Here is a 108962-nt window from a genome sequence, read left to right as displayed (position 1 = left end):
TGAAGTTTCTAGTTTTCGCCATCGTCTTCACCTGATTCATTATGTGAGTGATCATACACTCAAAATCAGGTGGCCAGATTTACTATGCCACTACACCTGGGGTTTCTGACCCAGCTTGGGCCGAGAGCCTTGCTTTTGATCTCAGTATCATTCGAGGCAGAGTAATTCTACGAGAAGTCGCCTTGATCAACCTTTCTAAGCAGAGCTTGCAGTTCGAGTATCTTTATTGGATCGGAAAAGCAATCGACAGGCCTTTTCCCATTCAGAGCCGGAAGCGGTGCCAATAACCACAGGATCGCACTCTCTACATCCCCTTCGTAAACATCAATCACATCGCGAACAGTCGTTTGTGCCATTGTGCGCAACTGTGTTTCAGATTGATTCTCCATAACGTTTGCCTCTACGAGATTTGAGAAATTGCATTCAGCGCTTACTAGTAGGAGTTTGCTCTGTGGTATCGAGCCCCTGCCTCACCCATAATTTGAGCATACGAAGAGCTGCTGCGTATTCCGGCGAACGTGAATACCTATACCGGTTGAACGTGAACACGTCATTTCTTAACGCATCACTTACCGGAGTTTGTACTCCGGGTGTTCACGTTCAGTTAATTTCCTGAAGTCGTTTTCTCATCGATACCGAAGCAACGGACCGATCCAAATCGCAACAGTCACGCAGATGCCAAAGTAAAAGCTAACGGCCGCAAAGCGGACATTCGGGTTGGACAGTAACGCCCGGTTCACGCAGCGGTTTGGAGCCACTGACCTACCCCTGCATTTACTCCACCCAGAATATTCAAATCCGAATACAGTGCTCGTTGTTTTTCGGAGAAAGCTTGCGGTTCCTGGTGTTTCGTTCTGACTTAGTACACTTTAGTAATCGTTCCTACTAAATTAGTAAACTTCACTACTAAACAGAACTAAAGAGCTGACATGGCGGTCTCAGCCTTTTGATCGTTCATGTAAACGCCTCAATATAAAGGCCCATTACCATGTCAGTGACTTCAGCGCCCTAGTGGTCGGTTTAGTTTAGCCAAGATCCGTGAGTCGCATTGGTCGCAAAGCGGACATTCAGATTTAGGGATAACGCCGCTCAGCACGCGGTTACGGAATGGAGGCGAAGCCACAATGCAGTAGCCGTCGCCGTGGCTGGCATGGTTATATCTTTGCACCAGCCTTGATTATAGTAACTTGGGCAACAGCAACTATGAGCTCCCCGTCATCCCCAATCGCAACAACGTTGCACTGGCAGACAGCTTGGTTCTTTCTCGACGAAATGCCTGTCGCCTTGGCCACTAGTTTTTGCCAATAGCAGGACGCAGAGAATTAATCTTGTATTCGGAGGTAGGGTTCCGACAGCCGAGACTCACCGTAAACCATATTAGCCCGCGTTATGGACAAATTAGGTCTATTGTTGTTGGAATGAGCAAAGGTATTAAGGGCACATTAAAGGTCTCGCCGGACCTCTCATATCTTGCAGGGAAAGCGCTATGTTTCCGACTTCATTGAGAAATTCCACCGTAATTGTCATCGCTACGATCTGGCTGGCAAGTTCAGCTCTCGCTGACACAACCCCCTCCATCGACTGGAAGTCGTTACCGGTTGAAGAGATTACGCTGTTCTACCCTGGGCAATCGAGTTTTCAGTGGCTGCACAGCCCGGAACACCCCGGTGCGCGTAAGGTGGGACGTGGCACCGGCTGCACGCGGTGCCACAATGGCGACGAACAGAGCATGGGTAAAGACATCGTCTCAGGTGGCCAGCTGGAACCCAATCCCATCGAAGGCAAGAAAGGGTCACTGCGATTGGCTATCCAGGCGGCCCACGATGAGGAAAACCTGTACCTCCGATTCAACTGGCGGACGCAAGCCGATCGGCCCGGCATAATGCACAACTATATGCGTTACGATGGTCAGGCATGGGCGTTCTATGGCGGTCCGCGGTCTGCGAAGCGTGTGCGTCAGGGACAGGAACCGCCCCTGTACGAAGACCGTCTTGCGGTCATGATCGACGATGGTGATGTGCAACGTTTTGCCGAACAGGGGTGCTGGCTCAGCTGCCACAACGGCATGCGGGACATGCCGGGCGAACCTACAACCGAAACGGTCCGTTCTCACCCGTATCTGGGCGACGGTGGTCTGGGTCGAAAGGACGTGCGCAAATATATTCCGGTTTCGCGTACCGACGCATCCGCAAGCTGGGACAAGGTCAAGCCAGCGGAGGTTCTGGCGCAGATCAAGGAACGAGGAATGTTTCTGGAACTGATGCAGTGGCGAGCGGCCCGTAGCAACCCGGTTGACATGGCAGACGATGGCTATGTGCTCGGATACCGCCTTTTTGACGAAGGCCAAAACCCGTTCTCCTGGAACGTTGATCGCGACTCCATGATCCCCAAATACATGTTCGATCCCGAGAAAGTGGGCAGGAAATCTCTCACCATAGCGGACATCGAGAGTGTCCCGAAGCCAGCGGCCCTGATCCGCGAGGAAAACGCTACCCTGTATGACCCCGACGCCGACTGGCGGGAGGGCGACGTACTTCCTGGCCGGCTTCTGAGTCGCGTCGACGCTCGCGGGTCGGCGGCGGACAATACGCGGATTAGAGGCAAGTGGGAGGACGGCAACTGGGTTGTGACCTGGATCAGGCCGCTGGACACTGGCAATAGCGACGACATCGCCCTGGAGCGCGGCAACACCTACACCTTCGGCTTTGCCATACATGACGACAACGTCACAACGCGTTTCCACTTTGTGTCATTCCCGGTTTCCGTTGGGATTGGCCGAGGCGGAGATATTACAGCCGTCAGTCTGGAATAACCTTTGTGTGCGGACAGACACGGTGCTGTCCCCCGCTCTATTTTCAGTGTTCCTGGCAGTTACTCACGCCCATGGCGTTTTGGTCGTAGTTGGGTGAGAGGCATCAATGTTCGCTTTTGTTTAGGTATTGCTTGGGATGCGGGAGGTCGCAAAGCGGACATTCGGGTAGCCGATCAAGAACTTTGAACTGGTCTCCGTATGGACTTCCCCCGATATGTATGACACCCCCTCTAATGGATTGGACTTACCCAGTTAATAACGCAACTCAAGAAAGCTTTATGATCGCCCCCCAGATCCGTAGGCAGTATTGAAAAAAGGCAACCCTCGCTTGTTAATGCGGAAGGCCCTGGGCAAGGAGATTTGAACAGGGGAATTTACTTTTACTGTGCTCAAGAGTCTTCCTGAACAAGAGCAACGAGATCGTGTCTGATTTCTTCTTTGCTCAGGTCCGGCCGCATTAACAAGCGAGGGTTGCCTTCGCGATCAAATACATAAATCGCGCTACTGTGGGAAACCGCATAGTTGCCGTCTGGGCCAGGTTCGTCATAACCGAAGGTTGTCCGATAGCGTTTAGCCAGTTCCCGAAGTTGCTGCTCTTTTCCGGTGAGACCGACAATATTATCACCGAAAAAATCGACGTATTCTGCGAGGCGCTCAGGCTTGTCACGTTTGGGGTCGACACTCACGAATAAAGTGAGCACTTCGTCCTGAAGCTCTGGAGACAAGCCACTGGTTGCCTGATTAAGTTTTTGCAGGGCAGTCGGGCACACATCGGGGCATGAGGTAAACCCGAAAAACAGCATTCTTACGCGGCCACTGTAATTGCTGCCAGATACAGGGTCGCCCTGGCTGTTGATCAGGTCGAACTCAAGCTCAGGCATCAGGCCACTGATGTTTTTCCCATGCCAGTCTTCGTCGTTGCCGAGGCAACCCGTAAGCAACATGGCCAAAACCATCATTGAAATGGCCGGTACGATTTTGGTGGGCTGTCGCCAGAAACCGGTCCTCATGAGGTTGTTTCCTTCAGTTTTTTGGGATGATTGGTATATTTTCCGTCCTGATGCATGGCTCGCCGGAGCATCAGAAGAATGCCAAGGATGCTCATCATGGCTGGAGGGATATAGGTCAGCATGCCGCCCAGAAGCTGGTCGACTTCCGGGTCCAGCGGCCAGGCTCTGCCACAGACTTCGTAAACGTCGTAAACCATGTCACGTGAGAACACGATCCACGCCCCAAGAAACATCTGAAGCACACCTGCGGCAGCCAGAACCAACATGCGTCTGCCATACCCAAGTGATGAGGTGATCGCCGGCGGTCTTGGATCAAAGATCAACCACCAGAACAGCAGACCATCCAGCAACATGCTCCAGTTCATGACCCAGTACAGATCCCGGCTGAGCATGGCGTCGAAATGGATCGATGGCCACAGCCAGAAATAAATGAGCCCAACAAAAAGGAAAAGGGCGATGAAGGGCTGTTGCAGAACCTGATAAATCCAACCCAGAGGCCGGAGTTTGCGTTTCCAGCCCGGGCTTATTTTTTCAAACCAGAACCGCATGACCGGCAAGGGGTTGGACAGTGCGATCAGGATAGGTCCGATGTGATGAAGAATCAGGTGCTGGCCCCGATGAACGAAGAACATGTACTGCGCGTAGTAATCAAAGCGGGTCTGCATCACCGCATAACAGATTATTACCCCCAATGTGAAAGCAAAGATTCGCAGCGCGCCCGGCCGATCCTGATCCGGCATCCGAAGCAGTCCGATGCCATAGAACCCCATCACGAGCATGTAGCTCAGCACGGTTAGCGGCGAGAAATCGTAGGGTAGAAGGTAGTCTAGCAGTGACATAGCGTTGCCGGTTCTGGTGTTGTTATTTCGATGACTCTACCTTGGACGTCACAAGGTCGTACAGTTCCTGAGGCCCCAGCCGACTCAACTTTTCTCCGTTAACGTAGAATGTCGGCGTACCAGAAATTCCGACCCCTTTAACGTCCGCAGCATCTTGTTGAATAATGCCGTCAATTTCGGGAGAGTTCATACTGGCACGGGCGGCCTCAACATCGAGTCCCGCTGACTTTGCTGCATCCCATGCTGCCTTGATATCGGGGTCATCATGCCATTGGGGCTGTGCCTCCATGACAGCGTCAAGCACCGGCTTATAGACCTTCTGTTCGCGAGCCGTCTCCAGGATTCTGACGGCCTCCTCCGAGCCTTTGTGAAACAAAACGTAGCGCAGGACCAGGCGCACTTTTTCCGGGTACGCAGCCTGAATCTGTTTCACATAGGGATGCATAGCCCGACACCCTTCGCAGGAGGGATCGAAGAACTCAACAATGGTTACCGGTGCGTCTTCGGGGCCTATGATAGGAGAATAGTCCCTTACCAAGGGAGTTTTGTCGACAGTGGCAGTTTCGCTAGTAACCTGAGAGCGGTCATATACAACAAAAGCGGCAGTGAATACCGCTAGGCAGAAAAGGATGAGGCTCACGACCAAAGTTCGGGTTCGCACGTTAGATCTCCATATATTTTTTGATTAGTTTTATTGGTGTCAGACTTTTAAGTGTTTGGTAGCAGCCGCTTGGGCACCCACCTCAGATAGAACATCATTCCAAACAGTTCCACTAACGACTGGACGACAATTACCACAACGGCCGCCGCCCAGGCTTCTGGCATTGACAGTTCCAAAGGTAAAACCACAAAGGAGTTGCGCGTGCCAAGGCTGAAGACAATCGTTCGTCCGGTCTCGGGCGGCAACTGGAAGACCTGGCGCAGGACTTTCCCAACCAATGCCGCTGCTAGTAGATAAGTCGGAAAAAGAACCATCAAGATCCAGACAATGCCACTGGTACTGGCGATCTGGCTGACCTGTGCCATCGAGATTATGAAGAGTATGATTGTGAGTAGAGGAACTGGCATCAGTCCCGTTGCGCGAACGAACCGGGAAGTTCCTCTGGAGTTTTCGGCCCATGTTTGCGTCAGAAATGCCAGGATAAGCGGAACGACAATCAGCCCGATAAAGGCAGGTAGGAGGTGCCGCTCAAGCTCAAGATTCACCCCAACTGGTTGCCTAGGAAGAGCCACAAGTACAGTGGCAGAAGAACCAATTGAGCAATCAGCAGAACCGGCGTTGCCGCAATGGCTCGGGTGCTGTCCCCCTTCCCCAGATGAGTAAAGGTGACAAACCAGTCGGTACAGGGCATCAGCAATACCAGAAGCACGCCCAGCTTCAGCGCATCATTGTTTGGCAGTGCCAATACCAACAAGGCGGTTATCGCTGGCATCACCAAGAAATTGCCGGTCAGCAAGGCACCCATGAACCGACGATCCCGGAATACACCTGACAGATGAGTCAACGGAGTTTGGGTAAATGTGGCGTAGAGCAGAACCCCGAGTAGTGTCCAGATCAGGTAGTCCGGCACAACCTCGCCGGGAGAAGTCTTCCAACCTACGAAAAGGCCGAGGACAACAGCGATGAGGTAGGCCCAGACCTGATGGCGTTCAATTATGTCTCGCATGGGGTCCTTGCGCCTTGGTGATTCAACAATTAATTCGATGTTACATCTTGAAGAACTTTACGTAGCAGGATTCGCCAACGAAGCTGGCGATACCGGTACAAAATCTGGGCGTATAACCACACCATGACCGTGAGAACGCCCGCTTTGATCTCCACCTCGTCCAAGTAGGTGCAGGCCTGGTTCCCGTTAGGTGAAACTCGAATGACGTGGTCCCAGACGGGGACCAACCCTCCGCCTTCTTTAGTAGAAAGAGTTCGCTTGTTATCGTCGATCTTTTCGAACGTTATTGAATGTCTCCACGCAGGAACGCAGTTAAAAAACTGTAAGCGTGTAACCTGCGTCTCACCTTCTTTCCATTGCTGCGGAAAATGTTTGGCGTCACCAAAACCCAGGAGGCCCTTACAGACAAAAAGCAGTGTTTTGCTTTTCTTGACCAGCGCCCAAACGTCATCCGCGGGCGCGGGAAAGGTTGTTGAGATTTCTACACGCACACTTACATTCCTTGTCAATTGAACTGCGTCGCGCAGTGGGCGGTGTTTGGGCATTGATCATCCTCACGTTCCCATTGGATGGTCGTATGCTGGATGCCAAAGTGCTCTTTGAGCATGTCAGCGGCCTCACTGATAACCTGGTCATCACTTTCTGAATTGGGCTTCACCAAGTGCACGGTCAGGGCATTTTCGGTGGTACTCAGTGCCCAGATGTGAAGGTGATGGGCCGATTGAACGCCAGGTAGATTCTCCAGGCGTTCATGGACTGCCGAAGGATCAATGCCCTTGGGAACGGCATCGACGGCCAGTTTTACGGAATCTTTCAGTAGCTGCCAGGTGCCAACAAAGATCACAGCGGCGATAACAAGACTGACGATGGGATCAATCCAGGTCAGGTTGGTAAACATCAGTACCGTACCGGAGATCACCACGCCCACTGATACCGCTGTATCTGCGGCCATATGTAAAAAAGCGCCGCGGATATTGATGTCGCCTTTCTGCCCTTTGAGAAAGAGCATCATGGTGGCGCCGTTGATCAATACGCCAATACCAGCCACGATCACCACAGTCAGACCCGCAACATCGGCAGGCTCTGTCAGGCGTTGAATGGCTTCCCAGGTGATGCCGCCAACAGCAGCGATCAGAATAAGCGCGTTAAAAAGGGCCGCCAGGATGGTGGTCTTCTTGAGGCCATAGGTCTTGCTGTAGGTTGCCGCTTTGCTGGCAAGCCAGCTGGCTACCCAGGCCAGTATCAGCCCCATCACGTCGCTGAGGTTGTGGCCCGCATCGGCGAGCAATGCCAGCGAACCGGAAAGGACCCCGTACACCGCTTCAATCACCACAAACAGCGTGTTGAGAAACACTGCAATCGCAAATGAACGGTTATGAGTGTCGAAATGATGGCTGTGATCGTGACTGTGGTCGTGCATGTCGGCCTCTATCAAAGAAGGTGTGTATTCAGTCATGAGCCCTGTAGTAGCTATAGGGTCAAATGCATACCGTTGGTTTCGTCTCCTGCTTAGGCAGCTAACCTACCGTTCGCGTGTTTCCTCCAATGCGCGTGCCAAATCCTCTGGTAACGGCATGGGCGTAAAAGCGCTGACGTTTGCGCGCCCTGTGTTTCCAACCGGAACCCAGATGCGGGAGAAGAGCAGGGCCGCAATCGCCCGAGTAAGCTGCCCAAGGACTTCGCGAGCATCTCTCGTCCGCCAACCCAGTCTGAGCATCCGTATATGAGTTCCGGCGTGCGCTAGAGCGTATTTCTGGCTGAGGATATGGGCGCGTTCAAGATTGGTGAAGGCAGACTGGAAATCGCCCCGTTTTTCTGCCTCGTGGGCAGCCTGAAGTTCCGCACCAAAGAAGCGTTTCAATTCACTGTGCATTGATTCCTCCTCCTACTCTCTTCCTTAGTCGCCCGTTTTTAAGCGCGGGTCTTCCACTTGTTCATCGGGACTTTTTTGGGTTCTAAAGCTAGTGGCCAAAATCATGATCACGCCCAGGACTATAAAGACGTCGGCAAGATTGAACGCCGGCCAATGCCAGGATTGCCAATGAAAATCCAGGTAATCGACAACATAGCCTCGAAAAACCCGATCGATGACATTTCCGAATGCGCCGCCAAGTACCATCGCTAAGGCCAAGGATTCTGTTCGCTGATGGCTGTTCCGAATCAGTTTGACCAGAACAGCCGAGACGACAACGGCTATTGCGATAAAAAAGTAGCGTTGCCAGCCCCCGCCATCGGCAAAGAGACTGAAGGCTGCGCCTTTATTCCAAACGTGCACCCAATTAAAAAAAGAGGTGATCTCAACCGATTGCCCGTAAGCCATGGACTGCTGGACGAGCCATTTAACAAGCTGGTCGACCAGCGCTACCAGGGTGGAAAATCCGAGAAAGGTAGGCGTTGAAACACTTGGGCGGTCTTCAGACATCGAATTATCCTTTTAGTGCAAGGATGCGCTTGGCACCAATGAGTACAATGCCACCCACAACGCCGCCAATAATTAGGTCTGGGTAGTTGGAGCCGGTCCAGGCAACAAGAAGTCCCGCAAGGATAACTCCCAGATTGATAACCACATCATTGGCTGAAAAGATCCAACTGGCTTTCATATGGGCGCCGCCCTCGCGGTGTTTGGCAATCAGAAGCAGGCAGCTGATGTTGGCAATAAGGGCCACAGATGCGACGGCCATCATCATCAGCGACTGCGGATCACTGCCAAACAGAAAGCGCCTGCCAACTTCAACGAGTACCCCAGCGGCAAGGATAAGCTGGAGAATACCGGCAACATGCGCCGCTCTGACCTGCATTCGAATGCCATGCCCGACGGCGTAAAGAGCGAGACCATAAACGGCCGCATCAGCAAGCATGTCAAGCGAGTCTGCAATTAGGCCAGCAGACTGCGCGATCAGGCCCATCGTCATCTCGACCAGAAACATCAGGCCGTTGATTGCCAGCAGTATCCATAAAGTGCCGGATTCCTCAGTCTCGTTGGCATGAGACAATTCAGCCGCCCTGAGGGACTCAGGGCTGGCGTCTTCCGTCTTCTGCAAGGAAGCGCCCAGACCCAGGGTTTCCAGTTTGCTGGTAATAGGTCCGGTTTCGCCTTGATGGATAATTTCCAGCTTTCGATTCGATAGGTCGAATGAGAGTGACTGAATGTTGTCAAAACCCGTGAGCGCCATTCGAATCATTCGTTCTTCCGAGGGGCAATCCATCTTGGGCACTTTATAAATGCTGACTTGGGCGTCAGAAGCGGTGGTGGGTCCCTTAAAGCTATTGTCGACGACAGATACTTCACTGCCACACTGTCCATTACAGTCGCTACTCATTTCAGCGGTTCCGATTCTCCCAAAGGTTCCGTTACTTTAAACCTTGTAGCTACTACAGGGTCAATGCTAATCGTTAGTTTTTGGCGACACTGGTGAATCCGCCGCGATTCGACGGCTTGCGGCTTGACCCTGTAGCAACTAAAGGGTTGACGGTTAATAGGTCTGACAAAAAAAGGGGGCGTGCCATGGGACGAAAGATAGCGGTTACCATGCTTTTTATCGTCGCTTTTCTCATGATCTTTGCGGGTTTCAATCCCCGTAAAGTGGACGTCACTGAGAGTGTCGTTGTGAATGCGCCTCGTGCAGATATTTGGCAAGCAGTGACCGATTTCGAAGGCACCTTTCACCGATCGAACGATGCTCACATTTTGACTGAGGTAACGAGCCGACAAGGTACGGGTTTTGTTGATGGGCTTAGGTTTTTCCAGGTCGAAACGGTTGGTGGAATAAAAGGGGTTCTGGACGGGCGCGTGTACGACGTCTTTCCGCCAACACGTTACAGATGGTCAGCCGAAACCACCTATAGCCTTTGGGGGCTCGACATCGTTGACGTGTTCGAGGGAGGAGATTTACGAATTGAAAAGACGGGCTCCGAGAAAGGATGGCGTCTCTCTCATCGGGTATACGGAGTCTTTCCCGATTCTTTCAAAGGCAGAGCCTTGAGTTGGTTCATGTCCGCCTTTATGGATATCGAGTCAGACGCAGCGCGACATACCAGGGTTGAGCTGGAGTACGTCAAAAAGAAGCTTGAACAACGATGAGGCAGGGCAGCAAGAGCGTACTTATCCTTGGCGGCTACGGAGCTGCAGGAACGGCCATTGCAACTCTTTTGGGGCAACGGATCGAAGGCAAGATTGTCTTGGCAGGCCGGTCGCTGGAAAAAGGGCGCAAACGGGCGGAAAAGTTAGATCGCGAAGCCGGTGCCACAGGGCGTTTCAGCGCCAGGTCAGTTGATGTGGCCGACGCTGAACAAACGAGGCAATGCCCGCATGGGCAGAATGTCGTTATTGTCGCGTGTGGTCTTTCGGTGTCTGCAATTGAGAGCCTGGTTCAAGGCTGTATCGCGAATCGAGCTGACTACATCGATATCACGCCGAATCCGCGCAAGCTTGAAATATTTCAGAGCATGCGGACACGCATTGAGGCGAGCGACAGCCGATTCGTACTGGATGCAGGTGCTGATCCGGGGCTGCCTGGGTGGCTGGCTCGATGGCTTTGCCAGGCCTCTACGGGGACAGTGACGGACATTAAGATGTATGGGCGTTATCGATCCGCCGACATAGGCTGGGGCGGTGTTGCCGACATCCTGACTGCCGCTGAAAGCCAGGGTTGGAAATATAATGGTGGATGGATACACTCCCGTGTTTGGGACGTTCGATATAGAAGGTTTGAAGGCGGGTTGGGAAGCAGCATCTGTGTTCCGGTTTTTCTGGATGAACTTCAAGCCTTACCGCAGGAGCTCTCCCTTGAGCGCTTCAGCTTTTACCACGCTGGTCTCAACCCGGTAACCGATGCGCTGATGACGTTCGAGAGAACCGGCATACTCGGATGCTTCTCATTCGAATCGCGTCAACGCGCATTCTATTCAGCTCTTCAGCGCTTTACCAAAAAGCCCTTCGGCCTGGTATTGACCGCAGAGAGCCGAGCTGATGGCGCATCGCGCCGAATATCAATTGGCCATTCTGATCTGTATCGCGCAACCGCAATCCCTGCCGCGATCCTTTGCACGTCTCTTATGGAGGCTGCAGGCATGCGCCCGGGCTATGGATATCTGGGTGAGTGGGCCAGTCAAGACAAGAGGTTTCCCGATAAGCTTCAGGAAGAGGGGTTCTGGTATCGATTTGGTGAGTAGTACGGGAAGTGAACAGAAAAATCTGATGGATGAATCTGGAGTCAGACGGAAAGCGCTTCCGTGCCCACGACGCAATGTATGAAGACGGCCGCTTATATTCAAGTTCAATTCAGTGTCAAAGGATATAATAGCAAGTTTTTAACTTAGGTTATTGAAATAAATCGAAAAAATATTTAAATGTAACAGTTTTGCAATAGGTACAAGGCACCATCTACTCAGCATTTGAAAGACTTCAAGTGTCATTTTGAATCTATCTAATCTGAAGAGGTGTCCATGAATAAGTGTCTATCAATGTTGGTGTTTGGTGGGGTTGCAGTAACTTCAATGAATGCACTCGCGGCGGACGGTCCTATCCTGTACGGCAAAGCCAATGTTTCGTATGAAAACCAGGACGACGGTAATAGCGATACCTGGAAGCTCCAGAGTAATGCGTCCCGTCTGGGGGTAAAAGGGGCGCTCAATACCGACCTCGAAGGCTTGGAGGCGATCTACAAAGCAGAATTTGAAATATCGATTGATGATGGAGATAAAGATGGCCAAACCTTCTCTCAGCGTAATATTTACGGTGGCTTCAAGCAGGCGAACCTTGGTGCACTGATTGCGGGAAAATTTGACACACCTTTAAAGTCAGCGCAGGGCAAGGTTGACCAGTTCAACGACCTACAGGCGGATATAAAAAATATCATGGCTGGTGAAAATCGGACCAGCAACATTGTTCAATACAGTTCCCCACGTCTGTTTGATGCTGTGGGCGTTAGTGTTGCCGTCATCCCGGGTGAAGAGCAGTCAGCTGGGGCAGAGAACGACGGACCCGCGGATGCAGTTTCCAGCTCTTTTACGTTTGAGAACGAACATTTCTACGGCAGTATTGCCTACGATTCTGATATCGAAGATTCACTGGAAGCCGATTCCAGTGGCGATAGTCGTCTCAATATCCTGCGAACCGTAGGGAAGGTCCGATTGAGTAACTTTGAGGTCGGTGCAGTTTACCAGTTAGCAGAAGAAAGCGATGGCCCTGGAGAAGATACGTCTTATCTGGTTGGCGGTGCCGTTAACCTTGAGCGTTGGAAGATCAAGGCGCAGTACGGACTGACAGAAGCTGAGACAACAAACGAGGAGCTAACCCTGCTGGCCTTGGGGCTCGATTATAAACTGGCTAGCAAGAGTAAGGTTTATGCTTACGTGTCTCAGGTGGAGGCGGACTTGGCTGACTCTGAGGACTCCACATTTGGTGTGGGCTTCGAGCATAAGTTTTCCATGTAGGGTCGAGCGCGGTCGCTGAATACAGGGAGACCGACGTATCTGAAATCTTTTCCGGATTTCAAGTTCATTTAAGGTTCGTGTGAGATCCTACGTGCGAGTTAACTAAGGTTATTTAATGGCGGGAATGCTTCATTCCCGCCTTTTTTTTGACCTTTAGTCCGTTGTTCTAGCTGGTTTTAAGATTTACGCCACGATCCGTACGAATCGGATATCACAAACAATCAAGAAAGAAACTGGAGGGGATTACGTTGAAACGCAACATTCTGGCCACTGCAATTGCAGGGATGACAACACTGTCGGGAAGTTGGGCCGCGACGGCAGCGGAGATTGAATTCCACGGTGATATGGATAACCGCTTTCAGGCTTACACCAATCAAAGAGACTGGTTTTCTGGTGGTAACTCAGGTGGCGGTACGCTGAAAGATGACGAGCCGACCGAGAGCTTCGGCGAGGTCAAATATCGCTTCTGGGCGAAAGCAACTTCCGATGACAAAAAAGTTACCGGTGTTTTTGCGACGGAGATTGGTGGCATCCGCTACGGTGAGGGCTCGGGTGGCGACTATTCCGGTGATGGTGTCAACATCGAAACACGGTGGGCTTATGTGGATTTTTTGGTGCCCAACACGCTAGATCAGCGCGTATCGCTAGGCTTGCAGCCAGTGTCAGTAAACCGACATGTCTGGAATGAAACTGCCACAGCCGCTGTTTGGAAAGGCTCACTGGGCTCTGGATTTGACTATCAGTTGTTATGGGGGCGGGGTGACTCTTCCAATGAGAGCGGCGTCGACTCAGAACAGGACGAAGGCTGGGATGGCGCGGACAACTTCGCGATCAACCTGAACAAGCGTTACTCACCGAACCTGAGCGCAGGCCTTTTCTACCTCTATCAGATGAATGATCAAATTGCTGAGGGAGTAGGTACGGTAAATAGCAGGGAATATGAACTGAAGAGCATCGCTGATAACTCCAAATATTCCGTTTCAAGCTTTGGGGTGGAGATGGATTATGATCAGGAGACGTCGCTAGGCCGCATGTTCGTGAAGGGTACGGTGATTGGCCAAAGCGGCACAATAGAGGGGGTCAATTTCGTTCCTTTGAATGGTGCTACGAATCCCAATACGAACTACGACCTTTCCACCTTTCTGGGACGCGGCGAGCTCGGGCTGCAATTTGGACCAAACCAACTGACGTACACCTTGCTCTACGCATCGGGCGATGGCAATGAGCAAGATGCGGACTTCGACGCCTTCATCGCCACGGATGTCGACTTCAGCGACAGTATGATTTTTCAGGAAAACATGACGAGCGATGACTACTTCGCCGAAACGCCCTATATCCTCGACAAAGGGTATTTCATGAACAAGCTTCAGCTCGATCATAAACTAGCGGCCAATATTACGGTCAGCGGAATGATGGTCTACAACCGCTTGGCTGAGAATATTGCACTTGCAGATGGATCGTCCTCAAAAGATCTCGGACTGGAATTTGGTTCCAAGATCTCCTATTTCCCATACCCTTCGCTGGAGCTCGCGGCAGAAGCTGCATACCTGGCATCAGGCGATGCCATGGATGCGCTGGAGGAAACTGCCTTGCAGGACGGCAAAAGTGATCAGGACATTGTTCATGTCGCCGGTCGGGTAAGGTACAAGTTCTAACAAAAACGGGGTGGTGGGAGCGCCACCCCGTTTTCGTTATACGAAATGAATCCGCATTGAGTGACTTTTTCCTATGATGACTCGTTCTCCAGTATTTGTGTTCCTGATGCTACTACTAGCTGGCGCGGTACAGGCGGTTGAGCGCGAGCATCCAGCAAAGGCAGAAGTCACTCAGGTAGATCGTGATCAAAAAGTGCTTTCCCTCACAGTTGGCGATACCAGTGTTGAGGTGGGTGATTTATTTGTTGTGTTGCGGGAACCTGGCGATGCGGGCATCCCGGAAAAAAACCTTTCAGTCATCGGTATCGAGAGTATCGGAAAGGATCGGGCGGTAGGGAAAGTGCTGTTTGGAACGATGCCCTCCGTTGGAGCTGTATCGAAGCGCTTCTACGGTATTCCAGCGGTGTTTACTGACAGAGCCGGCGATCCCAGGCCGGTAACGCCGGCGTTGAAATCCAGGTTTCCTGATCTCCTGTGGCGGGAGGAGCCAGAGGCGTCAAGTGATCTGCCATTGGTGCGTTTTCAGGTTACTGGTAGAGGTCAAGCCGTCGCGACCTACAATAACACCTGGTTGGTCGGCATTGTACAGACCGATGCTGAAGAAGGTCGGGTAGGTTCGGTTGAGGAGGAGGAAGCTTTAGCGTCTCCATTTGCCAGACTGCCCATCAACGCAAAGTCGTTGTCCGCGTTTCGTTCTGGCAGCGATTACTATTTTGCGGCGGAGCATGGAAACAAACTCAGCTTTTTTCATGTTGATTCCGGTGGGGCTGTTCAGAGCCTGACGTCCATTGAGGTGCCCCGTCGGGAGAAAGTCATCCGAATGGACTGGTACGTTTCAGAAAACTCATACAACCTCATTTTGAATCAGTGGAATGGCCGTCGCGTTTCAAGTTCTTTGATCCAGTTGGCCGAGGGGAAGGCCGAAGCCATTGGTTTCATTCCCTTAATATTGGGATTGCAGGATTTGGATGCTGACGGCCGCCGGGAAACTATTCTCGGGCAGTCTTTCTACTCAGATCAGGGGTTTGGTTCAGAGGTTTATCAAATATCAATCTCACCAAACGGGCCTGATCTTGATAAGGCCGATCATGAAAAATTAAGCCGATACACGCCAGTGTTTCGGGTAATCGATGCCGTTGTTCAGAGCAAATCGGGACCTTTGAATATGGTGACCGTCTCTCAAGGGGAGGTTTCATTTTTCCCTGCTGGCACAGAGGGACCCCGTCTGGGCTACAAGATTGGAAACCGGATTGCGGGCAGGAATATGACTTACGACGTGTCGCCTGAGGCGGTGTTTAGTCCGAGGCAAACACTGTTCTTGCCGAACCTCCTCGTACGCTCCGGTGAGGACGCAGTAAATATCGGGATTCCACAGGAATCCAGTGCAGCCGAAGATAGGATAGGTGTTTATGAGACGCGAGTTGATTGGTTGACACTGAGATCCGGGAAATCCCCCAAAACGCAGTCAAAAAGTCTTCTAACGTCGGCTCCGGTGTCCCCCGTATCAGGCAATACAGGGTTATTCTTTATGTCGCCTGATGAAAACTCAGTTCAAAGCGACAGTTTTGACGTTGAGACGTTGGTGTATCGGGGTGCTATGCCTGCTGGTCGCTGACTAAAGCTGGATAAGTTGCCCTTGTAGTCGTCAAATGCTTCTGGGAAGCTCGATTAGAACCCGAAGACCGCCTTTAGGTGATGTTGAAAAGTGCATGGCGCCACCGTAGTCATTTATGATTTCCTGAACGATTGAAAGTCCAAGACCGTAGCCAGGAGTTGTTTCATCCAATCTTTTCTGGCGCCTGGTAAGATCGGCAAGTTGGTGTGAAGCCACTCCTGGGCCGTCATCTTCAACAAGAATAGTCAAAATGTCATCGTGAAGTTTCAAGTGTAGATGAGCTTCCTGGGAGCACCATTTGCTAGCGTTATCAAGAACATTGCCCAAGATCTCATTAAAATCACGCTCATCAATTGGCCAGACAAGCTCTCTGGGTAATGTTTCTTGAAGATGGATCTGTTTGTAAGGATAGATTCGGCTGACGACGTCCACCAGTGCCAGAGTTCTCTCAATGATTGGTGTCGCCTTTCCAATGTACTGACCGGACATTTCGGTTTTTCTCATTTGAGTGTCGATCAGCTCGTGCATTTCAGACAGTTGAGACTTAATTTGACTCGCGATTGTGGTGGGAATGGCTTCGTCATTGATCATGGAGTTTATGACGGCAAGGGGGGTTTTTAAGCTATGAGAAATATCTGCGGCTAGGTGGCGTGAACGGGCAAGTTTTTTGTCGTACGACTCTAATAGACGATTAAGATGTTTGACAAGTTCATCGAATTCTTCAGGTACGCTCTCATCCAGTCTATTACGCTCACCCTTTTTAAGCGAAGTTAATTGGGCGCTCATCATTTTTAAAGGTTTTAGTGCGATAGTTACCCCAATAAATATGATCATTGATATCGTAACGAGAATTGTAAACGATATGATCCATATAATAACATGGATTTTGTCAAGTGTGTTTGGGGAGTAGGAGCTTCTTTCAATTATAGTAACGCTTAGTTTATCTTGCCTTTTATTAAACAATTTGTAGTAGCCAAGGATTGATCGATCATCATCCGATATGTGAAAAATTCCAGGCTTTCTGAACGATTCTACCACCTGTAATTTCGGTTTAATGTTCTCGCTTGTAAAACTCCGGCCTTGACTGTCTTCGATGTGAACAGAATATTGAGACAATGAAAAATTTCTGAGAGAGGATTTTGTAATTTCTTCTTTATCATTTGTTAGTATCTTTGAGAGCCGGTTAGCTGCAGCCTGTAGCTGCTGTCTGTGAAGCTCGTCATGGATATAGTCGATTAAAAGGGTGTGTGAGAAGAATATTAGCCCGGTACACGCGAAACCCGTTAGTGTCAGAAAAGTAAGCAGTTTCCGTTTTATTGAAGGGCGTCGTTGTTTTCTAGGCATGTTGTTTGCCAAGCAGTTGGTTAGAAGTTGTTATCGATCAAATCTAGGACTAAAAAAGCCGCACTACAAAAGTAGTGCGGCAAGACGGAATGGTGGAGACCATTCACGATGCAACTGGCTTTGAAACGTCATTTATCGGAAGAATTATATTCTTAAATCCACAGGCGCTTAGTGCGAAACTTGTTCTAATGACTAAACTGATCTTTTGAAAACTGGTCCAATTCAGATAGATTGATATCTCCCGATTTGATCATCTCGTGATAGATATCGTCCTTATTCGATAGCATCAATTTTCGGCGAGCCTCCATGCCCGCTTCAGATGCGGCTGCCTGTGTCATTACTCTATGCTGCCTCTTCATGTCCTGAATGCCGCTTTCGGAGAGCATGTTTTGTGCCAGCCTACTGTTATTAGCCTCAGCGGCATGGAGACTTCCTGCAGCCAAGGTTAATGCTAGAGATGTGAGCAAAAGATGTTTTCTCATAGATTCACCTTTAAGTTGAATGATCTTCACCCTCATGGAAACAGATGAACTTTAACTCAGCTTGAAAAAATAGAATTAGATGATGAAAAGAGAGCACGGTTAGAAAAACGGGGGCGACGGGATCGTTAATACAAAGGTATTAAAGGGCTTTTTTTTCAATTTCGTTTCAAGTTCATCTGCTATTAATGGCAAGTCGTTGATTTGGCGAAAAGTGCGAGATCAACGACCCACTTACCGGAAGTGGCCTACAACTGAGACGCGCTAGCGGTCGGTTTGTTCGATGCCAATTACCGGTCAGATGAAATACAACGAAGGCTCATGGAGACTGATTTACAATGCAAACTAATAAACTCAGGTTAGCGATGAGAGCAACACTGGCGCTTGCGGTAACGGGTCTGCTGGCCCCGTCTGTTCATGCGCAATCTGCAACTGAACTTCAGACACAAATAAATGATTTGCAGCGTCAACTGGATGGCATGGCGGAAAGCAAGGGTTCGGAAGGTTGGATGGTGCCCGGCACCAATACCGCCGTAACAATCGGTGGTTATGTCAAGCTGGACATGATTTACGATTTTGATCAGGACATGGGTGACAGTCTTTTCGTAGCTGGCCTCGACACTGCTAACGATGAAAGCGATCCTTCTTTTCGCGCCCATGCCCGGCAGTCACGTGTCCGCATCAAGACAACCACTCCAACCGACGCGGGCGAGGTAAAGACCACCGTTGAAGGTGACTTCTACGGTGGTGGCGGTAACGAAATCTTCTCCAACTCCAGAGGCCTGCGTATACGTCACGCCTATGGCGAATTGAACGGTCTGCTTGCGGGTCAGACTTGGAGTAACTTCATGCAATTTACCGCATATCCGTCTACTGTTGATTTTGATGGCCCTGTAGGTGTTTCTTTTATTCGTCAGGCACAGCTGCGCTACACGATGCCTCTTGGCGGTGGCGCTAACTTCTCAGTCTCCGCTGAGAATCCGGAAACCACCGGATTTGAAGACTCTCGCGATAATGCGCCGGATCTGACTGCCAAGTACAAGTGGGCAGGCAGTGCAGGTGGCATTGAAGTTGCCGGCCTGGCACGTTCGCTGCAGACTGACTCTGCAACTGCTACGGGCGATGATAACGCCTTTGGTTATGGCGTTTTGGTTGCTGGCCGACTAAACCTCACCGACGCCACCACGGTCATGGCAGGGGCGATCTTTGGTGACGGCGTGGGACGCTACATCTACAGTTCCTTCAGCAATAATGACAGCAGCGCTAGCCGCTCTGGCATTGGCGAGGCATACATTGATGCCAACGGCGATCTTGAAACCATTGAGGCATACGGTGCCAACGTTGCTATCAGTCAGCAGTGGACGCCAAAGTTCTCCTCTGGACTGTCCTATGGGCGCGTAGAGGGTGATCAGCCAGCAGATCTGTTCCCGAACTCCTTTGAAACCCTGCAAAGCGTTCACTTTAGCAACTTCTACAAAGTTGCTGACCCGGTAACGCTGGGGTTGGAGCTTTCCTTCGCGGACAAAGAGCTGGCCAACGGTGAGTCTGCTGACAACACTCGTCTGCAACTGGCTGCGCAGTTCGATTTTTAATCGTTCATAGTGTTGCTTCACGCAGTTGGACCCAACGACGGGCTTAAATAGGCCCGTCGTTTTTTGTTTCCGCTCCCTCCTATGTGCTGGATGATGCCCTCCTCTTTTGTGCCTTTCTTTCACCACTTTTTGAATATACCCCGCCATAGTTTGCTCGAACCCCGTACGAGTTTAGGTTTGATTAGGCCGAATTCAGACTGATTTAAAGGTCTGTCTGTAGGGTTGTCCTGGTAGTTACGGCGAAAACGCTGATTCATGTATCTCAGTCAAATAGCCAGGATGATATTGAATGAACAAACGACTGTTGTTGTGGGTGCTGATAGTACCCGGAGTCTTGAACGTCATACCTTCGGTGGCTGCCACTGCCGGGGAGAGCGTTTCACTCAAGGAGTTCCAGCGAGCCAAGGCCAGCCAGTCTGTCTCCTTGAATGAGGCAATGGCAATGGCATTTGAGAATAGCCCGGTGTTGGCGTTGAGACGGGCTGCAGTGTCCATGCAAGAAGCTGAGCTCGACCATGCCAGCCGCTGGGCGCCAAGCAACCCAGAGCTTGAGCTGAGTGGCCGTGACAATCCAGATCAGGCGGATCAGTCACTGAACTACGAGGTTCGGGTTACTCAGGAAGTCTGGATGGGCAATCGGGGCGATCTCGGTCAGTCGCGTGCTCAGAGCGCTCTCACTTCTCAACAGCAGGAACTCGAATACCTGAAAGTGGCCACCAAAGCGCGAGTGCGGTCAGCTTACTTCAAGATACTGCTTGCTCAGAAAGAGCTGGAAACTGCAACCCGCACCGTTGAGCTGATGCGTCGAACCAAAGAGCTGGTTGAGGTGTCCGTTGAGCGGGGTAAGCAGACTCGAATTGAGCTCAATACCGCCGTCATTGGCTTGGCAAGAGCTAAAAATCAAAAGGCTGAAGCGGCGCAAAAGCTTAGGCAGTCAAAAATTGACCTGACGGAAGTTCTTGGAGTGTCCCCCTCCGATGCGGTTGGGGTGACGGGAGAACTCAATGTAGTTCGTGCCAACTTGCCACCAACTAATCGGCTTGTCGCGATGGCTCAGCGCCAGAGAGGGGATCTGAAGGCGGCGGCCGAGAGAATTGCTGCGAATGAGTCCAGCCTGGAACTGGCCAAGAGCCTGACGATTCCGAACCTGAAAGTATTCGGATTCTACGAGCGGGAGGAAAGATCCAACCTTTTTGGTGCAGGTGTGTCGATGCCTCTGACCGTGTTTCATGATTATTCCGGTGAAAAAAGGAAGGCCTCGGCTCAGTTGAAAATCTCCGAGCTTGAGGCCGAGGCGCTACGTTTGGCTACTGAGCGCCAGGTCGTATCCGCTGTGGCCCAGTACGAATCCGCCGCACGCAGATTGCGCCAGATGAACGAGTCGATTCTCGAACGTTCGGAGGAAACGCTGCAACTGATGCAGAAAGCCCTTCAGGCGGGAAAAGTCGATGCTTCCGATGTCCTGGCCGCCCAGGACAATCTTTTGTCGGTGAGGCAGGAATACGTCCAAGTGCAACACGACTATATCGACGCCGTCCGGGCATTGGAAGTGAGCACCGGTGGTGCCCTTTCAATGTCATCCGGGTCCTGATGAAAAAAATTAATGGTTGAACATTCTCTTACATCGAAGGTGTTTAGATGATTCGAAATATGCAGATATTGTTTGTCGCGATCAGTTTTCTGGTCTATCAGCCACTGGTGTCTGGCGCCGAAAACGCCGAAGGAGGGCAGCACCAAGAGGATGAGGCTGGGCACGCGGCTGAAGGCAGTGAGGCTCGCGAGGTTCACCTGACTCCAGAGCAGCGGGAGTTACTCTCCGTGCAGACTGTGACGGTACCCCGAGGCCGTGCTGACAATATCGTCACTGCGCCAGCTGAAGTTCACTATGTTCCGGATCGCGTCGCTGAGGTAGGGCCGTTATTGCAGGGAAAGCTTACGCGACTGGCTGTTGATCTGGGGGACCAGGTTGAAAAAGGCCAGTTGTTGGCCACATTGAACAGCGTTGAGTTGGCACGCATTCGTTCCCGCCTGAACTCGTTGAAAGCTCGGAAAGAAGCCGCGACTGCGGAGTATCAGCGAGAAAAGCAATTGCGGAGTGAAAGCTTCACCAGCGAAGAAGAGTTCCTGGACGCCAAGGCCGCTTATCTTGAGATTACAGCGGAGTACGATTCGATTCGTGAGCAACTGGAGGTTTTTGGCAGTGATTCGTCAGGCGCAGATAGCAGTCTCGCACAGTACGCGCTCCGTTCTCCTATCCAGGGGCGCATTGAGCGCATGGATGCCCGGTTGGGTCAAACCTTAAGCGCTTCAGACACGCCTTTTACTGTGGCCGATACCTCTGTGGTGTGGGTGATGTTGCAAGTTGCGGAAACTGATATTGGCAGGGTATCCGTCGGAGATGAAGTTCAGGTCTTCTCCAAGTCTGTCGCGGACCGCTTTCATACCGGGGAAGTTTCCTGGGTCTCAAATGAGCTTGATGAGGAAACCCGCACCATTCCCGTTCGAGTCGTGCTCGAATCCCCCAACGGCGACCTTCGTCCAAATACCTATGCCAAAGCGAGAGTCATGACTCAATCGGGGGCATCACTACCGCTAGTTCCAGACGATGCCGTGCAAACCATCGGCGATGAGACCGTTGTATTTGTTCCGGGTGGTGAAGGGGGAGCCTACAAGGCGGTTCCCGTCACACTTGGCAAGGAGGCAAACGACTGGATAGAGATTAAGTCCGGCATCAGCGCAAACACGGAAGTGGTTTCAGTGGGCGCTTTTGATCTGATGTCGGCCATTACCGCCAGTGGCCGCAGCGCCGCTCACGGACACTAAAACTCGGGGGGAGCATGATCAACGCAATTGTGAATTATGCGCTGAACAATCGTCTGATGACGCTTGTTTTTGCTATCGCCGTGATCGTTGCCGGCATATTTTCATTTCAAAAACTGCCGGTGGATGCGTTTCCGGACGCGACACCGACCATGGTTCAGGTGTTCACTACCAGTCCTGGTTTGTCGCCGGTTGATATTGAAACGCTGATTTCCTATCCCGTTGAGATCAGCATGTATGGAATTCCCAAGTTAGAAAAAGTGCAGAGCACGTCGATTTTCGGGCTCTCGCGGGTGACCATCTATTTCGAAGATGGCACCGATATCTACTTCGCCAGGCGGCTTGTTAACGAGCGGCTATCGGAGGCCAAGCGCCAGATTCCCGAAGGGATGGGGCAGCCGGAACTCGGCCCCATAGCGAGCGGTCTTGGGCGCATCCTGATGTATTCCCTGGAAGCTGAGGATAAAGATCAATACAGCCTGCAGGAAATCCGCACGATTCAGGACTGGATTGTTAAACCGCAGCTCAGGACCGTGCCGGGCGTAACCGGTGTGCTGTCCATCGGCGGCGAGGTAAAACAGTACCAGGTCAATATCGATGCGCAGAAGCTTCAGGCGAGGAACCTGACGGTATCTGATATTCGCGGCGCCCTCACCCAGAATAATCGTAACGTCGGCGCCTCTTTCATTACGCGAGGCGGTGAAGAATACATTGTTCGCGGTTACGGCTGGGTCAACTCTGGTTCCGAAGGCATCAAAGACATCCAGAACATCATTGTGTCCAAGAGTGAGGGGGAGTCCCCTATTTACGTCAAGGATGTGGCGGAGGTTGGCCTTGGACCGGCAATTCGCCGTGGCGCAGAGGTGTCCTCAGGTGAGGAATCCGTGGGCGGTTACGTGATGAAGTTGATCGGGACCAACACCAGTCAGGTACTTGAGGACGTCAACGCAAAAATCGACGACCTGAACAAGTCACTCCCCGAGGGGTTGAAGATCGAAGCCTATTACTCCCAGGCGGAGTTGGTGGGCAAGGCCATAGGCACTGTCGAGAAAGCGTTGCTTGAGGGCTCGGTTCTGGTGCTGATTTTCCTCTATCTGTTCCTGGGGAATATCCGTTCCACGCTGATTGTGGTCGCAACCCTGCCGCTGTCTGTGCTTGTCGCATTTATTGCGATGCGGATTTCGGGCCTGTCCGCCAATCTGATGAGTCTGGGGGGGCTGGCCATTGGGATCGGGATGATGGTGGACGGCGCTGTCGTGATGATAGAGAACATCTTCCGACACCTTGAGGAGCGATCCGATGAACAGGTCAGCGTTCTGAGGCTTGTGGGTGAGTCCGCCCGGGAAGTGGCCCGTCCGATCGTGTTTGCCATCGGCATCATTATCATCGTTTTTCTGCCGCTGTTTACGCTGCAGGGCGTTGAGGGCAAGCTGTTTTCGCCCATGGCTTACACCATCAGCTTCGCTCTGATCGGCGCACTGCTGCTTGCGTTGACGTTGGTGCCGGTTCTGGCCTCGCTATCATTCAAGATGGGCGGGCAGCATAAGGAACCGAAGCTGGTTCTGTTCCTGAACCGTTTGTACAAACCCGTGGTCAATGCTGTGGTCAAAGCACCAAAGGTTGTGATGGGCATTGCGGTTATTGCCTTTGCAGGCAGTCTCCTGCTGTTTCCTTATCTCGGGAGCGAATTCGTGCCCACGCTCAGGGAAGGCACGTTCCAGATTCGCTCGACACTGCCTCCCGGAGCCAGTCTGGAATCCGCCATCAAATATGGCAAACGGGTCCAGTCCGTTGTAGACGAATTCCCAGAGGTCACCGGCACCTATGCCCGGATCGGTCGCGCCGAAGTGGGTGGCGATCCAGAACCTGTGAACGTTGTGGCGACGCTCGTCAATCTGAAGCCCCTGGATCAGTGGCGAGAGGACGTGAGCTATGAGGATCTCCAGGGCAGGATTGCAGAGGCTTTGGATGAGCGGGTTCCCGGGCTTGCCAACAATCTGTCCCAACCGATTCAGCTGCGAACCGACGAACTCCTGTCAGGCGTTCAGGCACAACTGGTTGCCAGCATTTTCGGCGACGACCTGGACGAGTTGGGCCGGATCGGCAGGGAAGTGGCGGCACTGGCGCAAGAGGTGCCTGGTGCAACGGATGTGCGCGCTCAGCAGAGTGCGGGTAAAAAACAGATCGTTATTCGCCCCGACCGTGAAGTGCTGGCGCAGTTCGGCATCAGCATCGATAACTTGATGAGTACGGTTGAAACCGGTATTGGCGGTAAAGGTGCCGGGCTGGTCTTCGACGGTGTCCGGCGATTTGAGATTTTCGCCCGGCTGCAAGAGTCCTATCGCGGGTCCATCGATGAAATCAGGAAGCTTCCCCTCAGGGGCAACAGTGGCGAACTTATCCCGCTTTCACGGGTGGCCGATGTTGATATGTACTCGGGTCCCAAGAAAATTTCACGCTCCAATGCCAGTCGCCGTCAGTATGTGCAAATGAACGTACGTGGTCGCGATATGGGCGGCGTTGTTCAGGATTTGCGCAAGCGGATCGAGGAGCAAGTAGATATGCCGCCGGGGTATTTCGTGGAGTTTGGCGGTCAGTTTGAGAACCAGGAAAGGGCCATGGCTCGGCTGGCAATTGTTGTGCCTATTACCCTGGCGCTTATTTTCCTGCTTCTTTTTTCGGCATTCAGCAGTCTGCGCTATGCGGCGCTGATCTTCATGAATGTGCCCTTTGCGGTTACCGGTGGCATTGTCGCGCTGTTTGTGACGGGGCTTTACCTCTCAGTGCCGGCTGCCGTGGGATTCATCGCGGTGTTTGGTGTGGCCGTCCTGAACGGCGTGGTGATGGTGAGTTACATCAACCAGTTGCGGGACGAAGGCTACGACGTCATTGAGGCGGTCAAGCTTGGAGCACAGCGTCGTTTGCGGCCGGTTCTGATGACAGCCTCGGTGGCTATTCTGGGGCTGATTCCCCTGTTGCTGGCCGACGGTATTGGTTCCAATGTCCAGCGGCCACTGGCAACGGTTGTGGTTGGCGGTCTGATCACCTCAACGCTGCTGACGTTGGTGGTATTGCCCAGTGTGTATCAGTGGTTTGCATCCGAACGTCGTGACGTTGAAGTCTGATAGTCAGGAGAAGGTTTATGTATGAAATAAAGGCTTATGTCAGAGAGGTTATGGCGGAGCATGTGGTTGATGCTCTGGCCAAAGTCAAGGGAGTGGCAAGCATTGCCGTCGTGTCTCTCAACGAATTTGGTCATCTGGTCGGCGATGAGTCGCCTCTGGAGAAAGTGAAGATGGTCAAGCTGGAAGTAGATGTAGCGACCGAAACTGTTGCCGATGAAGTTGTGGACATCATTGTGCGAACGAGCAGGACCCGGGATGGACACCCGGGGGATGGCAAGGTACTTGTATCCCGCCTGGTCCGGGCTGTTCGCATCGAGGATGGTGCGGCCAACGAAAGCGCACTCCAACCCACTTCAAGCTAGTTCTCTTTAAGCTGGATGGTGGCATCGCGGCTGTGCTGGTCGCGCGAGCCGCCATCACAGCTCCATTCCCGGCTGAAAGATTTCAGACCTCGCCTAGGTCGCCCGCAACGAGTCAAAGGGCTCAAGTTGCTTGTTTGATCTTGCCCGATGAGAAGACAGCGGTCGCGTAGGCATAAATCAACAACTTTAGCATCGTCCGTGGGTTGAACGGCGAGTTGCGCCGGCCGGCCACCTCATGTTCGTATTGCTGCGGAAGCGGCGCTTTGAGAATGGGTCAGTCTCTAAAAAGTCGAGGCCCCAATTACAACAAACCCCCGCCGAAATGGCGAGGGTTTGTCAGCGATCTGAGCCCCAGCCCCGGGCTCTTTACTGTCGTGACGCAACCGCGAAGTTACCCGGAAATCAGGCGCCATCCGGTTATTCGTCAGAAATTGACGCTTACCCCCAATGAGGCGGTACGTGGCAGGTTTGCCATGGCGCCATCGGGCAAACGTGAGACAATTTGCTGCTCATCGAACAGGTTGTCCACTTTCAGGAAGACATCGGCACTGGCGGTCAGTGCGTAGCGGCTGATGAAATCGACCAGGAACAGGGACTCGGTCTCGTCCAGTTTCGTGGCGGTGTTGTTGCATCCCGCGCTGACACACATCTCATCGGTGTAGGTGGCCACAAGGTAGTTGTCCCAGCCACTCGGATGTTCCATGCCTGTTCGGAAGCTCATCTGGTTTTCAGGTACGTCCTTGAGCTGCTCACCTTTTTTCAGGCCCGAGGCGGCATTGTCCTTGCTGATTTCCGCCTGGGTAAAGGTGTAGGTAAGGCTGACCGGAAGGTAGAACTCGCCCGCCCGGGTGCCGGTCTGGAGCTGAAACTCAACACCGGCAATTTCGGCCTCGCCGGTTACGAAACTGCCGGAGGTGGCGCCATTGCTGCACGGCGAGCCCACGGAACAGTTTTCGGCCTTGTTGGAGAAGTCGCTGTAGAAGCCGATCATTTCCGCGAAGAACGCATTGCCAAAGTACCGGAGGCCGGCCTCCCAGTTCTTGCTGGTTTCCGGCTCTTCGTTTTCCGTGGCACCACCCCCGAGAGGGGAGAAACCCCGGTGCACACCCCCTAGAACCTGCCAGCTTTGGGACAGGTCATAGGTAAACGAAGCGCCGGGCAGGAGTTCAGCACTGTCATTGGCGCGGGTGCTGTCGACGGTTGTGCGGCCGGGATCCGCGTATTGGGTGCGACCGGTTTTCACATCCTCGTAGCGCAGGGCGAGGTTAACGCTGAGCTTGTCCGTCGCCTGCCAGGTGTCGAGCGCCCAGAAGCTCAGGGCTTCGCCGGTCTCAAAGCGATTATTGCTGCCCGTGGGGGCGACAGTGTTCTGGAACACCAGAGAGCCGTTGACCTGGTCATAAACATCGACCGGCTGGAAACGATCCATTTCATCTTCGTGGTAGCGGGCGCCGAAATCAAACTGGTGGCTGCCCATGTCGACATCAAAGTTTACCTGCACTCCCTCGGACAGGTAGTCCCTGGCGTTGTTTTTGTAATCCAGGCCGCTGGCGTCAACTGTGCCGTCCAGAATACCCTGGGCATTGGCGTCGCCGCCGTTTGCCGAGTCGATGATGCTTCCGCCGCCGCTGAGCTTGAACCAGTTCCGCTTGAAGTCGTTGCGATAGAGGGTGGCCGTGCTGCTTACGGTATTACTCCAGTCGAACTGATGGGTCAGACTGATACCGGAGTGGGTATTGTTCATCTGGTCGATGCTGGACAACCCGTAACGCCGGTTCGGATCCTGGCTGAAGTCCGCATCGGTCAGGCCGAGGTAACTGGAGTTGGAGGTTTCTTCGGAGTATTGCAGCTTGGCGGTCACGCTCTGGCGCTCTCCCTGCCAGCGCAGCTTGCCGACATAGTCTTCGATATCAAAGCCGGTATCGCGGTTACTGCGGTCAATCTCCTTGAAGCCTTTCGCAGAGCGCTGGACGGTCTCGAGCAGGTAGCCCCAGTCGCCAGCCGTGTCACCATAGGTTATATGAACGTCGGTGGAGCCGCGGTCGTTGGTGACGGTCTCAATATAGCCCTGCCGCTGATCGGGAATGGGTGTGGAAATCAGGTTGACGACACCACCGGTGGTTTGCGGGCCATAGCGCAGCAGCGAGGCACCCTTAAGCACTTCCAGCGAGGACATCCGCTTCAGCGTCGGGAAATAATAGGCGGCCGGATTGGAATAGGGCGCCGGTGCGATAAGAATGCCATCTTCCATCAGGGTGACATTGCTGCTGCGCTCGGCCGTGGCGCCGCGGATGCCGATGTTAGGGCGCAGACCAAGACCTTCCTCTTCCCGCACATAGACACCCGGAACGGTTTTCAGTACCTGGTTGATGTCGGTCTCAACTTCGGTTTTCATCTGCTGCTCACCAACAACGTAGCCTGACCCTGGCAAGGTCTGGGCGGCAGAAGCATCGCCAATGATTTCCATGGGTTCAAGCATCTGGGGCTGCTCATCCCCGGCGGCCCAGTTCAGACCTGGGGCAAGGCTAATTGCCACGACCAGTGATAGTCGGGAAGGTTTAAACATGTGGTTATTCTCCGTATCCCTTGCGAGTTTAATGTAAATACAAATCATTCTAATTAAGGTGACGCAACTTTACGGCTCTGTAACTATCGAGTCAATAGTCAATGCTCATGGTGCGGGAGGGTGTCACCAGGCTGAAAACGGTTAACAACCTCTTCCTGATTACTCGGTCTGAGGGTGATGCCGTAAGCCATGCTGGCGCCCCGGTTCAAAACACGGCAGGTCAAAAGCTTCTATCGCGCAGACCCTAGGCGATTTTTCTAAAATAAGCTGCAAATTCAAACTCATTTCAAAGTTTGCACTTACTATCTCGACGATTTCCTACCTCGCCACGGGCGCCTTACGCCCATTATTTTGGCTACTAATCGCTTCGGGAGAACGATGATGAAGGCAAGCAAGCACTCGCCTCGGGCGTTGCTGTGTTCAGTACTATTGGCCATTCCTCTGTTAGGTCAAGCGGAGACTGTTAGTTGGGCGAGTTGGCTCACTGGCCAGATAAGCAAGCACCCAGAGGTGCTGGCTGCGACGGAGCGGGCGGCAGCGCGGAAAGAGGACGCTGAGGCAAGCGAACAACCGCTGTATAACCCGGAGTTGTCCGTGGGAGCAGACAGAACGGGCAGTGAGAATAACTTTGAGGCAGGGCTGTCACAAACGATCGACTGGTCTGATCAGCAGGGTGCATTAAAGGAGAAGGCAAAGCTGATCAGGCTTTCTGCGCAAGCTGGCTTGAGCGACGCAGTTCTGACACAAACGTCCAAATCATTGTCTGCGCTTGTCGAGTGGCGCGCCACTAAGCTGTTTGAAGAAATTGCTGAATCTCAACAGCAGCGCCTGGATGCCTTGCTGGACCAGGTTGAACAGCGCCAGCAGGCAGGCGATCTGGGGCGTGCCGACGCAGAGCTTCTGTTTTTAAACCTATCCCGTCAGTTGAGCGAAGTCGCCCAGGCAAAGGCCGCAGTTGATCGGGCAGAAACTCAGGTTAGAGAACGTCTGCCGGACTGGAGTCCTCAGAATGGGGGAATCCCCGAGTATATCTGGCCAGCGCTGGAGTCCCAGATTGGTGATGCTGAACTGCTGGCACACCCGTCAGTTGCAGCCGCTCGAGCCGAGTGGCAGGTGCTGAAAAGTGAGGCAGAGGTTGCCAGACGCAAAGCTACAGCATCGCCGACAGTAGGGCTGAGCGGAGGGCGTGACGGTGGCGAGAACGTGGTTGGCCTGACATTCTCGATCCCTCTGAACGTCCGTAATAACTACAGCGCTGAAATCCGGGCTGCGAATCGACGGGCTCTGCAGGCCGAAGCGCGGTTTCAGGCGCTCTACCGGAAACAACAATATGACCTGGCAGGCGCTCGCGCTTCTTGGAAGCGATACGACAAGCAACTCCGTCGATGGAAAGAATTATCCCAGGGGCGTGTACAGCGAAGTGCCGATTTGCTTGAGAAGCAGTGGCAGGTCGGCGACCTCTCCACCTCTGAGTATCTCCAGGCGCTGGGCCAGCGCGCGGAGAGCCTGAAAACCGGTATTGAACTGGAAAAGCTGGCGCAGCTGGGCCTGATTGAGCTCTTGAGCCAGTCTGGCGAACTGATCACCCCCTTCCAATAATATTCTGGAAACTGGATATTCATCATGAAAAAAGCTCTGATTTCAGTATTTGTGTTGACGCTGTTTATAGTCCCCCCTTCACTGGTACAGGCCGAGGAAGATGCTCATAAGGAGGCGGGCCATGATCATGCCGCCGGTGGCGACGATCATCGAGAAGACACCGGTGACGAGGGTGAGCATGAGGGCGGGCATGCTGAAGAACGTGAGCATGAAGAGGAAGAAGGTCATGGCCACGAAGAGGAGAGCGATGGTGGTCATGAAGAAGCAACCACCGCAAGCATCAATACCAAACAGAAAGAGCTCGCCGGCATTGAAGTAGCAACCCTCAAGAGCAAGCGCGTTGACTATGAAATCTACGCTCCCGGTGAGCTGCTGACCAACGGCTATACCAGTTATCACGTGTCCCCCAGGGTTGCCTCGGTGGTGTTGAGACGTCACGTGGAGCTGGGTGAGCACATAACCAAAGGCCAGCCGCTGGTAACCCTGTTCAGTGAGACGGTGGCACAGGCGCAGGCTGATTACAGGAAAGCTTTTCCTGAATGGGAGCGAATCAGCGGGCTGGGTCGTTCCGTGGTTGGTGATCAACGGTTTAATACCGCGAAAGCCAATATTGAAGCGGCGAGGGCGACTCTGCTTGCTTATGGGCTAAACGAGGATGACATTGGTGCGTTGAAGGCCAGCGGCATGGGTAGTCTCGGTGAATACACGCTCAGGGCTCGCGTGGACGGTGCAGTGCTGACCGATGAGTTTGAGCAAGGACAAAGAGTTGAGGCAGGCCAACCGCTGGTGACTCTGGCTAATGAAAGCGAACTTTGGGTAGAGGCTCACCTGCCGGCAAACTCCGATATTGTCCTTAAGCAAGGAGCAGAAGCGGAAGTAAGAATTGCAGGCCGTGTCGCTGTGGCAACGGTATCACAGGAAGCTCATACCATTGACGCTGTGACCCGCACGCGGATTGTTCGGTTGGAGCTGGACAATCCTGAAGATCGTTTCCATCCCGGAATGTTTGCAGATGTGTATTTCCTTTTTAAAACCACGGAGCCGGTGCTTGCGGTGCCGGAGAGTGCGTTAATGCGAGGCGCCGATGGCGACTGGACGGTCTATGTGGAAGAGACGGAAGGGGAGTATGAGCCTGTGGAAGTGGAACTGGGCCGCTCAATTGGCGGACTCCGTGAAATTTCCGGCCTGACTGCAGGCCAACGGATTGTTTCTCGGGGCGCATTTTTTGTGGCCTCTGAAATTGCCAAAGGCGGCTTTGACCCACACAACCACTGATTCCGGGAGCCATTATGTTCAACCGAGTTGTCGACTGGGCGGTTCAGAACCGCCTGTTGGTTCTTATTGCGCTTGCAGTGCTTATCGCCACGGCCGCGTTTCAGATCCCAAAACTGAATCTTGATGCCTTTCCTGACGTTACAAACGTCCAGGTCGCTGTTAATACAGAGGCGCCCGGACTTGCGGCTGAGGAAGTAGAGCAACTGATCACCTATCCCATTGAAGCGGTGATGTATGCGTTGCCGGATGTTGAGGAGGTTCGGTCCATCTCCAAAACCGGGTTGTCCGGTGTCACGGTGGTTTTTAAAGAGGGCACGGATATCTATTTCGCGCGCCAGTTGGTGTTCGAACGTTTGCAGGCCGCGCGGGAGCTGATTCCGGACGGTGTCGGGGTGCCTGAAATGGGCCCGAATACGTCCGGTCTTGGCCAGGTCTACCAGTACTTGCTGATAGCGGACCCGGATTCGGGGTACGACGCAATGGAATTGCGCAGCCTGCACGACTGGCTGGTCAAACTGTTGCTGATACCGGCAGAAGGGGTTACAGAAATCCTGTCGTTTGGCGGAGAGGTCCGCCAGTACCAGGTGAACCTGAATCCGGCTCGAATGCTGTCCTATGACTTATCACAGAACGACGTCATGGAAGCCCTGGAGAACAACAACTCCAATGTCGGTGGTTGGTACATGGGCCGCGGACAGGAACAGTTGGTTATTCGGGGTATGGGCTGGCTGGGCAATGGCGAGCAGGGCCTGGAGCAGATCCGTCAGGTGCCCGTTAAAACCAGTGACGGCATCACAGTAACCGTGGACGATGTCGCTCAGGTGGGACTTGGCACTGAAATTCGCCAGGGTGCGGTGACCATGACCCGGAAGGATGAAGATGGTCAAGTTGAACAACTGGGTGAAGTGGTTTCTGGCATTGTACTCAAACGAATGGGGGCCAACACCAAAGCCACCATCGACGGCATCGAGGCCCGCATTGATCGCATAAACCAGGCGCTTCCGAGTGGGGTTCGTTTTGAGCCCTACTACAACCAGGCGGATCTGGTGACCAAAGCGGTAGAAACGGTGACCAATGCGCTTCTGTTGGCTTTTGTGTTTATTGCGATCGTGCTTGCACTGTTCCTGATGAATTTGCGGGCAACAACGCTCGTGCTGCTTTCAATACCGATTTCCATCGGTATTGCGCTGATGATCATGGCCTGGTTCGGCCTCTCGGCCAACCTGATGTCTCTGGGCGGTATTGCTGTGGCAATCGGCATGCTGGTGGATGGCTCTGTTGTTATGGTTGAGAACATGTTCAAGCATCTGACCCATCCCGATGCTGAGCATGACGCCCAACGGGACGAGTTGGTCGAAAACGACCCTGATCCATTGGACGCGTCACACGATGATCATGGCATTGCGCTTCGTCTCCAGGAAGCCGGTCGGGAAGTGGCCCGGCCCATCTTTTTCGCGACGGCGATTATCCTGGTTGTTTTTATGCCTCTGTTCAGTTTTGAAGGTGTGGAAGCCAAGCTTTTCCAGCCAATGGCAATCAGCATCATGCTGGCCATCGTTTCCGCTGTGATCGTCGCTCTGATCGTTGTGCCTGCGTTGGCTTCGTTTGTGTTTCGCAAGGGTATCCGGGAGCGGGAAAGCTTCGTTTTAAAACCTCTTGAGAAGCTTTATCGCCAGGGCCTTGACTGGTCGCTGAAACACACCCGATCTGTTGTCGGTGCTGCCGCTGTTCTTGTGGTGCTGGCGGCCCTGGTCGTGCCTCGACTCGGCACTGAGTTTGTCCCTGAACTGGAAGAAGGGACAATCAACCTCCGGGTGACGCTGGCCCCTTCATCAAGCCTTGATACGGCGATTGAAGTTGCGCCAAAACTGGAAGCCATGTTGATGGAATTTCCAGAAGTGACTTACGCTCTGTCCCGGGCTGGTCGAGCAGAAATAGGCGGCGATCCGGAGCCCGTAAACAACATAGAGATCTATATCGGCTTAAAACCAACTTCGGAATGGACCAGCGCCAGTAATCGCTATGAATTGCAGGCCCTGTTTGAGGAGAAGCTCGAACAGCACCCGGGGCTACTGTTTAACTTTTCTCAGCCTATCGCGACTCGGGTTGATGAATTGTTGTCAGGTGTTCGTGCGCAGTTGGCCATCAAACTCTTTGGCCCGGATCTCGATGTATTGGCGGAGAAAGGCCAGCAGATCGAAGCGGCGGTCCGAACAGTACAGGGAACACGAGACGTGGCCATGGAGCAGATTGCCGGTGAAGCGCAGTTGGTGGTTCAGCCTAACCGTCAGGCACTTTCCCGATACGGACTTGCCGTGTCTGATGTGATGAGTGTCGTCCGGGATGGGCTGGGTGGTGCCGCTGCGGGCCAGATCATTAATGGAAATGAGCGGTACGATATCTATGTGCGTCTGGCGAAACGTTTTCGGGAAGACCGGGATGCCATTGCCGATCTCAGGTTACAGGCGCCGTCCGGGGCCTGGGTGAGACTCGGTGATGTGGCTGATGTGTCTATTGAATCCGGCCCGCCTCAGGTCCGCCGCGACGACGTCCAGCGCCGTGTGGTCATTCAGTCCAATGTGCAGGGTCGTGATATGGGCAGCGTGGTTGCCGATATTCAGGATACCATCGCGTCAGAAGTAAACCTTCCCCCCGGCTATTCGGTGGATATTGGTGGTCAGTTTGAAAACCAGCAGCGAGCTCAGAAGCGATTGACCATTGTGGTACCTGTATCTCTGGGGCTGATTGCGCTGTTGCTCTACTTTGCTTTCAGTTCGGTTGGCCAAGCGCTGTTGATTCTGGTCAACGTGCCGCTTGCCGTTATTGGTGGCGTCTTTTCACTCTGGATCTCCGGTCAGTATCTTTCAGTGCCCAGTTCCGTTGGATTCATCACACTGTTTGGTGTGGCGGTGCTTAACGGGGTCGTTATGGTCGAAAGCATCAATCAGCGAATACAGGATGGGTTGAATGTGGATACCGCGGTGTTTGAAGGTGCCGTCTCCCGTTTACGTCCTGTTTTGATGACAGCAATAACCTCGGCGCTCGGTTTGATACCGATGCTATTGTCGACGGGTGTGGGGGCGGAAATCCAGAAGCCGCTGGCCAGCGTGATTGTTGGTGGTCTCGTGACTGCGACTTTCCTAACCCTTTTTGTTTTACCGGCTCTATTCAAGCACTTCTCAAAGGCTAAACTCGAGGATATACAACGGTAGAAGGAAGGTGGAAATACGCAGTTTTGGTCGCGAGCAGGGAAGGATAAACCCTCCGTCATAGCGGGGAGGAAGAATTATGGTTGTGCTCTACTCTGGGAAAGGAAGCATAACTGTGATTCTGGCGCCCCCTGTGTCTGAGGGGCCAATGTTCATCTGTCCGAAATTGTCTTCTAGTATTTCGGACACGATGGACAGCCCCAGTCCAAACCCAGAAACGGTTTCGTCAAGCCGGGAACCTCTATCCATCACTTTTGAGGCCGCTTCCGGAGTAATCCCAGGGCCGTCGTCTGCCACCTCAATCGTTAGCCCGCATTGGGTCTGGCTAATTGAAACGTCAACCGCGGCCTGACTCCACTTCCCGCCGTTTTCGAGCAGGTTACCGAATAACTCTGATAGGTCCTGACGCTCCATGGGCCAACTGAAGTTATTCGGCAAGGGTGTATTAATACGAAAACTCTTGTCGGGAAAGATTTTTTCCATGACAGAGATGACGTTATTCGCTATTTCAACCGGCAAACATGTTTGCCCCATCTGCCTGCCGGATATATCTGCCTTGCTCATGCGGTAGTTCACGGACCGGCTTAGATCCTTTAGGTTGGAGGTCATGAACTCTATGTCGTCGCGGGAGGGAGGTAATGAACCAGTGTCTGACAGGATTGCGAGATTGGCAGAGATTGAGGTCTTTACCATGTGAGAAAGATCAGAATTGAGGCGGCGATGGCGGTCAAGGCGACGACTTGCTAGTTCAAGAAGATTATTGAACTGTTTGATCAGCGGACTGAACTCCTTTGGTGCGTCAGGATTCAACCGAGGTTGTTTGCCAGATTGCAGCCGTCTCATGTCGTCCTTGATGTGTTCGATTGGTTTCAAGGCCAGGTAAGTAGTGGTGCCTACCAGGGCCAAGAGAACAACGAGTAACAATGCGGAGGCGGCAAGCAAGGTCATGTGAGCTCCAATGGATCGCTCAGCGAGTCCATTTTCCATTTCCAGGATGGTGATTGACGAAAGCGAACTGTCAATTCCGACACCACGTTTTAATCCGAGAAGGCCATCTGCACCGTTGGATATTTCGACAAAGCCCGCCGGCTTTTCTAAAACCATACGCAACTTTGTTTGATTTACGTTGCTACTGGCAATGACGCTTCCATCTTTCATTTCAACGATGAGGGCGTGTTCCAGTAGCAATTGGAATCGATCGATCATGCTGCCGATCTCGTCAACCGTCGGCATTTCGTTTGCAATGATGGTTTGAAAACTCTCCACCTCCTTTTCAAGGCGATGTTTTCTGGACTCGTTCGAGAGCTGCTCCATCACATAGGTGTGTGAGAAAAAAATCAGTAGAAAATACAAGAGGCTAAAAAAGATGCCATATTGGAAAGCAGTTTTTCGGATACTTTTCTGCGATGTCATGAAGGTGCTTTTGTCGATTGAGCGGAAGGCTTCAGTTGAAGGCACATAGAGGTGTTCTTATCCAAAAGCATAGTTGGAATCGAAGCGTGCCGCAACGGATGCGAGCCTGAGAGTGGGCGGCTCTGGTCTACAGATAGGTCTGGCCTGGTCTTATCTTCTTAGGCATTTGAATAACTCGGTTTAGTGTCATCAAAGCCGACCTGAATGGCTTTTGAGCTAGAGGTAAACGCTGAAAAAAACGTTTCATCAGCATAGATTTTCAAGTGTGTTTAAAGTTTCGATGTTCTACTAGGAATCTGAGGCCATTGAATTTCGCTGGTCTAATTGAAATAAATATCGGAGCCGTTTTATGAAGAAAGTATCCATGATTCTAGTAGCTTCTTTCCTGGCAAGTGGTGCTTCAATAGCCCTCGCAGGAGGGCAAGCGGACAGATACAACGAGGCAAGAAGCTATCCTAATAAGAGCATAGATGAACGTTCCTCCCAGTATCGTGCGGAAGAGAGCGAGACCGTCAAAAAACTGAAGGAAGAACATAGATTGATTAAAGAGTTGATTGGGGATCTCTTGGAAAAGCAATAACATTTATCGTTGTTTACTTGGAGCCAAGCGGGCAATTGCGTGGCTCCAGTATTAATTTAATGATACATTTTATTGATTTTGCAAAAAAACGGCGCAGGTCGCGCTTTAAGATTAATGAATCTCGAAAGAAAGACAGAGTGCAAATGGTTGGAAATTTGCATTCTCTACTGAGAAAATTTTCAGTAGTATTCATGACCAATTAAGACCTTCCTCTATTTTCCTCATAGAACCATATCCGATCTCGAACTTCCACGTTAAAAATAATTCTATTTTAGTTATCGTTTTCTTGCAGTTTTGTTTCTATTTGGTGCGCTTGTTAATAAGTGCACTATCGTCGAGCAATGCGACACTTGAAGCATAGTGTTTATTGCATTGAATGATTAAATATTTAACAAATTTTATTAATTACGGCCCTGATTTGACGACAACTGCCCATAATTTAAGTTTTTGGAAAAGATGGCACAAAACGTGAATGCATTGTAGATGCGTTATTCAATGCGCAAATAACTAAGCTGTCAAAATTGAAGGTGAAAACGATGAAAAGACGTATCTCGACTAAAGATTGTTTGCTGAGTGTTGGTTTGCTCGTAACCCTCCAAGCGGTCCCGTTAATTGCCAGCGCAGATGTTAGTGCAAATTTGGGCATAACAAGCAATTACTTATTTCGCGGTGTGACACAAACAGATGGCTCAACAGCGACCCAAGGTGGGTTTGACTACGAGCATGCATCGGGGCTTTATTTTGGCGGCTGGGGCTCCAATGTGGATTTCGGCGATGGGACGAGCTACGAGCTTGATCTCTATGCTGGCTTCTCCGGTGCAATCGAGGATATCGGTTACGATGTTGGATACATTTATTACTCTTACCCTGACGCTCCTGAATCTATTGACTTTGGCGAAATATACGGAGAGTTGAGTTACAGCATTGCATCTATTGGTGTGGCTTACACAGCAAATAGCGACGTAAGCGGCGAGGGGCTGTTCGTTCAAGGCGATATCTATTATTACGCATCTGTTGATGTGCCGCTGGAAGACGATTTCAGCACAGGTGTTTTGATTGGTTATTATGATTTCACTGATGACAGCAAGGCGTCTGTTGGTGATGCGAGTTATGGGCATGCAGCTGTTAATGTCACCAAAGATGCGGGGAACTTTGGAGCTTTCAGTGTTAATCTGGAATACGCTGATATCGATTCAAGTAACGCACTTGGTTCGGTCAATTCGGACGACCCGAAGTTTTGGCTGGGCTGGACTAAATCTTTTTAATCCATTTGGTATTTTTCACCGAAATGATTAATTGTTAATAAAGCTGGCCCAGTTTATGGGCCAGCGCGTTTATCTGGCGAACCCTGTTACTTGAAGAAGAATAGTTAAATCACAGTAAAAGAAGTCAAGCTTTAGCATTTTTCTGAAGAGGATCTCTTGCAAAAAAATATCCTTGCCCTCTCAATGTTTTTATTCGTTTTTTCCCGAGTATTTTTCTGAGCCTAGCTATGTAGACTTGAACGACATTTCTGGTTGGGCACCTTTCGATATTATAGAGTGCTTCAACAAGTTCGTCCTGCGAGAAGACTCTGTCAGGAGAGCGAAGAAAGCATTGTAAAAGGCGGTACTCCGTTGCGGTTAGTCTGAACTCTTTGTGATCGGGAGTTGTTAGGGTTCTATAGGTTGCATTAAGTAGAAAGCCATCCACGATAATCTTATCAGTTGCTCGCCCGTCTTTTCTTCTTATTATGGCGCTAAGTCGAGCTTTTAGTTCATCGAATTCGAAGGGTTTTGGAAGATAATCGTCTGCCCCGGCATTTAAGCCCTCAACTCTCTCTGTCCAGTTGGAGCGGGCAGTTAAAATAAGAATAGCTTCATCTTTGCCGCTGCTTCTCCAATTCTGCAACAAGGAAAGTCCGTTCTGGTCGGGCAGTCCGATATCGAGTACGATCGCTTGGTAACTGCTTGCTTCTACGAACGAATTGGCCTCTGAGCCGTTTTTGGCTACATCAACAGTAAAGTGTTCCTTCGCAAGCCAGCCAGAAATTTTTTCTGCGAGTATCGCGTTATCCTCGACAATTAGAACTTTCATCTATGAACGCCGTTTGTGGATGTTGGGTGATTTTGGTCGCCACCTATCTCGTGCGCAAATCAAAATAGCTCAGAAAGTGGATTTCAAGCAGCCCAGTATAAAAACAGACGAACCTGAATTCAGCTTGAAAAACACGTTACTTTTCGGACAGGCTGGCAATCCACGAAGCATGGGCCGAGGCAAGTTGGTCTTCCATCGCTGATCGTAATCGATGCACCGAGTTTGTCTGTTTTCGACAGACTTGGTGCATGCGATGAATGATCAGGGGCACTCCCTTACATTGCCTTCTTCAGCTCACCATAGTCACCCCCGGTACGGAGCACCAGCGTGATGTCGTTATCGTTACGGTTGCGGAAAAACCAGCCGTGGTTACCCGTGAATGCCGCCACCAATTCTCCCTTATCTTCTGGAACGCCACGGCCTTTCTCATAGGAAATGGATTGACCGCTGCCATCACCGTGGGTATCGAAGTTCATCGGGCCGCCCTCAGAGGTCCATGAGAATCGCGCGACGGCGTCTTCCTTCATGGTGAGTTTGAACTCGGTACCCTCTCCTGGAGCCAGGACAACGCGGACTTCGTCCTGCCAAAGTGGTTCTTGGGCGGGTTCAGGAAGAGGCTCCTCCTTGATTGTCTGCTCGGCGACTGGTTCTGGGGCAGCGGTTGTTTCCGTCGCGGAGGCGTCTGGCTCCGGCGGTTTTGTTGCGCCGGCTGATTGAACGCCGACCAATTGCGCTGTCTCGTCAGCCGCGGCTTCGTTCGCGAGTTGGCCTTTGATTTCACCCATTTCCGTCAGGCCCAAAAGGCGACCCGCGCCGGTGGGGTCCAGCGCATATTCGGCCGGCATTACCACAGTCACTAGCAGCACCAATGCCACTATCGCGGCCATGATAGTGGAACGAATCAGCTTTGCGGTGCTGGGCAGATCACTGCGTGAAGGCATATCTGTGTTGTACATAAATCGTCTCCAGAATTAAGCGACAAAATAACCGGTGAGCTGATAGCCAAAGAGCAGAAAACCTGCACTCATCATGGCCACGTTGGCGGTGTAGGCGTGTCGGAAAAAGCCATCCGTTCTGCGCCAGAAGCTCATGACGATCAGGATCATGGCCAGTGCAATGAGCTGACCGATTTCGACGCCTACGTTGAATGCAAGAAGGTTGGGTATCAGGCCGTCCGGTGAGATGTCGTATTCGATGATCTTGGTCGAGAGGCCGAAACCATGAAAGAACCCGAAAATCAGCGTGGCAGCCTTGGTGTTGGGCTGGAATCCGAACCAGCGCTGGTAGGCGCCAATGTTGTCCAATGCCTTATACACAATGGACAGACCAATAATCGCGTCGATGAGGTAGCTGTTGATACCGACATTGAAGTAAACACCTAACAGCATCGTTGTGGAATGTCCCAGAGCGAACAGGCTGACGTAGATCGCGATGTGCTGCATGCGGTAGAGGAAAAAGATGACCCCTAGCAGGAACAGCAGGTGGTCATAACCGGTGACCATGTGCTTGGCCCCGAGGTAAGTGAACGCAATGAGGTTTATACCGGTGATTTCCTGAATATACCCCTTGTCTCCCTGGGCAACCGCGTGGGCGAGCACGTCAGTACTCATGCCCAACAGGCCAATGGTCAGGATCATCCATAACAGACGGTGTCCGCCGGCGCCGACATGCGCGCGCCAATGGCCGTCAAAGAGATTTGACAACATAGTAACTCCAATAGTTTTGATTGCAAAAGCTGCGTCGCAGCGAATATCAGAACGTCGTGGAGTCTTTCGGGGGGCGATCGAGCCGGTAACGAAAACTGCGAGGGGAGTCTGCGGCAAATGAAATAATCTGCCGGAGTGACATCGACTGGTTGGCGAGCAGTCGGTTGCTCAGATGACCGACGGTTTCATGGGTATGGTTGCCAGTGTCATGGTGAAGGTGATTTTCAGAGTCTTCGCTACCATTGTCATGGCTGTGTGGGTGGCTTTCATGATCCAGTGTGGTCGGGGCAGCAAGCTCCGCAACACCGTGTGAAGAGGCTTCGCCGATAACCGACAACGACATGCCTATCAATGCGAACAGCATGACGAGCATTTGCAGCAGATTTTTGCGCTGAATCGCTGTGACCATAAATGTGGCGATGTCGTCTGGCAATTGGATTTAAAGACTGGTTAAGGATAGCATCCCCCTAGGGGGGATAGGAATGAAGAATGGCTAATGAATACAAACACCAGTCGCATCCAGAGATCGTGAAACGCCTGAAGCGCGCCAACGGGCACCTTCAGAGCGTGATCAACATGATAGAAGAGGAAAAGCCCTGCCTGGAGCTTGCGCAACAGCTTCATGCGGTAGAGAGAGCCATCCAGCAGGCCAAACGTGTGCTGGTACAGGATCATATCGAGCATTGCCTGGACGACGCGATTGGAGCGCTGGAGCCTGAGCAGCAAAGGCGGGTTGATGAATTCAAGGCGATTGCACGTTATCTCTGAGCTAGGCTGACCAATGTTAGGGATTCTCCAGCACCGAATCTATCGCCATCTGTTTTTCGCTCAGGTGGTGGCCCTTCTGGGAACTGGATTGGCGACGGTGGCCTTGAGCCTGCTGGCGTTTGATTTGGCAGGGAAGGACGCAGGCCAGGTGTTGGGCACCGCGATGGCCATAAAAATGGTGGCCTATGTGCTGATCGCACCGCTGGCCTCAGCGCTTGCCGAGAGAATGCCCCGCCGGATGATGCTGGTGTCGCTGGATCTGGTGCGAGCGGCTACCGCCCTGGCGTTACCGTTCGTTTCGGAAATCTGGGAGGTGTATGTCCTAATCGCGGTACTTCAGTCCGCGTCTGCCGCCTTCACCCCTACATTTCAGTCCACCATTCCGGACACGCTCCCGAACGAGGACGACTACACCAAAGCCTTGTCTCTTTCTCGTCTCGCCTATGATCTTGAGAATCTGGTGAGCCCGGCTTTGGCTGGGTTAATCCTGCTGGCGACCAGTTGGCAGGCGCTGTTCTCCGGCACGGTCGTGGGTTTCATTGCGTCTGCATTACTGGTGGTGTCTGTGGTTTTGCCATCCGGTTCTGCACTCCAAAAACGTCGTGGGGTTTTTGAGCGGGCGCGCCGGGGGTTTCGCGTCTTCTTTGCTACGCCACGTCTTAGAGGCCTGATGGCATTGAACGTGGTGGTCAGCATGGCTGGCTCGATGGTGATTGTGAACACTGTCGTGATTGTGCGTGGCAGCTTCGGCCTGACGGAGCAGCACACCGCCATGGCGTTTGCCGCTTTTGGCGGCGGCTCCATGCTTGCGGCCATCGCGTTGCCCACACTGCTCAAACGATGGAAGGATCGCCCCGTCATGCTGACAGGGGCGTGGGTGTTACTCGGTGGCCTGGGAGCGGCCCTGTTTGCCGATTCGATTGAAACGTTGTTGCCAGTGTGGGTCTTCCTTGGCACAGGCTTCTCAACAGTGCAGACGCCGATTGGCCGGCTGCTTACCCAATCCTCTCACGGCGAAGATCGGCCGGCTCTTTTCGCTGCTCAGTTTTCCTTATCCCATGCAGGCTGGCTGTTCGCCTATCCACTGGCGGGGTGGTTGGGATCGAGTGCAGGCATTCAACTAACGTTGATTGTGCTGGCGACCCTGGGGCTCGCTTTCATGTTCGCTGCGATACGACTTTGGCCTGCTGATGATCCGCTCGTGATAGCACACAGTCACGCCGACCTGCCCAGCAATCATCCGCACAGAGTAGAGTCCGGGCCAGAACATTCTCATCGGTATGTGATCGATGAATTACATCCGAGGTGGCCGGGTTACTGATTGGCCACAGATATCTCAGTGGGAATGTCGATTGTCGCGCACAAACCGCTTTTTTTCTTAGCGGCCGTAAAGTGAAGGGTTCCTCCGTAGCGTTCGACGATTTCCCGAACTATGGCGAGCCCGAGGCCATGGCCCGGTGTCTGCTCGTCCAGCCGCAATCCCCGTTGACCCAGCTTGCCGATTTCGTCGTCAGCAACGCCCGGCCCATCGTCGATAACACCTATGTGCAGTGTTCCGGAGTGTTGCGCCAATGACAGCTCCACGCAGCGTTCCGACCATTTGCCAGCGTTGTCCAGAAGATTACCCATAATTTCATTCAGGTCGTGCTCCTCAATCGGCCAGCGGACGTCCTCTGGCAGAGAGCTCGACAGTTCAAAGGATTTTTCCGGGTACAGTCGCCCCAGCATCCAGAGCAGGTCCCGTGCCTGTTTCAGTGGGTAGGCGCTTTTCCCGACCTGTGGCCCGGCAAAACGACTTCGTCGCATTTCGGCTTCAAGCTGTTTGTCGATGTCGTTGAGTCTCGCCGTCATCTGGAGCCGGAGTTCATTGGGAAGCGGGCGGCTCGTGTCCTCAAGTACCTGCCGGACGGCTGCAATGGGAGTCTTGACGCTGTGAGACAGGTTGGCCAGCGCATCCCTGGATCGTTCCAGACGCTGATCCAGTGAGTCGAGTAGCTGGTTGAGTTGTTGAACCAGCGGGCGAAATTCCTCGGGCGCATGCACATGAATCCGCGAAACCTCGCCGTCCTGAAGCCTTTTTAATGTGGCCTTCAGCTCGACAACGGGGCGCATGGACAGGTTGATACCGAACCAGATCACGGCAACCAGCAGCAGAATCAGCAGTATGGAAACGATGGCGGTCCAGACGTGCAACTCGGCTTGGCTGCGTTTCAAGGCTCCCAGATCCTCCGCCACAATCACCACGATGGGGGTGTCGCCCAAACGGAATGACTTGCGGTAAGCAAGGATATCCTCCGGCGCTTCGGCTGTTTCCCCCCCCTGCACCCGAGAGGTTCCATCCTGCCCGGATTCGATCATCGACCCCAGTACCGGCGCCCAGGAATCCGGTGACAGGATGGTTTTGGAAGGCGCATGGATGGCAAAGGCGTGGTGGAAGACTTCCTGAAAGTAATCACCGGTCTGGAGGCTATCCAGCTTACCACCAGAATTGCGAATTTGGTGCTCCAGGAAAGCAACTTCATCCTTGAGGCGTGTTTCTACGAATTCTCGTGACATGCGGTCCAGCAGCAGACCATGAACCAGCCAAGCCAGCCCCATCAGAGCGATGCCCGCAGGCAACAGCAGTACCAGCAGGGTGCCCTTGACGGATGTGGGCTTTCTACACAGTGTCATTGAACAGGTACCCCTGGCCGCGACGGGTTGAGATGGCGTCGTTGCCAACCAGTTTTCGCAATCTGCGGATGTAAGCTTCGATCACGTTCTCATTCGGGGTGTCGTTCAGGTTGTAGAGCTGTTCCATTAGCTGCTCTTTTGAAAATAGATGGCCGGGACGGCTCATCAGGCACCGTAGAAGGCGAAATTCAGTGCCGGTCAAACTGTGTTCAGTGCCATCGTCCGACTTAAGGCTCTGGCGATTTTCGTCCAACTCATAGCGCCCGGCTTTGACCATCGAGTGAATTCGGCCTTCGCTTCGACGCACAATGGCATTCAGGCGGGCGATCAGTTCTTCGGTCTGAAAGGGTTTCGCCAAATAGTCATCGGCCCCCGCTTTGAGCCCTTCCACCTTGTCGTGCCAGTCTCCACGAGCGGTCAGGATGAGCACCGGAAAGGCGATACGATTTCTTCTCCACTTTCGCAGGATGTCCAGACCGTTGCCATCGGGGAGGCCAAGATCAAGGATAACAGCTCGATAATTCTCCTGTTCTCCCAGAACCATGGCTTCTCTGGCCGTGTAGGTCGTATCAACGCTGAATCCCGCCTTTTCGAGCTGGCCGCTCAATCCATCAGCCAGCAAACGGTCATCTTCAACGAGCAGTAATCGCATCGGGCTGTCCTTCTCTTGAACCGGATGGGCGAACAGTGTCGCCCACTTACCTGAATTCAGGCTGAACAACAAAAGAGTTGGGTATTTTCAGCAAGAATTCAGGTTGGTGCGCGATGGTGTCACTCGTATTTTGACACTGCTCTGAGTTCAGGGCTAACCGTTGCCGGTATTTCCGGCCAGTAATCTGAGGAGAAGACAAGATGAATGCATCCAAGTTGATTGTCGCAGCCGTTGCCATGTCGATGTCGGCAGTGACCCTCGCCGCTGGTGCCCATGGCGGTGGCCACGGTGCCAGCAGTGGCGAACCGGGCAAGGCATCAGAAGCCTCTCGCACTATTACCGTCGAAATGTACGACAACTACTACGAACCGGAAGAAATCAATGTTGAACCTGGCGAAACCGTACGCTTTGTCGTCAAGAACGAAGGCAGTCTGGTCCACGAGTTCAACATCGGCACCCCTTCCATGCATGAAGGCCATCAGAAGGAAATGATGATGATGGTTGAACATGGCGTGATCCAGGGCGGAAAGCTCAATCAGAACATGATGAATATGGATATGGGCAACGGTAAAACCATGAAGCATGACGATCCGAACAGCGTGTTGCTGGAACCGGGTCAAAGTAAGGAAGTTGTCTGGAAATTTACCGAAAAGGGCGATATCGAGTTTGCCTGTAACGTGCCGGGGCACTACCAGGCGGGCATGTACGGTGACGTTAACTTTGAGTGATTCGGTGTTCTGACAACCACGCGAATGCAAGGGTTGGCGACTGAATGCCAGCCCAGCTTCAACGAAGTGCAGTTTGGAGTAAAACAGATGAAAACACGTCTACTGACGGGGCTATTGAGCCTGTTGATGCCGGCAATGGTTCTGGCCGGCGAATACGACTTAACGGTCGACCGGGTTGAAATCGACACCGGTGACTTCGTCAAAGAGGGTATCGGGTACAACGGAAAGTCCCCCGGGCCGGTGATGCGCTTCAAGGAAGGCGAAAACGTCAGGATCAACGTGACCAACAACCTGGATGAGATGACATCGATCCACTGGCACGGCCTGATCCTTCCTTTTGATCAGGACGGTGTGCCAGGCATCAGCTTTCCGGGCATTAAGCCTGGTGAGACCTTTACCTACGAGTTTCCGATCCAGCAGGCAGGCACCTACTGGTTTCATAGCCATTCTGGTTTTCAGGAGCCGGACGGCGCCTACGGTTCCATCGTTATTGAGCCCGAAGGCCGTGAGCCGTTCCGTTACGACCGCGAATACGTTGTGCAGCTCACTGATAAGCATCCTCATTCTGGTGACCGCATCATGCGCAACCTGAAGATGATGCCGGATTACTACAACCGTGAGCAGCAAACCGTAGGGGAGTTTTTTTCGGACGCGTCCAAAAACGGTCTGATGAACACCATCCGGGACCGCATGGCCTGGGGTGACATGCGGATGATGAAAGCGGATGTGGAAGACCTACAGGGCTTCACAGGCCTGATCAATGGCAAAGGGCCCGATCAGAACTGGACTGGCCTCTTTGAACCCGGAGAGCGCATCCGGCTGCGGTTCATTAACTCTTCGGCGATGACCTATTTCGATATCCGTATCCCGGGTCTGGACATGACCGTTGTGCAGGCAGATGGCAATAACGTTCAGCCCGTCAACGTGGACGAGTTCCGCATCGGTGTAGCGGAAACCTACGACGTGATCGTGCGCCCGAAAGATGAGCAGGCTTATACCATTTTCGCCGAATCCATGGGGCGTTCCGGTTATGCGAGGGCAACACTGGCCCCTGAAGAGGGTATGGAAGCCGCCGTGCCGCAACTGCGCGAGCCTGCCCGTCTGACTATGGCGGATATGGGCGGTATGCCCGGCATGGACCACGGCAATATGGCTGGCATGGATCATGGCAACATGGATATGAATAGCTCAGAAGAGATGCCGGGCATGGATCACTCCTCAATGGAAGGAATGGACCCGTCGAATATGGAAGGCATGGATCATTCGAGCATGTCCGGCATGGACCATGGCTCCATGGCGATGGGAAAAGCAGGCCCAAGCGATCCCTTCTATGCCAAGGGAAGCGGCCTTGTGCCCACGGCAGCCAATGGCGGCAAGTTCCTGTCTTACGCAGACCTGAAGGCTCAGGACCCACTGTATGAAGACCGCGAACCGACGCGGGAAGTCGAGCTTCGTTTGACTGGCAACATGGAACGGTACACCTGGAGTATTAACGGCGTGAAGTACGAGGACGCTGACCCCATTCGCCTGAAATACGGTGAGCGCGTTCGCTTCAAGTTCGTCAATGAAACCATGATGACGCACCCCATGCACTTGCATGGCATGTGGTCCATCCTCGATGTTGGCGCTGGTCAGTGGAACCCGATCAAACACACGGTCAGCGTCCAGCCGGGCACGACGGTGTATATGGAAACCGAGGTGGACGAGCCTGGCCAGTGGGCTTTCCACTGCCACCTGTCCTATCACGCGGCGGCCGGTATGTTCCGCAAAGTGATTGTTGAGGGTGGCCCCGAGTCGACTCAAGCAAAGGCGGACGCAACAACTGCGGAAGGAGGTGATGCATGAGATCTATTCGATCACTTGTTGCTGTCAGTTTTCTTGCCTCCATTGGATTCTCAGCGGCGGCGACAGCTCAGGAAATGATCTCCGACACCACCGCTCGCAAACAGCCGCTCACAACCTGGGGCATTCAGTTCGAGGAATTTGAATACCGCTACAGCGATGACGATGAGGAGTTGGGCGTCTGGAATGCAGATGCCTTCTACGGCACGGACGATCTGAAAGTTCGGTGGCTGACAAAAGGTGAGTATGCGATTGAAGAAAAGGCCTACGAAACGTTGGAAAACCAGCTTGTAGGCCAAGTGCCCATCTCCAAGTTCTTTGATGCCAAGGCAGGTGTTCGATTCGATACCCCCGAGGGTCCGGATCGGACCTACGCGGTATTGGGCGTAGCAGGGTTGGCGCCTCAGTGGTTTGAGATCGATGCGAACCTTTATGTGAGCAAAGATGGCGATACGTCAGCCCAACTTGACGCAGAGTACGAGTTGCTGTTCACGAACCACTGGATCCTGGCCGCAACGCTGGATGCCACTGTTGCGTTTAGCGAGGATGAAGAAATCGGTGTCGGAAAGGGATTGGTTTCCACCGAAACTGGCCTTCGGTTGAGGTATGACCTGATCGATCGTGCGTTCTCTCCCTACGTGGGCGTGGTGCATGAGCGCAAGTACGGCGATACAGCCGATTTTACGAAAGCTGAAGGCGGTGGGACAGAAGACTGGTTTGCCGTGATCGGCGCTCGAATCGCATTCTGATGCTGATGGGCCATGGGGAAACCCACGGCCCTTTTTCGTCTATGATTTGATGTAACTCAAATCCACCGAAAGTCTGTGTCCATTTTCAGTCGCAGTTCAGATTGAAGTGTTTTGATACAGGGAGAAGTCATCAGGAAGAGAGGTGTCACCCCATGACCAAAGCACACAAAGCAACCAATCAGGAGCAGTTTTTGTTGCGCCGAAAAATGGCCGTCGAGGGGCTTGGAGAGGATCAGTGGGATGGGCTCATCCACGATCTTAATCACCACCCCTGCGTTGATTTCGCCGAGCGTAAGCCAAATGGCACATTGCAGGTGACGTACGACGGAACCCACTGGTCCGTCGATGAATTACTGGAACTGATCAAGGCTTACGGTGGCCGATTGAAAACCGGATGGTGGACCCGGCGTAAATTGGCCTGGTACCGGTTTACCGACGACAACGTCCGGGCAAATGCCAAGCATGAGCCGTTTTGCTGTTCAAAAATCCCACCCATGAAGCGAAAATAACCGGAGGTTAGATGAGCGGGGAGCAGGACAGAACCACTCGTTATAAGGAAGGCAGTCTCACACTCGCAGGAACTGTCATGCTGGGTACCGGCGTCATGATTGGCGCCGGTATCTTTGCTTTGACCGGGCAGATGGCACAGATGACCGGCGTGCTTTTCCCGCTGGCGTTTCTCGCAGCGGCGGTGATTGTCAGCTTCAGCGCCTATTCCTACATCAAGATCTCCAATGCCTACCCGTCCGCCGGGGGCATTGGCATGTACCTTCACAAAGCCTACGGCAACCGCCTGCCGACGGCGTTTAACGCTTTGCTGATGTATTTCTCGATGGTGATTGCCCAGAGCTTTCTAGCGCGTACCTTCGGTTCCTACACCATGCAGCTGTTCGGCGGTGATGACAGCGGCCGCATGGTGCCCATTCTTGGCGTCTCTCTGATCCTGGCTGCGTTTCTGATCAATCTGCTGGGTAACCGGATGATTCAGGGGGTGGCCTCGTTCATCGGCATTCTGAAAATTGGCGGCATTCTGGTCTTCGGGCTGGTGGGTGTCTGGGTTGCCGATAGTCTGTCGGTCGACTTTTCAAGCGCGGGCGAAGCCGGAGCAACGGGTAATTTCTTGGGTGCGACAGCACTTGGCATACTCGCCTTCAAGGGCTTCACCACGATCACTAACAGCGGCTCCGAAGTAATAGATCCCAAGCGAAATGTAGGGCGAGCCATCATTATTTCCATCGCGGCCTGCGTGGTGATTTACACCCTGGTTGGTTTTGCTGTGGCCAGCAACCTGTCGCTGGCTGAAATCATCGAAACGCAGGACTATTCGCTTGCTGCCGCAGCGCGCCCGGCATTGGGAGAGTATGCGGTCTGGTTCACCGTCGCCATTGCCATGATGGCCACCGCGGGTGGCATCCTCGCAAGCATATTCGCCGTTTCGCGCATGTTGGCCATGCTGACCGAAATGAAGCTGGTTCCGCATCGTCATTTCGGTATGCCGGGCAGTATCCAAAAGCACACGCTGGTCTACACCGTGGTCCTGGGGCTGATTCTAACGGCCTTCTTTGACCTCTCCCGGATTGCAGCGCTAGGCATCATTTTTTACCTGATCATGGACATTGCCATCCATTGGGGCGTTTTGCGCTACCTGCGTGAGGACGTGAAGTCCAATGTGTGGGTACCGGCGACAGCCATCCTGTTGGATCTGCTGGTGCTTGGCGGCTTTGTCTGGGTCAAGCTGAATACGGACCCCTTTGTTATTGGCGTGGCCGTGGTCACCATGATTGTGCTTGCAGTTTCCGAGCAGATTTTCCTGAAAAGATCGCCGGAATCCGCGCAAGCGAAACAGGAAGAGAGTCACGCGCATCGTCACCATTAACCAGAATCAGGAAGTGAGGCTATTGCCATGATGGGAGATAACATGTTCGGGAACACCATGTGGGCAGGCCACTGGCTGTGGATGCTGGTGATTGCCATTGTGGTCGTCATTCCGGCCTGGCGTATTTGCCAGCGCACGGGGTATCCGGGGTGGATGGGTGTACTGATACTGATCCCTATCGTCAATCTGGTTCTGCTGTATTTCATTGCATTTGCAGACTGGCCCGCCGATAAAACAGGAGATCAGAATGGCTGAGCATCAACACGCCCACCACCATGACAGTCATAATCACAGTCATGATCAAAAAGCTGCCGGGGAGCACGCAGTGAAAGATCCGGTTTGCGGCATGTCGGTGGATCCCCACTCGGCAGAGCACCGTAGCGAACACGGTGGCAAAACCTGGTACTTCTGCTCGTCACGCTGCCAGACCAAGTTTGACGAGGACCCGGAACAGTACCTCGGTGAGGAAAAGCAGCAGCAAGAGCCGGTAGCGCCGGGGACCATGTATACCTGCCCTATGCATCCGGAAATTCGCCAGCAAGGACCGGGGGACTGCCCCATTTGTGGGATGGCCCTGGAGCCAGAGCAGGTGAGCCTGGACGACGGGCCGTCGGCAGAACTCAAGGACATGACCCGCCGATTCTGGGTTGGCCTGGTGCTGACATTGCCGGTCCTGGTGCTGGAAATGGGCGGGCACCTGACCGGGCTTGACCATATTGTTGCTCCTCAGATGTCCAACTGGATTCAGTTAGTGTTGGCAACGCCCGTGGTGCTCTGGTGCGGCTGGCCCTTCTTCGTCCGGGGCTGGAAATCCGTGGTCAGTCGAAATTTGAACATGTTCACGCTGATTGCCATTGGCACCGGCGTAGCGCTGATCTATAGCCTGGTAGCCACACTTGCACCCCAGGTATTCCCGGGTGCCTTCCGGCAGGACGATGGCTCGGTGGCAGTGTATTTTGAGGCGGCAGCGGTCATTGTGGTGTTGGTGCTGCTGGGGCAGGTGTTGGAGTTACGGGCCCGGGAGAAAACCTCCGGTGCCATCAAGGCTCTGCTTGACCTGGCGCCCGCCACCGCCAGAAAACTGGACGATGATGGCGGTGAGTCGGATGTATCGCTGGATCAGGTAAAGGTCGGTGACCGCCTGCGGGTTCGCCCCGGCGACAAGGTGCCGCTGGACGGCGAGGTCCTTGAGGGCAGCTCCAACGTGGATGAGTCCATGGTGACCGGTGAGCCCCTGGCGGTGAGCAAGAAATCTGGCGATCAGGTGATCGGCGGCAGCATTAACCAGCAGGGCAGCTTCATCATGCGTGCCGACAAGGTTGGCCGCGATACCATGCTGTCCCAGATCGTGCAGATGGTCGCCAGCGCCCAGCGAAGCCGCGCACCGATTCAGGGGCTGGCAGACAAGGTAGCAGGCTGGTTTGTGCCCGCTGTGATCGTAATTGCCATTGTTGCCTTTATTGCCTGGTCTTTCTTTGGGCCAGCACCGCCCATGGCGTTCGGTTTGATTGCTGCAGTTAGCGTGCTGATCATTGCCTGCCCCTGCGCGCTCGGTCTGGCAACGCCCATGTCGATCATGGTGGGTGTCGGGCGCGGTGCCCAGAGTGGTGTGCTGATCCGCGACGCGGAAGCGCTGGAGCGAATGGAAAAGGTGGACACCGTGGTGGTCGATAAAACCGGCACGCTGACGGAGGGCAAGCCGCAAGTCACCCGCCTGGTCGCGGCGAACGGGTTCAATGACAGTGATCTGATGCGTTATGCCGGCGGCCTAGAGAAAGGCAGTGAGCACCCATTGGCCCACGCCATTCTCGATAAAGCCAAGGGCATGGACCTGAAACTGCCGGATGCGGAAGACTTTGACTCCCCGAATGGCAAAGGGGTCACCGGTCGAATCGACGGCAAGCGGGTGCTACTTGGCAACCGTCTTCTGATGGAGTCGGAGAATGTCGACACTGCGACATTTGACGGCGAAGCCGACCAGCTCCGAAAGGATGGCGCTACCGTGATTTTTGCCGCCGTCGACGGAAGCATCGCGGGGTTGTTGGCCATCGCCGACCCGGTCAAGGAAACCACCGAAGCCGCTATTTCCGCGCTGCAAAAAGACGGCATCCGGGTGGTCATGCTGACCGGCGACAACCGCACTTCAGCTGAAGCAGTTGCCCGAAAACTGCATATCGACGAAGTGGAAGCGGAAGTGCTGCCGGAGGACAAGGGCAAGATCGTCCAGCGACTGAAAGACGAGGGCCGCATTGTGGTGATGGCGGGTGATGGCGTTAACGATGCGCCTGCACTGGCAACGGCGGATGTCGGTGTGGCCATGGGCACCGGGACCGATGTCGCCATCGAAAGCGCCGGCATTACGCTGCTGCGCGGCGATTTGATGGGCATTGTGGAAGCGCGCCGTTTGTCTCTGGCGACCATGCGCAATATCCGGCAGAACCTGTTTTTTGCATTTATATACAACTCTGCTGGCGTTCCTATTGCGGCAGGAGTTCTGTACCCATTTTTCGGGATATTGCTATCACCGATTTTTGCGGCGGCCGCCATGTCGCTGTCCTCAGTCAGCGTGATAGTGAATGCGCTGCGTTTGAGGGTGGTGAAGCTCAATCAATAAACAATGAACTTCCGAATCATTGGAGATAGCCATGTCATACACGATCAATCGAATTATCAAAGATGCAGATTTCGAGGGCGTAGATCAAAGAGCGCGCCAGGCCCTTACCGACCACGGTTTCGGGATACTGACGGAAATTGATGTCAAAGCCACCATGAAGAAAAAGCTGGACAAGGACATGTCGGCTTATCGGATTCTCGGGGCCTGCAATCCGGGCATGGCCTGGGAAGCCATCGGTGTGGAGCCTCGCGTGGGTGCCATGCTGCCTTGCAACGTTATTCTTCGTGAGGTTTCGGAGGGCATTGAGGTAAGTGCAGTGGATCCGGTGGCTTCCATGTCCGCCATTGATAATGAAGACCTCAAGCAGGTTGCCGGGAAAGTCAGGGATATGCTTTCTGAAGTCGTTCAGGCGATCTGATTGTCTTAACACGAAGAGGAATCTGTTATCGACCCGAAACCATAAAAACCTCCCGGCATATTTGAGCCGGGAGTTTGTTTATCTACTAGCCCAGATCCCCCAGAACCGGAAAGGTGGATAGCATCCACGAAGCAAAGCGGGTCATCTGGCCGGTTAACACCATCACGCCCATGATCACCAGCCCCAGCCCCGCCACTGCCCTCAGTGGTCTGCTCCAACGACTGAACCCTCGCATCCGCTCGCGAAAGTGCTCGATGAACAGTGTGGTTCCAAGGAATGGCAGCGCCAGACCCAGCGAATACACCGCAAGATACAGCATGCCCGTTTCCGCGTTGGCATGGGTTGAGCTGAGTGCCAGTATGGCTCCGAGTATGGGGCCGATACACGGAGTCCAGCCGACGGCGAATGCCACCCCCAGCACGAAAGCGGCGGTCGGTCGCCCGCCCTCCAGCGTATGCCCTAGACGCCAGTCCCGTTGCAGGGCTGGCATGCTCCACCAGCTCAGCATGAACAGGCCCATGAGAATAATCAGTACGCCGGCCACCAGATTGGCTTCCTGACGGTAGGCCATCAGCCATTGCCCCAGAAGGCTTGCGCTTGCGCCCAGGGCAACAAACACCAGGCTGAAGCCGAGCACAAAACAGACACTCAGCCACAGGGCTTTGAGCCGATTCGAGGCCTCGGTTACGGCACCACCGGTAACCACGGACAAGTAGCCCGGAACCAGTGGCAGGGTGCAGGGTGAGAAGAAGGACACCAGGCCGCCGAGAAAAGCGGCCAGGGTGCCCCAGGTTGCAAGGTCTGGCATTCAGAATCTCCAGAATCCGTGGTATTCCTTGCCGTTGGCAGGGACTGGTCTCAGTAATCGCTGTGTTCGCGGAATACGCTTTGCTGGCCGTTGGCGCGGAAGGCGATAACCTGGTAGTCGTCCTTCCGCCCGGTTTCCATGCCGGGACTGCCCTGGACCATACCCGGAACTGTCAGTCCGACGGTATTGAACTGGGGGTTTTCCAGGTAAGCGAGGATATCGTCCGCCGGCACATGGCCCTCGATTACCAGGTCACCGATCAGCCCGGTGTGACAGGAGGCTAGCTCTCCGGGTACGCCATGGGTCTGCTTGATCGCACTGACGTCGTCGGTATCGATTACCCGGGTCTTGAAGCCGCTGGCCTCAAGGTGCTCAACCCACCCCTCGCAGCAGCCACAGCTTGGGCTTTTATAGATGGTAATGGCAGGCCCGGCTTGGCTGATCGAGGCCGAAGGGGGTGATGTTTCGGCGGATTCGTTGGCCTGGATTGCCAGCGTGGTGGCGCCGGCGGCGAGCGCAATGACAGCTACGCCAGTGTAAAGGGCAAGTTTTCTGGTCTTCATGGTGATCTCCTGACAGGCTTGCCCGCCTATGACTCTGTGAAGCCGGCCCAGCCTGTTAATATGAATGTAAATCCGGTTTTCCGGGCGTTGCGGCCCACGGTGATGAAGCTGTGAGAGGATCAGGAGAGGGTGTCAGGAGGGGGCGTCAGGACATCGGAAATCGGGCTGCGGTAAACCGCCCAGAAAGGTATGGCGTCAACGTGGGCAGCAGTTTGAATGGAAGGCACTGATGTTGCTGTGGCCATGCCATAAACCGAAGCTGAAGCGCAGTGAGAGGCCGCCCGGTGACAATTTTGTTGTTCGGAGGTATCGCAATCCACAGCCATTTTGGAATGATTTATGCCTGAGGTACTGGCCCTGGTCTGGGTCATTCCGTCCCAGTCGGCTGCGCTGATGCTCGTGTTCGCCGCATCGGTATTCGCTACCCCGGCAAGCCTCTGAGTCGGGCCGCCGATTAACAGCAGAATGCTTAACAATGCTGCAAGGAATTGGCGAGAAGGCATGTTGGTTTCCATGAGTTGAACGGCTATAGCGATCCTGATGTCCCTCTTATTCAATATAAAACCTTTGATCTGGTCATACGTCAAGCTACGACAATGTTATTTTTGTCGGGCGATGAGGCATTTGATTGAGATCAACGTCCGAGCCGGACCGCTCTGGTCATTCAGTTTGAATTCAGGTGAATGTGGTTTGCTGGCAGAACGTCACCGACTCCCTCCTGGGTCCGAACAAGGACGTGTTTTTGCATCCAACATCATTAACCATGTGTAAGAGGTAATCTGGAATGGACATTAGAACATTTCGAGAGCTGATTGAGTGGACACGTGATCTTCATGCGAACCTGGCACGTTGCATGTCCCATTGCGCAACAAAGAATGAAGAGGAACGGGCAAGGGCGCTGTTGGACTACCTGGCAACCCATGAGTCCGAGATGGAGCGCATCGTAAACGAGTTTGAGCGCCAGGGAGATGCGAAGGCTCTGGAGACCCGAGTTATCGACTACCTCTCTCATAACCCGATCAAAACTCACCGAACCTGCGACGAGCCCTACGCAAAGCTGGATTTCGCTGGCATCTCCCGCGAGGTCTTTGACTTCCACGATCAGATTATTGATCTCTACAAGACACTGGTTGGAAAGGCCGAGATTCCAGAAGCAAAGGAACTGCTGGAATCACTGTTGACCATGGAGCAGAACGAATCCATGCGTCTCGCTCGCCAGGTAGGGCGCATGGACGACCTTTAAAGCAACCAAATAGATCGAGAGGCCAGGGTAAGCGGTAGTGATCACACCTGAAAGACGGGTGCGAACCCACCGCCTGGGGTACGAAAGTTAGTGGCCTGGCCTTGGTAAACCCGTGCGGCGGAAAGCAGAAGTTGCCCAGCATAGGTGTACAAACGGATATCGACCTTTCTGGTGGTGACCGTGCCATCCACTCTCAGCGTGCGTTCTCCGGCGGGAACGAAGTTCTGCGCGATGTAATCACCCTTCAGGATCTCTTCGAAAACGCGGCGGGTCAGTTTTTCGCCCCGATAGACGCCCTTGCTGCCATGGCCCGCCACCGGTTTGAAAAACAGTTTACGCCGGTTGCTCCACAACTCCGCCTCATCACTTGCTGAAACCAGCCGGGTCTTCGGTACAGCTCTATCCAGAAATCCTGCCTCGGTTTCACTCAGGCCCCAGTCGCGCAGGGTTTGGGCATCAGATAGCAGGATCAGGTTCCGTTTGTCGGCCATAAGCGCATGGGCGCGTGGATTGGGCGTGACGACCGCCGCGCCGTCGAGGTAGGCGCGCCTTAATGCCCCAAGAGCCGGGGCCTCCAAGGCAAAATCCACCAGGCGGTTGTACACCATGTCGATAGGCTTGCCGTGGGCGCTCAGAGCGCCATCAACATACTCAAGCTCCGATGGGTCGAGGATCAAGGTCTCAATGCCTCTGGCCTGGAATAACTGCTGGGCCAGTTGGAATTCCGGGAACATAAACTGGGATTCTGGGGCATCGTCCACAATGGCCAGGCAACCGGGCGTCGAGTCGCCACCTTGCCGTTGCCACTCCTGCTGGAACATGGCAAACACCGCGTCCTCGAACCCATCCAGTGCACGGTTGGTGCCGGCGGTCTGCTGGGACGGGTCACAGCATCGGTGTTGAGCCCGGGCCAATACCGTGTTCAGAAATGCGCCGCCGGCGTTGGTGTTGATTTCGATCAGCTGAGGCCCGTTCTCGCCCAGGTGAAAGTCGTAGCCCATGAAGGCCCCGATGGGGCCTGGATCAAAACCGGCGATGCCGGGCGCCCAGGACAGAGCTCGTTCCCGGTAGAACGGAAGCTCGGCAGCCGATTCGATCGCCTGAACGATCCGCTCCATCGTCGCGATGTCCGCCCGGGGTACAAAAACCGGCGTGTTTGAAAACAGGTGGTGGAGCTCGGGAACCGCCGACGATTCGTTCCCGGCGTCTGAAAACTGCTTTTTGAGGGTATCGGTGAGGGCTTTCCGATCAAGAGTGATGCAGTAACACTGCCGGTTGAGCTGGTCGGCGTGGGTTTTGGTTGTTCGCTGGTTTTCCTGGGGCTCGTCTTGCATTGGTCGTCCATGGTCATTGTGAATCGTTCCACCTTGATTCTGGTCAAACGGATGCATGTTTCGCAACTGTTTTCAGGCCTGTTTCAGCTTGGTGTGATGGACTGCCAAGTAATGACCATGCCTGTTCGGGATCTTGCTAACCGGGCGAGGAAATCTTACTGAAACTCTCTGACCAAAAAGGGCACGCTATGAAACATTCGTTGCGCAAACAGTGGATTGCTGGAATTACGGCCAGTGTCGCTATGAGTTTTTCGCTGATGGTGGCCGCAGACACGAACCGGGCATTTGTTCCCATGGGCACAGCGGATGCCGTCGGCGTTATTGATCTGGAAAACCGCAAGGTGACGTCGTCCATTGGCGGCACACTGAATACCCACGGTTCGGCACTGACCCCGGATGGCCGGTATCTGGTGGTGGGTAGTTTGTCGGCGCATGATCGTCAGGAGCCGGTTAGTCGCCCCGAAGGCGTTTCAGAAGATGAACACGCCGCTCATCATGGGGGCGGGAAGTCTACTGAATTGGAAGCAGGGAGTACCGGGCTGCTCTATTTGGTGAATACGGCCACAAAGACGATTGACCGCAAATTGGAAGTGCCGGGGCCGGTGCACCATGTGCTGGTGACTTCCGACGGTCGCTATGCCGTTTCCACGCATCCTGCTAGTGGCAGTATCAGCGTTGTGGATCTGGATTCCGGTCAGTTGGTCAAAACTGTGGCGACGGGGCCGGCCCCCAACTATCTGGTGCAAACCGACGACGGCCAATCCCTTCTGGTCAGCAATACCGGTAATGGCACAGTCAGCGAAGTGGATACCGAGCACTGGTTCGTCGAGCGCAACCTGCGGGTTGGCGGCAACCCAGAGCATATGGTGCTTGCCCCCGGCAACCAGCGGCTCTACGTGAATGATGCTGCATCCGGCCAGGTTCTTGTCCTTGAGCTTGCCAAAGGCGCGGTGGCGGACCGGTACGAGGTTGGGGAGGCGCCCCATGGCGTTGGCTTGAGCGCAGATGGCCAGACCCTCTATGCCACCAGCCAGGGCGGCAACCAGGTGGTCCGGATTGAGCTAGCCAGCGGCGCCCGCCACACCAGGCCGCTGGCTCCTGCGCCCTATCATCTTGCGGTCTCTCCCTACGATGGCCAGCTACTGGTGACCAGTCGGGCAGAGAACAAGCTTTGGGTGCTCGACCCGGAATCCCTCGATGTGGTTGATGAGATCGCGCTGAGCGGCATAGGCCATCAGATATCCCTTGAAGCCCATTAGTACTCTGTTCTGACACTGGTTTTTTCGCAAAGGAACCGCTCATGGATCGACGCTTTAAAATTACCTTGGCAATATTTGCCGTTATCGCACTGGTTTTACTCTGGGGAGAACACAAGGTTCATCTGCTTGGCGCCTTGCCCTGGCTGATACTGCTTGCTTGTCCGCTGATCCATATTTTTATGCACGGAGGGCATGGAGGGCATGGAGGGCATGGCGGACATGGCGGACATGGCGGACATAACCACCAGGCAGAGCAACCGGGAAAGAGTGGAGAGCAGCGTGATGACTGATGGTGCATCGGATTATGGCCTTTGGAGCCTGGTGGTGCTGAATTCGGCGATTTTCATATTCTTCGCCTTCAGTTTCTTCAAACCACAGACCCGCCGGGACTGGCGTTCGTTTGGTGCCTTCAGCGCGTTTCTGGTGGCACTGTTCACCGAGATGTACGGGTTCCCGCTGACGCTCTACTTCCTCTCCGGCTGGCTGCAGAGCCAGTATCCCGACGTGAACTGGTTGGCTCACGACAGTGGCCACTTGCTGGAAATGCTGTTTGGTTGGAAGGGTTCCCCACACTTTGGGCCGTTTCATCTCTTGAGCACAGTGTTTATTGGCCTCGGGTTTTATCTGATTGCGGCTGGCTGGCGTACCCTGTATGCCGCGCAAAAGGCAGGGCAGTTGGCCACAACCGGTCTGTATGCCCACGTTCGCCACCCCCAGTATTCCGGCTTCGTGCTCATCATGTTCGGTTTTCTGCTGCAGTGGCCAACGCTGCTGACGCTGGCCATGTTCCCGGTGCTGGTGTGGATGTACTCGCGCCTGTCTATTCACGAGGAGCGTGAAACAGAAAAAGCGTTCGGCTCCGATTGGCAGGCCTATGCAGCCAGAACTCCCCGTTTTATTCCGCGATTGAGGAATTTGAGGCGCAAGGAAATCGAGGAACAAGAATGATGCATGTGGTAACTATCTCAGTAGGCGTTCTTGCGGTCGCGCTAATCAGCGGCTGCGGTAAACAGACGGTGGATGACCGCTGGTACACACAGGCCCAGGTCGAGCGCGGCGCAATGGTCTTCGACGACAACTGCGCAAGCTGCCATGGCGGCAATGCCCAAGGCGCTTTCAATTGGAAAAAGACCCTGAGGGATGGCTCCTATCCGCCGCCACCGCTCAACGGAACGGGCCATGCCTGGCACCATTCGTTCGACACGCTGATAGGTACGATCAATCAAGGTGGCGCCCCCATGGGTGGGAAAATGCCGGCCTTCGCAGGCGAGCTCTCCAGGGACGATCAAAAAGCCGCTATCGCCTATTTCCAGAGCAAATGGGAAAAGCGGATCTATGAGGCATGGTCTGAAAGGAGTGGGCTCTGATTTCTCTGGGTAATCAGACGATTAACTCAAGGAGGCAGTGTATGAAATGCTTATGGGTGGTGGCTTTTCTAAGTGTTTTTCCGGGCAGTGCGCTGGGTGGTGCGCCCTCGGCGGAATCATTGATTGAGGGGATGGAGGCCACCCTGTGGTCGGACAGCAACCACGGCCGTTTCACCATGCGTATAGAAACCGAATACTGGACCCGGGAACTGGACCTGGAAGCCTGGATGGACCGGCCGGACAAAACCCTGATCCGCATCCACGCCCCCAGGAAGGAAGCCGGCATCGGCTCGCTACGGATAGGTGATGCCATGTGGAACTACCTGCCCAAGGTGGACCGCACCCTCAAAATCCCGCCCTCGATGATGCTGCAACCCTGGATGGGCTCGAACTTCAGCAACGACGACCTGGTCAAGGAAAGCTCGTTTGTTGATGACTACACCCATGAAGTGACCGGCAGCGAAGAACAGGGCGGGGCGACGACCTATCGCGTGGTTTCCACCCCCAGGCCCGACGCGCCGGTGGTCTGGAGCCGCCTGGAATTCCAGATTCGTGACGATCACATTCCGGTTGCCATGACCTATTTCGGCGAACGGGACCGGGCGATCAAGACCATCACCTACAGCGACATTAACAGTCTGGGCGGCCGGAAAATCCCCACCGTCTGGACCATGGTGGATGCGGACAACCCCAAGTCCCGCACGGTGATTGAGATTGACGCCATCGAGTTCGATCTTCCGCTTGACGACGATTTGTTCACCCTGCGCCGCTTGCGCAATCCACAGTGAGGCATGCTGATGACGCTTGTGAATGTCGAACACACCTCCCGCATCTACCGCCAGGACAGCGTTGCCGTGAAAGCTCTGGACGATGTGTCGGTGGCCATCGAGGCCGGGGAGTTCACCACGCTGGTGGGGCCGTCCGGCTCCGGCAAGACCACCCTGCTGAACCAGATCGGAGCGCTGGATGAGCCGTCCTCCGGTAAAATTCAGATAGATGGCCAGGAGATCACCGGCCTGAGCCGCAAGAAGCGAACCGTCCTGCGCCTGTGGAAGATCGGCTTTGTGTTTCAGGAATACAACCTGATTGGCGTGCTTTCGGCCCAGGAAAACGTGGAATACGTGCTGATGCTGCGGGGTGTGCCCTTTGGCGAGCGCCGCCGGCAGGCCCGGGCGATCCTGGCTGACGTGGGGCTGGGCGGGCTGGAAACCCGACTGCCCAATGAGCTCTCTGGCGGCCAGCAGCAGCGGGTGGCGGTGGCCAGGGCCATTGTCAGCAAACCGGCCATCGTGCTGGCCGACGAGCCCACGGCCAATCTGGATTCCAAGACTGGCGCGGCGCTCTTGGACATGATGCGCCGACTTAACGACGAGCAGGGCGTCACCTTCGTTTTTTCCACTCACGATCCCATGGTTATGGAGCGTGCCCGGCGGGTGGTCCATCTCAAGGACGGCCAGATCGAACGCGAGGAACGCCGCCCATGATGGCCTGGCTGCGGCTGGCTCTCGGTAACCTGCGGACCAACCGACGGCGCACGGGGATCACCCTGTTATCGCTGACCGTGGGTGTGGCGGGCCTGGTGTTTCTGTGGGCGTTCATCGACGGCATCAACGCCCAGATGATCAACAACATGACCGGCTATGTCACCGGTGATCTCAAGGTTCACAAGCGCGGCTTCCATGACGAACGGGAAATGAACATCGCCCTGCCGCAACAATGGAATCTGCCTCAGGCGGTGGCCGAAACCGAAGGGGTGACGGCCGCAGCGCCGCGCCTGACCGGCCACGCCCTGGCCAGCCTGGCCGACCAATCCCGGGCGATGCAGGTGATCGGCGTTGACCCTGCCCGGGAAAAAGCGCTGACGCGGCTCGACCGCTCCCTGGTGGCAGGTCGCTACCTGCAATCTGGAAACGAAATCCTGCTCGGCACTGGCGCGGCCCAGGCTATGGAAGCTGAGGTTGGCGACGAACTGGCGCTGGTGGTGCAGGCCGCCGACGGCTCCATCGGCGCAGATCGTTTCACCCTGGTGGGGGTGTTTGAAACCGGCGTCAAACGCATAGACGGCCAAGTTGCCCAGGTTCCCCTGGAGGCGGCTCAGGCCGTTTACGCGCTCTGGGGCCGGGTCACTGAAGTGGCCGCCCGGGTGGACGACCCCGACCAGTTGCAAAGTGTGATAGACCGCCTGCAACCGCAATTACAGGCGCGACAGGTGGAGGTGCTGGGCTGGCCCGAGCTGATGCCGTCTTTGGTGCAGATGGTGGACTTTCACAATGCCGTGACCTACATCGTTATCCTGGTGGTGTTTGTGGTGGTGGCCGCCGGTATCGTCAACACGATCCTGATGTCGGTGATGGAGCGCGGGCGGGAGTTCGGCGTCATGATGGCGGTGGGCACCTCGGGTTCGCGCATTGTGCAGTTGGTGTTGTTGGAGACTGCGCTGCTGGCCCTGGTGGGTTATGCCCTCGGCCTGGCCCTTGGGCTGGCGGTAACCGCCTACTTTGCCAGCCATGGCCTGGACTTCACCGCCTACATAAAGGCGATGGATACCATGCCCGGCCTGAGCGGCATCGTCTATCCCGCCACCAGCCCCGATCGCTGGGCGATCATCGGCGTGGTGGTCATCGTGGTGGCCCTGCTGGCAGCAATACTGCCGGCCTGGATTGCCAGCCGTCATACGCCCCTGGAGGCTATGGATGCTCACCGCAGTGCCACCAACCGGTTACGTCGCATCCATAGCGAGGTGACGTCTAACCGGATGGTCGTGATCTTTGCCCAGATGGCCCTCCGTTCGGTCTTCCGCAACCCTCGCCGTTCGCTCATCACCGCCTCGGCCACGGCCTTCGGTCTGGCGGCCTATCTGTTTCTCTACGGTTTTGCCGACGGCTTCTTTGAGCAGATGATCCGCAATTCCACCCAGCAACTGAGTGGCCACGTTCAGGTGATGGCGAAGGGGCACGATGTGGACCTTTCGCCCCAACTACGCATCGACAATGTGAGCGCACAGCTGACGACGCTGGGCGATCAACCCGCCGTTCAGGCCGCCGCCCCGCGTATCCTGCTGAAAGGCATGGTGGCCAATCCCAAAACCAGCCAGCCCATGGAGCTGGTGGGCGTGGCGCCGGATCAGGAGCAGCAGGTTACCCAACTGGCCCGCTACATGGTGGAAGGCCGGTACGTTCAGACTGGTGGTGATGGCGTCGTCATCGGTCGAAAGCTGGCGGACGAGCTGGGCGCCCGCCTGAACGACAAGCTGGTGGTGACCGTTCAGCAGGCCGGCGGTGACCTGGCCTCCGGCGCCTATCCCATTCGTGGCATCTACCGCACCGGCAGTGACCTGTTCGACAGCGAATACGTGTTCTTGAACATCGCCCAGGCCCGCCAATTGGCAGAGTTCGCCCCGGACCAGGCCTCGCGCATCGCCCTGCGGTTGCAGGACCGCACTCAGAGCACGCCGCTGGCCGGACGGCTCAATGGCGAACTGGCCGATACCCAACTGATGGCCCAGGACTGGGAAACCCTGTTGCCGGTGGTGGTGCAGATGATCGAGATGACCCAGATCGACTTTTACCTGATTCTGTCCGTGGTGTTCGTGGTAGTGGCCATCGGGGTGATGAACACCATGGTGATGTCGGTGATGGAACGCACCCGGGAACTGGGGGTCATGCTTGCCCTGGGCACTCGGGGCAGCCAGTTGGTGCTGACCATCCTGTTCGAGGCGTTGTTCCTGGCGTTGCTGGGCATGGTGGCGGGCACAGTGCTGGGCGGGCTGCTCGTCACCTGGCTGAACCGCAGCGGCATCGACCTGTCTGCCATCGCTGGCTCCTTCGAGACCATTCCCGGCATCACCGACAAGGTGTACCCGGTGCTCATCATCGACCATGTCTGGTTGCCCAGCCTGCTGCTGTTCGCCTGCTCGGTGCTGGTGGCGCTGTACCCGGCGCGACGGGCGGCCCGGCTGGACCCAGTGGAGGCCATTCGCCATGGTTAGGCGGTTTGGCCACATTCTGGGGCTGCTGGCGGCCCTTTCAGCTTCCGGGGTCCAGGCGGATTTCAGCCATTCTGGCTCCCTCAAGAATCAGACAGTGGGTTCACGCTCGCTGGTGGACGGTGACCCTTACCTGTCCAATCTGACCCGGCTGCGCCTGGAGCCGCGCTACCGTCAGGGCGATTGGACTCTGGAGGCGGCTTACGATCTGGAGCTGCTTACCGGCAGCTTCCTGGATTCACCGGAATTCGCAATACTCAAGAGTGCGCCGGACCCGCGCTACTGGACGCTGCAAGACGAGTTCCATGAGTCCGGGGATCTGGTCGCCCGCCACCAACTCTACCGGGGTACCGTGCAATGGCGCTCGCCGCTAGGCGACTTCCGACTGGGGCGTCAACAGGTCAACTGGTCCACTGCCCTGATATGGAACCCCATGGACATCCTCAATCCTGTCAGCCCTCTTCAGTTGGAGCCCGATGAACGGATTGGCGTAGACGCCCTGTTATGGGATAGATCCTGGGGCGCAACCGGCCGATTCAGTGCCGTTCATGCACCGCAGGATAGTAGCGAGAATGCCAGCACGGCGGCGCGGGCCAAGCGTTTTTTCGCCGGCGTTGATGCAGGAGTGATGGTGGGTGAGTTCGCCGACGTCACCAAAGCGGGTTTCAGCGGCAGTGGCTCAGTGGCTGGCACCGGTTGGCGTTCTGAGCTCGTCTGGAGCGAGCCGGATGCCGGGGACAGCTACTGGCAAGGAGTTGCAGATTTGAATTGGGCATTTCGCAACGGACTCAACCTGGCTGTTGAATATTTCTACAATGGTCGGCCCGTATCACCGGGACTTCCTGGCGTGGCCGGCCTGGTGTCCACGCAACCAGTCTATGCAGGGAGCCATTATGCCGGGCTTCTGGTATGGCAGGATATCACCCCCTTCTGGCAGTATCGGCTGGTGACCATCCGGAATGTCGATGATGCCAGTTGGGTGCTTTACCCGAGATCCACGTGGATACTACCGCTGAGCCACGAGATCTATTTCACTGCTGGGGCCCAGTGGTTCGGGGGTGACAGAGAGAGCGAGTACGGAAGACTTGAACCATTAGGATTGATGGAGGTGCAGTGGTTTTTCTGAATAGTACCTACCGGCCAGGAGCCGCTGTTGTACTCGTTCTGATGATCTGGGGCGTCAGTTTTTTTCTGCACTTTTTCTGGGAAATGGTGCAGGTTCCGTTCTTCACCGATATGACTGAGGCCCGTCATTTGGATGTGGTGTGGTTATGCACCCGCGCCACTATCGGAGATGCCAATATAGCCATCGGCGCATATGCCGTTGCGGCATTGATATCAAGGGACTGGTTTTGGGCAGTGAGCGGCTGGAGACGAACCAGTCTGTCGGTTTACCTTGCAGGCGGACTAGTTGTAACGATCGTTTTTGAGTATTGGGCGACAGGGGAAGGTGAAAGGTGGAACTATAGTGAGTTGATGCCCGTGCTCTCATGGACAGGCACCGGGGTGCTCCCTCTCGCTCAATGGGTCTTCCTGCCACTGCTAACGGTATTAGTCGTCGAATGGATGTTTCTTGGATGGTTGACCTTGAGAGCCAAATGAAAGATTCACTATGGAAACTGAGGGGAGGTACCTTTAAAAGTTTAAATATTCAATAAATAGTCGATCACCTTTTATAAAAGGTGATCGACTATTTATTTACTTAATAATCACTGCTTTTATCAGGAATGAGTATGACCCATGGAATGGGCATCTGAATCCTTTGCTTCGTAATTTAAATGTCGTAACTCACCCCGGATTACCTGATGCTTACCCATATGCCGATCGCTTTGTTTGTTTTTCATACAGTGCATTTGCGTACTTTCGGTGCTGGCTGTTTTGTTCGGGTAAGTGCGCGCTTCATTAATCCGGTCGGCCAACCCTGAATTGGCAGTGGCCATGGTAGAAAATAAAGTGGCAGCTGCGGCAGCGATAATGATTTTTTTCATGACGTTCTCCTTAATAACCTTAAACTGTTCAAGAAATTCAGTTCAGTTTCAGGTTTCTGTGGTTTACTTGAGCGTGATCAGGGCGTCGACTGCTTGAAGCCCGAGCCAGCCGACGCCTGTGTCTCCACGAGTTGACTTTACCGCAAGGATTACCTTGCGGTATTTTTTTGGCTTTGCTTCAGCGCCTTATGATAAGCCCGGCCTTCATCCGTCATCATTTGCACGCGAGCCTCAAAACCTCCTTCAGACATCGCATAACGTGTCATTTCTCTATGTAAGCGCTGCATATCTTCATTCTGAAGTATTTCTTCAACAGATGATTTATCCATCATTTGGTTGTGCATGGCTTTCATGTCCTTATTGTCTGACATGTTGCCGGCAAGCACGGATGTTGAAACGGTAACTGCTGCTGCAAATATAAGTACACTTTTCATAATCACACCTCCTGATTGGTTGATGTGCTAATTAAAACATCGGTTTCTGAATTGATCCTGAAATTAAAATAAATAATTCAAAAAAAGTAATTTTATTCAGGAATAACAGCGGTTTGATATAAATCAAATTCAAACATTTTGATCTGTAATTCAGTTTGGTTTCAGATAAGCGCTATAAGATTGCGTTTCAGAAATAATTCAATGGAGAATTAAAATTGTCCCTTCTTCTTCGCCTTATAAAGCCGGCCTTCCTCGGTGCTCTGCTTTTAACCAGTCTGCCCGGTTGGGCGGTACCCAGACTTGAATTGACGGGCGCAATTGATGCGGCTATCGAGAATGATCCCTGGCTGCGCCAAAGTGTTCAGATGCAGAGTGCTCTGTTGGAAGAATCTATTGCCGATGGCGCACTCCCGGACCCCCGGATGACGATTGGTGCCGCGAATTTGCCCACGGATACTTTTGATACCGGACAGGAGGCAATGACTCAGGCCACCATTGGATTTACCCAGCGAATTCCGCGAGGCAATAGCCGCCAGTTGGCCAGCGCAAAAAAAGAGGAAATGGCCGGCGCTCAGCCTTTTCGACGCGAAAACCGCCGGGCGCTGGTCATGGAAACGGTGACACATCTTTGGCTTGAGGTCTGGCGATCTGAGCACAGCATCCGGTTGATTGAAGGCAACCGGGGGTTGTTTGAACAGTTAGAGGACGTCGCCGAGGCGGGGTATACCTCTGCAACCATGGGTTCCAGGCAGCAGGATGTTATCCGTGCCTCGCTGGAGCTGACGCGACTTGAGGACCGGCTGACGGCGCTGCATTCGCAGCAGGCAGCGAGTCGCGAGGCTTTGGCAGAATGGATCGGCCTGGACCAGGCCCAACTTTCAGTCACGGACGATGTACCCCATGAGCTGCTGAGAGTGTTTCCTCTGGGCTGGGCTGAAACCTCCACAGAGATTGTGATCCGTCACCCGTCAATCCGCGCCACTGATCAGTTGATTGATGCGCAGACTGTTGATGTTGACCTGGCTCGCCAGACCTATAAACCGGAGTGGTCAGTATCTGCACAATACGGGTATCGGGAGCGGGCCCCAAACGGTCAGGACAGGGCCGATCTGTTTTCTGTAGGCATTGGTTTTGATCTCCCGATTTTTACCAGCAACCGGCAGGATCGAAAACTGAATGCATCAGTGGCGCGACTGGAGGCGGCAAAAACAGAGCGTATTTTGCAGATCCGGGGACTTCAGGCCAAAGCCCGTGCTGCCGTGGCCCGGATCGAACGGCTTGATGACCGCATAGAACTCTATGAACAGACACTGCTGCCGCAAATGGAAGAGCAGGCAAGCGCCGCACTGACGGCTTACAACAACGATGATGGCGACTTCGCCGAAGCGGTGCGAGCACGAATTGCAGAGCTTAATACCCAGGTTGAGTTGATACAGATGATAGCCGAGCGGGCCAAGAATCTGGCGAGTTTCCGTTATCTGACGACCGACACTTCCGACATACCTTCCTTTTCACTGAATCGTTACCAGGACTGACCATCATGGCTAATTTTGCTCGCCCTTTGGGCTTTGTATTGCTCGGCGGTCTCGCCGGTGCAGGGGCCACGTACTGGCTTGATACTGAAGCTCCTTCGACGCCTGCAGCTGAAATGGCAGCTGCAGGCCCAAAGGAGCCGCTGTATTGGGTAGCCCCGATGGACCCCAATTTCAAAAGTGACAAACCCGGAAAATCACCGATGGGGATGGATCTGATCCCGGTATACGAGGAGGGTGGGTCGGCTGAGGATCCGGCCGGCACGGTCCGTATTTCACCAATGGTCGTGAACAACCTTGGGGTCCGCACGGAGCCGGTGATTCAGGGACGCCTGCCCAACAACGTCACTACAGTAGGCTACGTGCAGTACAACGAAGACGAGATGGCCCACGTGCACCCTCGTGTTGAAGGCTGGATCGAAGCGCTCTATGTAAAAGCCGAGGGCGAGCCTGTTGAGCAAGGCAAGCCATTGTACACGCTGTACTCGCCCACCCTTGTAAATGCGCAGGAAGAACTGCTTCTGGCGATGAACCGCGGCAATCAGAGACTGGTTGATGCTGCTACCGAGCGATTGGTGGCGCTGAATGTACCAGCTAGCCTGATCAGCCAACTGCGTCAAAACCGCGAAGTGCAGAGAACCATGACGGTTTACGCTCCGGGTTCCGGGGTGATCGAGAATCTGAATGTTCGTGAGGGTATGTTCATCAAGCCCGGAGACCGGGTTTTATCGATTGCCGCACTGGACGAGGTCTGGGTTATCGGTGAAGTGTTTGAAAGCCAGCTTTCCGCCGTAGAGGCCGGTAACCGGGTGCAGATGACATTGGATTACATGCCCGGCCGCGAGTGGCGTGGGAACGTGGATTACGTCTACCCCGAAGTGAACCCGAAAACCCGGACGGCGCAAGTGCGGATGCGCTTTGATAACGATGATGGCGCCCTGATGCCAGGTATGTTCGCCCGCCTGGATGTTCAGGGCGAACGGGGCCAGCGGCAGTTTCTGGTGCCGCGGGAGTCGGTCATCCGCACCGGACAGAGCGACCGACTGGTTCTGGCGATGGAAAAGGGCGCCTTTAAGTCGGTTAACGTGACCGTTGGGCGCGTCGGCGACAAGTATGCGGAAATACTCAATGGCCTCTCGCCAGGCGACACGGTGGTCACATCCGCCCAGTTCCTAATCGATTCGGAATCCAGCAAAACCTCGGACTTCCAACGGATGTCATCGCCTCAGGATATGGATGAGCAGGGGATGGATCATGAAGGCATGGATCACAGCACCATGAGCCATGGCGGAGGCGAGTCATGATTGCCGCTATTATTCACTGGTCTATTCGTAACCGCTTCCTGGTGTTGCTGGCGACGTTGCTTATCACAGGGCTCGGCCTTTATTCGCTGAAACAAACGCCGGTGGATGCTCTGCCGGATCTGTCCGATGTGCAGGTCATTATCAAAACCAGTTTCCCGGGCCAGGCGCCGCAGGTGGTGGAAGACCAAGTGACCTACCCGATGACGACAGCCATGCTCTCGGTACCGGGCGCGAAAACGGTCAGGGGATACTCGTTCTTCGGTGACTCCTATGTTTACGTGATCTTCGATGAAGACACCGACATGTACTGGGCCCGCTCCCGGGTACTGGAATACCTGTCCCAGGTTGCGCCCAGCCTTCCAGACTCTGCAAGGCCTCAGCTCGGGCCAGACGCTACCGGAGTTGGCTGGGTTTACCTGTATGCGCTGGTAGACCGCACTGGGAACCAGGACCTAAGCCAGTTGCGCAGCCTGCAGGACTGGTTCCTGAAGTACGAACTGCAAACGGTGCCGGGTGTCTCTGAGGTGGCTGCGCTAGGCGGTATGGTGAAGCAGTACCAGGTCAAGGTCAGCCCGGAAAAACTCAGGGCGCTGGGAATTCCTCTGGCTCACATCCAGAACGCCATTAAGAGAGGCAACCAGGAAGTGGGCGCCTCCGTCATCGAGATGGCCGAGGCGGAATACATGGTGCGCACGTCTGGCTATATAAAGTCCCGTGAGGATCTTCTGTCGATTCCATTAGGACTCGATGACAACGGTACCCCCATATTGCTGAAAGATGTGGCCACCGTTGAAGTTGGCCCGCAGATGCGGCGTGGGGTTGCCGAACTGAATGGGGAAGGTGAAACCGTCGGCGGTGTTGTGGTGATGCGCTTTGGTGAGAACGCTCAGGCAACCATTAATGGCGTGAAGGCGAAACTGGAAGACCTGAAATCCAGTTTGCCTGAAGGCGTCGAGGTGGTGACGGTTTACGATCGCTCTGGTCTGATTGAGCGGGCGGTCAATAATCTCGGCTTCAAGCTGCTTGAAGAGTTTCTGGTGGTGGGCCTGGTGTGCATCGTCTTCCTGTTCCACGTGCGCTCGTCGCTGGTGGCGATTCTCAGCCTTCCCGTGGGTATTCTGGCGGCCTTTATCGTCATGCACTGGCAAGGCATCAATGCCAACATCATGTCACTCGGGGGGATTGCCATCGCTATCGGCGCCATGATTGATGGTGCTATTGTAATGATCGAGAACATGCACAAACACATGGAGCGAACCCCGTTAACGTCTGAGAACCGATGGGAAGTCGTTGCACGGTCAGCCTCTGAGGTCGGGCCCGCGCTGTTTTTCTCGCTCCTGATCATTACCGTCAGTTTTGTGCCGGTGTTTGCCCTGGAGGCGCAGGAAGGGCGGATGTTTTCTCCCCTGGCGTTCACCAAAACCTACGCCATGGCGGCGAGTGCGGCCCTGGCGGTGACGCTGGTGCCGGTGCTGATGGGCTATTTCATTCGCGGCAAGGTGCTGCCGGAGCACAAGAACCCCGTGAACCGCCTGCTGGTTGGCGTTTATATGCCGGTGCTGAAGCTGGTGTTACGCTTCCCGAAAACGACGGTTATTGTTGCGTTGCTGGCATTGGCTGTGGGCCTTTGGCCAGCCACCAAAATCGGCAGTGAATTCATCCCGCCACTGGATGAAGGCGACCTGATGTACATGCCCACCACCTACCCGGGCATCTCCATTGGTAAGGCTCGGGAACTGTTGCAGCAAACGGACAAGCTGATTGCCACCGTACCCGAAGTCGAAACCGTGTTCGGCAAAGTGGGGCGGGCGGATACCGCTACCGATCCGGCTCCATTGACGATGATCGAGACCTTCATCCAGCTCAAGCCGAGGGATCAATGGCGGGAAGGCATGACCACCGAAAAGCTGAAGCAGGAGCTCAATACTCTGATTCGGTTCCCGGGGGTAACCAATGCCTGGGTTATGCCGATCATCACGCGCATCGATATGCTGGCAACGGGTATTAAAACGCCGGTGGGCATCAAGATTGCCGGTCCGGACCTTACCGTCATCCAGAACATCGGTAAACGCCTTGAGGAAGTCATGGTCGACATCCCCGGTACAGCCTCCGTTTACTCTGAGCGAGTCGCTGGGGGCCGCTACATCAAGGTGGATATTGATCGTGAGCGTGCCGCTCGTTATGGGCTGAATATCGCTGATGTTCAGCAGGTAGTGGCCTCCGCTATTGGTGGAATCAACGTTTCCAGAACCATCGAGGGACTTGAGCGGTATCCCATTAATCTTCGTTATCCGGAAGACTACCGGGATTCGCCCGAGAAGCTGGAGCAACTGCCCATCGTGACCGCATCCGGCCAGCGCATTGCCCTGGCAGATGTGGCGGAGATCGGCGTGGAGGATGGCCCGCCGGCCATTAAGAGTGAGAATGCCCGCCTGAACGGCTGGACCTTTGTGGATATTGAGGGTGTCGACGTAGGCACCTATGTTGAACAGGCCATGGTTACCGTGAGTGAAGAGCCGGATCTACCTCCCGGTTATTCAATCAACTGGTCTGGTCAGTATGAGTACATGCTCCGTGCGAAGGAAAAACTGACCTATGTGGTGCCGTTAACGCTGGCGATCATCGTCATCCTGCTGTTTCTTAACTTCCGCCGTTTTGCCGAAGTGGGAATTATTATGGGCACGCTGCCGTTTGCGATGATCGGTGCTATCTGGCTGATGTATCTGCTTGGCTATAATTTTTCGGTAGCCGTCGGTGTCGGTTTCATCGCGCTGGCCGGCGTTGCCGTGGAGATTGGAGTGATCATGTTGGTGTATTTGAACCAGGCCTATAACGCAATGCTGGAAACGTGTGAAGACAAAGGGCTGAAGCCAAGGCGAGAAACCCTCCGCCATGCCGTACTACACGGTGCCGGTATGCGGGTTCGGCCAATCATGATGACGGCGGCCGCCATTATCGGGGGGCTTGTGCCCATTATGATTGGCACCGGTACAGGGTCGGAGGTGATGGGCCGGATTGCAGCACCCATGGTGGGCGGTATGATTTCCGCCGTCATTCTGGCGTTGCTGGTGATTCCTGTGCTCTTTTATCTCTGGAAACAGCGAACTCTTAGTGAGTAACGCCGATAGCAAGGTGCCAGGATTCGGCCTGGCACCTTGCTATCACTCCTGATCTCGTGAACTGAAAGAAACAGTGCCTGAAATTTAACTTATGCGCTTGTATTCAGTTGCTTAAAAAGGCTCGTCTATACCGGTTACCACGATGATTCCTCTGGGATGGGGCTGCATGCAGGGGCGTTTTTTGGGCAACTCGGGGGATAAAAGCCAAAAATTTGAGGTTCGGCGAATGTTCGCTTTTTACAAAAAAGCGCTCTCTCGTTTCTCTAAGTTTGTTGCGTGAAAAAATCAATCCCAACGCCGAATCGAATGGGCCTGCCGGAGGACTACATCCAAATAAAGTCGTGGTTGAAATGTCCTGTAACATCCTGAACCTGCCGGAATACCAAGTGCTGGACAACAAGCGAGTCACCATTTGGGTGTTCCGACGCCTATACACTTGCCGTGCTTGCAACACCACGTTCAAGCGCCAACTATCGCAAATGGTGGACGGCTTCCACATGACACGGCGGCTGAATGAATACGTGAAGAAGAGACCCTTCAACCATTTCCACGCCCTACAGCCGGCTCGCATCACACTTAAATAGCTACAGTCAGGTTGAGGTCGACTTTTGTATCGCTCGATAGACCGTCATCCGTGACACACCCAAATCGCGAGCAACCTGGGCCTTCGAGAGCCCACTCGCTATGCAACGCTGAATTTCAGCGTCGTCAACGGTTTTACGGCGGCCCTTGTAGATGCCTTTACCCTTCGCCATTTCAATCCCGGCACGTTGCCGATCCTTGATAAACTTCAGTTCCATGTCTGCGACCATGCCGAGAACAGTGATAACCATACGGCCCATTTCACCTTTAGTCGTAATATCCGGCTCAAGAATTCGCAACGACGCACCTCGGATATCCAGCTCGTGAACCAAGTTCAGTACATCGCGTGTGGAGCGACCAAGACGGTCGAGTCGGTGAACAACAAGCTCATCACCTGAACGCAGGAACTCCAGCACGGTGCTCAGCTCAGTTCGTCCATCGCGTGACGCGCCTGATCCGGTTTCAGATCGAATGACCTCACAGCCTGCGGCAGTCAGTTTGCCGATTTGAATGTCTAAATCCTGACTGGCACTGCTAACACGAGCATATCCGATACGAGACATGGTTTTTCCGTCAAATTGTAACATTAGGGTGGCTGTAGCCATGATACTGTCACAATCCGTGTTTAGTAACCCTATAGTGACATTTAAGTGTGTCACATTATTCCGCTTCTTTTGGGTGTACTCTATTGTGACTAATGATGCCGCCTGAATTGAATGGACACTTATCGTAGAGCTAAAACTTTCGGATCGTCATCGTGACATAAAGGCTTGAGTACTCAGTGCAGCTGACTACTGATAGTCCGTGCAATCATCTTCTGAAAACGACACCTAGAAAAGCTCGTATTTTGCAAAATTGGATGACGACGAAACCGTATAAACTATAGAAAGTTTTTAGCTGGGTAGCATGTCACCGCGATAGAAATCGCAATTGGTTAAAAAGATCAGGGGTGGCAGACTGGTCAGTGATTCATTGATTGGCATCAAGGCTGAAGGCATCCGGTAGGCCACATTGAATCTCGGAAATGGTCCTACTCCGACTCAAGGAAACTACACCTACTGCGCATAAGAAATCCTTTATGGTGAACCCGCCCACGGCGGGCGGCGCGCGGCATCAGCCGCAATCGATGGATCTAAAGCCATTTTGCGTAGGCATCTACGTCGATCATAGGGACAGTGCCACTAAATTGGAGAATTGAGATTAGTCTCAACAAGAAGGCTGTCGATGCTTTCTTACTGATAAGAAATTCAAAGTCCTCATTTTCCTTATCGAAAATGAAATAGCCATGGTTCGCAATGCACCCGATATTGATTAATCCATCGTTCCTATTTGCAAAAAGTTTATTTCTAAGGGATTCACCCATCGCTGGATTCCATTCACTTTCCAGGGAAAGAACGCCCCCGATGATAGGAATGAGGGGCTTAGGGTCGTATGTGCCGCCTGCATGTGGTATCGGCAGACTGGTTCTGTGTAGTCTTCTGACGCTTTCAATCTTATCTTGGGCGTACTTGATTACACCTGCATCAACAGATTGCTTTGCTTCAAAGACGGCATAGACACTCTCCGCTGGAACAAACAGCTGCTTTTCGTAAACAAAAACGAATGGCGAATATTGGCGATCGTAAACGACTACGTCGATTTGATCGCTAAATTCACCCTTGCTGTCTACGACATGAGCTTTACTGACTTGATACCTCTTGGGTAGGTACGTCTCCAGTATTTCAAGCCAGATATTTTCGGTTCCATCACCTTTGGTTCCAGGGTGGGCAAAAGCGGAACGAACAATGGAAAGTCTCGTCTCCACATCACGATGGATATTGGCCAACAAATCGGGTAAGGACCATTTGGTCATTGTTCACTCATCTCTGAAGGGGGAAGTGGGGATGGTCAGTCTGGCGACTTCAAGAGCGCGACTCGGCGAAACGGCAGAGTTGGGATAGGCATCTAAGACTATTGAGGGTATGAGGCGCTGGGTCAGGTCCGAAAAAGTATAGCCAAAATCGCGCCCTTCACATGGACCCGTAATTTGAACCAGTTTCTGGATATCTCCAGCTTGAAACCCCAACTCGGATAAAGGACCTTTCAGTGCGCTAAAGCGTTGGTTCTCGTCTGGTCGAGAGAACGAAAGGATCTCTGCGCAACGACGCTTTATGGCTGGATCTAGTGCACCTAAACGGTTTGTACACATCACTACCGCCACAGGCAAACGTCCTGTGGCGACCCTGTCAATCCCTCGAATAAAGGCGTTTACACCCGCCTTATCCTCATGGTGCATTTGTGAGTTTTCTCGCGACTGGGCAAGAGCATCAGCCTCATCAACTAATAATATAATTCCACCTCTTGCGCTACCTGACTCAGACTTCAGCCGTCGCCCTTCTTCGACTACATACTCAAACGCGCTAGATATTAGTTGGGTCATTTCTCCAACTCGTCCTTGACCTCTTGTAGACAGGCTAAGCGGAAAGAGTTGAATGTCGATGTCCTCTTGGCGAGCGACAGTATCGCCAATCGTCTCGGCTAACTCCGTCTTTCCTGATCCGACATCACCTGCCAGGACTACCAATGGCGGGCGGCGGAGAACTACATCCAAAACCTGGTCGGCTTCTTTGTGGAACTTGTCTGCCCAACGCGACAAAGCTGACTCATTGACTAGCAGCCCCAATGTCTTTGACAGACGATCCTTCTGATGATCGAGCCCGATGAGCCTTTGAAGTCGGTCACGTGCTTCAAAGTCGGGGAAGGAAACACTCCGCTCAAAAAGCTCAGCTCGATCAGTAGTGCCGTTCATGTCAAACTCCTTACGCTCGCACGTGACAGGGATTTACCCCCGGATGTGTATCCGAGATCGTTTTCTAGATAACCCGAAATCCCCGGGGAGATTCCCGAAGTTCTTTCGAATGGAAGCCCTTTTTCAAACTCACTCTGCTCAGCTTCAGAAAGTTGAAGCCAGGCCTGTGAGTACTCCAAAAAGGAACAGAATGTAAGACCGGTAACATCTCTTCCGGGTCTCACTCGTCCGGGATCATCGTTTTTGCTCAGGGCCATGTCGCTTGCTGTGTAAACGAGCGTTGGCTCAACCCAGTTTCCGTTGTCTTGGAAGCCGTATGTAACCTTGCTTATAAACCCACGTTTTAGTAGTTCGACTATCTCCGTCTCAAAGCGATCAATTTTCAGGTCACTAGGGCGACCATAAAACCTTTGGATGCGCTTTAGGTCCGTAGCCACTTTGGCCGCAATATGCTTCGCGTGAGTGACCGTAAAACTTGAAGACTCAGTAATCGTAAAGCTTGAGCTCATGATCGAACCTCACATTTGGAAAGAAGAACCAAAAACTTTTTGCCAGTAGTACATCGTGTCTTGTTTCGTAGTCGCCGTGAGCGCAGCGTCAATGGCATCGCCGGCTTCAAGAGCTGCATCAACGATCAGGTCAGCTTGATGTTCGTTGTAAAGCCTTGCGACATTGTTTTCTGGATTGACCGGATCAATGATCTTTATCGGTGACTGGATTATTCCGACATCGCTTTTCGGATAGTAGTCACTGAAGATGATCTCTTTGCGCATACCAGTCATCGCAATGTAGGTAAAAAAACTCTGCAACGCTTCTGGATAATTGGAGAGATCCGTGCCCTCATCGACGAGCTTGGCCAGGATCATTTCGATCATGAAAGACTTGAACCGGAACCCATTGCGCTCCCGCTTCTCCTTCTTTGCCCAGAACTTAATCAATCTGACAACTTGAGTGAAATGTTGGGGCTGAGCATCTTTGCGCTTTTGAGCAAACTCCAGATGCCTAGGAATACTGGTTTTCAAGAATGACCCGTCATCTTGACTAATGAGATCGCCATACCAATTCTCATCCCCAAAGTAGAGTATGGGGACTATGTCGACATCGAGGCCGGAACCTCGAAACGAAATCGTGATGCTGTATGTCTGCGGCTTCACCTGGTCAGGTGAAAAGTTGGGGAAGGCTTTTCGCAGTTTCTCAGCGAGGTACTCAAGAAGCTTGGGAATGTCCGATGGAGCATTAGTGCCACTCACGTAACAGGCGACGTCAATATCATTCAGAGACCTCAAAGCTGTCCCCTTTGCCAAACTACCGGAAATCAGCATTTTTCTTAGCGTGAAGTCAGGGTGTTCCCCCAAGTAACCATTGAGTTTCTCTCTGAGCCGTCGGGCCTGCGCTCTGTATTCATCGGCTTTAGCTTTGGGGAGATTGACTTTCTCTTGAGCAAACCGAGCCAAATCTTTGTGATCCACGTGGTTTCGAGACATGACGTACCTCAATAGAGAAACTTTCCGTTCGGTATTCTGAACTAATTTCATCATGGCAATTTCCGGTTGTCAAGGCTAAAATATACCGGAACTCCGAACTTCTGGTTCCAACTACAATTAGAGGTGGCTGCACATGCCGACCACGCTTGGCACGAAAATCAAAGAATTGAGAGAAGAGAAGGGCTATACGCTCGATAAGCTTGCAGAACTTACAGGCTCCAGTAAGAGCTATATTTGGGAGCTCGAAAACAAAGCCCCGCCACGTCCATCCGCCGAAAAAATTTCGAAAATTGCAGAGAGGCTGGGCGTGACCATTGAGTACTTGATGGATCCAGAGGCGAGTATTACTGTAGAAGATGCTTCAGATGCTCGCTTTTATCGCAAGTATCAGCAAATGGATGAGAAAACCAAGGCGAAAATACGATCCTTCGTTGATCTCTGGGATGATGATGGCCAGTGAAAATTTAACACCGCAAAAATGGGCATTTCGATTAACCCATATACTAAATACTGTTCAGTCAGTGGAAACTCGATTCCCAGTTGATGTAAAAACTCTTGCCAAGGATTTTTCGCACGACCTTTATCCTGATGATCCAATCACGTTGGTAAAAGGCGGTGACCTACCCAAGTTTGAGGGCGGACTGTTTGCAGCTCCGCCCGGGAAAAAAGGATGGGGCATCATTTACAACAACTCGATGGACTCACCAGGGCGTATCAATTTCACACTTGCGCACGAATTTGGCCACTACCTTCTGCACAGAAATGATTATCCGGATGGCATCCAATGCGGTGAACAGGATATGGTCAAGTGGGATTCGGAGTATGGAATAATAGAACAACAAGCTAATGTATTTGCTGCCAATCTTTTAATGCCACTTGATGATTTCAGAGCGCAAATCGCCGCGAAGGCTAAGGTCTCTTTTGATGAAATCAGTCATTGCGCCGATCGATACTCGGTTTCGCTGATCGCTGCAACGCTTCGATGGATTCAGTTTACGGAGCGTCAAGCGTTGCTGGTTGTAGCACGCGAGGGCCTCATTTTGTGGGCGCGATCCAGCCCATCGGCCTATAAAGCCGGCATTTACTATAAAACCTCAGGCTGGCCCCCAATACCGGTACCAACTGGATCACTGGCAAGTGGATCGTTTTCGGGAGTCGATCGAAGAGCCCCGGTCGCCATTGGCGAGGGTGTTTGGCACACTGATCCATGTGAGGAAATGGTCATTTTTTCAGATAGTTATGACTTCACCATATCAGTAGTCCAGTTTTAACAAGCTTTGCAATGTTAGGCATTCCGAATTTACATCTCTGTACCCCAATCAACCTTCGGTATCCTTCGGGTCGTTCCCATAACTATGTTTTGCTCGGATTTTTTTATTATCCCCCCGATGTATAGCGACTTCAGACTTGGCCTTTTTCGCCAACTCTCGGGTTGCTTCAAAGGCTTCCTTTTGTGTCTCAGCAGTCACACTGGCTCTAGACGCACTTTGACGCTTCCCGCGCCACTTTCCGTCATCGCCTTGATACACATTGTAATCATCCTCGGACATGGTCTCAGGCTCCTGTTGGGGGGATTAGCATTCTACTTCATTGGGCTTTCAGGATGCACAAAAAATATACAACGAATTCGCCGAAACCTACAAATATGAATGTCCTCCCAATTCGTGACCTCCCCTAAAATCGGCGAGGCGACTTAAATGGGGATGTTTACGGTCACTGCGCATAATCTGAAGTTATTTCGAAAGGGATTTGAGACAGAGAACGAAGCCAAGCCTCTCCCTACCACGTCACACCACTGGGCAGGTGGCGCGTTTACCTGGCGTCCTTGCCGGCGTTGAGCCCTGATCCTTCGGATCAAATAACTCGCCAGCATCATCTTTGTCTTGAGCGTCCGGCGTAAGCCGCATGCCTCAGAACCGCTGGAGCAACTGACGTAATCCGACGTATCTTTTGCCAGCGATGGAAGGTTTGGTGATCGCCGCTATTGTGGCGGCTTCGTCCCCGACAAAGACGACTTGGCTAACACCGCTTGCCAACGCTGTGTAAATAAGTGCTTGATTCAGAAGTCGACTTTGGCGGATTGGAATGATAACCCTATTGAACTGGCTACCATGTGATTTGTGAATAGTGAGACCGTAGGCATGTGTAAGACTGTTCACATGCTTAGTCGTCAGAGATGTCTTGCGTCCATCCTCCCATTCGATTGTGCAGCACTCAGACCGGGCATCCCTGACCCTCAACGCCTCTACAATTTTTCCAAGGCTGCCGTTTCGAAGACCAAGTTCGTGATTGTTTTCTGTAAACATCACTAGATCACCAACACGTAGAGTGGCGGATAGCGATGTTGCCGCTGGCACGACTCCGTTTCCTTCGTATAGATCAAAGCAGTGAATCTTCTCTGATTCTCTTCTGTAGCCATCATGCCAAATCTGGTTTATTTGTTGTGCGCCCCCCAAACCACCTCTAGTTGGACATAAAATTTGAACGGAAAAGTCTTCAGCGGTGCCGCCAATTTGTCTATAAACCAGCCAGACGGCTTGGTTTAGGTCAGAGTCGTTGCATCGAACGAATGAAACCCCTTGGCCGAAGCCCTTGTAGGGAATGAATTCCGGAACTTGATGATCTCGGACCTTGCTCGCGACAGAGGGAATCCCCGGGTTTTCATGCTGGCGTTTAGTGATTTTCAATGTAGTTTGGGGAATACGTGGATTCCCTTGGAGAACGTGTAGAACAAGTCCCGGACCAATCGGTGGCAACTTGGCGGGATCTCCAATTAGGATCAATCGACAGCCTTGAGGGAGCCATCTAAGAAATCGATAGAAAATCAGGGTGTCGACCATAGACATTTCGTCACAGACAACGACCGAATTTGCGGGGAGGGTTTCAGGCAGTGCGCCGGCTAGCAAACCGGCTAGGGAATACGCGTCACGGCCAGTTGCTTCGGCCATTCTTTGCGCCGCTAGTCCAGCGAGAGCTACCTGAAAAATCGCGACTTCGCTGTAAAGCTCCTCTAATACAAAATACAGGGCTTTGAGAACTGTGGGCTTGCCACAGCCAGCGTCGTCCAGAATCAAGCTGATGTTGAAGCTGGCGCTCGTGACAACTGCTTGCTTTTGTTCGACAGTTAATTCGAAGCCTTGCTGAGACTGAAATTGTTTTAGCGCCTCTTCGATGAGCGTTTTGTGGGATTTGCAGGTGTCAAAAAGCGGCTGTTGATAGCTACTGCTCTCGCCGGTTGCGAGTCTAACAAGACGGTCACTGATAAATTTTTCAATTGCGTAAGGCCCGCTAGCCTGAAAAGTGTCTTCAAACCGATGCCAGCGCTGGTTTTCGCTCTTTAGGGTGTCTTTTAGGTTTTCGCTTACCAAGCGGCGAGCACCTTGGATTAACACGGCCTTTGGCAGGCAAGTGTGTCCCTGTGACAGCCCCCGGTATAGTTGCTCTTCTACTGCGGCCTCCAGGCGTCTCGGGTCATCACAGGGTATGCCCAGCCTCTCTCGTGCAAACGCATCGATGACCTTCCACTTTCCTTCAAACGCGAGAAGCACATACGGGTTCTGTTTGATTTCCGCTTCCAGGCGATCCTGGTAATAATCTACAACTTTTAGCCCGATTCTTTGTGGTATCCCTATTTGATCCAGCCACATTAGACTCTCCAATGTCTGATGTTTTTTGAACGCGTTGCAGATAATTTCGGCCGAATCTGATGTAAGAATTGAGGTGAGAGCATCAATGTCTCGACTTTCAATAAGCGCCGCAAGTGAATCGCCGAAGACATTCCATAAGGCCTTTGCCTTTATCAACCCGATCCCTGCACAATCGGGAGAGCGTGAAATCCAATGGATAATATTTTGTCCCCCGGGCTTTAAGAGCCGTGCTTTCTTTGCTCTGATCTGACGCCGCTTAACCAGTCGCCCCCGAACCGTTCCGCTCCAGATTTCTTCCGTGCCTTCCGCCTGCCATCGCTGACCTCTATCTATCAATGTGCTGTCGGACAACAGGTGATAGTCCAAGATAACGCCATATCTCTCACCTGACTCACTAAGGCCAGTGACGATTGCGCCGCCGTTCCTTCCTCGGCTTGAGACATCTGTAATAACCAAACACACGCTGAGACTGGTCATGATGGGAGAAGCCTGCCGGTCTCTCCCAGATGATCGTCCAGGTGCTGGTATCGACGAAGCTTTTGATGCAGCTTTAGGATCTCAGCCTGTTGAGCAGCACAGCGTTCCTCAAGTGTTTTGACTCGCCTCTCAAGATGAGAAGCACTTTCTGTCGATCTTGCGGCTATTGAAGAAAAAGCTCTCTCTGATTTAGATGGATTTTGTGTAAGAGGCGGAAGCACTCTCTCTTTTCGTAATTGTGTTTCCAGAGCTTCCAATGCCCGAGACACACTTGGATTTTGCCCGAATACTGCCTTGCCAAAGTTGCAGTCGTTGGCAATCTTCGTTCGATTTAGGATGCCGCGGCGAATAAACTTATCCCAGTCACCCTTTTCCGTGCGACTTTGGCTCCATTCATGGAATGCTGCTAGGTTCGCTGCTCCGAATGTTTTTCCATTCCCCATGGTCAGTTAATCTTTGTGTTTGTGGTTGAACGGAACGACATTGCTTTTTCTGACGAATGAGTCAGATTCACTCCCACAGAAAAAACAATACCCCGCCTCATTGGCCTCTTGCTCCAAGATCGGGCTGATAAGAAGTTCTGCTTGAAGTGAGTGGTCATGGAATCGTTCATAGATATCGATATGGTGGGAGCGCAGAGCATTGATCTGTAGATCACGTTCAGAGATTTGCGCTTTCAAGCGGGCAAGTTGATCTCTTAGCTGTTCGATAGTTGCGCTGCCGGTAACCATGCGCCGTCTGGAGTTTAATTCGTCCAGTATCTCGTCAACTAACGAGCTTCTGCGATCAATTGTCCTGCGAGTTGTTGGAACTGACCTGGCGACCTGGCTCGCGTTAAATACGTATTTCCGACCTTCTGCTTCAGACTTTTCAGCAAGCTCTTTGATCACTATTTCAATTCGCTCATCCAGCTTTTTACCTCGAAGCTGTTTGGGTGGCCGATTACGCTTGTTTTTGTCATTCATCGGCGCAGCCATCCAACTGAATTACGTCAATCCGTTTTAGCATTGCATTGGTGTTTGATTGAATTCGTCTGAAATGGTCAATCTGAGGAGATTCGTTAAAACCCTGTAATTCAATCGCGCTAATAATGAGATTCGCTTCTTTGCTCATTTGCCTAATCTCATTTACGTGATCTTCATTCCGAGAATCGATGACAAGATGCTCGCACGGACCTGGTTTGTCGCTCTCACAGCTAAAACAACTCAGATGGTGAGGACAGGGGTTAGTGCTCCAGTCGAGCATGCATACCCCATGGGGCATCGGATTGACCATTCTCGTCACTGCTGAGAGATAGTTTTCAGCATCTTCCCGGGAAAATTCACACAGGATGTTATATGTTTCACTTACTCGGCCAACAGCCAACCCGTCACGAATGGCTTGCTTCATGCGCTCGGTTCGGACCTTGTTGCTGGTCTGGTCATAGGTGGCATTCTGGTTTCGGTATTTGCGATTAAAGATCAGTGCGATCTGGTCTTCAGTAAGACCGCCATTCTGATAGACCGTATTCAGCCAATGGCGAATGTCATGGGAGGTAAATTTTGCGACTTCCCCAGTTCTTGAATCTGTGATGTTTAAGCGGCTAAAAACACTATCTTCTGCATTACCAGTGCCTGCGGACCGGCTTTCTCCGCATAACCAACGCATGATTTGTCCGGAGGTAATTGTTGAAAATTGTCCTGTCCTGGTCGTGAAGGCATCGGAAAGCGCGTACTTTTCGGTGACTAACAGAGCTTCATGCGGATACAAAAATCCCCGACCGTTTTTGTCACGCAATAGAGGGCGTGAATAATCCTCCGTTGATTTGGAGTTAATTGAGGCAGAGCGGATGTCTCCATGCACATCGGCTGCTCTCACTGTTTCCAGAATACCTTTTTCTTCAAAAGCATCTTCACTAGGCGGGGCGGGGTAGATCGTTCCTTGTAATTGAGCCGCTTGCGCTGCTTCAATGATGTCTTTTACTACGGATCTTGCATTTGTCTTGAGCTCAATCCCCCATTGCTTTTCCAGCTGCCTAAAAGAGAGAACCCGGTTGTCTGTATCCCAACTGGTGCGTATTGCGCCTTTTGCCTTACTGTTTTTAACACGGGGCAATTCACCTCTTTGAGCAGCCTTCTGATCTTCTTCCAAATCATTCAAAGTGTTCCGGCTCATTCGTAGATTGCGAGCGGCCTGTGACTTGCTTCCGGCTTTTTCCACTTCTCCTAAAACGTCGACAAAACATTGCCCCTTATTCCACCAAGCACCGTCAGGATTGATCATTAGGTGCTCGGGCTGCGCTGTCCATTGATTTGCCCAACGACCAACGAAATAACGGAATGCTTCGTTGTTTTTGGTTATGCTCGAAAAGTCTATAGCCTTTCCTGAGACGGCGTCCGTAGCTGCCTGTCGAGCGGTCTTAGTCATCTCAAGTAAATTGCTTATTGCGTCTTCAACTACTTCTGTCATACACGGATGAACAGGTCGGGGAACCGGACAGCCATCTTTTCGAGGGTAATGCAGAATGTGCAAACCGTTATCCACTCGTAGCATGCATTCTGCCGGCAAGGTGGCAACCTCCGTTACTCGGAAGCCGGTTGCCAACATGATGGTAAAAACAGAAAGATAAAAGCGATCTTTATCTGAAAGTCCCGGGTTTGTTATTGACCGCAACAGATCGCCGAGCACCTCATTCGCAATTAATTTTTCGTATCGACCCTCCTCCGTTCCATAGCGGCCATGAACGATAGGGTTTTTAAGCTTGCTGCTGTAGTTGAGACGAAGACCAAAATTTCGACAAAGAAACTTTGAAAACTGTTGTAGTGCTCCTGAACGGCGAAAAGCCGTTTGGATTGCATAAGTTGCTGCTAGTTCCCGTTCAACTTGCTGAAAATCAGAAGTTTTCAAAGTCAATATAGACCGAGCGCAAAGGACACGATCAAGCGGTCTTATCGAACGGTGATATCCTTGGCAGGCACTTGAATTCCAGGCTCTTTTTTTTCTGCCATCGAGAATCCATAATTTCGTTATGAGCCTCAGTTCATTATTTACTATGGGCGAAAAATAGAGATTATTAACGGTTGAATTGCCAGGGCTGAGCATCCACTCGACGATATTCCAAATATCATCTTCCAACTTCACTGATGATGGAAGGGCGGTCAATAATTCGTCGCAAATATCGATAAACGCATTGCTCACACCCAAGGTAGACAGCTCGTGCGTGAGCCCACTTGCAGGATTGCTAGACATGGCCACTATTTTGTCTCCGCTATGCAACGTATAACGTCGTTGATCGCTGCACCGACTCGATCAAAGTCTTTTTCGAGCTTACTTCTCTCTTTGCCGCCTTCGGCTTGACGCCACTCTTTCAACTCTCCTTCTATGTATTGAAGAGCTCTTTGATGGTCGGCCTCACGCCAGGCCAAAAAGTGTGGGCATCCGTTGTAACAGGCCCACAGTGGATGCTTGTTGCATGTGCCATTTTTTCCGCAACTTCCTACTACGGCAGGAGCGAGAGATTCCGAAACGGTAGGAATGATAATAGGACGCTTGCCGACGTCTTCAGTTATCGAGCCTTTAAAAAAATAGGCTTTGTTCAGAGCCAAGAAGACTTCCCCTATCCCTCGACCTGTTGAGCGTTCCAGGACAGGCATCAAATCCGCCCCAACCGCTTTGATATAAGCATCGGCGGAGTAGGGCGAGTCATGCTCCATAATTTCTTGTATGAGCTCTCGTGGGATGCCCTGGAGTGCTAATGTGATGCCACCTGTATGACGAAACCTGTACGGCGTGACATGCAGTTGTTCCAGTGTTCGCGGGCTAATAATTCTGCGCCGATTTGCCCAATCCTTTACATGTTGTTTGGCCGTTGCTGCATCCACTTGACCATGTTCAATCCATAATGGCCGTTTAGATCGGCTGCTTGGCATGACAATCAGCCGATCTACTTCTTCTTGAGTTTCCCGAATTTGACGGCGCTCAGAATACGCTAAGATGTCCTTACCAAGCTTTTCTGAGATTTGCCAAGTGCCGGGAGCTTGTCCGGACTGGCCTTTAGCTTTTGGTATGCGCAGAAGATACTCTGTAGGCAAACCTTCCTCGCTAGAGGGAATGATCCAGAGTGCATCCTTTTTCATTGAAAGAATCTGGCTAGGACGTTTTAACGTTTCGCTTAGAATTCTGCAGAAAATACGCGTAGCGCAGTCTTCATCTGGTTCGCCCGGGTATTCGAGATTTAACTCTTGTGATAGCACTTCCCACTCAGCTGAAACAAAAGCACCTGTCTTGGGATTCCAGTGCATTACATATTGAAGTATTTGAACTTCATTACGTGACTTCCATGTTTGCATTTCATTGGCAATGAGGTAGTTCGCTTCCCCCAAATTTTCTTGAGCGAGTTCCATATATAAGTCTCGGATGGTACTTCGATCTGAAGAAGATATGTCCTCCCATAACTTTCGCCATTCGTTAATTCCAATTTCCCCGAAACCCCTACTAAGATTTATTTCCATTTTAGATGATCGATCTTTAATACTCTTTAGTGTGGAGCCTACCTTAGATAGATAATGAGGCGAGCGGTGTTTTATTCGCCTTAAAAGGATATGTTTGAGAGGCTTGGTGATGGTTGTGGGAAGATCTAACTTTCCCCAGTTGAGCGTTCGACGAGCTCCTTGATAGGTTGCGCTCCAGATTTTTGAACTAACCTCAATCCAAATGACCTCCGGAGGATTGAAATCGCAAGCAATAAATTTCCGCCCGTCCACGGTTTCAAAAAGACCGGTTTCGAAGTTTTCAGTCAGTTCAGAGCTATCCATTCCCTGGCTCCATTCTGCAAGATTCTGAGAGGGGCTCGCGCGCGATCAGCACGGGCCCTGCGAGTGTATTGACCAAGACTGTCAGGGTCAGACCAGCCCCCCCACCAAACGAGATCGTCAAATTTTGCTTTGTACTCCTCTCTGTTTTTAATCGCCGCGATCTCAAAATAGCGTCGATTGAAAAAAGCATGGCGAGCGATATGCCAGTAAAAGTTGATGCCCGTGCCTTCCCGGATATCTTTTGCAATGCGATGAGCAGAGCGGATGGACAATGGTGCACCATTTTGAGCAGTGATAAGGAAGTTGTGTGGCAGTATTAATTTTCGAACCCTTTTCCCATGGCGCCAAATCCAAGGAAGTCGGTGCTCCGTTATATAGTTGGACACCAAGTGCGGGAAACGAGTGTTATCGAAGAGAAAACCTAAGTCTCTTGAAAGCGTTTTCGGTCTGGGCGGCTTTTGTCGTGGATCATGATAGTGCTCCTCTCTTTCTTCAATTCTGACGATCCGAAAATACGGCGCGTTCAGAGAAGGGCAATCAGAAATTCGCATAGCCAAAATTTCTCCCAGGCGCATACCAAACTCAATGGCCATTCGCCAGAAAAGATAGTCCCGAAAGGCTAAGTCATTGTTTATTATTCGATTATGGTTTTCGGGGTTAAGGAAGGCTTCGATCTCTGAGATTTCTTGTTCGGTTAGGTCAGGTGCCAAATTGTTCTTGGGTGATTTCAGTTTGGCTTCTTTCCATGCTTTCTTTTGCGAATTAGCCAGTATCTGAGTTTCAATCGCTCTGTGAGAAATACCTGGGGATGTTGCGAACTGATTGATGAACCAGACGCAGGCAGCAGAGCACGAGTTCAATTTTGCATTGATCGAAGTTCTCTTGCTTAAAGGAATCTGGCCGGAATCTGTTTTATTGCGGTTTCTTAGCCACGCGGAAAAAGATCTAATGTGCGGTCGGGATAAACCACGACCGAGAAGCAATAATTCATCCAAATCAATGCCTTTTCCGAACGCCCAAGAGTAGAGATATGCCAAATCATAAAGTGCAGTTCGGCATGTATTGTAGGATCCGGACCTTTGCGCAAGGTTTACCTCATACAAGGAGGCAGCAGGCATTGGAAATCCGGTTTTTCTGTTAAGCAATATATGGCGAATACCATTTCCGGGGATATTCGTGGAAGCTAATTGGAAAGGCAGTACATCTTCTTGAGCTACTGAATGCATACTTTCACCATTGAATATGAAATCTTATTTCCTTGTAACTAACTGACTTTAAAGAGAAAAAAACGATTTCTTACCGATGTATGCAAGCCTAGATGCTACTATCACGGAAGTCCAGAACTTTCGCTGGGCTGATGCCTCCTGCCAAAAAAACACAAAAAAAACCCCTTCAACCAGGAAGTTGAAGGGGTTTCTAGAGCTTTAGCTTCTCAGCTAAAAGTATGCAGTTCCTGTGGCTACTGACACTTACTATCGCCGCAGGAGAGGCAGGTAGCACACCCGTCCATCACGATCACCGCCTTGGTGCTGCACTTGCCGCACATGGTGGCGTTCGGCGGGAAGTCGCTAGCCTTTTCATCGTTCGTAGCCGTGCTGTGGCTGGCTTCGAACTCGGCGCGCTTTTCGGCGAGGATGCGTTTGGTGGTTTCGCTCATTTCCTCGCTTTCCAGCAGGCCGATGGCCTTCAGGTGCTTCTCGATCACGGCGCCGATTTCAGCCACCAGCGACGGCATGAACACGCCGCCTTTCTTGAAGTAGCCGCCGTTGGGGTCGTACACGCTGCGCAGCTCTTCCACCAGGAAGGTGACGTCGCCACCCTTGCGGAATACCGCAGAGATAACGCGGGTGAGGGCGATAACCCACTGGAAGTGTTCCATCGACTTGGAGTTGATGAACACTTCGTACGGCTGCCGGCTCTCGTGGTCGGTGCCTTCGTTGAGCAGGATGTCGTTGATGGTGATGTACATCGCGTGCTCAGCCACCGGCGGTTTGATCTTGTAGGTGGTGCCCAGCAGGAAGTCCGGCCGTTCGATGTATTCGTTCATCTGAACGGGCTTGGTTTCTGCGTGCACCGGTGCCTGATGTTCGGCGGCTGCTTCAGGGTCGGCCTTCTTTACGCGGTAGCCGACGATTTTGTTGCTGATTTTAACTGTCATGTTCGTTGTCCTGTGTCGGTTCCCGGATCAGTACTTGCCGTAGGTGCCTTCTTTAAGCGCGTCAAACAGGTTGGCGGCGTTGTGGATTTCGCCGTCGTACTCTACCTGCTCGTTGCCCTTGAGGGTGACCTTGCTGCCATCGTCCAGGGTGAACTCGTACATTGTGTTCTCGAGGTCTTTTTCCTTAACCAGTACGCCCTGGAAGGCTTCCGGGTTGAAGCGGAAAGTGGTGCAACCCTTCAGGCCCTTATCGTAGGCGTAGAGGTAAATGTCCTTGAAGTCCTGGTAAGCGAAGTCTGTCGGAACGTTCGCGGTCTTGGAAATCGAGGAATCTACCCACTTCTGGGCGGCGGCCTGAATGTCCACATGCTGCGACGGTGTTACGTCGTCGGAGGTGGTGAAGTAGGCCGGCAGCTTCTTGTCCTCATCATCGGAGAACGGCATGGCACCCGGGTTCACCATGTGACGGTATGCCAGCAGCTCGAAGGAGAATACGTCGACTTTCTCTTTGGTCTTCCGGCCTTCGCGGATGATGTTGCGCGCGTAGTGGTGCGAGAAGCTCGGCTCGATGCCGTTACTGGCGTTGTTGGCCAGTGACAGGCTGATGGTGCCGGTCGGCGCGATGGACGTGTGGTGGGTAAAGCGACCACCTTTCTCGGCCAGTTCTTCCACCAGCTTCGGCTCTACCTTGGCAATCTCCTGCATGTACTTGCTGTACTTGGCGTGCAGGATGCGGCCTTTCACCTTGTCGCCCAGTTTGTAGCCATCTTCAGACAGCTGCGGGCACTTGGTTAGCATTTTCGGGGTAATCTCGAACTCGTCGTCCATGATCGGCGCAACGCCTTTTTCCTCGGCCAGGGCGAGGGACTGACGCCAGCCTTCAACGGCCATCTCACGAACGACTTCTTCGGTGAACTGTACGGATTCTGCAGAACCGTAAGGCATGCGCAGCATGGCGAGGGTGGAGCCCAGGCCGAGGATGCCCATACCGTGGCGGCGCTTGTAGGTGATTTCGTGGCGCTGCTCAGCCAGCGGCAGGCCGTTGATCTCAACCACATTGTCCAGCATCCGGGTGAAGATGGCCACAACCTTGCGGTACTTCTCGTAGTTAAAGCTGGCCTTGTCGGTGAACGGGTAGTCCACGAACATGGTCAGGTTTACAGAACCAAGCAGGCAGCTGCCGTACGGGGGCAGGGGCTGCTCACCGCAGGGGTTGGTGGCACGGATGTCTTCGCAGAACCAGTTGTTGTTCATCTGGTTGACCTTGTCGATCAGGATGAAACCCGGCTCGGCGTAGTCGTAGGTGCTGGTCATGATGGTGTCCCAGATGAACTGGGCTTTCAGGGTGCGGTAGATGCGGCAGGCAACCTTGCCTTCACCGTTCACCACGTAGCCTTTCTGTTCCGGGAAATCACGGTATACAAACTGGCTTTCGTCGCTCAGGTCCAGCTTCTCGTCTTCCACTTCCTTCTGGGTAACGGGGAAGGAGAGGTGCCAGTCGGCGTCGTTGCGCACGGCTTCGATGAAGTCTTCGGTGATCAGCAGCGAGAGGTTGAACTGGCGCAGGCGGCCGTCTTCACGCTTGGCCTGGATGAAGTCGATCACGTCCGGATGATGAACATCAAAGGTCGCCATTTGGGCGCCGCGGCGGCCACCGGCAGAGGACACGGTGAAGCACATGCGATCGAAGATATCCATGAACGACAGCGGGCCGGAGGTGGTTGCGCCGGCGCCGGCTACGTACGCGCCTTTCGGGCGCAGGGTGGAGAATTCATAACCGATACCACAACCTGCCTTGAGGGTAAGGCCGGCTTCGTGGTTCTTTTCCAGGATGTCGTTCATGGAATCTTGAACGGTGCCTGAAACGGTGCAGTTGATGGTGGACGTTGCCGGCTTGTGCGCTTCGGCACCGGCGTTGGAGGTAATCCGGCCGGCGGGAATGGCGCCGTTCTGCAAGGCCCAGATGAAGTTCTTCATGTGCTGGGTGCGAACGGATTTGTTTTCTACCTCGGCAAGGGCTTTGGCAACGCGTTCGTAGGTAGCGTTGATGTCCTTGTCCACGGGCTCGCCGGTCTTGGTCTTCAGCTGATATTTGCTGTGCCAGATGTCGATCGAGGCTTCCTGCATCGGAATTGTTGTTACCACTGCCTGTGCCTTAGCGTTCATTTCCACCCTCTGTCTTCCGGTATGTCTTCTTTTTGTGGCACCGGTCCTTGTACCGGCGGCGCCACTCCCCTTGAGAATCGTGTCTTTGGCCTTGGGCCTGTTTTCTTTTTAACCACTATATATGGGCTGAATCTGAAACGAGTATAACAGGATATAGTGTTCTGTGAATAAGAACGCAACTATTGATAGACGCTTCGGGGCAAAGAAAATCAATCAAAACCGGCTTGAATCCGGGAAATTTTTTCTAAAACAGCGGTTTGGGGCTAAAGGTTCAAAACCACTACATGTTGTGGTTTAAAAATTGATCAGGCCCTAGGCCGATCCGTGAGTCACATGAATTGTGACCCCTGCACGTACCCGGTTTGAACGTGTCGCTAAAGTATGGACGTGGTGTCGAAAACTGCAGTGGCCCACAGGATGTGAAAGAGACCAAAAACAAGGAAATAATAATGAAAGGCCTGAAACCTACCTTGCTAGCGCTCTGCGTTGCGGGTGTTCCACCTGCAGCCGTAGCCGAGATCCAGATGCTGGATGACTCGGCGATGGGCATGATCACCGGCCAGGCCGGTGTGACCATTGAGCTGGAAACAAAGATTGATCTTGACCGTTTTGTGTACACCGATGAAGGCTCATTGTCCGTCAGTAATATCAGCATTGGCGGCGCTGAGCGGACAGATTTCTTCGGATATAACGGGCTGACCGGTCCGACTGGTACGGATCGTCTCGATAACATCAAGATCGATATCGATGTCTATTCGGATGGCGACGCTGTCATCAACCTTTTACCTATTCAGTTCGCTGCCGTCGATTTCCGTGTCACCACGGGAGCGTGGGAGCTGTTGAGCACCGATGGAAGTAATCAGCAGACAACCTTAATGGACAATATGTTCATTGAGGGTGCGATAGGGCGTGGATCCATTGAGATCGACACAGCTACCGATGTGCTGAATTTCCGAGGCGCGTTTGCGATTGAAGTGATGGATTTTGACGTTCCGTTTCTTGCGCTTGGCGTTCGCGGTTTGCAGGTTACTGGTGCCGACTATGATCTCCGACGCCCGAGCCCACTGGATCTGTTTGCGGAGGTCGAGCTTGACGTCTACGAGAGCAGCCGTTTTTCAGGAACGGATTCAGCGTTGGCAATCGACATGGCGGAATTCAGAGCCGATGTCGGTATACGTGAGGTTATAGTAGGGCAGCAAACGATTGGCAGTGTTTTCCTAGATGATCTTGCAGTGACCAACACGGGGATGAGGATCTACGGCCACTGATATTGGGTCTAAAACCAAAACGGGGGCCAGTCTGGCCCCCGTTTTTTATCAGCCCAGCAACAGGCTGTCGTCGTCCACTTCCAGCCCACGCTGCTTTTCAAACAGCCCGAGCAGATCCTTCACTTCCAGACCTTCGCGGTCTTTGCCCGCGATATCGAATACTACCTGGCCCTGGTGCAGCATTACCGTGCGGCTGCCAACTTCCAGCGCCTGCTTCATGCTGTGGGTTACCATCAGTGCGGTGAGCTTCTGCTCTTCGATGATCTTGGTGGTGAGTTCCAGCACGAATGCTGCGGTTTTCGGGTCCAGCGCGGCCGTGTGTTCGTCCAGCAGCAGGATGCTCGAGGGCGTGAGGCTCGCCATCAGCAGGCTCACGGCCTGGCGCTGACCCCCTGAGAGCAGGCCCATCTTGTCGCCAAGACGTTTTTCCAGGCCCAGATTCAGGGACGAAAGGCTGTCCCTGAATTTTTCCATGTACTGCTTCTTTACGGCGCTGGTGAGGCCGCGGCGTTGGCCACGTTTGATGGCCAGGGCAAGGTTTTCCTCGATGCTGAGGCCCTCGCAGGTACCGGCCAGTGGGTCCTGGAATACCCGGGCAACACGGCCGGCCCGCTTGTGGGTCGGCAGTTTGGTGACGTCCAGGTTGTCCACGATGATCTGGCCGCTGTCTACCAGCACTTCGCCGGCGAGGGCATTCAGAAAGGTGGATTTTCCGGCGCCGTTGCTGCCTATCACAGTGACGAACTCGCCCTGGTTAACGGTCAGGCTCATACCCCGAAGGGCCGGGTTTTCCAGCGGTGTGCCCTTGCCAAAGGTAAGCCGGAGATCGGTTGCACTGATCATGTCGCCTCCTTAGGCCTTGCTACGGGAAAGTTTGCCGGCAATGGATGAACGTACGCCGGGCAAAACGATGGCCAGGGTAACCAGAACCGCGGTAATCAGGTTCAGATCCTGGGCCTGCAGTCCCAGGAAATCCGCATTCAGAGCGAAGGCAATGGCCAGTCGGTAGATGATTGCGCCCACCACGCACGCGATGAGCGCGCGTACCACGGTTGAGGGAGTCACCACGGCTTCGCCGCCAATCAGGGAGGCAAGGCCAATGACGATCACGCCAACGCCCATGGTGACATCGGCTGCACCCTGGCTCTGGGCAAAGAGCGCACCGGCAAGCCCGACAAGGCCGTTGGAAACGGCAACGCCGAGAACAATCATGGCGCCGGTGGCGATGCCCTGTGCCCGGGCCATTCTGGCGTTGGCGCCAGTGGCTCGCATGGCCAGGCCGGTTTCGGATTTCATGAAACGCCACAGCAGGATAAGGGCAACAAAGACCACAATAACGAACAGAAGCACCGGTACCTGGTGGTAGGCCAGATCCAGGTCGTACCAGGGCGTCAGCACGGTTTCTTCGGTCAGCAGGGCCACGTTGGGTCGGCCCATGATGCGCAGGTTGACTGAATAGAGCGCAATCATGGTCAGGATCGAGGCCAGCAGATTCAGAATGTTGAGTTTCACATTCAGCAGCGCCGTTACCGCGCCTGCGGCCATGCCGGCCATGACGGCACAGCCCGTGGCCAGCCACGGGTTCCAGCCTTCAATGATCAGTACGGCGGCAACGGCAGCACCGAGGGGAAAGCTGCCATCTACAGTGAGATCCGGGAAATCCAGCACCCGGAAGGAGAGGTAGATGCCGAAGGCGACCAGGCCGTAGATCAGTCCGGTCTCAATGGCACCATAAAGAGCGATGTTACTCAGCATGGTCGGGTATCACCAATGATAAAACGGGCAGCCCCTCGTGAGGGCCGCCCGTTGGGTTCAGGGGGATTACTTGGCGCTGTCGATCACTTTCTTCGCGTCTGCGATTACATCATCTGACAGGGTGATGCCCATGCGCTCTGCGGCGGCCGGGTTCACGAACAGGTCCAGCTTCTCCATGGTTTCAACCGCCATTTCGCCGGGTTTCTCGCCATTCAATACCCGGGCAACCATCACGCCGGTCTGGCGGCCATGGTCGTAATAATCAAACCCGAGTGCTGCAACGGCACCGCGCTCAACGGTGGCGGTGTCTGCCGCGAATACCGGAATGCTGGCGCGTTCACCAACAGAGATAACGGCTTCGGCAGCACTGATCACGGTATTGTCTGTGGTCAGGTAGATGGCGTCCGCTTTACCCACCAGGGAGCGGGCCGCGCCCAGAACCTCGGAAGTTTTGGTGGCAGCACCTTTTACCAGTTCAAGACCACGCGCCGCGAGGCGCTCTTCGAGCAGTTCCACCAGGGAAACGGCATTGGCTTCGCCCGGGTTGTACACCGTGCCAATGCGTTTGGCATCGGGCATTACGCGCTGCAGCATGTCCAGGTGTTTGTCGATGGGCAGCATGTCGCTCACGCCGGTAATGTTGGCGCCAGGCGCCTCCAGATTACTTACCAGCTTGGCGCCAAGCGGGTCGGTTACAGCGGAGAAAATCACCGGTGTATTGCGGGCCGCAGCGGCAACGGTTTGCGCGGAAGGCGTTGCAATCGCCACGATCACGTCGGGACTTTCACCAACGAATTTGCGGGCTATCTGGGAAGCAATGGCAGAGTTGCCCTGGGCACTTTCGTGCATCACTTCGAGGTTGTCGCCCTCTTTGAAGCCGCGCTCGGCGAGTTCATCTTTTATGCCCTGGTAGACGGCGTCCAGTGCCGGGTGTTCCACAATCTGTGTGATGGCTACAACGCGGGGTTCCTGTGCCTGAACAAGTGTTGCCAGCGCCAGCAGGGTGGCACCGAACAGGGTGCGCAGGGTTGTCTTGGCCATATGCCCATCTCCGGGTAGGTTAACTGATATGTTGCGAATCTGAAGGGGCGGAAGTTTACCACAGGCAAGGGGTTCAAGGGGTAGGGGATGTTGCCGGCACCGGCGTTTTGGTTGCAATAGATGCAGTTGGAAATTATTTTGCTTGTGTCACGTTTTGACCGCTCATACTATGTTGAAATACCCTACGAAAGTCTAATAATAAGTCATCTATAACTCGAATAACGAACTGCAAGGAAGGTCCATGGACACAACAAACAAGCTTCCCCTGGATATGGTTTATCACTGGGAGAAGGCCAAGGCGAACTCCGTATACATGACCCAGCCCATTGGCGACGGCAAAACCGTCGACTACACCTGGGGTCGGGCGGTGGATGAGGCGCGGCGCATGGCGTCTTACCTCAAATCGCTGAACCTCCCTGAGAAGAGCCGCATCGGCCTGATCTCCAAGAACTGCGCCCACTGGATCATGACCGACTGGGCCATCTGGATGGCCGGTCACATTTCCGTTCCGCTTTATCCCACCCTGAATGCCGACACCGTCAACTACATCCTGAACCACGCCGAGTGCGAGGTGGTGTTTGTCGGCAAGCTGGACGACTGGGACATGATGAAACCGGGCGTGCCGGAATCCGTGCGTTGCATCTCCTTCCCGCTGAGCCCTCCCAATGATTTCGAAACCTGGGACGATATCGTCGCCAAGTATCCGCCTCTGGAAGAAAACGTTCAGCGTGATGCCGACGAACTGGCCACCATCGTTTATACCTCCGGCAGCACCGGTAAGCCCAAGGGCGTCATGCTCAGCTTTTACAACATGGCCTATGCGGCAGAGGGTGGCATGGAGGTACTCGGTGTGAGCTCCGAGGAGCGCATGTTGTCGTACCTGCCGCTGGCTCACGTGTTCGAGCGTACCTTTGTTGAGCTGGCCTCGCTCTATGCGGGTTTCCACCTGTATTTTGCAGAATCTCTGGACACCTTCGTGCAGGATTTGCAGCGTGCCCAGCCAACGCTGTTCCTCTCGGTACCGCGCCTGTGGGTGAAATTCCAGCACGGTGTGCTCCAGAAGCTGCCGAAGAAGAAGCTGGACCGGCTGCTGAAGATTCCGGTGGTCAACAAACTGATCAAGAAGAAAATCCTGAAGGGCCTTGGCCTGGACAAGGTCAAGCTGGCAGGCAGTGGCTCGGCCCCCCTGGCGAGCGACGTTCTGGACTGGTACCGCAACCTTGGTCTCGAGTTGCTTGAGGGCTATGGCATGTCTGAAAACTTTGCCTACTCCCATATGAGCAAGCCAGGACGCTCAAGAACCGGTTACGTCGGTGAGTCCGCACCGGGGGTTGAAACCCGTATCAGCCCGGAGGGCGAGATTCAGATCAAGAGCCCGGCCACCATGATGGGCTACTACAAGGACGAAGAGAAAACCCGGGAGACCTTCACTGAGGATGGCTTCCTGAAGACTGGCGACAAGGGTGAAATTGATGAGATGGGCCGGCTCAAGATCACCGGTCGCATCAAGGAAATCTTCAAGACCAGCAAGGGCAAGTATATTGCGCCTGCACCCATTGAGAACCGTCTGATGTCCCACGATGCCATCGAGATGGTGTGTGTCTCCGGTGCCAATCAGACCCAGCCCCACGCGCTGGTGATGCTGGCCGAGGAGTCCCGGCCGAAAATGGCGGATGAAGCCTTCCGTAAGGAAATCGAAGAGAGCTTCAAGAAGCTGATTGCCGATGTGAACAAGACCGTGGATCCCCACGAACAGTTGGCGTTTATCACCGTAATGAGCGACGAGTGGTCGATCGAGAACAGCTTCCTCACGCCGACCATGAAGCTCAAGCGCAACGTGGTTGAGGATGCGTATCAGGAGCAAGTGGAGAACTGGTATGCACAGCGTCAGCCGGTTATCTGGCAGTAAAACGCCCGATTCAAAATGAAGATGTTATGGCCCGGCTCTGCCGGGCTTTTTTGTGCCGGAAAAAACCGACGTAAGTCGCATAGGGAAAAGGAGGAAGCGGGCCTAAACTGGATGAATATCAGGAGGATGTTATGAGCCAGTTGTCCCTTTTCCAGAAGCGTATCCAGGACGAAATTCCCCTTTCCCGGGCGTTGGGGATTCAATTGCATTCCTGGGATGGCCATTCGCTGCTGCTCAGTGCGCCGCTGGAACCCAACAAGAACCACCAGGGTACGGGGTTTGGAGGCAGCGTGTATTCTGCGGCGGTTACTGCGGCCTGGGGCCTGACTGAATTGGCACTATGGGATCTTGGCTTAAAGGGCAATGTGGTGGTGCAGAGCGGGAATATCGACTACCTCGAGCCCGTGTCTTCCGATTTCTATGTGATCTGCCGACTGCCCGGTGAGGAGGTACCGGAACGTTTTCGCAAAAGTTTGGCCCGGCATGGCAAGGGACGGCTGGATCTGACGGCTGAGGTTTTTTGCGGCGAACCAAACACAATGCCCGAGGGGGATCCTGTGGCGGTTTTCCAGGGGCGGTTCGTGGTTCAGGATGTGAAAAGCCGGGTAACGTTCTGAGCTTGTCAGGCAATTGACCGGCTATTGGAGATTGAGCGGCTCATCAGAATAATCGGAATGATGCCGGCCAGAACGATAATCAGGGCGGGTAGGGCGCTGTGGTACAGGCGCTCGTCAGAGGCGAACTGGTACACGTAGGTCGCCAGTGTCTCGAAGTTGAACGGCCTGAGTATCAGGGTGGCCGGCAATTCCTTCATGCAATCCACGAAAACCACCAGCGCCGCCGTTACCAGTGTGCCTCGCAACATTGGCAAGTGAACCCTGACCAGCGTGTTGCCCGGGGTGTGGCCCAGGGAGCGGGACGCCATGTCCATGCTCGGGGTAATCTTCTGCAACGCACTCTCCACGCTACCGGCCGAAACGGCAAGGAATCGCACGGTGTAGGCGAACACCAGGGCGAAGGCCGAGCCACTCAGTAACAGGCCCGTGCTGATTCCGAATACGTCCCGCATCAGGTTATCCAGCCAGTTGTCAAAACCTGCCAGGGGCACAATCACACCAACAGCCAGCACGGCGCCGGGCATGGCATAGCCCAGGCTGGAAAGGCGCATCAGTACCTGCATTTTGCGAGTGTTGTGCAGTCGGCGGCTGTAGGCGAGCGTAACACCAATCAGCAGAGTGGTGAGGGCTGCCGTGCCTGAGAGGAAAAGGCTGTTGAAGGTGTTTCGGACAAAATCCGGGTTCCAGCTTTCACCGAAGTATTCCCACGCATAGAGCCCGAGGGTTGCGCCGGGAATCACGAAACCGAACAGCACCGGCAAAGCGCAAACCGCTACGCAAATCATCTGGCGCGGGAAGGACATGGTGAAGCGCTGGATCGGCTCACGGTTGTCCCGCGCTGCGAACTGTTGCTGGCGTCTTCGGGAATACCGTTCCAGGGTAACCAGAATCACCACGAAGATCAGCATTGTGGTGGCTATTTGAGCGGCCCCACCGAGGTTGCCCAGGTTCATCCAGGTATCAAACAGGCCAGCGGTCAGGGTCTGGACGGCAAAGAAGTCCACGGTGCCAAAATCGTTCAGGGTTTCCATCAACACCAGGGAAAGGCCGACGGCTACCGCCGGCCGGGCGATGGGCAGAACCACCCTAAAGAATGTGCTCAGCGCGGAGTGGCCGAGACTGCGGCTGACCGCGAACAGAGACGGGGACTGTTCCAGAAAGGCGGCGCGGGCCAGAAGGTAAACGTAGGGATACAACACCAGCCCGATCATCAGCGTGGCGCCTTCGGGGCTGCGAATTTCCGGGAACCAGTAGTCTGCGGCACTGCTCCAGCCGAACAGGTCTCTCAAGGCACCCTGAACGGGGCCAGCGTAGTCCAGGAGGCTTGTGTACACATAGGCAATAACGTAGGCGGGCACTGCAAATGGTAGCAGCATCGCCCACTCAAAGAATTTGCGACCCGGAAACTCGCACATGGTGACCGCCCAGGCCGACGCCAGGCCTATAACCAGGGTAAGGGCACCCACCCCAATCATCAGTTTGAGCGTGGTTGTCAGGTACCGGGGAAGGGTGGTTTCGATCAGGTGTGGCCAGATGTTCTCTTCGGGAAAAAACGCCAGAAAAATAACGGAGAGAACCGGAAGGGCGACGATGGCGGTGGTCAGTAGTGCGCTGATCATCCATTTTGGAGAGGTACGCTTAGCCAGCAGGGGCTGGGATAGCCCTGGATTAACGCTGGTTGCGGCCTCGCTCATAGTGTCCCTGCGTCTGGATGTGGAGTCTGTCCAATTGAAGGCTGCAGATTGTAGTCACCTGACCTGATGCCTGCAACGACTGGTGTCATACCGGAAGAGGGAAGCGCCCGGTAAAGGGCATGTGAGGGTGGTCAAACCACCCTCACTGCTGGCGATTACTCGCCGTCGTAATCGACGCGGTCAACCAATTTGACTGCGGCATTGCGGTTATCTGCAATTTCCTGCAGTGACAGGTTGTCGGGATTGATCTCACCCCACTCGGCAACCAGTCCGGAAGGCTTAACTTCCGGGTTTGCCGGGTATTCCGTGTTTGCCTCGGCGTAGATACGCTGGGCTTTCGGTGAAGACAGGAATTCCATCAGCTTGATGGCATTCTCTCGGTTCGGCGCGCTCTTGGTCAGTGAAATACCACTGATATTTACGTGAGTGCCCCGGCCTTCGGCGTTCGGAAATACAAGCCGTACCTGCTCGGCAATCGGCCGCTGGTTCTCATCCTGCAGCATGTTGCCATAGTAGTAGCTGTTACCAATGGAGACGTCGCATACGCCCTCGGCAATAGCCTTGATCTGGTCGCGGTCGCCACCCTGGGGTTTGCGGGCCAGATTGTCTTTCAGGCCTTCCAGCCACTTCTCGGTTTCGGCTTTACCATGGTGTGCGATCATGGAGGAGAACAGGGCGATGTTGTAGGGGTGCTTGCCGCTGCGAGTGCAGATACGGTTGTTCCACTTGTCGTCTGCCAGTTGCTCGTAGGTGGTAATCTCACCTTCTTCCACGCGGTCCTTGGACACGAAAATCAGGCGCCCGCGGGTGGTCAGGGCAAACCACTTGCCCTCGGGATGGCGCAGGTTTTCCGGAATGTTCTCTTCCAGAGTCTCGTTGTCGACGTTCTGAACGAGATCACGTTCTACCAGCTCGTTGAGGCGGGAAATATCAACGGTCATCACCAAATCTGCCGGGCTGTTGCGACCCTCGCGCTCCAGTCGCTCGGCCAGACCCTGTTTGGCAAAGACCACGTTGCTCTGGATGCCGGTTTCCTGTTCAAAAGCGTTCAGCAGGGGTTCGAGCAGATATGCCTGACGGTATGAGTAGATATTGACCTCGCCATCTGCGGAGGCGGCCATGGGCATGGCAGAGAGGGCGATTGCTGCGGTAGCAGCCAGTTTCATTCGCATATTCCCATCCTTTCGGGTGTTTCTGGTATTAATTTGCCTTTGCCAGGATCGGCAAGTTTTTAAAAACGCCAACCATTCTCATTTCCATTGACTCCAGAGTCAATCTCTCCGTTGGCATATTTTTCTGAAAATGGTGTTATGCTTCGGAAGACTATAAAAACTATGCAAAAAGTAGTGGAATCCTCAAATGGATGGGAACGATCGAAGAGAGCACATACGCACGGCAATGAGTGCGAAAGTAAAGGTGGTTCACGAGGAGCTGGGCGAGTTCATATTCTCGACCCGCGATATCTCCGACGGCGGTGTTTTCATCGTTGTGGACACTGAGCCATTTGCGCCAAACCTCGGCGACACAGTTACCGTGCAGGTGCAGGGGCTACCTGTTCCAGCACCGGTACTTGAAATGGTGGTCGTGCGCAAAACCAATGACGGGTACGGCCTCCAGTTTGATCAAAATGGTGACTGATAGACGGATTGAATGCCCCTGCCGTGGATAATGGCAGTGTTCAACCAACCGCTGTCAGGGATGCAACAGCCAGATGATCTTTTCAGTCTTTTCCAGAGCTTACAAGCCAATTATTGCAAGCCTTATCCTGGTTTCCGTATCGGGCTGTGCCAGCTATTACTCACATTTTGCGATGTTTCCGGCTGAGAATTCATCCGGTGAGCCAAGACACGTGCGGCTGTCCTGGCAAAGCGCGGAGTATCCTGGTTGGTGGTTTGCCGGCGATAAAGCCACGCCCGTGAAACTGGAAACCCAGTGCAGCGACCGTGTCTGGCGCCTCCGCGATGACGAAGAGGCGAGTGCCTGCGGCGAGGGTATTCGTGCCTGTGGCGAAGCGGGCCGGGATCTGGTGGCGCAGACGGGGCAGCCGGCAAGCGGCTCAACCCGCTGCATGTCCATCAATCCGGCGGATCCGGATGCCCGTATTGCAGAAATAGAAGGGAAACTGGAGTTGCTGGTGTCCTGTAGTCCTGCCGTCTTGGCAGAGGGTGAGGGTGATGACGCCCTGAACCTTGACTATCTGCGAGCCTCGTCAGTCCCATACACGGTTTATGTCCGGAAGGCGCCGCGGGGTTCAATGCGTTCCCGATTGCCTGAATTTGATGAATCGGTATGTGACGCAGAGTGACACTTTCTGACGTTGATATGTGACTCCCATCACGTTGCTACATTTTGTTTCCTGTTGAACATTAGCGTTACGTTTTGTCGCGTTTGGGTTACCTGACGATACGATATTGTAATTGTGTCTTCCGGCGGTTCGGTCAGAATGGTAGCTATCGAAAAGTTTGTTGTGTGAGGTGGCCCGTGGGTGTCCAACAGAAAAAAGTCGCAGTTCATGATCTGGAAGTGGGCATGTTCGTGTCTGATCTGGACAGGCCATGGCATCAGACCCCCTTTCCGATTCAGGGTTTCCATATCCGGTCCCAGGATGACATTCGTGCACTGGTATCCCACTGCAAATGGGTTCTGGTCGATGTGGCGGAAGCAAGGGAGTCCAAAGAGGTAAAAGGCGGAAGCAAGCCGGCTTTCGGAACATTGCAAGGCAAGCGCAGGGGTGGGCGGGAGCAACTCCAGTTGCCGCCTCTGAGTATTCGCGAGCCAGTGACGTATGAAACCGTTACCAGTCTCAAGAAGGAAATGAAAACCTCAAAGCGCCTGCTTGACGATATGGAAGGCGCGCTGGATCAGCTTTTCGAGACTCTTCGTGCCGATGGCGTGCCAGATCTCCGGCCGATCGCTGCGATCACCAGCAAAATGGTGAGTAGCGTTGTTCGCCAGCCAGACGCTCTGTTGTGGCTCAGTCGCACCCGTGCTCACGACAGCTACCTGTACCGGCATGCACTGAATACCTCTGTCTGGGCCTTGGTGTGTGGGCGCCATCTCGGGTTGAACGAGGGGCTGCTGAACCATTTGGGCCTGGGTTGCCTGCTGTCCCAGGTGGGCAAGACCACGCTGCCTGCCGAGTTGCTGGCGCGGGAAGGCCAGTTGAGCTCAGAGGAGTATCTGACCTACCGGAGTTACGTTGGCCGTGGAGTCAGGATGCTTGAAAACAGCGGGCTCTCCCGTGCCGTGCTGAGTGTGGTTCAGGGGCATCGGGAACGTCATAACGGTTCCGGCTTTCCGGAGGGTGTCCGCGGCGATCGGATTCCATTGCTGGCCAAGGTTGCCGGTATCGCGGAATTTTTCGAATCGTTGATAGCGCCCCGGTCTCATGCCGAGCCGATGACACCGGCAAAAGCGGTCACGCTGCTCTATGAGATGCGCAATATCGAGTTCCAGGAGGACCTGGTCGAGAATTTCATCCAGGCGATCGGTATCTATCCCACCGGGAGTCTGGTTGAGCTGACCGATGGTCAGCGCGGTATTGTGGTTTCCCATTCCCCTGAGCGCCGTTTGTGGCCGCGGGTAATGGTAATGACCGATGCTGCCTCAAGGCCGTTGAAAACAGCCAAAATTATTGATCTGGCCAGATACAACGAAGGCAAGGAAGCGCCAGAAACCGTGCGGGTTCGCGATTGTCTGCCGCACGGTACGGAAGGCCTTGATCCTTCCTATTACGACGTGACCGGCGTGGAATCACGCTGGAGCCTCTCGCGCCTGATCAGCGGATAAGCACTCGCAGCTGTTTGCGAACCCACCGATAGGTATCCTCCGGACGGAAGCTGAGCAGCAGCTCGGACTCACCGCCGGAGGGGCCGGCGACAAAATACTCCACCTCTCCGCTCTGCCAGTCGGCTGAATTTATCTGGATATCCTGCGGGCGTGTGCTGATGGCCTCCAGCTCCGCCAGGGAAAGTCCGCCCCCGATTTTTCGAACCGCAACCTGCTTCAGGGCTGTATCAGTAGCCGGATGACTGGCAACGTCCTCATCCAGGAAATATCGGTTTGCGACGGTTGTACTGATCGCCTTGAGTTCCCGGGTGAGATAGGTCTGGGCATCCTCCGAATCAATGTCTTCCATGGTTCGCACGGCATTCTCGATTCGGTCCTTTTTGGCCTGCAGGTCTTCACTGTATTCAATGTCAGGATCGCGATCCTCATCATTCTCCGGTCGTGGCGGTGCGTTGTCGATTTCCTCCTGGGTGGGCGGCTCCTCACAGAGTTCATCGTCCTCGGGGTAAAAACAGATCGCGGCAAGCAGCTGATTGGCGGGAGACATCGGGTTGTTGGCCGTGAATTCGGATTCGCTGACACTGAAATCAATCGGCGCTGTCAGGCCCGGAAGGGCCGCGTTCAACTGCCTAATAACCCGGTCGCGGATATCGATACCGTCGCCCTCAGCAACATTCTGGCTCCAGTTCAGGAGCATCAGGAACCGGGACAGGTTCATCAGCGTTGTATTCTCCAGAACGTTTTGCTCAGTCAGCGTGTGGGTGCTCAATCCCTCATCATCCACCATTGGCGTTTTCAGCCCTGTGCGGGTGGTCTCGAAAAATTCGAGCAGGGTTACGTATTGCCTGGCCGGTACATCGCTAACCAGCGGCAGGTCTCCAACCCTGAACGTGAGGGTTTCGCCGGGGTAGTAGCGGAATTCTCCCGCTGTGTTCGTGGTGCCGGACTGACTGGCAGTCTGATAGGAAAGACCGTTAAAACCATTGAAATTGACTCGGCCGGTGCTCCTGTCGTCGCCGGAGCCTCCGCCGTCATCCAGACAGCCGGAGAGAGCAAGTGTGCCCAGCAGGGTGAACGTAAGTCGGGTGCGGTGAACGGATCTCATGGTTGAACGTACATTCCCTTCGTTTCAGCGCGCCTGCACCCGGGGTGCAGCAGCCTCTTTTGTAAATTGTTGTAACCGCATTATAGGGGCGTGATTTGCCTCATATCGGGATTCCTGTCGCAGTTTCCGTTATTGGTCCGGGCATGCCTCCGGCCGATAAGGGCCTTGAAATCAGCGACTTTGTCACAATAAATAGCAATCTAAATTCTGGCTGGCGGCGAGGGCCGTTCTTTGCCGTTTTTCACCGAATCGGGATGAGTTATGACCAATGCACTGGAAATTGAGGGCCTCACCAAAACCTATGGTGACGGCTTCAAGGCTCTCAAGGGGATTGATCTGCACGTCGCCGAGGGGGACTTCTTTGCCTTGCTGGGGCCCAATGGGGCAGGCAAATCGACCACCCTGGGTATTGTTTGCTCCCTGGTTAACAAAACAGCGGGAAAGGTGCGGGTGTTCGGATATGACACCGACACCCATCTCTCGGATGCCAAGTTGAACCTTGGTGTTGTGCCGCAGGAGTTCAACTTCAACCAGTTCGAAAAGGTCTTCGACATTGTCACCACCCAGGCCGGCTACTACGGAATTCCTCTTAAACAGGCCTCGGCGTCGGCTGAAAAGTATCTGAAAAAGCTCGGACTCTGGGAGAAGCGGGACACCCCGGCACGTATGCTCTCCGGCGGTATGAAGCGTCGTCTGATGATTGCCCGGGCCCTGGTTCATGAGCCCAAACTGTTGATCCTGGACGAGCCGACTGCCGGCGTAGATATTGAACTTCGTCGGTCCATGTGGACCTTTCTGGAAGAAATGAATCGTCAGGGCACCACCATTATCCTGACGACCCATTATCTGGAGGAAGCGGAAGCCCTTTGCCGCAATATTGCCATTATTGATCACGGCAAGATTCTGAAAAACACCAGCAAAAAGGCCCTGCTGCAGCAACTAAGCCTGGAAACCTTTGTTCTGGACACCGAGAAGACCCTTGATGCCGCGCCTGAACTGAATGGTTTCCCGACTCGATTGGACGGAGAAGGTGCTCTCGAGGTGGAAGTGCAGAAAGGGCAGGGGCTCAACCAGGTGTTCGTGGAGCTTGAACGGTTGGGCATCAAAGTGGTCAGCATGAGGACCAAGGCCAACCGGCTGGAGGAACTGTTTATTCGCATGGTCGAAGAGAACGCTGCGGAGTCAACTCAAACCGTGGAGGGTGCAGCATGACGCCACAAGCGCTCTTCACCGCCTTCAGTACCATCGTTTTCCGGGAGATACGCCGGTTTACCCGCATCTGGGCGCAAACCCTGTTGCCGCCCGCAGTCACCATGACCCTGTATTTCATTATTTTCGGCAACCTCATCGGCTCCCGAATTGGGGAGATGGGCGGCTTCGACTACATGTCTTTCATTGTGCCGGGGCTGATCATGATGTCGGTGATCACCAGTTCCTATGCCAATGTGGTGTCTTCATTTTTCTCCATGAAGTTCCAGCGCAGTATCGAGGAGCTTCTGGTGTCGCCGGTGCCGAACTGGGTAATCCTGGCCGGCTATGTAACCGGTGGCATGGCGCGAGGCCTCGGCATCGGGCTGATTGTCACGCTGTTGTCACTGGCGTTTACCCGCCTGTCCATCCACAACTTGCCAATGATGGTTCTGACGGTATTTCTGACTTCGGCACTGTTTGCCCTGGGTGGCTTTATCAACGCCATGTTGGCGACCAAGTTTGATGACATCTCCATTGTGCCCACGTTCGTATTGACCCCGTTGACGTATCTGGGTGGCGTGTTCTACAGCATCGATTTACTGCCGGGGTTCTGGCAGGGCGTATCCATGGCCAACCCTATCCTCTACATGGTCAACGGCTTCCGGTACGGCATTCTGGGCGTGTCAGACGTTAATCCGTTTGTTTCTCTTGGTATGATTCTGGTTTTCATCTCCGTACTGGCATTCATCGCTCTCAGAATGCTGGAGCGTGGTAAAGGCATTCGCCACTGATTTCAGGAACCACTATGGCACTTAACGACGCCCCGCTTGGCAAGACAAGCGACTACCCGGACAGCTACGATCCTGGGCTGCTTTTCCCGGTGGCGAGAGAGGAAAATCGCCGCCGCCTTGGTCTGGAGGATGGCCGATGGCCCTGGTTTGGCGAGGATCTGTGGCAGGCCTGGGAAATCTCCTGGCTGCGTCCAAGCGGCGTGCCGGAAGTGGCCTGGGCGGAGATTGTTTTTCCGGCGGCCTCGCCCGCAATCATTGAGTCCAAATCGCTCAAGCTGTACCTGAATTCGTTGAACCAGGCGGTCTACTCTTCTCGGGAGCAGGTCGCGGAGGTGATTACCCAGGATCTTTCCAGCGCCTGCGGCGGTGCTGTTCAGGTGAATCTGTTGAGCGTCGACGAATCCGGTGAAGTGATTGGCCGGCCGGAGGGCTTCGAGCTCATTGATGACGAGCCGGTCAGCGAAGTGGTTTTTGAATACGCGCCTGAGGCGCTTTCAGCGAGTGGGGAGGTGGTGACAGAACGGCTTTGCTCCCATCTGTTGAAGAGCAACTGCCCGGTAACCGGTCAGCCTGACTGGGCGACACTCCTCATAAGCTACACCGGACCGAAAATCGATCGGGGTGGTTTGTTGCGTTACGTGGTGAGCTTCCGGCAGAAACAGGATTTCCACGAGCATTGCGTGGAAACCGTGTTTACCGATCTGATGGGGCGATGCAACCCGGAGTCGCTTACCGTGGTTGCCCGGTATACACGGAGGGGCGGGCTGGATATCAATCCGTGGCGAAGCACGGAAACCGGCGGGGATGCCGGCCCAAGGTTGATACGTCAGTAGCAGGATTCTGTTTGAGCGCAGGGAAGCGCCTCAGGAAACATCCTCTTCCCGCCGCAGGCGATCTGCAGCATCTTCGAGAGCGGTCAGGATGGCCCGCCGCTCTTTCTCGGTGATCTTGTCCGAATCGAGATACATGGCGAAGCCGCTATGTTCGTGTTCCAGGAAGCTTCGGTTGGGCCCCATGTCGCGCCGGAAGTCGACCACTTCGTAAATCGGCACCGGCTTGCCAAAGCCCTTCACGGTAATCTCGCCCTTGTCTCTGCACATGATCTTGTCCTTGATCAGCGCGAAGGTTTCGTAGGAAACGAGGATTTCGCCCGGCTCCGCCAGGGACTCAAGCCGGCTGGCCAGGTTTACTTCCTTGCCGATAATCGTGTAATCCATCCGGTTCTCGGCGCCAAAGTTACCAACCGTGGTATAACCGGTGCTAATTCCCATGCGGATTTCCAGCGGGGTCTTGATGCCCTGGCTGCGCCATTTCTGCCGCATGATTTTCATATGCTTGCGCATCTCGATGGCCATGGAGACACAGGCAAATGCGTCCTCCCTCTGGCCACGGCTGGTTGGGTCGCCAAAGAACACCATGATGGAATCACCAACGAACTTGTCGATGGTGCCGCCATACTTGAGAGCAACTTCCGACATTTCATTGAAGTAGTGATTCAGCAGCTCGGTCAGTGCTTCGGGTTCCATTTCCTCAGACAACTCGGTGAAGCCTTTGATGTCAGAGAAAAACACCGCCAATTTCTTGCGCTGGGTTTCCAGTCTCACGTCCCGCTCACCGGTGAAGATCGACTGCCAGACTTGAGGCGAGAGATATTTGGACAGTTTGTGTGAGAGCGCGATGGACTGCTCCCGCTGGTTCTGGATCTGGGTCTTTGCCAGCATCAACGCCCGTGCCTGCTGGTGGGAATAGTAAGCCGTAACGCAAATATAAAGCCCGGTGGATAAAATCGACACGATACTGGTCAGCAGGGGCGAGTGTGGTCCGTCTGCCGGGCCGACGATAGCAACCGCCCCCGCAATGGAGGCCGCCATGAAGCCGGTGCCCAGGACCCACTGACGGATACCACCAACAATCAGGCAACTGAACATCAGCATCAGTGCAACGGCGAGGGAGGGGATGACGATCAGCCCGATGCAACCAATGAAAGCCCCACCAACCACGCAATCAAATATCAGCATTTTCTGACGGATGCGTGGCGAATTCCTGAGGAAAGTGCGGCGGGTCAGGGCATGGGCGATGTGGGGCCAGGTGAGGGCCCCGGCAACCAGCCAGAGAAGCCATTGCGGAAAGGCGCCCTGTAGAACGCCGGTTACGATAATGGCGGCGGTTGAGGTGTATGCCAGTACCCGGCCATTGTAATCGGGCATCGGGGGAATGGCGATCGGGTTGCCCGCCGCCTCGGACGAGAGGGCCCTGCCAGCTGAGCTACTGGCATTACGCAGGTCTGCCGGGGCACTCATCATTTCAGAAACGGATCCTGCCAATGAGCATGTCGCGGAACATGACCCAGTCACCCATAAGGCTGTACAGTGGATATTTGAAGGTAGCGGGGCGATTTTTTTCAAACTTGAAATGACCAACCCACGCAAAGCCATAGCCTATGACCGGCAAGGCCAGGAGCCACAACAGCTTACCCGAAGCCAGAGCCCATACGGCGACTATCAGGACCAGGAGGCTTCCAGCGAAATGCAAGCGGCGACAGGTGACGTCGCTGTGCTCTTCGAGGTAGTACGGATAAAATTCGGAAAAGTTATTGAAGGTTTGCTGGTTGCTCATTGTGTTGCCACTCAACGTTGTACGACCGCGTCATTTATAATTGTTGGTAGACCCGACTACGACTAAAGGTTAACAGCATTACGTAGAACCCACAATTCACAGCCATGAATTGTGTTCGTACCTATATTTCAACAGTCTTTAAACAGCGAGCAGATATGACCGCAGTTACCGATTTCCTCCTGAACCGCTCCTCTGAACCGAGGCTGGAATCACCCGCGCCGGATTCGACAACCCTCGAAAGGGCCTTTTCCTGCGCGGCGCGTGCACCGGACCATGCACTGCTCAGGCCCTGGCGCTATCTGGTGATCGAGGGTAAAGGCCTTGAAGCCCTGGGAGAGCTGTTTGCGTCCACCTGTGCCAATAACAGCGATGAGAAAGAAATCGAGAAGCTCCGGCGTGCCCCCCTTCGCGCACCCATGGTCATCGTTGGTATCGCGTCGCCCAGGACGCATCCCAAAGTACCGGAAATCGAGCAGGTCATGTCGGCAGCTGCCGGCATGAGTTTTGTTGAGCTTGCCCTTCAGGATGCCGGTTTCGGCGTGATGTGGAGAACAGGCGGCGTTGCCTACCACTCCTCGGTTCACCAGGGGTTGGGCCTGGAAGAGCATGAACAGATTGTTGGCTTTCTCTACACCGGAACGGTCTCGGCATCCAAGCCGTCTGTGCCCAGACCGGCGGTGGACGAGTTTGTGAGCCATTGGCCCTGAGACCTTGTTGAATACCCCCGGCTTCTGCCGGGGGAAGCAGCTTGCCGCTTTTTCTTGCCCTTTTCCTTTCTCCTTTCCCGTAACCGCTACTCGGATTCTCTGCAGGGCCTGCCAACACTGGGTTTCCTGACAAATTAACACCTGACCATAATTCTGGCATTCAGCTTGCTTTAGTCCTGTCAAAGAGCACAGCCGGCAAAAACAGCTCGGCATACCAGTGCAGTTTTCGGGAGGCAACATGGCAATTACGTTTGATTCGGCTCTGGGCATTCATCAACACGCGGTTGAAGCGCGTGTTAAACGCGCCGAAGTGCTGGCAAACAACTTGGCGAACGCCGACACCCCGGGTTTCAAGGCGCGGGATCTGGATTTCCAGGCAATGATGCAGAAGGCCCAGGAGCAGGTCAGCGGATTCCAGATGGCCAAAACCCATGACGCGCACATAGATACCTCGCCATCGGCCTCGGAAAGCGATTTGATGTATCGGGTTCCCCATCAGCCGTCGGTTGACGGCAATACGGTAGACGCCCAGCAGGAGCAGACCCGGTTCATGCGCAACGCCATGGATTTCCAGGCCAGCTTCCAGTTTTTGAACAGCAAGTTCAGCGGTTTGACCAAAGCCCTCAAGGGCGAATAAGCCGCAGTCACAGGATTAGCGAAGGAGAATTGACATGTCACTGGGCAGCATTTTTGACATCGCCGGTTCCGGCATGACCGCGCAATCACTGCGGCTGAATACAACCGCGTCCAACATTGCCAATGCAGAAACGGCGAGTTCCAGCACGGGGGAAACCTATCGTGCCAGGAAGCCGGTTTTCTCGGCGATTCAGCAGTCTCTGATGAATCCCGGGCAGGGAGGCTTGCCCATGGCTGCCGATGAGGGGCCAGGTGCCGGCGTGAGGGTTGACGGTATTGTCGAGAGTGATGCGGAGCTTCAGATGCGTTACGA

Annotated in this window: 101 protein-coding genes (1 of these 101 running past the window's edge); 53 read left to right on the top strand and 48 right to left on the bottom strand. The window is 53.7% G+C overall.

The window, feature by feature from the left end:
- Window positions 1–167 precede the first annotated feature (167 nt).
- Window positions 168–389: an antitoxin Xre/MbcA/ParS toxin-binding domain-containing protein gene (locus EDB94_RS14180; protein WP_108019757.1), complete on the bottom strand. Its 222-nt coding sequence runs from the start codon at window positions 387–389 to the stop codon at window positions 168–170.
- Between the two features lie 1097 nt (window positions 390–1486).
- On the opposite strand from EDB94_RS14180, the gene EDB94_RS14175 reads away from it, so the two are divergent.
- The gene (locus EDB94_RS14175; protein ID WP_108019755.1) at window positions 1487–2812 is read left to right on the top strand and encodes an ethylbenzene dehydrogenase-related protein; all 1326 of its coding nucleotides are present in this window, start codon (window positions 1487–1489) and stop codon (window positions 2810–2812) included.
- A 389-nt stretch (window positions 2813–3201) separates the two neighbouring features.
- Here the strand turns inward: EDB94_RS14175 and EDB94_RS14170 are convergent, their stop codons facing one another.
- The 10 genes from EDB94_RS14170 to EDB94_RS14130 form a co-directional block, all read right to left on the bottom strand.
- Window positions 3202–3822, bottom strand: coding sequence for an SCO family protein (locus EDB94_RS14170; protein WP_108019753.1), 621 nt, complete (start codon window positions 3820–3822; stop codon window positions 3202–3204).
- Window positions 3819–4661 carry a cytochrome c oxidase assembly protein gene (locus EDB94_RS14165; protein ID WP_108019751.1) on the bottom strand — a complete coding sequence of 281 codons (843 nt, stop codon included), beginning with the start codon at window positions 4659–4661 and terminating at the stop codon, window positions 3819–3821. Before EDB94_RS14165 ends, EDB94_RS14170 begins: the two co-directional genes overlap by 4 nt.
- Window positions 4662–4683: 22 nt before the next feature.
- Complete coding sequence (locus EDB94_RS14160; protein WP_108019749.1) at window positions 4684–5322, bottom strand: thioredoxin domain-containing protein; 639 nt, start codon at window positions 5320–5322, stop codon at window positions 4684–4686.
- Window positions 5323–5369: 47 nt separating this feature from the next.
- Window positions 5370–5867 carry a hypothetical protein gene (locus EDB94_RS20790; RefSeq protein WP_219908295.1) on the bottom strand — a complete coding sequence of 166 codons (498 nt, stop codon included), beginning with the start codon at window positions 5865–5867 and terminating at the stop codon, window positions 5370–5372.
- Window positions 5864–6328: a bile acid:sodium symporter gene (locus tag EDB94_RS20785; protein ID WP_219908293.1), complete on the bottom strand. Its 465-nt coding sequence runs from the start codon at window positions 6326–6328 to the stop codon at window positions 5864–5866. The genes EDB94_RS20790 and EDB94_RS20785 overlap by 4 nt, the downstream gene beginning before the upstream one ends.
- A 29-nt stretch (window positions 6329–6357) precedes the next feature.
- Window positions 6358–6819 carry a hypothetical protein gene (locus EDB94_RS14150; RefSeq protein WP_108019747.1) on the bottom strand — a complete coding sequence of 154 codons (462 nt, stop codon included), beginning with the start codon at window positions 6817–6819 and terminating at the stop codon, window positions 6358–6360.
- 14 nt (window positions 6820–6833) lie between these two features.
- Complete coding sequence (locus EDB94_RS14145; RefSeq protein WP_108019745.1) at window positions 6834–7748, bottom strand: cation diffusion facilitator family transporter; 915 nt, start codon at window positions 7746–7748, stop codon at window positions 6834–6836.
- Window positions 7749–7850: 102 nt separating this feature from the next.
- Window positions 7851–8201: a DUF3703 domain-containing protein gene (locus EDB94_RS14140; RefSeq protein ID WP_108019743.1), complete on the bottom strand. Its 351-nt coding sequence runs from the start codon at window positions 8199–8201 to the stop codon at window positions 7851–7853.
- A 24-nt stretch (window positions 8202–8225) separates the two neighbouring features.
- The gene (gene lspA / locus EDB94_RS14135; RefSeq protein ID WP_108019742.1) at window positions 8226–8750 is read right to left on the bottom strand and encodes a signal peptidase II; all 525 of its coding nucleotides are present in this window, start codon (window positions 8748–8750) and stop codon (window positions 8226–8228) included.
- 4 nt (window positions 8751–8754) lie between these two features.
- On the bottom strand, window positions 8755–9648 hold the full coding sequence (locus tag EDB94_RS14130; protein WP_108019740.1) for a cation transporter: 894 nt from the start codon (window positions 9646–9648) through the stop codon (window positions 8755–8757).
- 185 nt (window positions 9649–9833) lie between these two features.
- Between EDB94_RS14130 and EDB94_RS14125 the strand changes: the two genes are divergently transcribed.
- The 5 genes from EDB94_RS14125 (at window position 9834) to EDB94_RS14105 (ending at window position 16033) form a co-directional block, all read left to right on the top strand.
- Window positions 9834–10409: an SRPBCC family protein gene (locus tag EDB94_RS14125; protein ID WP_108019738.1), complete on the top strand. Its 576-nt coding sequence runs from the start codon at window positions 9834–9836 to the stop codon at window positions 10407–10409.
- Window positions 10406–11500 (top strand): saccharopine dehydrogenase NADP-binding domain-containing protein, encoded by a 1095-nt coding sequence (locus EDB94_RS14120; protein ID WP_108019736.1) that lies wholly within the window; start codon window positions 10406–10408, stop codon window positions 11498–11500. Before EDB94_RS14125 ends, EDB94_RS14120 begins: the two co-directional genes overlap by 4 nt.
- A 273-nt stretch (window positions 11501–11773) precedes the next feature.
- Window positions 11774–12763 (top strand): porin, encoded by a 990-nt coding sequence (locus EDB94_RS14115; protein WP_260312598.1) that lies wholly within the window; start codon window positions 11774–11776, stop codon window positions 12761–12763.
- Between the two features lie 248 nt (window positions 12764–13011).
- The gene (locus EDB94_RS14110; RefSeq protein WP_108019732.1) at window positions 13012–14418 is read left to right on the top strand and encodes a hypothetical protein; all 1407 of its coding nucleotides are present in this window, start codon (window positions 13012–13014) and stop codon (window positions 14416–14418) included.
- Between the two features lie 73 nt (window positions 14419–14491).
- Window positions 14492–16033: a hypothetical protein gene (locus tag EDB94_RS14105; RefSeq protein WP_108019730.1), complete on the top strand. Its 1542-nt coding sequence runs from the start codon at window positions 14492–14494 to the stop codon at window positions 16031–16033.
- A gap of 30 nt (window positions 16034–16063) precedes the next feature.
- Here the strand turns inward: EDB94_RS14105 and EDB94_RS20915 are convergent, their stop codons facing one another.
- Both EDB94_RS20915 and EDB94_RS14095 read right to left on the bottom strand, forming a co-directional pair.
- A complete protein-coding gene (locus tag EDB94_RS20915) occupies window positions 16064–16867 on the bottom strand; it encodes an ATP-binding protein (RefSeq protein WP_260312597.1) in 804 nt (267 codons plus the stop codon).
- Between the two features lie 695 nt (window positions 16868–17562).
- Window positions 17563–17859, bottom strand: a complete 297-nt coding sequence (locus EDB94_RS14095) for a hypothetical protein (RefSeq protein ID WP_108019726.1) — start codon at window positions 17857–17859, stop codon at window positions 17563–17565.
- A 335-nt stretch (window positions 17860–18194) separates the two neighbouring features.
- Between EDB94_RS14095 and EDB94_RS14090 the strand changes: the two genes are divergently transcribed.
- The 5 genes from EDB94_RS14090 (at window position 18195) to EDB94_RS14070 (ending at window position 25755) form a co-directional block, all read left to right on the top strand.
- Entirely contained in the window at window positions 18195–19448 is a 1254-nt protein-coding gene (locus tag EDB94_RS14090; RefSeq protein WP_260312596.1) for a porin, read from the top strand.
- A 289-nt stretch (window positions 19449–19737) separates the two neighbouring features.
- Window positions 19738–21039, top strand: coding sequence for a TolC family protein (locus EDB94_RS14085; protein ID WP_108019724.1), 1302 nt, complete (start codon window positions 19738–19740; stop codon window positions 21037–21039).
- Window positions 21040–21086: 47 nt separating this feature from the next.
- Window positions 21087–22271 (top strand): efflux RND transporter periplasmic adaptor subunit, encoded by a 1185-nt coding sequence (locus EDB94_RS14080; protein WP_108019722.1) that lies wholly within the window; start codon window positions 21087–21089, stop codon window positions 22269–22271.
- A 14-nt stretch (window positions 22272–22285) separates the two neighbouring features.
- Window positions 22286–25393: an efflux RND transporter permease subunit gene (locus EDB94_RS14075; protein ID WP_108019721.1), complete on the top strand. Its 3108-nt coding sequence runs from the start codon at window positions 22286–22288 to the stop codon at window positions 25391–25393.
- 17 nt (window positions 25394–25410) lie between these two features.
- On the top strand, window positions 25411–25755 hold the full coding sequence (locus EDB94_RS14070) for a P-II family nitrogen regulator (RefSeq protein WP_108019719.1): 345 nt from the start codon (window positions 25411–25413) through the stop codon (window positions 25753–25755).
- Window positions 25756–26179: 424 nt separating this feature from the next.
- Here EDB94_RS14070 and EDB94_RS14065 read toward each other — a convergent pair whose 3' ends face one another.
- A complete protein-coding gene (locus EDB94_RS14065; RefSeq protein WP_108019717.1) occupies window positions 26180–28321 on the bottom strand; it encodes a TonB-dependent receptor domain-containing protein in 2142 nt (713 codons plus the stop codon).
- A 378-nt stretch (window positions 28322–28699) separates the two neighbouring features.
- Between EDB94_RS14065 and EDB94_RS14060 the strand changes: the two genes are divergently transcribed.
- From EDB94_RS14060 to EDB94_RS14050, 3 genes are read left to right on the top strand one after another with little or no spacing between them, the layout of a single operon-like run.
- Window positions 28700–29920, top strand: coding sequence for a TolC family protein (locus tag EDB94_RS14060; protein WP_232903142.1), 1221 nt, complete (start codon window positions 28700–28702; stop codon window positions 29918–29920).
- 24 nt (window positions 29921–29944) lie between these two features.
- Window positions 29945–31195, top strand: coding sequence for an efflux RND transporter periplasmic adaptor subunit (locus EDB94_RS14055; protein ID WP_108019713.1), 1251 nt, complete (start codon window positions 29945–29947; stop codon window positions 31193–31195).
- Between the two features lie 14 nt (window positions 31196–31209).
- A complete protein-coding gene (locus EDB94_RS14050; protein ID WP_108019711.1) occupies window positions 31210–34407 on the top strand; it encodes an efflux RND transporter permease subunit in 3198 nt (1065 codons plus the stop codon).
- Between the two features lie 87 nt (window positions 34408–34494).
- Here the strand turns inward: EDB94_RS14050 and EDB94_RS14045 are convergent, their stop codons facing one another.
- Window positions 34495–35862, bottom strand: a complete 1368-nt coding sequence (locus tag EDB94_RS14045) for a sensor histidine kinase (protein ID WP_260312595.1) — start codon at window positions 35860–35862, stop codon at window positions 34495–34497.
- A gap of 304 nt (window positions 35863–36166) precedes the next feature.
- Between EDB94_RS14045 and EDB94_RS14040 the strand changes: the two genes are divergently transcribed.
- Both EDB94_RS14040 and EDB94_RS14035 read left to right on the top strand, forming a co-directional pair.
- On the top strand, window positions 36167–36397 hold the full coding sequence (locus tag EDB94_RS14040) for a hypothetical protein (protein ID WP_108019707.1): 231 nt from the start codon (window positions 36167–36169) through the stop codon (window positions 36395–36397).
- A 536-nt stretch (window positions 36398–36933) separates the two neighbouring features.
- Window positions 36934–37662 carry a TorF family putative porin gene (locus EDB94_RS14035; protein ID WP_108019704.1) on the top strand — a complete coding sequence of 243 codons (729 nt, stop codon included), beginning with the start codon at window positions 36934–36936 and terminating at the stop codon, window positions 37660–37662.
- A 124-nt stretch (window positions 37663–37786) separates the two neighbouring features.
- Here EDB94_RS14035 and EDB94_RS14030 read toward each other — a convergent pair whose 3' ends face one another.
- From EDB94_RS14030 to EDB94_RS14015, 4 genes are all read right to left on the bottom strand, one after another.
- Window positions 37787–38473: a response regulator transcription factor gene (locus tag EDB94_RS14030; RefSeq protein ID WP_108019702.1), complete on the bottom strand. Its 687-nt coding sequence runs from the start codon at window positions 38471–38473 to the stop codon at window positions 37787–37789.
- A 275-nt stretch (window positions 38474–38748) separates the two neighbouring features.
- Entirely contained in the window at window positions 38749–39429 is a 681-nt protein-coding gene (locus tag EDB94_RS14025) for a hypothetical protein (RefSeq protein WP_108019700.1), read from the bottom strand.
- Window positions 39430–39444: 15 nt separating this feature from the next.
- A complete protein-coding gene (locus tag EDB94_RS14020) occupies window positions 39445–40179 on the bottom strand; it encodes a HupE/UreJ family protein (protein WP_181259084.1) in 735 nt (244 codons plus the stop codon).
- A gap of 46 nt (window positions 40180–40225) precedes the next feature.
- A complete protein-coding gene (locus tag EDB94_RS14015; RefSeq protein ID WP_108019698.1) occupies window positions 40226–40588 on the bottom strand; it encodes a hypothetical protein in 363 nt (120 codons plus the stop codon).
- Between the two features lie 80 nt (window positions 40589–40668).
- Here EDB94_RS14015 and EDB94_RS14010 point away from each other — a divergent pair, with 80 nt between their 5' ends.
- Window positions 40669–40947 (top strand): metal-sensing transcriptional repressor, encoded by a 279-nt coding sequence (locus EDB94_RS14010; protein ID WP_108019696.1) that lies wholly within the window; start codon window positions 40669–40671, stop codon window positions 40945–40947.
- Between the two features lie 13 nt (window positions 40948–40960).
- Window positions 40961–42268 (top strand): MFS transporter, encoded by a 1308-nt coding sequence (locus tag EDB94_RS14005; protein WP_108019693.1) that lies wholly within the window; start codon window positions 40961–40963, stop codon window positions 42266–42268.
- Here the strand turns inward: EDB94_RS14005 and EDB94_RS14000 are convergent.
- The gene (locus EDB94_RS14000; RefSeq protein ID WP_108019691.1) at window positions 42262–43620 is read right to left on the bottom strand and encodes an ATP-binding protein; all 1359 of its coding nucleotides are present in this window, start codon (window positions 43618–43620) and stop codon (window positions 42262–42264) included. The genes EDB94_RS14005 and EDB94_RS14000 overlap by 7 nt on opposite strands.
- Window positions 43607–44272: a response regulator transcription factor gene (locus EDB94_RS13995; protein ID WP_108019689.1), complete on the bottom strand. Its 666-nt coding sequence runs from the start codon at window positions 44270–44272 to the stop codon at window positions 43607–43609. Before EDB94_RS13995 ends, EDB94_RS14000 begins: the two co-directional genes overlap by 14 nt.
- A 200-nt stretch (window positions 44273–44472) precedes the next feature.
- Here EDB94_RS13995 and EDB94_RS13990 point away from each other — a divergent pair, with 200 nt between their 5' ends.
- The 8 genes from EDB94_RS13990 to EDB94_RS13955 all read left to right on the top strand — a co-directional run bounded on the left by EDB94_RS13990 (window position 44473) and on the right by EDB94_RS13955 (window position 52499).
- Entirely contained in the window at window positions 44473–45000 is a 528-nt protein-coding gene (locus tag EDB94_RS13990) for a cupredoxin domain-containing protein (RefSeq protein ID WP_108019687.1), read from the top strand.
- 87 nt (window positions 45001–45087) lie between these two features.
- The gene (locus EDB94_RS13985; RefSeq protein ID WP_108019686.1) at window positions 45088–46845 is read left to right on the top strand and encodes a copper resistance system multicopper oxidase; all 1758 of its coding nucleotides are present in this window, start codon (window positions 45088–45090) and stop codon (window positions 46843–46845) included.
- Window positions 46842–47591: a copper resistance protein B gene (locus EDB94_RS13980; protein WP_108019684.1), complete on the top strand. Its 750-nt coding sequence runs from the start codon at window positions 46842–46844 to the stop codon at window positions 47589–47591. The genes EDB94_RS13985 and EDB94_RS13980 overlap by 4 nt, the downstream gene beginning before the upstream one ends.
- Before the next feature lie 152 nt (window positions 47592–47743).
- On the top strand, window positions 47744–48100 hold the full coding sequence (locus tag EDB94_RS13975; protein ID WP_108019682.1) for a hypothetical protein: 357 nt from the start codon (window positions 47744–47746) through the stop codon (window positions 48098–48100).
- Between the two features lie 11 nt (window positions 48101–48111).
- Window positions 48112–49467 carry an APC family permease gene (locus EDB94_RS13970; RefSeq protein ID WP_108019680.1) on the top strand — a complete coding sequence of 452 codons (1356 nt, stop codon included), beginning with the start codon at window positions 48112–48114 and terminating at the stop codon, window positions 49465–49467.
- Between the two features lie 27 nt (window positions 49468–49494).
- A complete protein-coding gene (locus tag EDB94_RS13965; protein ID WP_022990675.1) occupies window positions 49495–49722 on the top strand; it encodes a hypothetical protein in 228 nt (75 codons plus the stop codon).
- Complete coding sequence (locus EDB94_RS13960; RefSeq protein WP_108019678.1) at window positions 49715–52081, top strand: heavy metal translocating P-type ATPase; 2367 nt, start codon at window positions 49715–49717, stop codon at window positions 52079–52081. Before EDB94_RS13965 ends, EDB94_RS13960 begins: the two co-directional genes overlap by 8 nt.
- 31 nt (window positions 52082–52112) lie before the next feature.
- Window positions 52113–52499, top strand: coding sequence for a DUF302 domain-containing protein (locus tag EDB94_RS13955; protein WP_108019676.1), 387 nt, complete (start codon window positions 52113–52115; stop codon window positions 52497–52499).
- Window positions 52500–52584: 85 nt separating this feature from the next.
- Here the strand turns inward: EDB94_RS13955 and EDB94_RS13950 are convergent, their stop codons facing one another.
- Complete coding sequence (locus tag EDB94_RS13950; RefSeq protein WP_108019674.1) at window positions 52585–53307, bottom strand: cytochrome c biogenesis CcdA family protein; 723 nt, start codon at window positions 53305–53307, stop codon at window positions 52585–52587.
- Window positions 53308–53357: 50 nt separating this feature from the next.
- On the bottom strand, window positions 53358–53870 hold the full coding sequence (locus tag EDB94_RS13945) for a DUF411 domain-containing protein (RefSeq protein WP_108019672.1): 513 nt from the start codon (window positions 53868–53870) through the stop codon (window positions 53358–53360).
- Between the two features lie 784 nt (window positions 53871–54654).
- Here EDB94_RS13945 and EDB94_RS13935 point away from each other — a divergent pair.
- Window positions 54655–55113: a hypothetical protein gene (locus tag EDB94_RS13935; protein WP_041338076.1), complete on the top strand. Its 459-nt coding sequence runs from the start codon at window positions 54655–54657 to the stop codon at window positions 55111–55113.
- A gap of 41 nt (window positions 55114–55154) precedes the next feature.
- On the opposite strand, the gene EDB94_RS13930 is transcribed toward EDB94_RS13935, so the two are convergent.
- A complete protein-coding gene (locus EDB94_RS13930; RefSeq protein WP_108019670.1) occupies window positions 55155–56447 on the bottom strand; it encodes a hypothetical protein in 1293 nt (430 codons plus the stop codon).
- A 188-nt stretch (window positions 56448–56635) separates the two neighbouring features.
- Here EDB94_RS13930 and EDB94_RS13925 point away from each other — a divergent pair, with 188 nt between their 5' ends.
- The 9 genes from EDB94_RS13925 to EDB94_RS13885 are packed head-to-tail and all read left to right on the top strand — an operon-like array spanning window position 56636 to window position 64660.
- Window positions 56636–57706, top strand: coding sequence for a YncE family protein (locus EDB94_RS13925; RefSeq protein WP_108019668.1), 1071 nt, complete (start codon window positions 56636–56638; stop codon window positions 57704–57706).
- 41 nt (window positions 57707–57747) lie between these two features.
- Window positions 57748–57996, top strand: a complete 249-nt coding sequence (locus EDB94_RS13920) for a DUF2933 domain-containing protein (protein ID WP_108019666.1) — start codon at window positions 57748–57750, stop codon at window positions 57994–57996.
- The gene (locus tag EDB94_RS13915) at window positions 57989–58654 is read left to right on the top strand and encodes an isoprenylcysteine carboxylmethyltransferase family protein (RefSeq protein ID WP_108019664.1); all 666 of its coding nucleotides are present in this window, start codon (window positions 57989–57991) and stop codon (window positions 58652–58654) included. The genes EDB94_RS13920 and EDB94_RS13915 overlap by 8 nt, the downstream gene beginning before the upstream one ends.
- A complete protein-coding gene (locus EDB94_RS13910) occupies window positions 58651–59073 on the top strand; it encodes a cytochrome c (protein WP_260312594.1) in 423 nt (140 codons plus the stop codon). Before EDB94_RS13915 ends, EDB94_RS13910 begins: the two co-directional genes overlap by 4 nt.
- Before the next feature lie 41 nt (window positions 59074–59114).
- Window positions 59115–59861 (top strand): outer membrane lipoprotein-sorting protein, encoded by a 747-nt coding sequence (locus EDB94_RS13905; protein ID WP_108019662.1) that lies wholly within the window; start codon window positions 59115–59117, stop codon window positions 59859–59861.
- 9 nt (window positions 59862–59870) lie between these two features.
- Complete coding sequence (locus tag EDB94_RS13900; protein WP_108019761.1) at window positions 59871–60557, top strand: ABC transporter ATP-binding protein; 687 nt, start codon at window positions 59871–59873, stop codon at window positions 60555–60557.
- Window positions 60554–63061 (top strand): FtsX-like permease family protein, encoded by a 2508-nt coding sequence (locus EDB94_RS13895; RefSeq protein WP_108019660.1) that lies wholly within the window; start codon window positions 60554–60556, stop codon window positions 63059–63061. Before EDB94_RS13900 ends, EDB94_RS13895 begins: the two co-directional genes overlap by 4 nt.
- Complete coding sequence (locus EDB94_RS13890) at window positions 63054–64184, top strand: hypothetical protein (protein WP_108019658.1); 1131 nt, start codon at window positions 63054–63056, stop codon at window positions 64182–64184. The genes EDB94_RS13895 and EDB94_RS13890 overlap by 8 nt, the downstream gene beginning before the upstream one ends.
- The gene (locus EDB94_RS13885) at window positions 64172–64660 is read left to right on the top strand and encodes a hypothetical protein (RefSeq protein ID WP_108019656.1); all 489 of its coding nucleotides are present in this window, start codon (window positions 64172–64174) and stop codon (window positions 64658–64660) included. Before EDB94_RS13890 ends, EDB94_RS13885 begins: the two co-directional genes overlap by 13 nt.
- Window positions 64661–64779: 119 nt before the next feature.
- Here EDB94_RS13885 and EDB94_RS20730 read toward each other — a convergent pair whose 3' ends face one another.
- The gene (locus tag EDB94_RS20730) at window positions 64780–65046 is read right to left on the bottom strand and encodes a hypothetical protein (RefSeq protein ID WP_181259083.1); all 267 of its coding nucleotides are present in this window, start codon (window positions 65044–65046) and stop codon (window positions 64780–64782) included.
- A gap of 149 nt (window positions 65047–65195) precedes the next feature.
- The gene (locus tag EDB94_RS13875) at window positions 65196–65480 is read right to left on the bottom strand and encodes a hypothetical protein (RefSeq protein WP_108019652.1); all 285 of its coding nucleotides are present in this window, start codon (window positions 65478–65480) and stop codon (window positions 65196–65198) included.
- 215 nt (window positions 65481–65695) lie between these two features.
- Between EDB94_RS13875 and EDB94_RS13870 the strand changes: the two genes are divergently transcribed.
- Genes EDB94_RS13870 through EDB94_RS13860 form a run of 3 tightly spaced genes read left to right on the top strand, consistent with a single transcriptional unit; the run spans window position 65696 to window position 71435 of the window.
- Window positions 65696–67015 carry a TolC family protein gene (locus EDB94_RS13870; RefSeq protein WP_108019650.1) on the top strand — a complete coding sequence of 440 codons (1320 nt, stop codon included), beginning with the start codon at window positions 65696–65698 and terminating at the stop codon, window positions 67013–67015.
- A 5-nt stretch (window positions 67016–67020) separates the two neighbouring features.
- The gene (locus EDB94_RS13865) at window positions 67021–68316 is read left to right on the top strand and encodes an efflux RND transporter periplasmic adaptor subunit (protein WP_108019648.1); all 1296 of its coding nucleotides are present in this window, start codon (window positions 67021–67023) and stop codon (window positions 68314–68316) included.
- Window positions 68313–71435: an efflux RND transporter permease subunit gene (locus EDB94_RS13860; RefSeq protein WP_108019646.1), complete on the top strand. Its 3123-nt coding sequence runs from the start codon at window positions 68313–68315 to the stop codon at window positions 71433–71435. The genes EDB94_RS13865 and EDB94_RS13860 overlap by 4 nt, the downstream gene beginning before the upstream one ends.
- A 590-nt stretch (window positions 71436–72025) precedes the next feature.
- Here EDB94_RS13860 and EDB94_RS13850 read toward each other — a convergent pair.
- The 5 genes from EDB94_RS13850 to EDB94_RS13830 all read right to left on the bottom strand — a co-directional run bounded on the left by EDB94_RS13850 (window position 72026) and on the right by EDB94_RS13830 (window position 76343).
- Entirely contained in the window at window positions 72026–72580 is a 555-nt protein-coding gene (locus tag EDB94_RS13850) for a recombinase family protein (protein WP_108019641.1), read from the bottom strand.
- A 569-nt stretch (window positions 72581–73149) separates the two neighbouring features.
- Window positions 73150–73869 carry a DUF6602 domain-containing protein gene (locus tag EDB94_RS13845; protein ID WP_108019640.1) on the bottom strand — a complete coding sequence of 240 codons (720 nt, stop codon included), beginning with the start codon at window positions 73867–73869 and terminating at the stop codon, window positions 73150–73152.
- Window positions 73870–73872: 3 nt separating this feature from the next.
- Window positions 73873–74805, bottom strand: coding sequence for an AAA family ATPase (locus tag EDB94_RS13840; protein ID WP_108019638.1), 933 nt, complete (start codon window positions 74803–74805; stop codon window positions 73873–73875).
- Window positions 74802–75314 carry a hypothetical protein gene (locus tag EDB94_RS13835; RefSeq protein WP_108019636.1) on the bottom strand — a complete coding sequence of 171 codons (513 nt, stop codon included), beginning with the start codon at window positions 75312–75314 and terminating at the stop codon, window positions 74802–74804. The genes EDB94_RS13840 and EDB94_RS13835 overlap by 4 nt, the downstream gene beginning before the upstream one ends.
- A gap of 9 nt (window positions 75315–75323) precedes the next feature.
- On the bottom strand, window positions 75324–76343 hold the full coding sequence (locus EDB94_RS13830; RefSeq protein WP_219908292.1) for a CBASS oligonucleotide cyclase: 1020 nt from the start codon (window positions 76341–76343) through the stop codon (window positions 75324–75326).
- A 79-nt stretch (window positions 76344–76422) separates the two neighbouring features.
- On the opposite strand from EDB94_RS13830, the gene EDB94_RS13825 reads away from it, so the two are divergent.
- Window positions 76423–76749, top strand: coding sequence for a helix-turn-helix domain-containing protein (locus EDB94_RS13825; protein ID WP_108019634.1), 327 nt, complete (start codon window positions 76423–76425; stop codon window positions 76747–76749).
- The gene (locus EDB94_RS13820; protein ID WP_219908290.1) at window positions 76739–77560 is read left to right on the top strand and encodes an ImmA/IrrE family metallo-endopeptidase; all 822 of its coding nucleotides are present in this window, start codon (window positions 76739–76741) and stop codon (window positions 77558–77560) included. The genes EDB94_RS13825 and EDB94_RS13820 overlap by 11 nt, the downstream gene beginning before the upstream one ends.
- Before the next feature lie 48 nt (window positions 77561–77608).
- Here the strand turns inward: EDB94_RS13820 and EDB94_RS13815 are convergent, their stop codons facing one another.
- From EDB94_RS13815 to EDB94_RS13780, 9 genes are all read right to left on the bottom strand, one after another.
- Window positions 77609–77839 carry a DUF2188 domain-containing protein gene (locus EDB94_RS13815; RefSeq protein ID WP_108019630.1) on the bottom strand — a complete coding sequence of 77 codons (231 nt, stop codon included), beginning with the start codon at window positions 77837–77839 and terminating at the stop codon, window positions 77609–77611.
- 360 nt (window positions 77840–78199) lie between these two features.
- A complete protein-coding gene (locus tag EDB94_RS13810; protein ID WP_123499283.1) occupies window positions 78200–80413 on the bottom strand; it encodes an ATP-dependent RecD-like DNA helicase in 2214 nt (737 codons plus the stop codon).
- On the bottom strand, window positions 80410–80856 hold the full coding sequence (locus tag EDB94_RS20625; RefSeq protein WP_146162213.1) for a VPA1267 family protein: 447 nt from the start codon (window positions 80854–80856) through the stop codon (window positions 80410–80412). Before EDB94_RS20625 ends, EDB94_RS13810 begins: the two co-directional genes overlap by 4 nt.
- A gap of 6 nt (window positions 80857–80862) precedes the next feature.
- Entirely contained in the window at window positions 80863–81378 is a 516-nt protein-coding gene (locus EDB94_RS13805) for a hypothetical protein (protein ID WP_146162214.1), read from the bottom strand.
- The gene (locus EDB94_RS13800) at window positions 81371–83647 is read right to left on the bottom strand and encodes a hypothetical protein (RefSeq protein ID WP_146162215.1); all 2277 of its coding nucleotides are present in this window, start codon (window positions 83645–83647) and stop codon (window positions 81371–81373) included. The genes EDB94_RS13805 and EDB94_RS13800 overlap by 8 nt, the downstream gene beginning before the upstream one ends.
- Window positions 83647–85206 (bottom strand): tyrosine-type recombinase/integrase, encoded by a 1560-nt coding sequence (locus tag EDB94_RS13795; protein ID WP_108018856.1) that lies wholly within the window; start codon window positions 85204–85206, stop codon window positions 83647–83649. The genes EDB94_RS13800 and EDB94_RS13795 overlap by 1 nt, the downstream gene beginning before the upstream one ends.
- A complete protein-coding gene (locus EDB94_RS13790) occupies window positions 85188–86432 on the bottom strand; it encodes a site-specific integrase (protein ID WP_108018857.1) in 1245 nt (414 codons plus the stop codon). The genes EDB94_RS13795 and EDB94_RS13790 overlap by 19 nt, the downstream gene beginning before the upstream one ends.
- 233 nt (window positions 86433–86665) lie before the next feature.
- Window positions 86666–87364, bottom strand: coding sequence for an NrdJb (locus tag EDB94_RS13785; RefSeq protein ID WP_108018858.1), 699 nt, complete (start codon window positions 87362–87364; stop codon window positions 86666–86668).
- 27 nt (window positions 87365–87391) lie between these two features.
- Window positions 87392–89530 (bottom strand): adenosylcobalamin-dependent ribonucleoside-diphosphate reductase, encoded by a 2139-nt coding sequence (locus EDB94_RS13780; protein ID WP_088559193.1) that lies wholly within the window; start codon window positions 89528–89530, stop codon window positions 87392–87394.
- A 449-nt stretch (window positions 89531–89979) separates the two neighbouring features.
- Here EDB94_RS13780 and EDB94_RS13775 point away from each other — a divergent pair, with 449 nt between their 5' ends.
- Entirely contained in the window at window positions 89980–90798 is an 819-nt protein-coding gene (locus EDB94_RS13775) for a DUF6160 family protein (protein ID WP_108018859.1), read from the top strand.
- A 48-nt stretch (window positions 90799–90846) separates the two neighbouring features.
- Here EDB94_RS13775 and EDB94_RS13770 read toward each other — a convergent pair whose 3' ends face one another.
- From EDB94_RS13770 to EDB94_RS13760, 3 genes are all read right to left on the bottom strand, one after another.
- The gene (locus EDB94_RS13770; protein WP_053114995.1) at window positions 90847–91641 is read right to left on the bottom strand and encodes an ABC transporter ATP-binding protein; all 795 of its coding nucleotides are present in this window, start codon (window positions 91639–91641) and stop codon (window positions 90847–90849) included.
- Between the two features lie 9 nt (window positions 91642–91650).
- On the bottom strand, window positions 91651–92553 hold the full coding sequence (locus EDB94_RS13765) for an ABC transporter permease (protein ID WP_008174269.1): 903 nt from the start codon (window positions 92551–92553) through the stop codon (window positions 91651–91653).
- A gap of 66 nt (window positions 92554–92619) precedes the next feature.
- Entirely contained in the window at window positions 92620–93594 is a 975-nt protein-coding gene (locus EDB94_RS13760; RefSeq protein WP_008174270.1) for an ABC transporter substrate-binding protein, read from the bottom strand.
- A 241-nt stretch (window positions 93595–93835) separates the two neighbouring features.
- Between EDB94_RS13760 and EDB94_RS13755 the strand changes: the two genes are divergently transcribed.
- Window positions 93836–95503 (top strand): AMP-binding protein, encoded by a 1668-nt coding sequence (locus EDB94_RS13755; protein ID WP_041645179.1) that lies wholly within the window; start codon window positions 93836–93838, stop codon window positions 95501–95503.
- 131 nt (window positions 95504–95634) lie between these two features.
- Window positions 95635–96120, top strand: coding sequence for a thioesterase domain-containing protein (locus tag EDB94_RS13750; protein WP_008174272.1), 486 nt, complete (start codon window positions 95635–95637; stop codon window positions 96118–96120).
- Window positions 96121–96125: 5 nt separating this feature from the next.
- Here EDB94_RS13750 and EDB94_RS13745 read toward each other — a convergent pair whose 3' ends face one another.
- Window positions 96126–97814: an iron ABC transporter permease gene (locus EDB94_RS13745; RefSeq protein WP_108018860.1), complete on the bottom strand. Its 1689-nt coding sequence runs from the start codon at window positions 97812–97814 to the stop codon at window positions 96126–96128.
- Window positions 97815–97969: 155 nt separating this feature from the next.
- Entirely contained in the window at window positions 97970–98986 is a 1017-nt protein-coding gene (locus EDB94_RS13740; protein ID WP_108018861.1) for a Fe(3+) ABC transporter substrate-binding protein, read from the bottom strand.
- Window positions 98987–99173: 187 nt separating this feature from the next.
- Here EDB94_RS13740 and EDB94_RS13735 point away from each other — a divergent pair, with 187 nt between their 5' ends.
- The 3 genes from EDB94_RS13735 (at window position 99174) to EDB94_RS13725 (ending at window position 101603) form a co-directional block, all read left to right on the top strand.
- Window positions 99174–99452 carry a PilZ domain-containing protein gene (locus EDB94_RS13735; RefSeq protein WP_041645181.1) on the top strand — a complete coding sequence of 93 codons (279 nt, stop codon included), beginning with the start codon at window positions 99174–99176 and terminating at the stop codon, window positions 99450–99452.
- Between the two features lie 73 nt (window positions 99453–99525).
- Window positions 99526–100119: a hypothetical protein gene (locus EDB94_RS13730; protein ID WP_108018862.1), complete on the top strand. Its 594-nt coding sequence runs from the start codon at window positions 99526–99528 to the stop codon at window positions 100117–100119.
- A 176-nt stretch (window positions 100120–100295) separates the two neighbouring features.
- Window positions 100296–101603, top strand: coding sequence for an HD-GYP domain-containing protein (locus EDB94_RS13725; protein WP_014576875.1), 1308 nt, complete (start codon window positions 100296–100298; stop codon window positions 101601–101603).
- Here the strand turns inward: EDB94_RS13725 and EDB94_RS13720 are convergent.
- Complete coding sequence (locus EDB94_RS13720; RefSeq protein ID WP_108018863.1) at window positions 101593–102708, bottom strand: organic solvent ABC transporter permease; 1116 nt, start codon at window positions 102706–102708, stop codon at window positions 101593–101595. The two genes, EDB94_RS13725 and EDB94_RS13720, sit on opposite strands and share 11 nt — an antisense overlap.
- Before the next feature lie 261 nt (window positions 102709–102969).
- Here EDB94_RS13720 and EDB94_RS13715 point away from each other — a divergent pair, with 261 nt between their 5' ends.
- From EDB94_RS13715 to queF, 3 genes are read left to right on the top strand one after another with little or no spacing between them, the layout of a single operon-like run.
- Complete coding sequence (locus EDB94_RS13715; protein WP_014576877.1) at window positions 102970–103920, top strand: ABC transporter ATP-binding protein; 951 nt, start codon at window positions 102970–102972, stop codon at window positions 103918–103920.
- Window positions 103917–104690, top strand: coding sequence for an ABC transporter permease (locus tag EDB94_RS13710; protein WP_108018864.1), 774 nt, complete (start codon window positions 103917–103919; stop codon window positions 104688–104690). Before EDB94_RS13715 ends, EDB94_RS13710 begins: the two co-directional genes overlap by 4 nt.
- Window positions 104691–104704: 14 nt before the next feature.
- Window positions 104705–105523 (top strand): NADPH-dependent 7-cyano-7-deazaguanine reductase QueF, encoded by an 819-nt coding sequence (gene queF / locus EDB94_RS13705; RefSeq protein ID WP_108018865.1) that lies wholly within the window; start codon window positions 104705–104707, stop codon window positions 105521–105523.
- 30 nt (window positions 105524–105553) lie between these two features.
- Here the strand turns inward: queF and EDB94_RS13700 are convergent, their stop codons facing one another.
- Window positions 105554–106993 carry an adenylate/guanylate cyclase domain-containing protein gene (locus tag EDB94_RS13700; protein ID WP_108018866.1) on the bottom strand — a complete coding sequence of 480 codons (1440 nt, stop codon included), beginning with the start codon at window positions 106991–106993 and terminating at the stop codon, window positions 105554–105556.
- A 1-nt stretch (window position 106994) separates the two neighbouring features.
- Window positions 106995–107306 (bottom strand): Mpo1-like protein, encoded by a 312-nt coding sequence (locus EDB94_RS13695; protein ID WP_053115004.1) that lies wholly within the window; start codon window positions 107304–107306, stop codon window positions 106995–106997.
- A gap of 155 nt (window positions 107307–107461) precedes the next feature.
- Here EDB94_RS13695 and EDB94_RS13690 point away from each other — a divergent pair, with 155 nt between their 5' ends.
- From EDB94_RS13690 to flgC, 3 genes are all read left to right on the top strand, one after another.
- Window positions 107462–108013, top strand: a complete 552-nt coding sequence (locus EDB94_RS13690) for a nitroreductase family protein (protein ID WP_014576882.1) — start codon at window positions 107462–107464, stop codon at window positions 108011–108013.
- Between the two features lie 238 nt (window positions 108014–108251).
- Window positions 108252–108650 carry a flagellar basal body rod protein FlgB gene (gene flgB / locus EDB94_RS13685; protein ID WP_108018867.1) on the top strand — a complete coding sequence of 133 codons (399 nt, stop codon included), beginning with the start codon at window positions 108252–108254 and terminating at the stop codon, window positions 108648–108650.
- A 34-nt stretch (window positions 108651–108684) separates the two neighbouring features.
- Window positions 108685–108962, top strand: partial view of a flagellar basal body rod protein FlgC gene (gene flgC, locus EDB94_RS13680; protein ID WP_014576884.1) — the 5' portion only. It continues 172 nt past the right edge of the window; only the first 278 of its 450 coding nucleotides appear in the window; the start codon lies at window positions 108685–108687; its stop codon lies beyond the right edge, outside the window.

Origin of the sequence: Marinobacter sp. 3-2 (genome assembly GCF_003751355.1) — a bacterium.
Classification (GTDB): Bacteria; Pseudomonadota; Gammaproteobacteria; order Pseudomonadales; family Oleiphilaceae; genus Marinobacter; species Marinobacter adhaerens.
This window is presented reverse-complemented; position numbering and strand designations above follow the sequence as displayed.

Coding starts and splice junctions, on each gene's coding strand:
- EDB94_RS14000 (WP_108019691.1), bottom strand. CDS start 43,620: ATGACACTGTGTAGAAAGCCCACATCCGTCAAGGGCACCCTGCTGGTA.
- EDB94_RS14170 (WP_108019753.1), bottom strand. CDS start 3,822: ATGAGGACCGGTTTCTGGCGACAGCCCACCAAAATCGTACCGGCCATT.
- EDB94_RS13925 (WP_108019668.1), top strand. CDS start 56,636: ATGAAACATTCGTTGCGCAAACAGTGGATTGCTGGAATTACGGCCAGT.
- EDB94_RS14145 (WP_108019745.1), bottom strand. CDS start 7,748: ATGCACGACCACAGTCACGATCACAGCCATCATTTCGACACTCATAAC.
- EDB94_RS13840 (WP_108019638.1), bottom strand. CDS start 74,805: ATGAACGGCACTACTGATCGAGCTGAGCTTTTTGAGCGGAGTGTTTCC.
- EDB94_RS14080 (WP_108019722.1), top strand. CDS start 21,087: ATGATTCGAAATATGCAGATATTGTTTGTCGCGATCAGTTTTCTGGTC.
- EDB94_RS14090 (WP_260312596.1), top strand. CDS start 18,195: ATGCAAACTAATAAACTCAGGTTAGCGATGAGAGCAACACTGGCGCTT.
- EDB94_RS13910 (WP_260312594.1), top strand. CDS start 58,651: ATGATGCATGTGGTAACTATCTCAGTAGGCGTTCTTGCGGTCGCGCTA.
- EDB94_RS13960 (WP_108019678.1), top strand. CDS start 49,715: ATGGCTGAGCATCAACACGCCCACCACCATGACAGTCATAATCACAGT.
- EDB94_RS13915 (WP_108019664.1), top strand. CDS start 57,989: ATGACTGATGGTGCATCGGATTATGGCCTTTGGAGCCTGGTGGTGCTG.
- EDB94_RS13755 (WP_041645179.1), top strand. CDS start 93,836: ATGGACACAACAAACAAGCTTCCCCTGGATATGGTTTATCACTGGGAG.
- EDB94_RS13715 (WP_014576877.1), top strand. CDS start 102,970: ATGACCAATGCACTGGAAATTGAGGGCCTCACCAAAACCTATGGTGAC.
- EDB94_RS13965 (WP_022990675.1), top strand. CDS start 49,495: ATGATGGGAGATAACATGTTCGGGAACACCATGTGGGCAGGCCACTGG.
- EDB94_RS20915 (WP_260312597.1), bottom strand. CDS start 16,867: ATGATCATATTTATTGGGGTAACTATCGCACTAAAACCTTTAAAAATG.
- EDB94_RS13895 (WP_108019660.1), top strand. CDS start 60,554: ATGATGGCCTGGCTGCGGCTGGCTCTCGGTAACCTGCGGACCAACCGA.
- EDB94_RS13745 (WP_108018860.1), bottom strand. CDS start 97,814: ATGAGCGAGGCCGCAACCAGCGTTAATCCAGGGCTATCCCAGCCCCTG.
- EDB94_RS13730 (WP_108018862.1), top strand. CDS start 99,526: ATGATCTTTTCAGTCTTTTCCAGAGCTTACAAGCCAATTATTGCAAGC.
- EDB94_RS13825 (WP_108019634.1), top strand. CDS start 76,423: ATGCCGACCACGCTTGGCACGAAAATCAAAGAATTGAGAGAAGAGAAG.
- EDB94_RS20730 (WP_181259083.1), bottom strand. CDS start 65,046: ATGAAAAAAATCATTATCGCTGCCGCAGCTGCCACTTTATTTTCTACC.
- EDB94_RS14025 (WP_108019700.1), bottom strand. CDS start 39,429: ATGTACAACACAGATATGCCTTCACGCAGTGATCTGCCCAGCACCGCA.
- EDB94_RS14125 (WP_108019738.1), top strand. CDS start 9,834: ATGGGACGAAAGATAGCGGTTACCATGCTTTTTATCGTCGCTTTTCTC.
- EDB94_RS13815 (WP_108019630.1), bottom strand. CDS start 77,839: ATGTCCGAGGATGATTACAATGTGTATCAAGGCGATGACGGAAAGTGG.
- EDB94_RS14180 (WP_108019757.1), bottom strand. CDS start 389: ATGGAGAATCAATCTGAAACACAGTTGCGCACAATGGCACAAACGACT.
- EDB94_RS13690 (WP_014576882.1), top strand. CDS start 107,462: ATGACCGCAGTTACCGATTTCCTCCTGAACCGCTCCTCTGAACCGAGG.
- EDB94_RS14005 (WP_108019693.1), top strand. CDS start 40,961: ATGTTAGGGATTCTCCAGCACCGAATCTATCGCCATCTGTTTTTCGCT.
- EDB94_RS13750 (WP_008174272.1), top strand. CDS start 95,635: ATGAGCCAGTTGTCCCTTTTCCAGAAGCGTATCCAGGACGAAATTCCC.
- EDB94_RS14115 (WP_260312598.1), top strand. CDS start 11,774: ATGAATAAGTGTCTATCAATGTTGGTGTTTGGTGGGGTTGCAGTAACT.
- EDB94_RS13780 (WP_088559193.1), bottom strand. CDS start 89,530: ATGAACGCTAAGGCACAGGCAGTGGTAACAACAATTCCGATGCAGGAA.
- EDB94_RS13765 (WP_008174269.1), bottom strand. CDS start 92,553: ATGCTGAGTAACATCGCTCTTTATGGTGCCATTGAGACCGGACTGATC.
- EDB94_RS13980 (WP_108019684.1), top strand. CDS start 46,842: ATGAGATCTATTCGATCACTTGTTGCTGTCAGTTTTCTTGCCTCCATT.
- EDB94_RS13990 (WP_108019687.1), top strand. CDS start 44,473: ATGAATGCATCCAAGTTGATTGTCGCAGCCGTTGCCATGTCGATGTCG.
- EDB94_RS13905 (WP_108019662.1), top strand. CDS start 59,115: ATGAAATGCTTATGGGTGGTGGCTTTTCTAAGTGTTTTTCCGGGCAGT.
- EDB94_RS14095 (WP_108019726.1), bottom strand. CDS start 17,859: ATGAGAAAACATCTTTTGCTCACATCTCTAGCATTAACCTTGGCTGCA.
- EDB94_RS13760 (WP_008174270.1), bottom strand. CDS start 93,594: ATGGCCAAGACAACCCTGCGCACCCTGTTCGGTGCCACCCTGCTGGCG.
- EDB94_RS13695 (WP_053115004.1), bottom strand. CDS start 107,306: ATGAGCAACCAGCAAACCTTCAATAACTTTTCCGAATTTTATCCGTAC.
- EDB94_RS13810 (WP_123499283.1), bottom strand. CDS start 80,413: ATGACCAGTCTCAGCGTGTGTTTGGTTATTACAGATGTCTCAAGCCGA.
- EDB94_RS14120 (WP_108019736.1), top strand. CDS start 10,406: ATGAGGCAGGGCAGCAAGAGCGTACTTATCCTTGGCGGCTACGGAGCT.
- EDB94_RS13775 (WP_108018859.1), top strand. CDS start 89,980: ATGAAAGGCCTGAAACCTACCTTGCTAGCGCTCTGCGTTGCGGGTGTT.
- EDB94_RS20785 (WP_219908293.1), bottom strand. CDS start 6,328: ATGCGAGACATAATTGAACGCCATCAGGTCTGGGCCTACCTCATCGCT.
- EDB94_RS13975 (WP_108019682.1), top strand. CDS start 47,744: ATGACCAAAGCACACAAAGCAACCAATCAGGAGCAGTTTTTGTTGCGC.
- EDB94_RS13930 (WP_108019670.1), bottom strand. CDS start 56,447: ATGCAAGACGAGCCCCAGGAAAACCAGCGAACAACCAAAACCCACGCC.
- EDB94_RS13805 (WP_146162214.1), bottom strand. CDS start 81,378: ATGAATGACAAAAACAAGCGTAATCGGCCACCCAAACAGCTTCGAGGT.
- EDB94_RS13790 (WP_108018857.1), bottom strand. CDS start 86,432: ATGCATTCAGTAGCTCAAGAAGATGTACTGCCTTTCCAATTAGCTTCC.
- flgB (WP_108018867.1), top strand. CDS start 108,252: ATGGCAATTACGTTTGATTCGGCTCTGGGCATTCATCAACACGCGGTT.
- EDB94_RS14010 (WP_108019696.1), top strand. CDS start 40,669: ATGGCTAATGAATACAAACACCAGTCGCATCCAGAGATCGTGAAACGC.
- EDB94_RS13890 (WP_108019658.1), top strand. CDS start 63,054: ATGGTTAGGCGGTTTGGCCACATTCTGGGGCTGCTGGCGGCCCTTTCA.
- EDB94_RS14020 (WP_181259084.1), bottom strand. CDS start 40,179: ATGTTGTCAAATCTCTTTGACGGCCATTGGCGCGCGCATGTCGGCGCC.
- EDB94_RS13710 (WP_108018864.1), top strand. CDS start 103,917: ATGACGCCACAAGCGCTCTTCACCGCCTTCAGTACCATCGTTTTCCGG.
- EDB94_RS14065 (WP_108019717.1), bottom strand. CDS start 28,321: ATGTTTAAACCTTCCCGACTATCACTGGTCGTGGCAATTAGCCTTGCC.
- EDB94_RS14075 (WP_108019721.1), top strand. CDS start 22,286: ATGATCAACGCAATTGTGAATTATGCGCTGAACAATCGTCTGATGACG.
- EDB94_RS13995 (WP_108019689.1), bottom strand. CDS start 44,272: ATGCGATTACTGCTCGTTGAAGATGACCGTTTGCTGGCTGATGGATTG.
- EDB94_RS20625 (WP_146162213.1), bottom strand. CDS start 80,856: ATGGGGAATGGAAAAACATTCGGAGCAGCGAACCTAGCAGCATTCCAT.
- EDB94_RS13865 (WP_108019648.1), top strand. CDS start 67,021: ATGGCTAATTTTGCTCGCCCTTTGGGCTTTGTATTGCTCGGCGGTCTC.
- EDB94_RS13935 (WP_041338076.1), top strand. CDS start 54,655: ATGGACATTAGAACATTTCGAGAGCTGATTGAGTGGACACGTGATCTT.
- EDB94_RS13830 (WP_219908292.1), bottom strand. CDS start 76,343: ATGATGAAATTAGTTCAGAATACCGAACGGAAAGTTTCTCTATTGAGG.
- EDB94_RS14015 (WP_108019698.1), bottom strand. CDS start 40,588: ATGGTCACAGCGATTCAGCGCAAAAATCTGCTGCAAATGCTCGTCATG.
- EDB94_RS14060 (WP_232903142.1), top strand. CDS start 28,700: ATGATGAAGGCAAGCAAGCACTCGCCTCGGGCGTTGCTGTGTTCAGTA.
- EDB94_RS13850 (WP_108019641.1), bottom strand. CDS start 72,580: ATGTCTCGTATCGGATATGCTCGTGTTAGCAGTGCCAGTCAGGATTTA.
- EDB94_RS14085 (WP_108019724.1), top strand. CDS start 19,738: ATGAACAAACGACTGTTGTTGTGGGTGCTGATAGTACCCGGAGTCTTG.
- EDB94_RS13835 (WP_108019636.1), bottom strand. CDS start 75,314: ATGAGCTCAAGCTTTACGATTACTGAGTCTTCAAGTTTTACGGTCACT.
- EDB94_RS13985 (WP_108019686.1), top strand. CDS start 45,088: ATGAAAACACGTCTACTGACGGGGCTATTGAGCCTGTTGATGCCGGCA.
- EDB94_RS13795 (WP_108018856.1), bottom strand. CDS start 85,206: ATGGATAGCTCTGAACTGACTGAAAACTTCGAAACCGGTCTTTTTGAA.
- EDB94_RS14140 (WP_108019743.1), bottom strand. CDS start 8,201: ATGCACAGTGAATTGAAACGCTTCTTTGGTGCGGAACTTCAGGCTGCC.
- EDB94_RS13950 (WP_108019674.1), bottom strand. CDS start 53,307: ATGCCAGACCTTGCAACCTGGGGCACCCTGGCCGCTTTTCTCGGCGGC.
- EDB94_RS14035 (WP_108019704.1), top strand. CDS start 36,934: ATGAAAAGACGTATCTCGACTAAAGATTGTTTGCTGAGTGTTGGTTTG.
- EDB94_RS14030 (WP_108019702.1), bottom strand. CDS start 38,473: ATGAAAGTTCTAATTGTCGAGGATAACGCGATACTCGCAGAAAAAATT.
- EDB94_RS14055 (WP_108019713.1), top strand. CDS start 29,945: ATGAAAAAAGCTCTGATTTCAGTATTTGTGTTGACGCTGTTTATAGTC.
- EDB94_RS13785 (WP_108018858.1), bottom strand. CDS start 87,364: ATGACAGTTAAAATCAGCAACAAAATCGTCGGCTACCGCGTAAAGAAG.
- EDB94_RS13720 (WP_108018863.1), bottom strand. CDS start 102,708: ATGAGATCCGTTCACCGCACCCGACTTACGTTCACCCTGCTGGGCACA.
- EDB94_RS13735 (WP_041645181.1), top strand. CDS start 99,174: ATGGATGGGAACGATCGAAGAGAGCACATACGCACGGCAATGAGTGCG.
- queF (WP_108018865.1), top strand. CDS start 104,705: ATGGCACTTAACGACGCCCCGCTTGGCAAGACAAGCGACTACCCGGAC.
- EDB94_RS14040 (WP_108019707.1), top strand. CDS start 36,167: ATGAAGAAAGTATCCATGATTCTAGTAGCTTCTTTCCTGGCAAGTGGT.
- EDB94_RS13920 (WP_108019666.1), top strand. CDS start 57,748: ATGGATCGACGCTTTAAAATTACCTTGGCAATATTTGCCGTTATCGCA.
- lspA (WP_108019742.1), bottom strand. CDS start 8,750: ATGTCTGAAGACCGCCCAAGTGTTTCAACGCCTACCTTTCTCGGATTT.
- EDB94_RS13875 (WP_108019652.1), bottom strand. CDS start 65,480: ATGAAAAGTGTACTTATATTTGCAGCAGCAGTTACCGTTTCAACATCC.
- EDB94_RS13955 (WP_108019676.1), top strand. CDS start 52,113: ATGTCATACACGATCAATCGAATTATCAAAGATGCAGATTTCGAGGGC.
- EDB94_RS13845 (WP_108019640.1), bottom strand. CDS start 73,869: ATGACCAAATGGTCCTTACCCGATTTGTTGGCCAATATCCATCGTGAT.
- EDB94_RS13900 (WP_108019761.1), top strand. CDS start 59,871: ATGACGCTTGTGAATGTCGAACACACCTCCCGCATCTACCGCCAGGAC.
- EDB94_RS13740 (WP_108018861.1), bottom strand. CDS start 98,986: ATGCGAATGAAACTGGCTGCTACCGCAGCAATCGCCCTCTCTGCCATG.
- EDB94_RS14175 (WP_108019755.1), top strand. CDS start 1,487: ATGTTTCCGACTTCATTGAGAAATTCCACCGTAATTGTCATCGCTACG.
- EDB94_RS14070 (WP_108019719.1), top strand. CDS start 25,411: ATGTATGAAATAAAGGCTTATGTCAGAGAGGTTATGGCGGAGCATGTG.
- EDB94_RS13770 (WP_053114995.1), bottom strand. CDS start 91,641: ATGATCAGTGCAACCGATCTCCGGCTTACCTTTGGCAAGGGCACACCG.
- EDB94_RS14050 (WP_108019711.1), top strand. CDS start 31,210: ATGTTCAACCGAGTTGTCGACTGGGCGGTTCAGAACCGCCTGTTGGTT.
- EDB94_RS13820 (WP_219908290.1), top strand. CDS start 76,739: ATGGCCAGTGAAAATTTAACACCGCAAAAATGGGCATTTCGATTAACC.
- EDB94_RS14105 (WP_108019730.1), top strand. CDS start 14,492: ATGATGACTCGTTCTCCAGTATTTGTGTTCCTGATGCTACTACTAGCT.
- EDB94_RS13945 (WP_108019672.1), bottom strand. CDS start 53,870: ATGAAGACCAGAAAACTTGCCCTTTACACTGGCGTAGCTGTCATTGCG.
- EDB94_RS13970 (WP_108019680.1), top strand. CDS start 48,112: ATGAGCGGGGAGCAGGACAGAACCACTCGTTATAAGGAAGGCAGTCTC.
- EDB94_RS13700 (WP_108018866.1), bottom strand. CDS start 106,993: ATGATGAGTGCCCCGGCAGACCTGCGTAATGCCAGTAGCTCAGCTGGC.
- EDB94_RS14165 (WP_108019751.1), bottom strand. CDS start 4,661: ATGTCACTGCTAGACTACCTTCTACCCTACGATTTCTCGCCGCTAACC.
- EDB94_RS14130 (WP_108019740.1), bottom strand. CDS start 9,648: ATGAGTAGCGACTGTAATGGACAGTGTGGCAGTGAAGTATCTGTCGTC.
- EDB94_RS13860 (WP_108019646.1), top strand. CDS start 68,313: ATGATTGCCGCTATTATTCACTGGTCTATTCGTAACCGCTTCCTGGTG.